The organism is Niveispirillum sp. CC-CTL257 (genome assembly GCF_059489915.1).
This window is the reverse complement of record NZ_JCAJXE010000004.1, coordinates 1-115,343: the sequence shown is the minus strand read 5'-3', so window position 1 is coordinate 115,343 and position 115,343 is coordinate 1. Positions and strand designations below refer to the sequence as shown.

Genomic DNA, 115,343 nt, shown 5'->3' with positions numbered 1-115,343 from the left:
TCAGAATAGCGCCCAGCCCCTTGGAGCGCAGGTTGGAGGCTACCCGCACCGCCTCAATGGTGCAGCGACGCATACCCTTGCGGCCCAAGCCCCTGGCATAGTTCAGCTGCGCCATGCCCACCACACGGCCATCCAGGTCCAAAATCAGGATCTCGGCATTGGGGTCCAGGATTATCTCGTCCCACGCCTCGTAATAGGGTTCCAGGTCGGTGGCCCCTTCCCGCCCTTGCCCCAGCATGTCGTCGGTCAGCAGCGCCACCATCTCCGGCACGTCGCGGCGCTGCGCCACACGGACCACGACATCATCCTTGATCGACATGCATTCCCCCTGAAAGCCAGGGGTCCATCATAGAGCGCCGCCAGCCCAGACCGAACCAATTTCACCGATAAAGGGTGGTTGAAAAAGAAAGGCGCCACACCTGATTATAGTTCGCCGCCACCGCGCGCGCCCCAGCGTTGCAGGAAGCGCCCTTAACGGATCGCAAGGCCGAGGCGCATAGTTTCCGTCTGTCGCCCGTTACCTGCCCGGTCCCATGTCCGATGCCTCCCCGGTCGATCAGCCGACCAGCCCCTTCGCCTATACCCCCTATCGGCTTTACTGGTTTGCCCGCATCTGCGCCATTCTGGCGTTGCAGATGCAGATCGTCGCCACCGGCTGGCGCGTCTATGACGTATCGGGCAGTGCCATGGCGTTGGGCTTCATCGGACTGGCGGAGTTCCTGCCGTCGATCCTGCTGGTCCTGGTCACCGGACATGTTGCCGACCGGTTCGACCGGCGGCGCGTGATCAATGTCTGCCAGGGGCTGGAAATCGTCGCCATGCTGGTGCTGTGGCTGGCGCTCTGGGACGATAATACCAAGGCGCTATGGCCCGCCTTCCTGTCGGTCACCATCCTGGGCACGGCCCGCGCGTTTGAGATGCCAGCGGCGTCCTCGCTTGTGCCAAATCTTGTGCCACCCGCCATCTTTCCGCGCGCCGTGGCGTTGAATTCATCGGCTTGGCAGGGTGCGTCCATCGTGGGACCGGCGCTGGGCGGGTTGCTTTACGGCTTTATCGGCCATTGGGTTTTTGCCCTTTGCGCCCTGCTGTTCATGATCGCCTTCACCCTGGTCCGGTTCATCAAGCTGCCGCCCAAGCCCAACCCGGCGGCGGTGAAGAAGGTCAGCCTGGAAACCCTGTTCGCGGGTTTCCGCTTCATCTGGGGCAAGCCCATCGTGCTGGGCGCCATCTCGCTGGACCTGTTTGCGGTACTGCTGGGTGGGGCGACGGCGTTGCTGCCGGTCCTGGCCAAGGATCAGTTCGATGCCGGCCCCGTGATGGCTGGCATCCTGCGCGCCGCGCCCTCGGTGGGGGCATTGGTGACGGGGCTGATCCTGGCCTTTTGGCCCGTGCGGCGACGGGTGGGCCGGGTGCTGTTCGTCTGCGTCGCCGCCTTCGGTGTGGGGACCATCATCTTCGGGTCTACCAGTTCGGCCATCGTGGCCGGCATCGCCCTGATTGTCATGGGCGCGGTGGATATGGTCAGCGTCTTCATCCGCCAGTCGCTGGTACAGCTGGAAACACCCGACGACATGCGTGGCCGCGTCAGCGCCGTCAGCAGCCTGTTCATAGGCGCGTCCAACCAGTTGGGTGAATTTGAAAGCGGGCTTACGGCCCATTGGTGGGGTGCCGGCCCCGCCGTGATCGTCGGCGGGGTCGGCACGCTGGTGGTCGTGGCGCTGTGGTGCGTGCTGTTCCCGGCCCTGCGCAAGGTGGACCGGTTCCCCGGCGCCCTGGACAAGGGCTGACGGGGGTCAGTAGCCGCGCGTGCGGTCCACGACATTGTGCAGGGGCTCCCCCCGTCGATGCCGGTCGATGTTGGCGGCCACGATGCGCGATGCCGTGCCCGGATGAGTCAAGGCGGCGGCATGGGGGACCAGCGTGATCTTCGGGTGCGTCCAAAAGGGGTGCCCGCCAGGCAACGGTTCCACCGCAAAAACATCCAGTGTCGCCGCCGACAGATGGCCGGTATCCAGCAGCGGGATCAGATCATCCTCCACCAGATGCCCGCCGCGCGCGGCATTGATCAGATAGGAACCGCGCGGCAGCGCCGACAGGGTGCGGCGGTTCAGGATGCCGCGCGTCTGATCGGTCAGGGGCAGCAGACAGACCAGAATGTCGGTCTGGGCAAGGAACCCATCCAGCTGTTCTGCCCCGGCAAAGCCGCGCACGCCAGGCAGGTGCTTTTCCGTCCGGCTCCACCCCGCCACATCGAACCCGAAACCCGTCAGCGCCTTGGCGCAGGCCGCGCCCAGTTCGCCTAGCCCCAAGATACCGATCCGGCGTTCGGACGGCAGCAATTGTGGCAGCTGCTTCCAGATGCCGGCCCGCTGCTGTGCGGCGTAGTCCGGCATGGACCGGTGATAGTGCAGCACCTGCATCACGACAAACTCCACCATGCCGGTGACCAGGGTAGGGTCTACCATGCGCACCAGCGGAATGTCGGCGGGCAGGGTCGTATCGGTCAGGACATGTTCGACACCGGCCCCCAGTGAGAAGATCACTTTCAGGTTCGGCAGATCGGACAGGATGCCCGCCGGCTGCTTCCAGACAAAGGCATAATCGATCTCCGCCTTGTCGCCCGTATCCGGCCACAGACGGATATCGATGCCGGGCAATGCTGCGGTCAGGGGCTTGACCCAGGCCTCCTGATCCACCGTGGGGCAGGCATAGAGCAGCACGGGCGGCTTCATGGCGATAACCTCTTTCACGCGACGACCGGCCTGTACCCGGCGCTGTTGGAATGAACGGACTTGCGACGCCCCTTGAAGCCCGCCATCTGCAACAGGCTCAACAGGCTGTCGTTGAATTCGACGGGACGTTCATAGAACACGGAATGGCCCGTGTCCTGCACTTCCACCAGGAAGCTGCCCGGCACCTGCGCCTGAACCGCCCGTATGGCATCGACGGGGAAGACAGGGTCCAGATGCCCGGCGATGAACAGGATGGGGAAACCCAGGCTGCCCAGCAGGGCCGGCGGCACGCTGCGCGGCCAATCGCCCTTCAGCCCCTTGCGGTCGGTATTGTTGAAACCCGACAGGGCAGCATAGAGCCAGGACAGTTCCGGCTCGCGCTGCTTGAATGGCGCGCCCAGTACGCGCTCAAGCTGAGGCAGCGCATTGCTGGCCGCCCGCGCCGCCACCATCAGGTCGGCCACATCGCCTTCCTCCGCAATGGCATGCAGGGACGACGCGACGCACAGGGCCGCAACCCGGCCCGGATGGCGCAGCGCGACATTGATGCAGGTCCCCGCCCCCATCGATTGCCCCACCAGCGCCACCCGGTCGAGCCCCAGATGATCCAGCAAGGCGGTCAGGTCATCGGCAAAGGCGCTGCGACCCAGGCCAGCGCGGTCGGTGGATTTGCCGAAACCACGATGGTCGAACAGCACGACCTGATAGGCCTTGGTCAGGACCGGCACCTGCCGAAACCAGACGGCATGATTGCCGCCCACCCCATGGGCCAGCACAATGGCCGGCCCCTCGCCATGGGTTTCATAATAAAGCTGATCTTCGCCAAGCGACAGATAGGGCATTGGAATTCCCCGATTTCAAGAAAGGATGCGGTGTGGCGTCAACCGACGCCCATCAACCGGCTCAGTTCCACGACATATTCCCCGAACGCCGCGCTCTCCCGCGTCCGGCTGGGGTCTCGCGGGCGGGGCAGATTGATAGTGACATCGCGGATCACCCGGCCCGGCCGTTCCGACATCACCAGCACCCGGTCGGACAGCAGCACCGCCTCCGCGATGGAATGGGTGATCAGGACGACGGTCTTGGCGTCCCGCTGCCAGATGCGCAGCAATTCCATGTTCAACCTATCCCGGGTCAGCGCGTCCAGCGCTCCGAACGGTTCATCCATCAGCAGCACGCGCGGATCGCACAGCAGCGTCTGGCCGATGGCCACCCGGTGGCGCATACCGCCCGACAGCTGATGCGGGAAATGCTTTTCAAAGCCCTTCAGGCCCAGCGTCTCCACCATCGGCCCGATATCGGCGCCCCGCGCCGCCGCCTTGCCCCGGCGTATCTCCAGACCCAGGCGCAAATTTGCCTCGATATTCAGCCAGGCCAGCAGGTTGGAGGTCTGGAACACCACGCCGACATCATCGCGCGGGCCATTGACCCGGCCGCCGAAAATGTCGATCCCGCCCTCCTCGCATCCGACCAAGCCCGCCAGGATACGCAGCAAGGTGCTCTTGCCACAGCCGCTGGGCCCCAGTATGGAGACGAATTCCCGGTCCTGGATCTCCGCCGTCACATTATCCAGCGCCGTCAGCCCACCAAACCGCTTGGTCACGCCGTCGATGGCGATGGCGACCGGGGCCATATCCGCCACAGGCTTCAACCCTGCCGCCACCATACCAGCCTCCCCAATGCTTCGATCAGATAGAACAGGGCCAACGACAGGCCGGTGACGACCAGCAGGGCCGAAAAGGACAGGGCCGTCTGCGATGACCCGGTGGCGATCAGGATCAGATTGCCCAGCCCATCATTGGACCCGACAAATTCCCCCACGATGGCCCCGATCACGGCCAGCGGCATGGCGACCTTGGCCCCATCCACAAAGCTGGGCAGGGCCGATGGCACACGCAGCCGCCAGAACGACGCCCAGGGCTTCGCCCCCAACGCCCGGAAATGTTCCTCAAGATGGGCTGGCGTGCTGGCCAGACCGCCCAGGGTCGTGATGACAATGGGAAAGAAGGCGAACAGGAAGGCCATGGTGACCTTGGACGCCAGCCCATAGCCGCACCAGACCACGATGATGGGCGCCAACCCGATCTTCGGGATGGATTGCAGCGCCACCACGAACGGGTAGAGCGTGCGCTTTGCCAACGGCACGAAGAAGATCAGGGCCGCCAGCGCCACGCCCAGGACCGTGGCAAAGGCGAAACCCAACGCCACCTCCCCCAATGTCACCAGGGAATGGTGCCAGAGCTGTGCGCGCGCCCGCCACGTTTCCTCCGCGATGGAAGAGAGCGAGGGCAGCAGATAGGGTTTCACCTCAAACAGCCTGACCCCACCTTCCCACAGGATGATCAGGACAGCGCAGAACAGCAGCGTTTCCGCCGCGCGCCGGATGGTGCCGGTCATTTCCCCCCTCCCTTTTTCAGCTGTTCGATGCGGGCCGGCGGCGGGACCACGAATTTTTCCAGGTCCCAGCGGTCGAACGTATGCATCTGTTTGCCGGGCCAGATGGCGGGCGTGTGCGGATGGTCGGTATCCACCTGGATCATGTCGGAATAGAATTCGACATTGTTGCCGTCCGGGTCCTTGAACACGATGAAGGTGTTACCGCCCGGCCCGTGCCGTCCATAGCCCCGGTCGATGGGCACGCCGCGTTCCATCAGGAAGGCTGTGATGCGCTCCATCTCGCCCATATCGGCGACCTGATAGCTGAAATGCTCTACCGGAGAGGTGGCAGGATCGTGCCTTGCCGCCTGATCCGCCGGCATCTGCAACAGGGCCAGATCATGATGGTCAGTGCCGGCCCGCAGGAAAACCATATGCCCGTCAATCCAGTCGGACACTTCCAGCCCGACAATGTCACGGTAGAAGGCCAGCGATGCCTGGATATCCCGGACCTTCAGCACCAGATGGCCGAGCTTCAGCGGCTTGGGTCGAAACATGGCGTTTCCTTTCTCGTCTCAATGCCGACTGCTTTCTCGTCATCCCGGCGAAAGCCGGGACCCAGGGGCCGCGCGCCCGACGTTGAACAAGCGATGATGGACGCTGTGTTTAGGTCAGAGCCTGTGGCCCCTGGGTCCCGGCTTTCGCCGGGATGACGAAGAAGAACGCGACGCTCACTCTGCTGGCAGGTAATCCGTGGTGAACACGTCGCCGACCTTCACGTCGGCTTTCAGCCCATAGGCACTGCGCAGGAAGTCGAGCGTGCCCGCCACCCGGTCGGCCTCCATCCAGCCGGCACGGGCCTGCTGCTTCAGCAACGCGCCGGTTTCCAGCAATTGCTGCTTGGTGATGTCCGCATCCAGCACGGGATAATGTTTCAGCATCACGGCCACCGCCGCGTCGGGATCGGCCAGGGCGGCGGCATAGCCGCGATATGTCGCCTTCAGGAAGGCGCGCACCTGTTCGGGCCGTTCCTTGATCACCTTGTCGCTGCTGATCAGGCCGTTGCCATAAATGTCCAGGTTGAAGTCAGCATAGGCGAGCCAGCCCAGGCTTAACCCCGCCTCTTCCGCCCGGCGGCGGAACAAAGGCAGCGAATTGCCCAGCCAACATTCGCCCGCATCAATCTTGCCCTCTACCAGGGAGGCAACGACGACGGCGGGGTCCAACTGCATCAGCGTGACCTTGCCCTTGTCCACGCCGTTCTTTTCCAGCCAGGCCGGAACCAGCACCTGCATGGGCGAATTCTGCCCGCCGCCGACCACCATGCCGGCCAGATCGGCGGGGCTTTCGACCTTGTGCCGTTCCTTGATGAAGCAGAGGCCGGCGGGCCAGCGGTCGCTGATGGCACCGATCATGCGGGCCGTGCCGCCATTGGCACGGTTCAGGATGACGGCCAGGGGATCGGCATAGCCGAACTGGAACATGCCCTGGTCCAGCTCATTGGCGGTGCGGATGCCGCCGAAGCCGCGCACCGCCTCCACCGCCAGCCCTTCCTCGGCATAGAAGCCCTTATCGATGGCCAGGATGACCCCGGCCATGCTGCCCTGTGGCAGCCAGGACATGTTGAAGGTGACCTTTTCGGCTTCGCGGCTGTCCTCCCCGCATCCGCCCAGCAGCAGGCCGGCGGTGAGAAGGGTGGCGGTGACGAGTGTGCGGGCGAATTGGCGCATCTCACCCCTCCGCAATCACAGGATTGGCGATCTCACCCACATGCTCAATACCGGCCACCATGCGGTCGCCCGGCTTCAGGAAGATGCCCCGCGCCATGCCCACGCCGGCGGGCGTGCCCGTGGCCAGAAGGTCGGTGGGACGCAGTTCCAGCAGGCGCGACAGATAGGCGATCTGTTCAAATGTATTGAAGATCATGTCGGCGCTGGTCCCGTCCTGCATCATCTCCCCATTCACCGACAGGGTCAGGCGCAGGCGGTGCAGATCGGGCACACAGGATTTCGGCACAAACCAGGGGCCGACGGGCGTGAAACTGTCAAAGCTTTTGCCGCGGAACCAGTCATGGCTGAACGGGAAGTCGGCGCGGCGCGTCAGGTCGCGGGCCGAAATATCGTTGACCACGACATATCCCGCGACATGGTCCAAGGCGCGGGCCTCCGGGATGCGCCGTCCGGCCTTGCCGATAACCACCCCAAGCTCCACCTCCCAATCCACCTTCTGGCTTTCGGGCGGCAGGATCACGGGGTCATCGGGGCCGATGATGCTGGACTGGGACTTCATGAAGACGAACGGCGTGCTGTCGGCCTTGGCGGCCAGCTTCGTCTCCATCTCCGCCGCATGCTCGATATAGTTCGAGGCGGCGCCGAAGATGCGGAAAGGCTGGAACGGCACGGCGGTGCGCGGGTTCTTCAGCAGCGCGACCTTGCCCTGACGCGCACCATTGTCGGCGGCGACAGCCAGACGGTCGATACGCGCCTCCAGTGCGGTCCAGCGGCGGATGATATCGGTCACTGACAGACCGGCAATCTCGCCGACATCCGTCAGATCGGCCAGCCTCACGGCCCCGTCGGGCAGTACCAGAGCCGCCGGACCATCGGCATGTTCAAGCGTGGCAAGGGCATACCAGGACATGACTTCCCCCTTGGCCGCCCGGCCTTGCCGGCGGCGTCATCGGATCGGATGGATGGATGGGATTACGTGCGGCCAGTGTCGCGCCCGGCCCTGCACAGAACAAGCATAGGGATGCTATTGCGGAGGGTGATTTTGTTATAACGGCGGGTAGGGCTTACACCCCGAAGAAGCCCGCCGCATTGCCACCCAGGATCTTGGCCTTGGCCGGGGCCGACAGGCCGTCATGGCCGCGCACCAGCGCCCCCACCCGCTGCTCCCCCAACGGGAACGGGTAGTCGGAACCCAGCATCACCCGGTCCTCCCCCATGGTGGCGACCAGCAGTGACAAGGCAGCGTGGTTGAACACGGCGCTGTCCACGTAAAACCGGTCGACATAGGAGGAAGGCAGGTTGGGGCAATCCTTGCGCACGATATCGCGGTGGGTCCAGGCATTGTCCACCCGACCCAGCAGATAGGGGAAGCTGCCGCCGCCATGCGCGAAGCAGAGTTTCAGGCTTTTGGGCAGCCGTTCGAAAGCCCCCGACATGATCAGCGACAGGATCGACAGCTGCGTTTCCGCCGGCATGCCGACCAGCCAGGCCAGCATGTATTTCGGCATGCGTTCACGGGCCATCATGTCCCAGGGATGGACCAGAACGGGGGCACCGATATCAGCGCAATGATGCAGGAAGGTGACGATGCCGGCATCATCCAGGTTCTTGTCACCGACATGGTTGCCGATCTGTACCCCGACATGGCCATCGTTCATGGCGCGGCTGACCTCGGCACAGGATTTGTCGATATCCTGCAAGGGCACCTGGCACAGCGATTTCAGGCGGGCCGGATCGGCGGCACAGATGTCGCGGGCCGCATCGTTGAACAGCTTGGCGCAATCCAGGGCCTGATCAGCGGGACGGGTATAGCCGAACAGGACGGGTGTGGCCGACATGATCTGGATATCAACACCGTCACGGCCCATGTCAGCCAGCTTGGCTTGACCGTTCCAGCAGCGTTCATCAATGGGGCGGAATTCCTCCTCCCCCAGCATGATCATGGCCTGTCCGCCGCCATGATGGCGCATCCAGGGCCAGTTGCGCACCGTGCCGAAGCGTTCGGCCAGATCGGGCCAGTTCTCGGGCACGAAATGGCTGTGCATATCGATGATTGTCATGCCGCACCTGCCTTGGCGACCTTGCCGGGATGGACCGTGCCGCAGGAAGGACAGATGCGCTTTTCGACATTGTCATAGAAGGACTGGAAGATCGGCGGCAGGTCCTTGACGATACTGGACAACTGCACCTCCGCCTTGTGGACGATGCCGCCGCAGCCATCGCAATACCATTGGAAGGCATCCAGCAGACCGTCGGGCCGCTGACGCTCGATCACCAGACCGACAGACCCTTCGACGGGACGCTGCGGCGAATGCGGGACGTTGGGGGGCAGCAGGAAAATCTCCCCCTCCCGGATCGGCACATCCTTTGGCGCGCCGTCGATCCACAGGCGCAGAACCATGTCGCCCTTGATCTGGTAGAAGAACTCCTCCAGCGGATCGACATGGTAATCGGTGCGCTGATTGGGGCCGCCGACAACCGTGACGATGAAATCGGCGTTCGACCATATCTGGGCATTGCCGACCGGGGGGCGCAGCAGATGCTGATGCTCCTCGATCCATTTCGCGAAATTCAGCGGCAGGCCATAGGTCAGCATGGGGTCCCTCCCTTCAGGGGCTTATAGGCCACGGCCTTGATCTCGATCCGCAGATGGGGATGCGGCAGTTGATGTACCGCCACCGTCGTCCGCGCCGGTCCCTCCTGGTCGAAGAACTCGCCATAGACCTGGTTGTAGCCCTGGAAATCATTCATATCGACCAGGAAGGTGGAGACCTCCACCACGTCGCGCAGGCTGGCACCCGCCGCCTCCAGAATGCCGCCGATATTCTCGATCACCGCCCGCGTCTGGGTCCTGATATCAAGGTCGGTGGCGCCTAGATGATCGACCGTGGCGCCGGCGATGGAATTGTCGGGGCGCCGTGAACTGGTGCCCGAAACGAAGATGAAATCGCCGGCCCGGCGGAAATGGGGGAAGCGTCCCCTGGGTACCGCCCGACCCTCGATGACCATGGCATCGCTGCTCATTCTGCCGATCCTTCTGCCGTCATCTGAAACTCGACGCGGCCCAGTTCCTGGGCTTCCAGCGCCACATGATCACCGGGGGCCAGAGCCTCTGCCGCCGTCGCCGCCCCGGCCAGAACGATCCAGCCGGGCTGAAGCGTGACGCCTGCCGCACCTGCCAGCCGGCTGGCCGAGACGAGAGAGCGCAGCGGATCGCCCAGGATGGCCCCGCTGGACCCCATCTGCCGCGCGCGGCCATTGATGGTCATGACCATACCCAATGTGCGCAGGTCCAGGTCGGGCCGGTGCCAGCCGCCGGTAACAAAGCCGCTGGAAGACGCATTGTCCGCCACGACATCGGCCAGCGAGAATTTGAAGTCACGGTAGCGGCTGTCGATGATCTCCAGCGCCGGGGCCACCCCATCCACGGCCGCCAATGCCTGCAGCGGCGTAACCGGACCGGACAGAGGGGCCTTCAGCAGGAAGGCCACTTCCGGCTCCACCCTGGGATGGACAAACCGGGCGAAGGGCATGCTTCCCCCATCCTCCACCAGCATATCCGCCGTCAACCGGCCCCAGATCTGGTCATGCACACCCATCTGGAAGGCCTTGGCGCGGCTGGTGAAGCCCATCTTCACGCCGATAATGCCGGCCCCGCGTTCCACCCGCCGCGCCACCAGGGCCGCCTGCAAGGCGTAGGCCTGATCCAGCGTCAGGTCGATGCCGCTGGTGGAGAACTGCGCGGTGGCGCGGGCCGCACGCGCGGCATCGTCCAGGGTGCGGGCCAGATCATGAATATCAGGCATCACGCCTCTCCTTCCCCATCGATTATTGTCACTACAAAAACTGCTGGACCGATGGCGTTATTGTCGTTACAAATATTCTCATGAACATCACGTTCGACCCGGCCAAGCGCGACCGGACACTGGCGGAGCGCGGCCTTGACTTTGCCGATGCCGCCCTGCTGTTCCGGGGACTGACCCTGACCATGCTGGATGACCGGTTCATCTATCCGGAGCCGCGCTACATCACCTTTGGAATGTTGGACGGACGGATGCTGGTTGTGGTCTGGACGCCGGTGGCTGGTGGCCGCCGCGTGATTTCGATGAGGAAAGCCAATGAGCGCGAACAAGCCCGTTTCCAGCAGCAGTTGGGTTGATCCGGATGACGCGCCGGAACTAAGCGATGACTTCTTTGCCCGTGCCGAACTGGCCGTAGGTGACACGGTGCTGCGACCGGCGGCGGGGACTATGCGCAAGGCTGGCCGGCCCAAGGCCGATACTCGTAAGGCGCAGGTGACGCTGCGTCTGGACCCAGACATACTGGCCCATTTCCGGGCACAGGGGCCTGGCTGGCAGGGACGCATGAACGAGGCCTTGCGCCGCGCGGCGGGACTGTAACCGGCACCGGTCATGCGGCCCTCCCGCTGATATGCTCACAAACCGTCGGCCCCAGCATGCCGGCCACCTGTGCCAGCGCCTGCGGGTCGCAGCCATGCCGCCAGCCCTTGCGCGTGGCGGCAGTGATGAAATGGGACAGCGGGGTAGCGGGACCGGCCAGGGCGGCATCCACCCGCACTGCGCCGTTCTGCACCGCCACCAGGGCATTGGCGACGGCCAGCGACACTTCATGGCTGGCGCTGATCCCGCGCTCGGTGGTGGGCGACAACAGCCGGTCAAAGGCACGCAACCGCGCCGCCACCCCGTCCATGTCCAGCGCACCCGTCACATCCAGGACATGGATGCAACTGGCCCCGAACCCTTCCAGCGCCAGCGCCTGCCGCGCCAGATCACCGGGACCGGACATATGACTGTCCATGGTCAGGGCAGTGACATGCAGGCCAACGCTCCGACCCGCCGCGATGACGGGTTCCGCCGCTTCCAGAGTGGTGAGCGGAACACGCAAGGCACGGATACCCAGGCCGATTGCCCGCTCAACCTCGCCGACGCTCTCCACCGTCATGGACAGCGTAGCGCGCAGCCCCTCGCCCGCCAGCAGTTCGGCTAGTTCCCAATCGCCCGCCGGCATCACGATCCCATCCACCCCCGCCCCTTCCAGCGCGCGGGCCAGCAGGCACAGGGCCTCCCGCCCGAACCGGAACCGCAGGGCCGGCAGGGTCACATCCTCAATTAACAGATGCCGGGGGGACGGGACGGGGCGGGACATAGGATGGTCCTTGGTAGAGCGGCAGCAGCACTCAGACGAACTGGGACCGCACCGTGCCCAGGCCGGCGATCTCTGCCTCCACCGCCTCACCGGGGGCGATGGTGACCATGGGACCCAGCGCCCCCGTCATCAGGAGATCGCCGGCCAGCAGCGGACGCCCCAAGGCGACCATGCGGTCGGCCAGCCAGCGGGCGGCATTCAGCGGGTTGCCCAGGCAGGCACGACCCACGCCGGTCGACACCACCTCCCCGCCCTTGCGCAGGCTCATCCCGCACAAGGACAGGTCGAGATCGGCCAGCCTGCGCGGTGCCGTGCCCAGCACGAACAGGCCGGAGGAGGCATTGTCGGCAATCGTGTCCAGAATACCGATCTTCCAGTCGGCGATGCGGCTGCCCACAATTTCCAGGGCTGGCAGGGCGAAATCGGTGGCGCGGATGATGTCGGCGATGGTGTGGCGATCCGCCGTCAGGTCGCGGCCCAGGACCAGCGCCACTTCCGCCTCCACCTTCGGCTGAAGCACCAGCGAAAGGGGCACCTCCTCCCCATCGCCAAAGCCCATATCGGCGAACAGCATGCCGTAATCCGGCTGATCCACGCCCAGCTGTTTTTGAACCGCGAAGCTGGTCAGGCCGATCTTGCGGCCCACCAGCCGCCGGTCCTGCGACAGGGCATGCGCCGTGTTCGCTTCCTGCACCCGGTAGGCCGCCGCGATATCGCCCGTGGGCAGCAACGGGGTGATGGGCGGGATGGGGCTGCGTTCCTTCTGCGCCAGACGCAGTTTCAGGGCCACGGCCTCAAGGCTTTGCGCGTCCATGGTGTCCCCTTACAGCTTGATGCAGATGGTGGTGGGTTCGGAATAGAAGGCCAACGAATGCTGCCCCCCTTCCCGCCCGATGCCGGAAAACTTGACGCCGCCGAACGGCGTGCGCAGATCGCGTAGGAACCAGTCATTGACCCAGACAATCCCGACCTCCAGCGCGTGCGCCACCCGGTGGGCGCGCTGCACATCGCGGGTCCACAGTGCGGCGGCCAGGCCGTAACGGCTGTCATTGGCCTTGGCGATCACCTCCTCCTCGCTATCGAAGGGGGCGATGTGGCAGATGGGACCGAAAATCTCTTCCTTCACGCAACGCGCATCCTCGGGCAGGCCGGCGATAATGGTGGGCTGCACATAGGCACCCTGATCGCGATGGTCACCGAAACGCGGCACGCCGCCGCCCGTGATGGTGATGGCGCCTTCCTGCCTTGCCAGATCGAAATAGGAGACGACCTTGTCCCGATGCTTGGCGGAGATCAGGGGGCCCATTTCGGCCCCGTCATAAGGGCTGCCAACCTGGATCGCCTCCGCCTTCTGTTTCAGGGCGGCCACGAACCGGTCAAAGATCGGGCGTTCGACATAGACGCGTTCAGAACAGAGGCAGACCTGCCCGCAGTTGCTGAACACCGACCGCACGGTGCCGGCCACGGCATCATCGAAATTGGCATCGGCGAAGATGATGGCGGCGTTCTTGCCGCCCAGTTCGAAACTGACCGGTTTCACGCCCGCCGCCGCACTGCGCATGATGGCGCTGCCGGTGCCGCTTTCCCCGGTGAAGGTGATGGCGTCGATGCCGGGGTGGCTGACCAGGAATTCGCCTGTGCTGTCCGGTCCGAACCCATGGACCAGATTGAACACGCCGGGCGGCATCCCCGCCTGATGCATCACCTCGGCCAGCAGGGCCGCTGTTGACGGCGTATCCTCTGACGGTTTGGCGACAACGGTGTTCCCGCAGGCCAATGCCGGGGCCAGCTTCCAGGACAGAAGCAGCAGCGGCAGATTCCAGGGCGACACAACGGCCACCACGCCCAGCGGCTTGGCAATCGTGTAATTCACGGCCCCGCGCCCGTCGGGCGTGTCGGTCTGAAAGCACTCCGTCGCGCGCGTCAGGACCAGATCGGCGAACAGGTCAAAATTGGCGGCCCCGCGCGGCACATCAATGCTGCGCGCCTGATGCAGCGCCTTGCCGGTATCCGCCACCTCGGCGGCCACGAAATCATCGAACCGCGCGCGGATGCCATTGGCCACAGCGCGCAGCAGGGTCACCCGGTCGCGTACCGGCATGCGGCCCCAGGGACCATGCAAGGCGGCCCGCGCCGCCTTCACCGCACTGTCCACCTCTGCCTTACCCGACAGATGTACCGGGGCAAGGGTTGCGCCATCGATGGGGGAGATGTTGGGGAAACTGTCCCCCGCCGTCACGAACTGCCCACCGATATAGGCGGGTATGGTGCGGCCCTGAAAGGGATAGGCGTGGTGGGACATGGAACGAAACCCGTTCTCTGCTGCCGGGGCAGTGACTGCCCGCGCGGCCTGATGGGTTCCACGCTATCGGGGCCTTGTATAATAGAAAAATACCATTTCAGTGATCCGATATATGGGAATAGCTATAGCTGATGAGGATGCTTCTTCATCGTCATCCAGGCGAAAGCCGGGCCCCAGGTGCCCAAAGAACCGGCGGCCCCTCAGCAGTGAATGATGCGGGTTGGACGGGTTGGGCTTACGGCCCCTGGGTCCCGGCTTTCGCCGGGATGACGAGAGAAGGGGAAAATCAAGATGCACGGGGCACGGAGGAAAACATGAGCCTGAACCTGACGCCGCTGGTGCTGGAGAACCGCCTGCGGGCGCGGTTGAAATTCAAGCAGTTGCAGCTGCTGGTGATGGTGGCCGAACATAATAATATCCTGCGCGCGGCCCAGGTGCTGAACATGGCGCAGCCGGCGGCCACCAAGACCATTCGGGAACTGGAACAGACGCTGGGCATGGATCTGTTCGACCGCACCTCGCGCGGGGTGACACCCACCCTGTTCGGCGAAGTGGTGGTGCGGCACGCCAAGCTGATCCTGTCGCAGCTCCGCCACGCGTCGGAAGAGCTGGTATCGCTAAACACCGGCACGACCGGCAAGATCGCGGTGGGCACCTTGCTGGCCGCCGCCCCCACCCTGCTGCCGCGCGCCATCGTCCTGCTGAAGAAGGAACGGCCCAACATCAATATCCAGGTGGTGGAGGGCACCAACGACAAGCTGATGCCCATGCTGCGCGTCGGTGATCTGGACATGGTGGTGGGCCGCCTGCCCGAATATCGCGAGCGTGATGGGCTGTCGCAGGAGGTTCTCTATTACGAGCCGGTATCCATCGTGGCGCGTAAGGACCATCCACTGGCCGGACGGGGCGAGCTGACCCTGGCGGACCTGATGGATGAGGAATGGATATTGCCGCCACCGCAGACCAGCCTGCGCCGACAGATCGAAACCGCGTTTCGCAAGGCGGGGCTGCAGCCGCCCATCAAGACCGTGGAATCGGTCTCCATCCTGACCAACCATACCCTGCTGCTGGAAACCGACATGGTCGCCGCCATGCCCTATCAGGTGGTGCAGAGCCAACCGGGTCTGGTCCGCCTGCCCGTCAATCTGCGCACCGCCCTGGGGCCGGTGGGTATCACCCTGCGGACGGGCGTGGATCTGACGCCGGCGGCCACCTACTTCGCCGGTGCCTTGCGGCGGGTGGCCAAGGATGTGTCGGCGGATCGTGAAATGAATTAAGGGGGCCGAAGCCCCCTTATTCCACCACCTTCGCCGCGAAGATCACCGCCAGAGCCAAGGGTGCCATCCAGCGAATGCAGAAGCGCCAGGCCCGGAAGGCCAACCCTTCCCCCAACTCCCCCACCTGCACTGCCCGGCTGATCTTCCACCCGACCAGGACCGCGATCAGGCAGCCGCCGCCGGGCAAGACAATATTGGAGGTCAGGTAATCGAACAGGCCAAAGAAGGTCTTGTCCGTCAGCAACCCTGCCCAGGCCAGCGGCTTCACATCCGACCAGATGTTGAAGGACAGGACCGACAGGATGCACAGGCCCCAGGACAACCCGCCCGACAGCAGGGCCGCATAGGCCCGCTTGCAGCCCAGCCGTTCGGTCAGGAAGGATACCGGCGCCTCCATCATGGAAATGGCCGAGGTAATGGCCGCCGCGAACAGCAGCACGAAAAACGCCACCCCCACCACAGCCCCGCCCGGCATCTGGGCGAACATGTACGGCAAGGTCACGAAGGTCAGGGCCGGGCCGCCCGCAGGGTCCAGCCCCATGGCGAATAGAACCGGGAACACCGCGAAACCGGACAGCAGCGACACGAACACCGCTGATCCCACGATGATGACCGACGACCGGATCACCTTCTCCCCCCGGTCCATGTAGGAGCCATAGGCCATCAGGTTGGTGGCCCCCACGCCCAGCGCGAAGAAGGCCTGACCAAAGGCATCCAGCAGCACGTCGGGCGTCACCTTGCTGAAATCCGGCGTGAACAGGAACCGAGCCGCCGCCGCAACATCACCCACCAGCATGGCATATCCCGCCATGGCCAGCAGCAGCAGGAACAGGATGGGCGTCATCACCTTGTTCGCCAGTTCCACCCCGCCCGTGATACCGCGTGCCGAAATGGCAACGGTCGCCCACAGGAACAGGCTGGACCAGGCGAACAGGCGCACGGGATCGCCGACCAGCCCGTCGAACCGGGCCTGGGCAATACCGGCGCTATCCGCCGCCGGGTCCAGGATATAGGCCATGACCCAGCCACCCACGACGCTATAGAAGGACAGGACCAGAATGGCCGCCGCTACACCCGCCAGTCCCAGAAAGCCCCAGCGTGGGCTGGCCCCCGCCTCCACCGCCGCCGCCCGGATGGCGTTGGGCGGCGATACCCGGTAGCGCCGTCCCACCATCAGTTCGGCGATCAGCAGCGGCAGGGCGAGTGCGACCACCGACAGCAGGAAGGTCAGCAGAAACACCGCCCCGCCGCCCGTGCCGACCGTGTAGGGAAAACGCCAGATATTGGCCAGCCCCACCGCCGACCCGATGGTCGACAACAGGAAGGCCAGACGCGACGACCATTGCTCACGGGGTTGGCTGGACATGGGCGGGCCTTGCGATGATGGGGATATTGGTAGCGCGGATAAGCGAAGCGTAATCCGCAGTGCGACAGTGCCGGGGTATCCGCGGATTACGCTTCGCTAATCCGCGCTACGATCAGGTCACGGCGTCCTTTGCCTGAAACCGTTCGTCGCGCCACAGCCCGCGTTCCATGATGTCGGCCAGGATATCGACGGCATCGGCGATGTCCGTGTAGCGCAGGTAGAGCGGCGAGAAGCCGAAGCGCAGGGTGTCAGGCGCGCGGAAATCGCCGATCACGCCGGCCTCAATCAAGGCCTTCATGATGGGATAGCCCTGGGGATGGGCCAGCGCCACATGGCCGCCGCGTTGATGCCCGTCACGCGGGCTGTCCAGGCGGAACATATCCGACCCCAGCCTTTCCTCCACCAGGGCGATGAACAGGTCGCCCATGGTGCGGGCCTTGGCCCAGGCCAGGTGCTTGTCGGCGCGCACGGCCAAGTCGATGCCGGGTTCGGCGGCCTGCAGGGAGAGGATGCCCTGCGTACCGGTCAACATGCGCCCGATGCCATCGGCGGGGCGGTAATCACGGTCAAAGGCGAAGGGGGCGGCATGGCCCCACCAGCCGGACAAGGGCTGTTGCATGGCGGCATGGTGACGCTTTGCTGCGAAGATGAAGGCCGGGCTGCCCGGCCCGCCATTCAGATATTTGTAGGTGCAGCCCACCGCGAAATCGGCCTTTGCCGCGTTCAGGTCCACCGGAATGGCCCCGGCGGAATGGCACAGGTCCCAGACGGTCAGGGCACCGACCGCATGGGCCCTTTCGGTGATCGCGGCCATGTCCAGGATATGGGCCGTCTTGTAATGGACATGGGTCAAGGCCACGACGGCGACATCGTCGGTAATGGCATCCAGGATGCCATCCTTTTCCACAAAGCGGATCTTGTGACCCTGGCCCAGGAAAGCGGCCAGACCCTGTACCATGTAATTATTGGTGGGGAAGTTGCTGCCTTCCATCACAATGACGCGCCGGTCGGGACGCAGGGCGCAGGCGGCGGCCACGGCCTTGAACTGGTTCACGCCGGTGGCGTCGGTCACCACGACCTCCCCGGCGTCCGCCCCAAGCAGTTGGGCCAGCCTGTCGCCCAGCTTGTAAGGGGCGGCGAACCACCCGGCACTGTTCCAGGACCGGATCAGGCCGACACCCCATTCCTGCGTCGCCGCCTCTGCCGCGCGCTGTGCCGCCTTGGTCGGCATCGGACCCAGCGAGTTGCCGTTCAGATAGATCACACCCGGCGGCAGGGTGAATTCATCCCGGAACCCGGAAAGCGGGTCGTTACGGTCCAGGGCCTCAATCTCAGCACGCGTCGGCATGGTCGTTCCTCCCTCAAAGCCCCAGCTTGCGCAGCAGGGCCGCCTCTGCATCGCCGTCCAGCGACATCAGAGGTGCCCGCAGGCGCGACCATTCGGCATCATTATGCAGATGCGCCAGCACGGCCTTGACCGCCGGCACCAGCGGCACACCGGCGAAGGCATTACGGAACTCCGCCACGCGGTCCAGCCGGTCACCCTCTGCCGGGGTGCCGATAGCGTCCACCAGGGCGCGGATGGACCTTGCATGCAGGTTGGCGGTGGCGCTGATGCAACCGGCCCCGCCGCGCGCGATCAGGTCGACCATCCGCGCCTCGGTCCCGGCGAAAATCTCCAGACCCGGCAGGGCCTCCAGCACGGCCTGGGTGTTGGTCCAGTCGCCGGAACTGTCCTTATAGCCCCGGATCGTGGATCCATGCGCCCGCACCAGATCCTGGGCCAGCGTCGGGGTGATGGGCACGCCCGACGTCTGCGGGAAATGGTAGAGATAGATCGCCAGACGCGGATCATTCACACCCTCGATCAGGTCGCGGAAATATCGGCGGACACCGGCGTCGGGCACGCCCTTGAAGAAGAAGGGCGGCACCACCAGCACGCCAGCACAGCCGCTGTCAGTGGCGTGCGATGACAGCAGCACCGTATCGGCCAGCGCGCAGCAGCCCGTGCCGACCAGCAAACGGCCCGGCTCAATACCCTGCGCGATCAGGCTGTCCACCACCATCATGCGTTCCGCATTGGTCAGGGACGCGGACTCGCCCGTGGACCCGAACAGCAGAAGGCCATCGGCACCTTCGGCCAGAAGCCAGCGGCAATGGGCCGCCATCCGGCCCAGATCGATCTTGCCATCAGCGAAAAACGGGGTGGCGACCGCCGGCACGATGCGGGCGAACGGTTGGGTGGCCATGGGATGGCTCCGGGAATTGAAGTGTAGGGGAGAAGGGTGTTTCAGCCCGCCTTGGGCTTGTAGCTGGACGTACCGACCCAGCCGCGTTCGGAAATATCGATCATGACGCTGGCGGGGCCGGTCATCTTATATTCGGCATTGTCCTTATCGGGATTCTTGCCCAGACCCTGGGCGATGTTGATATCGTGGCGCGGGGGGAAGCCCTGGTCTTCCATATATTCTGCCGTCGCTTCCACATCCTCGCACTGGAAACCCAGATGATGCAGGCCGTTATAGCCTTCGGGGAATTCCAGACCGGCAGCAGGCCGGTTCTTGAAGCGTAGGAGTGCGATGTTGATCGTGCCATCTGTCACGTAATAGCCCTGGGCGTTGCGGCTATCGACGCGGCCCGCGACGGTCCAGCCCATGACATTAGCGAAGAAATCGCGCGACGCCTCCGGGTCCTGGGTGGAAATGGCGACATGCTTCAAGGGGATGACCATGATGGTTTTCCTCAAGGATTAAGGTCAGGAGCCGACGCGGAAGGCCGAGGTCAGGCCCCGCACGGCAGCGACGAGGGACAAGGCCGTGATGCGGCCCGTGCCGGGGTTTTCCACCGTCGGCACATTCTCAATCTCAAGCGTCAGGCGGGCGCTGTCGGCGTCCACCACGATGCGGTGGCAATTGCGGGTCACGGACGGATCGGCCCAGATCTGCAACTGCGTGCGGTCGGGGCCAATGCCGGCCAGGCCCAGGGCGGCGGCGACATTGACATTGGCCGGGAACCGCGCTGCACCCTCCCGCGCCGATCCGTCGAACAGCTTCAACGGTTCGGTCAGCGACAGCAGGTCCAGCCCGCGCTCCACCACTTCCTTGGCCTTGGTCAGCGATGTTGGGGGCTTGCGCGTCACCATGGTGACGGAATGGATGGTCCCTTCCGCCGCAGCCCGCACCGCATCAAAGCCCAGCAGGGCACCTGTGGCCAGGATGATGCGCCCGCCATGGGCGCCAGCGGCATCAATGATGTCTGGGCGTTGCAGCAGGGCGGCCCCGCTGACCGTCACCAAGGTACGACCACGCGCCAGGGCCGGCAGGGCGATATCGGCAAAGGCCGCCGTGGGCGCACACTCAACGATGATGTCGCAAAGTTCGGCCAGGGTGGCCGCATCGACCACGGGCACCTGTGCCTTCAGGCCACCCATGCGGGTCCGCGCCTTGGCCGCATCGCCGCTGGTGACGGCGGTCAGGGTCAGTCCCTCCATCCCGGCATCCAGCGCCCGGCCCACGGCCGCCCCGATGGTGCCATATCCGGCGATCCCGACCCGTAAAACCATGATGCGCTTTCCCGCTTGGCTGAATTGATCCCAGGCTAGGCCCGTCCGCTATGCCGGGAAAATACCGATTTCACCGCCTGATATGGGAGAAGCGATATAGCGGGTGTTATGCCAAAACCGCCATATCACCCGGCGGCCTTGGTCTTTGATCGCCATAGCGCGATTACCGATGGTGGAGAAAATCCCCTGCCCGATGGAGCCACCATGCCCCCCTGGATTGAGATCGCCGAACTTGCCGCCTTGATGCTGCTGACCGGGCTGGCGGGTGGCATACTGGCGGGGCTGCTGGGGGTCGGCGGCGGCATCATCATCGTGCCGGTGCTGGATATCGTGCTGGGACTGGTGGGCGTGGACCCGGCGGTGCGCCTGCATGTGGCGGTGGCAACGTCGCTGGCGACCATCATCCCCACGGCAATTTCGTCCAGCCGCAGTCACCACCGCAAAGGCGCCGTCGACCTGGACCTGACCCGGTCCTGGGGGCCGGCGGTATTCGTGGGTGCTGCCATCGGCACGGCAATCGCCGGATATGCCAAGGGCGGGGTCCTGGCCGCCATTTTCGGCACCATCGCCTTGGTGGTGGCGGCGAAGATGCTGCTGCCCGCCGGTGCTTTCACCCTGAACCGCTCGCTGCCCAAGGGGCCGGTGGCGCAGACCATGCCGGCGGCCATCGGTGCCTTTTCCAGCATGATGGGGATTGGCGGCGGCACCCTGACCGTGCCTGTCCTGACCCTGTTCAACTATCCGATCCATCGCGCGGTGGGCACGGCCAGTCTGTTCGGGCTGGTCATCGGCATTCCGGGCACCGTCGGCTATGTCCTGACCGGCTGGAGCCGGGCGGATTTGCCGGCGGGCAGCCTTGGCTATGTCAACCTGATCGGCCTGGCCCTGATCGCGCCCGCCACCATGCTGGCCGCCCCCTGGGGAGCGAAGCTGGCGCATAGCCTGAGCAAGCGGCAATTGTCCGTTGCCTTTGGCTGTTTCCTGCTGATCGTGGGGGTGCGGATGCTTTACCGTGCCTCTGCGGTCTTAATTTAACCCCCTGGAACCGGGATTTTCTCCATGTCCGTTTACGCCATCACACCACCCGCCCCCGTCACCCTGCCCGTTGCGGGCAGTGATGCATTGTTCCCGGTGGGCCGTCTGTTCTGTGTCGGGCGCAACTATGCTGCCCATGCCCGCGAGATGGGCGCGAGTGACCGCGAACCGCCGTTTTTCTTTATGAAGCCGGCCAGCGCCGTTTTGCCCGGTGGCGGCACCTTGCCCTATCCGCCGCAGACCAGCGACCTGCATCATGAGATTGAGTTGGTGGTGGCCCTGGGCGCGGGCGGGTCCGTGTTCGGCTATGGCGTCGGGCTGGACCTGACGCGCCGCGATTTGCAGGGGGAGGCCAAGAAGGCCGGCAAGCCCTGGGATATGGGCAAGGTCTTCGACCATGCCGCCCCCGTCTCCGCCCTGGTCCCCGCCGCTGCGGTGCCGAGCGTCGATGCGGGCCGCATCGCCCTGTCGGTGAATGGGGAGTTGCGACAGGAGGGGGACCTGGCGGAGATAATCTGGACCGTGCCGGAGATCATCGCCGAACTGTCGCGTTTCATCACGCTGCTGCCCGGCGATCTGATCTTCACTGGCACCCCCGCCGGCGTGGGGCCGATCCAGCGTGGGGACCGGCTGGACGGGATGGTGGAGGGGGTCGGTACCCTGTCGGTGACAGTGGCCTGATCACACGGTCCTGACCGCGCGCCAGCAGAACAGCAGCGCCAGGGTCAGGACCCAAAGCCACAGGGCAGCCCCCATCGGCTGTGCCAAGACCCAGCCGCCGGCCAGGGCGCTGACCACGGCCCCGCCGCGCCCCAAGGTGGCGGCCCAGCCGATGCCGGCGGCCCGGCAACTGGTCGGATATCGCGCGGCGGCCAGACCATAAAGCCCCACCTGCACCCCCAGAATGGCCCCGCCCGACAGCAAGACAGGCACCATGGCGGCTGTTACGCCTGGAATATGGCCCAAAGCCAGGGCGATGGCTGCGATGGAAAGGGTAAATGCCCCCGTCACGCACAGGGCCGAAAGGCACCGGGCCGCGCCAAACCGTCCGCCGGCCCAGGCACCCAGCACGGCCCCCGCCACACCGCCCAGATTGAACCACATGGACCCACGCACTGCCTGATCCATGGGTAGGCCCAGACCGGACAGTAGGACGGGCAACCAGTTCAGGCAGCCATAAAGCGCCAGCATGGCGGCAAAGAAGCCCGCCCAGAGATACACGGTCGTGATGCGTAGCGGCGCCGACAGAAGCTCTGCCACCCCGCCCTTTCCAGCGGCAAGGGCGGGGGTGCGGAACATCATTCCACTATCAAAACGACTATCGCCGGCCAGCCTGTTCATTAGGTGCCGAAGGTACCCAGCACGATCATCACGCAGCGCAAGAAACTGGGGTGATTCCGGGAGCGTTATGATCATGATCAGGGCCAGAAACGCCGGTGCAACCCCGCCCAGGATGAAGCAGGCTCGCCAACCAAAGGCCGGGATCATCCAGGCGCAAAGGGCGGCCCCCAACATGCCACCGACAGGCACCGCGACGATGACCAACATGACGGCATAAGCCCGCCAGCGCCTTGGCATCCATTCGGCCACCAGGGCAGTGGCATTGGGCACCGCGGCACCTAAGCCCAGACCGGTTGCCAGCCGCAGCAGGCCCAGCGTTACCGGACCAGCGGCCAAAGCCGACAGGGCCGTCATGGCGGCAAAAAACAGGACCGACCCAATCAGGGCCGGCCGCCGCCCCACCCGGTCGCCAACGGTGCCACCCAGTGCCGTCCCCACCGCCATGCCGGCCAGCGACGCCGCCAGCACAGGCCCGAAAGATGCCCGATCCAGCCCCCATTCGGCCAGCATGGCGGGGGCGGCCAGGGCGGCCAGTTGGATATCGAACCCGTCCAGCACGATGATGCCAGTCACCAGCAGCAGAACCAGCACCCGCAAACGGCCAAAGGGCAGCGTTTCCAGCGCCTCGTCGAGATCGCGGATCATAGGGGTTCCCTATCGTGGGTCAGAAAAATGGGGCCGGGCCGCGCTCGGCGATCCGACCCCAGGGAGGGAATGCGTCAGGCCCTACCCGGCCTCAGTCCCGGGGCGGCCAGGGCGTGGTGGGCACGCCAGCCTTCACCGGTCCCAGCAGCGGGCTGGACAGGGCATAGAAGCCGTGATTGGTGAACATCCAGATGATGTTGCGGTCATATTCGATGTACGTGCCGAAGGCCAGATTGCCCTTCACGCTTTCAAATATCTCGCCATCCGTGGGGAAGCGCGGCACGTAATAGCCGGCAATGGTCGGCTTGGCCGGGTCCTTCACATCGAAAATCTGAATGCCGGCATTATAGAAGGCATAGATGGCCAGCCCGTCACGCCCGCCGCCCGGCTGGGTATGGTAACCCGGCCGCTTGGGCCCGAAACTGCCGCGCCGCTGACAGAAATCGGTGAAGGCCGCCTCCTTGGGCGGGGTCGGGCGCGGGAAGGTAGAAATGATCTTCGGGTGTTTCAGGTCGCGGACATCGATGGCGTAGATGTCCTTGTACGGCTCAAAACACTCATCATTCATGGGATAGCCGTTGAGGAAGATGACGCCACTCTTCTCATACTGGCTGAGATTGACATTGTCGGCCTCCGTCCCGGCAAAGCTGGGCGGCAACTCCAGATGGCCGATAATCTTCATATTGGCCGGGTCGGAGATGTCCAGCGTGTAGAGGCCCAGACCTGCCATGGCGGCAAAGGCGACCTTACCCCCCTTCTCCACGGGCTTTGGAATGAACAGCGGCATGCGCGCACCCATCCAGGAGGTACGGTTGCCGGCGCGCGGATTCTTCAGATAGGCGGCCTCATGCGCGGCATCGCCGATGATCTGACCGGGGGCCGCGAAGTTGGACAGCCATTTCGGATTGGCCGGGTTCGACATGTCCCAGGCCTGATAGCCGGGGCTGTAGAGATAATCCTTATATTCGGCGAGCGCGTAGGTGTCGTCAGGGGCCGTCGCCAGGAACATGTATTTGCCGCCATACCAGGCCGGGACATCCAGCGATCCCGACCCCTGCTGCTGCCCGATGGGGGCGGCGGGGTGGGCGGCGTCGGTGGTGCGTGTGGCGATCAGGTCCCATTGATCGGGCAACGGGCCGTTCATGGCATAGACCTTGAACCCCTTCAGGTGGCCCGCATGCCGGATGGCATCCACCTTGTCGGGCTGGCTGCGCTTATCCTCCAGGATGCCGATGCGCGACACCTCAAACGACTGCACCATGACATATTTGCCAAGGGCCGCGTTCCATTGGATCGATGCAGCGCCAATGCCGTCACCGGCGGGGAACGGGTCCTTTTCGGGCGTCGGCCCATCCTTGCCCCAATCCGAACCCTTGGTCGCCAGCAGTTTGGCGTCCCGCGGATCGGTAATGTCGAACACTTTCAGGTGCCGCCGGTTATAGACATACAGGATCCGGCGGTCGCCAAAATCGACGATATTCTGCCATTCATGATAGGGCGAGGCGGAAAGCGGGTAGAACGCCTCCACCTTCATATTCAGCGCGTAATCCTTCTGATCCCAGTATGTCAGCTGTCCGTCGAAGCTGGGTGCGCCATGCACCGCCTCCGTCGCCTTGGGATGCACGAACTTGCCCGTTGCCTTGTCCATGCCCCAGGTGCCGGGGGCCGGCATGGGCGGCATCTTGTCAGGCGTGATGTCGTACCAGCGCTGAATAATGGGGTCGCGGATATCGATCCTGCCCGGTTCGTCGCTGGCCAGGGCCGCGCCGGACAGCAGAGCCAGGACCGCGTACAGGCCGGACAGGCGGAAGGCGGATTTCATGGGCGCACTCTCCTTGACTGGAAACCATGGAGGCAGGGGCGGACGGCACAATCCCCGTCCGCCCCTGCCCCATCAGAACTTCACCTTCAGCGTGACGCCATAGGTGCGCGGCGGAGCGTAGGAGGCCAGGACGGAGCCGATCACGTCGGTCTTGCCCGCCGTATAAAGCTTGTCCGTCAGGTTCTTGCCCCACAGCATCAGTTCCCAGGCCCCATCATCGGCCACGACGCCGACACCGGCATCGATCAGGCCATAAGAGGGGTTCCAGGTGCGGGCGCTGTTCTCATTCTCGAAGAAATAACCATCGGTCCAGCTGTAATCCGCGCGGATCAGGCCATTGACCTTGTCATTCACCGGGAACTCATACTGCGCGCCCGCCGAAAGGGAATTTTTGGGCGTGCGGCGCAGCTTATTGCCCTTCAGGTTGGTGGGCACGGGCCTTGAGCAGAAGCAGGACGGATCATAGCGCAGGGCCGTGCTGATCAGATCGCCCGTGATCTTGCCATCCATCAGGGCATAGGAACCCGACAGGGTCAGCCCTTCCACCGGCACCGCCAGCAATTCCAGTTCCAGCCCCTTGACCCGCGCCTTGCCGGCATTGGCGATGACATTGTCGGGCGGCAGGGAGCTGCTGAAGATCACATATTGCTGCGTCTGCAGGTCCTTATAGTCGGCGATGAAGCCCGTCAGGTTCAGGCGCAGCCGGTTGTCCAGCCATTGCGACTTGATGCCCGTTTCATAGTTCCAGGCAAATTCGGGATTGTAGGGCACGGCGGCTTCGGTCGGGTTATTGGCATTCTCCCCGTTCCAGCCGCCGCTCTTGAAGCCCTTGGCGACAGTGGCATAAAGCATGACATCGTCGTTGGTCTTCCATTGCAGGGTGGCGCTGGGCGTCCAGGCCGACCAGGTGTGCTTGTCGCCAGCGGTGAAAGCGGTTGTGGGGCGGCCCTGCGCGTCCTCGAAATCCTGTCCCAGGAAATCGCCGAAGGCGGCACGCGCCACCGTGAACTTCTTGATATCCTTGGTGTAACGCACGCCACCAATGGCTTTCAGCGTGTCGGTCACGGCCCAGGTGCCTTCGACAAAGGCCGACCAGGTGTCGCCCTTGGCCGTGGTGCGGGCCGTCTCGCGCCCTTGCGCGAAATAATCGACGAAGATGTAATCGGCATCTTCGTTGCGGTCGATATCCTCACCCATATAGAAGAGGCCGGCCATGATATTGAAGGGACTGTCGAAGTCGGAACTGTAGCGGAACTCCTGGCTGAAGGTCTGCACATCCTCAGTCTTGGCATTGATGTAGAAATCATCGTTGAACTTGGACCGGTCGATGCGCCCGAACTGAATACGGCCATTGGCATCGCGCAGCAGCTTGTCCATATCCAGGTAGGAGCCAGCGTCGTTGTTGTTGTCTTCGAACGTTGCATCACGGTAGCCGGTCAGCGAGGTGATGGAGCCGTTCTCCAAGCTCCACACCGCCTTGATGCTGCCGCCGCCGACATCGGAATGCTGGCGCCCATCGACATTATTGGGGCCCCTGCGCGGGTCGGGGTTCTTGAAGGACACATTGTGGGCCGACGGGATGACCATGTCGATCCAGCGGCCGTCGCTGCGCCGACGGGAGAAATCGGCCGATGCCGTCACCTCCAACTGTTCGGATGCGACAAGGCGCAGCGCACCCTTCACGCCCATGGAGGAGAGGTCCTCCACGTCGTTCTTGGTGAAGGTATTATAGGCAAAGCCATCACGGCCACGGGCGGAGAAGGCGATGCGGCCATAAAGATTGTCGGTGAGCGCACCGCCAGTGGCGCCACGGAATTGCAGGAAGCTGTAATTGCCGACGGACACCTCGGCGACCGTATCCTGATCTTCAGTCGGCTGTTTGGTGATGAAATTGACGGCGCCCCCCACGACATTCTTGCCATAGAGCGTGCCCTGCGGCCCGCGCACCACCTCGATCCGTTCGAAATCAAACAGTTCCAGGTTCGTGCCCTGTGCACGGGACAGATAGACATCGTCCAGGAAGAAGCCGACGGCGGGGCTGCTGGCCGCACTTTCAATGTCGGTGCCGATGCCGCGCATGAAGATATTCGGCTCGGTCGCGTTGTCGGCATTCATGGTGAAGCCGGGCACGCGGTTCACCACCTCCAGCACATCGCCGATGCCGGCGCGGGCCAGCCCTTCGGCCGTGAAGGCGCTGACGGAGACAGCGGCATCCTGCAGGCTTTCCGCCCGCTTGCGCGCCGTCACCACGATCTCTTCCAGCATCAGTTCCTGCGACAGCGCCGGCAGGGCGGTGGCAAGGGCGGCACCGGCCAGAAGCACAGCGCGCAGCGTGCGATTAGACTTGGTCATGTTCGAGACCCCCTGTTCCATTCGGTTTTTATCCGCATGGAGAGCCGGTCCGGCGGGACCGAAGGACCGCGTACCCCGCCTCACCCGTTGGGCGGGGATCAGGTGCAGGTAAGATCGGTCCGGCCCGAGGGACAGTCCCTGGAGGCGGTCTCGAATGTTGTGCATGATGCCGTTCCCGGCGGGCAGTGTTTTCAACTGCGCACCATGGTGTGCTTGCTGCCGGAGAGCCTTGCGGCACCGGCCCTTCCGCTCAGGGATCGACGAATTTTCTTCACGTCGCGGTCTGCTCCTCCATGTGTGTCCATCATAGGAAGGGGCAGCATAACAGTAATATACTGAAGGGGCCGCTCGTTATGCCGGGATTGTTATAACAGAGCGTTTCTGCGCCACGCACCCGATCCAATCGCTGTCAGATACCATCGATGCTGCCGAATTGGCATGAGCGACACACATAGGTCGTCGGGTTAATCATGTATTTACGATGTTGCTTTTCGAAGTCCTCTCCATATAATCGCCGAAATTTTGAAGGAAACAAAAAGATGATGTAAGACTGACCACAGGTCACGTTTCAGCGACTGTGACAATTGCAACAAAGCTGCTGAAACAATTGCAATGAAATGCAGGATTTACGGGGAAATTTCCTCTCGATCCTTCTTTCAAGTCTTCCAACATCCAGGATTTGTTTGGAAATTCCACCGGGAAAGCCGGCCGTGGAACCAATAGTCCTGCGCAATCACGGTCAGTACAATGGAACGACAAGGCATGTTCAGCCTGGTCACCTATCGGCGGCAGCACGACGAGATCCGATCCTGTCTTGATCTGCTGGGCGAGGTTTCTGAACAGGTGCGAAAGCCCGAGAGCGCGCGCCAAGCGGCGGCACTGCTGGCCTCCATCTCTTCATTGGTGCTGCTGCATCTCATCGCGGAGGACCATTTCCTGTTCCCGTCCCTGACCAATCACGCCGACCAGAATGTCCGGACCATCGCCGCCCTGTATCTGCGTACCGGTCGCGACCTGCGGCAGGATTTCATGCGCTATGCGGAGCAGTGGGGCGAGCTGCTGATCCATGCCGAACCGGATCGGTTCTACCGGGAGACACAGGAAATCCTGGCCCGGCTTCATCAGCGGATCGAGCAGGAGGATCGCAACCTCTATCCGCTGATCCTCTTCTGACCATTACGTCACTCCAAACCAGCCCATGCCCTGCCTTTTGAGAGATCACAATGCGCCTTCCCTTCCCACATCTGTCCCGGATGTCGATTCCATATCGCCTGCTGATCCTGGTTTCGCTTCCCACCCTGTTTGGTGCGGTTCTTGGCGGTCTGGTCTTGTGGGATCAGGCCGCCACTGTACGGCGCGCCGCCGATCTCCGGGAAGTAGCCGGCCTGTCCGGATATGTCGCGGACGTCGTGCATGAGCTGCAGAAGGAACGGGGCAGTTCGTCACTGATGTTGAGCAGCAATGGCGACCCGGCGGAGGTCGCGCGGCTAACCGCGCAGCGGCAATTGACGGACCAGATGCTGGCCAACCTGCATGCCCACCTGCGCATGCCCTCCCTCACCGATCCCGGTCTGCGCCGCCGTCTGGACGCGGCCGTGCAGACGCTGGCCGGCCTGCCCGACCTTCGCAGCCGCGCCGACCGCCGCGAAGGTCCGGTCCCGGCCGTGACAGGCGTCTATACCAAAATCATCCGGGGGCTGCTGGACGTGGCGGCCTATCTGCCGACACTGTCGGGCGACAACGCACAGATCGCGGCGGCAACATCATTGGTCGCTTTGGGCGAAGCGAAGGAACGGCTGGGACAGCAGCGCGCCGCCGGGGCTGCCGGCTTCCGCCTGGGCCGGTTCGAACCCGCTGCCCACCAGCAATTCATGCATATCGATGGCGAATTCCGCGCCCTCTGGGCCCAGATGCTGGCCAAACTGACACCAGCCCAGACAGACCTGCTTGCCGCGACGGTCAGCGGACCCGCCATCGAGGATGTGAAGCGGATGCGCGCCATCGCCATCGAAGCCGGCTATGGCGGTGACACAAAGGGCGTCACCGGACGGCAATGGTTCGATCAAACCACGATCAATATCGACCTGCTGCGACGGGTAGAACAGAGCCTGGCCGGAGATCTTGTAGCGGCCTCGGCAGCCTCGGCAGCGACCGCACGGCTGCGTCTGACCCTGGCGATCATTGCCGTACTCTCGATCAGCGCGGCCAGTCTGGCTGCCGCGCGCCGCATCGGCCTGTCGATCACCCGCCCCCTGGCTGATCTGGAACAGAGCATGACCCGGCTGGCCCGGCGCGACTGGTCAGTGGACATGCCGGGCCTGGACCGCCTGGACGAGATCGGCGCCATGGCCCGGACCATCGCCGTGTTCAAGCAGTCCGGTCTGGAAACGGAACGTCTGATCCAGGAGCGGGAACAGGAACAGGCGGAGCGGATACGTCGCGCCGGCACCATTGACGGTCTGATTGCCGCCGCCGACCAGACCATCGCCCAGGCCCTGGATTCCGTGGGTAGCGCCATTGAGCAGTTGAGCGGCACCGCCGCCATCATGCGCGGCAGCGTGGAGCGCACGAGGGTCCGGGCGGAGGCCTGCGCCATGGCCGCCGATGAGACATCCGCCAATGTGCAGACCGTCGCGGCTGCCACCGACGAAATGGTCAGTTCCATCCAGGACATCACGCGGCAGGTCGCGCTCTCCTCGCAGATGGCGGAGGAAGTGGCCGGCAAAGCGGCACAGACCGGCAGCACGGTGCAAAACCTTGCCCAGACGGCACAGCAGGTCGGGGCCGTCATCGATTTGATCCGGGACATCGCCGCCCAGACCAACCTGCTGGCCCTGAATGCCACGATTGAGGCGGCACGCGCCGGGGAAGCCGGCAGGGGCTTCGCGATCGTGGCGGGAGAGGTAAAGAGCCTGGCCACGCAGACCGCCCACGCCACGGAGAGCATTTCCAGACAGATCGGTGCCATGCAGGAGGCGACATCAATCGCCGTCGACGCCATCCTGGCCATCAACAATCTTGTCCATGACCTGTCCGGCATCAGTTCGACCGTGGCGGCCACCATCGAGCAACAGAATGCTACGACCTCGGCCATCAGCCAGAACGCGAACAAAGCGGCAGGAGGCACGCAGGCCGTCTCCGGCAATCTGGCGGAAATGCTGGCCGCATCGACGGAGGGGGACGCCGCAGCGGAACAGGTCCTGACGGCTTCGACCGCACTGGGCGGTCAGGCGTCACGCCTGCGTGAAGAAATCACGTCGCTTCTGAAACAGGTCAGGGCGGCATAGTGTGGCGGAATTTGGTGCTCGCTACCGGACTCGAACCGGTACGCCCCGGAGGACAACAGATTTTAAGTCTGTGGCGTCTACCATTCCGCCAAGCGAGCCCTTATAGGGATGGGGAAACTAGCCGAAGGTGGGGCGGGATGGCAAGCGTGTGGTTGTCCGTCAGATAACGATCACACGCTATTCCAGGTACGCCTCGTCGCCAGACCCGTCATCGCGGCAGATACCGCCTGTTTGTGAAGGATGCCCCATGCAGATCCGCGACGCCGTTGATGCCGACGCGCCGGCCATCGCCGCCATCTATAATGACGCGGTCGTCAACACCACCGCCATCTGGAACGAGGTGCAGGTGGATGCGACCAACCGGGTGGGTTGGATGGCGGACCGGCGGCGGCTGGGTTATCCCGTTCTGGTGGCGGTGGACGGTGATGGCATCGTACTGGGCTATGCGTCGTTCGGCGACTGGCGGGCGTTCGACGGTTACCGTCATACGGTTGAACATTCCGTCTATGTCCGCGCCGACCAGCGTGGTGGCGGCATCGGCAAGGCGCTGATGCAGGCCCTGATCGGGCGGGCACGGGCCATCGGCAAGCATGTGATGGTGGCCGCTATTGAGGCAGGGAACCAGGGCTCCATCGCCCTGCATGAAGCCTTAGGCTTCCGGCGCACCGGCCTGATGCCGCAAGTGGGGATGAAGTTCGGGCGCTGGCTGGATCTCGCATTCCTGCAACTGATCCTGGACGACCGCCCCACCCCCACAGCCTGATCAGGCGGCTGCCTTCGCCGTCCCGCTGCCGCCGGCACCACCCTGCCCCAGGGCGGGCTGATTTGACGCGTTGTCACCCGTCCCTTCCCGCTGGTCGCGGTCCTTTTTCTCCGCCGCTTCGGCATCTTCGGCAGCGGCAACGACGCCGGTGCGGCGGGTGCGGTCGGTCAGGCGCATCATCTCCCGCCACATCTTCTCTTCATCTGACACCTGCGTCGGCTCCGGCGGCATCAGCTCCTTGCCCATGCCGGTACATTCCAGGGACACTTTGCCGTCGGCATCGAGTGTGAATCCCGTGGCGGCGCCAATCTTCTGCCCCGCCGCCACCAGCCGCTTCGATGCGGCCTCCGCATCAGCGCCGGCATTGACCTGGCTGTAATAGCCCTCAATGGCGTCGCCATGCTCCATCAACTGCGCGTCGTTGACCAGCTTGCGCAGACGGTTCTGCAAATCCGGCTCACGCGATAGGACCTTGTTCACCTCTGCTGCGCGGGGATCGTCGCCATCCACCTTTACATTGCCCGATGTATCAATGCGGAAAGCCAACGGCGGCTCGCTCTTGATGCCAGCCATGGCCAGCGTCATGCGCAACTCGTCGCCCACTTTCTGCGTATCGGCGGCGACCGTTTCCCGTGTGGGGAATTCTATGATCGGCAGCCCCTCAACCATGGAATGGTTGGTGGCCGTCAGGCCGCCCGCCTGTGCGGTCTGGCCCGTGGGCGCGCCGTGGAAGCCCACCTTCTCGCCGGCCTCTGCCGATTGGGCCTCGCTGCCCGAAACGCTTGAAGTGCCGGAAGCCCCGGAGGCGGGTTGCCATCGAACACGACTGCTGTTGCCTGAACCCTGGATATCCATGGAACGATCCTTCCCATCACCGGGCAAAAATTGCCCATGCCCCTGGGCAGGCTTTGCCGGCACCCAGGCAGCGGAAAGAAGCGGTTACCCTTTGCGTCCGGCGGTTTTTTCCGCATGCCTTTGTCCCGGACACCCCGCAAAGCGGGGAAGAGCATAGGGAGAAAAGCAAGCGATGTGCCAGCCCTTGCGGCGGCGATGGGCACGGCCCATATCGAAGGCATGACAGAGAACCAGATTCTGGCCCTTATCTCCTCCGTCCTGGTGTTGATCCTGGTGCTGCGCGGCACGCGGTTCCCGCGTCAGGGCCTGCTGCCCCAAATCGCGGTCTGGCTGCTGATCTTCGCCCTGGTGGGCCTGTCCTATAAATTCTTCGGGCCGGGATGACGCGGGCAGCCTTTCACCCGCGCCCCCATAACGGCATCACACCGGCGGCGGCAGGCCGGGCTTGACCGGACGGCGCTTATGCTTACGCCAACGCGACAGAAGCTCGTCAAACGGCTTCAACAGCCGCTCCTGCAAGGTGGGATCGCCCTCCAGCTTGCCATAGACGAAGGCCCCGGCCTCCAGCGTCGAGACGCTTTCCTTGCGCGGTTCCTTGCGGACATTGCCATAGGCGGAGCGGAAATCCGGGTGAATGACGATGCGGCGCAGTTTCAGCATCCAGGCATTGCGCCACCACAGCGTCTTGGCCTGGGCCCAGGTGCCATCAATCAGCACGATGCCTTCCAGATCGGACAGGATCAGGTCGCTGTCGGGGGCCACATCCTTGCGCCCGAACACGGCGATGCCGCCGCGCGGAACCTTGGCCACTTCTTCCTTCGACCCCATGAACAGCACGCCCCAGCGCTTGGCATCCACCTGCCGGCCCAGGGCCTTGGACAGGGACGGCCAGGACAGGCCGATCTTCAGCACGCTGTTTTCAATCTGCCCGGTCAGCAGACGGGCGGTGCCCAGCTCCACATCCTGTTCCTGGGGATGCATCAGCACCAGCAATTGCAGGCGCGTGCGTTCCGGCACCAGGGCGGCGCAAAGGCACAAATCTTCGGGTTTGCCGCAGGTGGCGCAGGGGGGCGGCGGGGCCGGCGGCGGCGGAAGGATCAGGTCGTCTTCATTCATGGTGGCGGCACCATAGCGCATCCCGCGCCATCTTGGCAGGGGGTGGGCACGCAATGCCGCCATGGCAAGGCGTGGACCGCCCCCATCCATGCTTGATGCAGGTCCCAGGCATTGGGACACCGGGTTTGCGGCAAGGGACCGGCTTCGTGTAAGGTGCCGGGCTGACCCATGGTTTACCGTTGTTGAAAGTACCGACTCCGATGACACAGGCCGAACTCGCCGACGAATACGAAGACAAGCGTTCCATCAAGCTGCACAAGCCCGAGGATTTTGAAGGCATGCGCAAGGCCGGCCGTCTCGCCGCCGCCACGCTTGATTACATTACGCCCTTCGTCGTCCCCGGCGCGGTCACTGAAGAACTGGACGACAAGATATTGGCCTTTGTGGAGGCCAATGGCGGCACATCGGCCACTGTTGGATACAAGGGCTATACCAAGGCCTCCTGCATTTCCATCAACCATGTCGTCTGCCACGGCATTCCGGGGCCCAAGCGTCTGGTCAATGGAGACATCGCCAATATCGACGTGACCGTTATTGTCGATGGCTGGTTCGGTGATACCAGCCGCATGTATATGGTGGGCGATGTCGGCGTGAAGGCGCGGCGTCTGGTCGATGTCACCTATGAGGCGCTGATGCGCGGCATTTCGGTGGTGAGGCCGGGGGCGACGCTGGGTGATATCGGTCACGCCATTCAGTCCTATGCCGAAAGCTTCCGTTTCTCCGTGGTGCGCGATTTCTGCGGCCATGGCCTGGGCCGAGTGTTCCATGATGCGCCGTCGGTGCTGCATTACGGTCAGAAGGGCCGCGGTGCCGTGCTGGAGGAAGGGATGTTCTTCACCATCGAACCGATGATCAATGCCGGCCGGTATGAAGTGAAGGTCCTGTCCGACGGCTGGACCGCCGTCACGCGGGACAAGAGCCTTTCGGCACAGTTCGAACATTCCATCGGCGTCACCAAGGACGGGTTCGAGATTTTCACCCTGTCGCCCGCTGGCTATACTAAGCCGCCCTACGCGTAATTCCCCACCCTCTTCCCGTCTGGCATCCCATCATCACCGCTGTTACACTTGTAGGAAAGTGGGCAGTGATGGTCTTACACATCATGGGTGTGGTGGGATGGCGGTGAAGCGGACGGCGAAGGCGACACGGATGGATGAGGCGGCCGTAAAAGCCCCGCCGCCCGACGATGACCTGCTGGCCGCCATGCTGGCGGGAAAGCCCATGCCAGAGAGGCCACAGGCAGTGGCCAAGCCTGAGCCGCTGCCGGAGCGAGTGGAGGAGCAGCCGCATTATCACGGCCATCGCGACCGGCTGCGTCAGCGTTTCATCGCATCCGGGCCCGACGCGTTGCAGGATTACGAACTGCTGGAACTGCTGCTGTTCCAGGCCATTCCCCGGCGCGATGTGAAGCCATTGGCCAAGGAACTGATGACGGCGTTCGGTAGCCTGTGGGCCGTCACCCAGGCATCGGCAGAGGCGCTGCGCAACCGTTTCAACTTCTCCGACGCCACCATCGCCCATATCCGCGTCGTGGGCGCCATCGGCCTGCGCATGGCGCGGCAGCAGGTGATGGGGCAACCTATCCTGTCATCCTGGCAGAAGCTGCTGGATTATTGCGCCGGGGCCATGGCGCATGAACCGGTGGAACAGTTCCGCCTGTTATTCCTGGATCGCAAGAACACCCTGATCGCCGATGAGGTGCAGCAGCGCGGCACCGTTGACCATACGCCCGTCTATCCGCGCGAAGTGGTGCGCCGCGCCCTGGAGCTGAGCGCCAGCGCCGTCATCCTGGTGCATAACCACCCCAGCGGGGACCCCACACCCAGCCGCGCCGATATCGACATGACCAAACAGATCGTCACCGCCGCCACCGCCCTGGGTGTGGTCATTCATGACCATGTCATCATCGGCAAGGGCGGGAAATATGTGAGCTTCAAGAGTGCCGGCCTGATGTAATTGCCCTCATCTCAATAATCATATTATATGATGATCCTACTGATTTTTTCAGGTAGGATGCGCCCCCGTTGGAAAAATCGGGAAATGCGGGGGAGGAAATACGCATGAAGGGTTTGCACCGCAGCCTGGCCCTGTGCCTGGGACTGCTGACCGCCGTTCCGGCCTTTGGTCAGGATGCCAAGGTCACCGTCAATGGCGCACAGCCCGGCCCTGTCCTGGCACCGGAAATCCAGGGGCAGTTCGCCGAACATCTGGGCCGCCTGATCTATGAAGGCATCTGGGTGGGGGAGAAATCGTCCATCCCCAACATCCGGGGCTATCGCAAGGATGTGGTGGAGGCGCTGAAGGCCATCCGCGTGCCGCTGATCCGCTGGCCCGGCGGCTGCTTCGCCGATGAATATCACTGGCGCGACGGCATCGGCCCCCGCGCGAAGCGGCCGATCGGCGTCAACACCAACTGGGGTGGGGTGGCGGAAGCCAATGCGTTCGGGACCCATGAATTCATGGATTTCTCCGAACTGGTCGGGGCCAAGACCTATGTGAATGGCAATATCGGCACTGGCTCTGCCCGCGAGATGGCGGATTGGGTTGAGTATATGACCAGCCCGTCCAACTCCACCCTGGCCCAGACGCGCCGCGCCAATGGACGGGACAAGCCCTGGACCTTGGACTGGTTCGCCATCGGGAACGAGACCTGGGGCTGCGGCGGCAATATGCGGCCCGAATTCTATACCGACCAGTTGCGCCAGATCCGCACCTTCATCAAACCCGCCCCAGGCCAGCCGACCAAGATCATCGCCAGCGGCAGCCATGACGAAGAGGTCAAATGGACGGAAGTCGTGATGGCCGGGTCGGCCACCATGATCGACGCCATCAGCCTGCATCACTATGCCCTGCCCTCCTTCGGTCGGGCCACGCGCGGCACCTGGAAGGACAAGGGGTCGGCCACCGAATTCGGGGAAAGCGACTGGTTCGCGTTGATGGTGACGGCCACACAGATGGATGATCTGCTGATCAAGCACAGCGCGGTCATGGACAAATATGACCCGCAGAAGAAGGTGGCCCTGGTCGTCGATGAATGGGGCAACTGGTTCGACCCCACACCCGGCACCAATCCCGGCTTCCTGGAACAGCAGAATACGTTGCGCGACGCCGTGACGGCGGCCATCAACCTGAACATCTTCCACAAGCATGGCGAACGGGTGCGCATGGCCAACATTGCGCAGATGGTCAATGTGCTGCAGGCCCTGATCCTGACCGACGGGCCGAAGATGCTGCTGACCCCCACCTATCATGTCTTTGACATGTATAAGGATTTCCAGGGGGCCATACAGTTCCCGGTGACCGTGGCGGGGCCGAAATACAGCTATGCTGAACGCAGCCTGCCGGCGATCAGTGCCTCTGCCGCCCGCGCCAAGGATGGCAGCGTCCTGGTGGCCCTGACCAACATCAACCCGAACGAGGCTGTCCCGGTAACGGTCAGTCTGGATGGCGTCACGGCGGCGGGCGTGTCGGGCCGCATCCTGACGGCCCCCGCCATGAACGCCCATAACAGCTTTGCCCAGCCGGACGCGGTAAAGCCGGCTTCGTTCGCCGGGGCGACCTTGACCGGGTCCACCCTGTCCGTGACCCTGCCGGCCAAGTCGGTCGTGGTGCTGGTGGTGAAGTAACAAAACGGGGCGGTTCCTCGCGGGACCGCCCCGTTTTCCTTGGTTATAACCCCTTCACCACCACCGGCACCTCTGTCGCCTGCGCCAGCCGGTTGCGCAGCGGCAGGCCGAACGGGGCGGCCTCCACCTCGAACACGTCACCGGGCAGGGTCTGGAAACCGTCGCTGAAGGACAGGGTGGCAGTGCCAAAATAATGCACATGCGCGTCGCCGGGGCGGCGGAACCCGTCATATTTGAAGTGATGATATTCCAGGTTCGACAGGCTGTGGGACATGTTGGCCTCCCCGGACAGGAAGGGCTTTTCCCAGACGGTCTGGCCGTCGCGCACGATGCGCGTCGTGCCACGGATATCGGCGGGCAATTCCCCCAGCAGCAGTTCCGGCCCGATGGCGCAGACGCGCAGCTTGGAATGGGCCAGATAGAGATAGTTCTGGCGCTCCGTCACATGATCCGAAAACTCATTGCCCAGCGCGTAGCCCAGACGGAAGACGCTGCCATCCGGCCCCACGATGTAAAGCCCGGCAATCTCCGGTTCCTCCCCGCCATCCAGTGCGAAGAAGGGGGAGACAAGGTCGCCATCGGGCCGGGCCAGGATGGAGCCGTCACCCTTGTAGAACCATTCCGGCTGCACACCGACCTGACCCGGTGCCGGCTTGCCGCCATCCAGGCCGAGGCGGAACATGCGCATGCTGTCGGTCTGCTTGGCGGGGTCGGCCAGATCGCGATGCATCTTGTCCCGGCCTTCCGCCGACCCCAGATGCGTCAGGCCCGTACCCGCGACCAGAAGATGGGCCGCGTCGGGATGGTCCAGCGGCGGCAGAACGCGGCCCTCGGCCAGGGTGGCGGCAATATCCACCTCTTCCCCCGTCGCCTGCGCCTGGGCCAACGACAGAAGGTTCGTACCCTCTGCGATGGCCTGCTGCGCCAGCTCATAGGTGGTGGCGGCACCAACCAGACAGCGGGCCGGCGCATCATCCTGGCGCAGGGCCACGGCCCGCTTGCCCTGCTTGTCCACAAATTGCGTCAGACGCCACGCCATCGCGCTCACTCCTCGGGATTTGGTATATTCTGTCTCAGCCCATGCACCACACCGCCAGGATATGGCATTTGGCGCTGGACTAAATGATATAATAATACTAATCATTTTTCCCAGCATGAAATGGCAGGGCAGCCCCGGCAAGAAGGCGGCGCCCGGTCCGGGGACGGAAAACGACAGAGGGTGCGATGAAGGCTTTCGCGAAATATGGGGCCGTGGCCCTGATGCTGGCCGTCCTGACGGGCTGCGGCGACAAAGGCGGAGCGGACAAGGCGGCGGATGCCGGCAAGACTGTCGGCGCCCTGACCATCGGCTTCTCGCAGATCGGGTCGGAATCCGGCTGGCGTGCGGCGGAAACCAAGCTGGCCAAGTCGGAAGCGGAAAAACGCGGCATCACCCTGAAAATCTCCGACGCGCAGCAGCAGCAGGCCAACCAGATCAAGGCCATCCGGTCCTTCATCGCCCAGGGCGTGGACGCCATCCTGCTAGCCCCCGTCATTTCGTCCGGCTGGGATGAGGTGCTGGGCGAGGCAAAGGCGGCCAGTATCCCCGTGGTCCTGCTGGACCGGCAGATCGATACCGCCGACCCCAGCCTGTATCTGTCCGCCGTGACCTCCGACACGGTGGAGGAAGGACGCGTGGCGGGCCGTTGGCTGGTGGAAAGGCTGGCGGGTCGTGACTGCCGCGTCGTGGAAATCCAGGGCACGATCGGTGCCTCCCTGGTCGCCAACCGCAAGAAGGGCTTTGAGGAAGGTATTTCCAGCGCCGCCAATGTGCAGATCGTCCGCACCCAGTCCGGCGAATTCACCCGCGCCAAGGGCAAGGAGGTGATGGAAGGCTTCATCAAGGCCGAAGCGCCGGGCAGCATCTGCGCCGTCTATGCCCATAATGACGACATGATGATCGGTGCCATCCAGGCCATGAAGGAAGCGGGCCTGAAGCCGGGCAGCGATATCCTGGCAGTGTCCATCGATGCCGTGCCCGATATTTTCAAGGCCATGGCCGATGGCGATGCCAACGCCACCGTCGAACTGACACCCGACATGGCCAGCCGGGCCTATGACCTGCTGGCGGCTTATAAAAAGGATGGGACGCAGCCGCCGAAATGGGTGCAGACCCCGTCCACCCTGTACCTGCCCGACACGGCAGCAGCGGAGTATGAGCGCCGCAAGGACCTGTACTGATGACCGAAACGGCAGCAACGCTGCTGTCCGCACGCGGGCTGACGCGCACCTATCCGGGCGTGCGGGCCCTGGACGGGGTGGATCTGACCCTGCGTGCCGGTGAAATCCATGCGCTGCTGGGGGAAAACGGGGCCGGCAAATCCACCCTGATCAACTTGGCTACGGGTGCGCAACCTGTCGAAGCCGGGTCCATCCATCTGGACGGGCGGGAGGTGCGGCCCAAAAATCCGGCGGACGCAGCCGCCAGCGGCATTGTCGCCGTCTATCAGGAAATCACGCTGCTACCCAACCTGTCGGTGGCGGAAAACATCTATCTGGGGCGGGAGCCGACGCGGTTCGGTCTGGTCGACAGGACACGGATGCGGCGCGAGGCGGCGACGCTTCTGTCCCGTTTCGGCCTGTCCATCGATCCGGCCCAGCCGCTGTCGACCTTTTCCACAGCGGTCCAGCAGTTGATCGCCATTGCGCGTGCCGTCGATATGTCGGCGCGTGTCCTGATCCTGGATGAACCGACGGCCAGCCTGGACAGTGTCGAGGTGGCGGTGCTGTTCCGCCTGATGCGCGAACTGGCGGCGTCGGGCATGGCCGTGCTGTTCGTGACCCATTTCCTGGATCAGGTCTATGAGGTGAGCCACCGTATCACCGTGCTGCGCGGTGGGAAGCTGGTGGGCGAACGGAAGACGGCGGAACTGCCGCGCCTGGACCTTGTCGCCATGATGCTGGGCAAGCTGCCCAGCGGCGACAGCCATCTGCAACGCCATGCCACGCGCGGGCCGGGCGCGCCGTTCGTAACCGTAAAAGGTCTAGGCAAACGGCATCTGGTGGCCCCGTTCAGCGCGGAGGTACGGCAGGGCGAGGTGCTGGGCGTGGCCGGCCTGCTGGGGTCCGGTCGGACGGAGACGGCCCTACTGCTGTTCGGGGCGGAACGGGCCGATACGGGTGAGATCATTGTGGATGGGGAACCGGTCACGCTGCGCGGCCCACGCGATGCCATCCGCCTGGGCTTCGGCTTTTGTCCTGAGGATCGAAAGCTGGACGGGATTGTGCCCGACCTGTCGATCCGGGAAAACATCGTGCTGGCACTGCAGGCCCGCTTGGGCTGGATGAAGCGGTTGCCGCCGGCACGCCAACGGGAACTGGCCGACACCTACATCAAACTGCTGAGTATCCGCACGCCGGACGCGGAAAAGCCTATCCAGCTTCTGTCCGGCGGCAATCAGCAGAAGGCGCTGCTGGCCCGCTGGCTGGCGACCAAGCCGCGCCTGCTGATCCTGGACGAACCGACGCGCGGCATTGATGTCGGCGCGCATGCGGAGATCATTCTGTTGCTGGAGAAGCTGCGGGACGAGGGCATGGCGCTCTATGTTATCTCGTCAGAGGTGGAAGAGGTCGCCGCCTATGCCGACCGGGTCATGGTGATGCGTGAACGCCGTCAGGCCGGCATGCTGACGGGCGGGGATGTCACCCCGTCGGCCATCATCGACGCCATCGTGACGCCGGTAAATGGGCAACCGCCAGGACCGATAGCATGAGCGGATGGTTCATCGAATACCGGTCGCGGCTTGCCCTGCTGGCGCTGGTTCTGCTGGCCAATGTCCTTGTGGCACCGGGCTTTCTGGAATTGCGGCTGGTTGATGGGCGGCTGTTCGGCGGCATCATCGATATCCTGAACCGGGGCGCGCCGGTGATGCTGCTGGCCATTGGCATGGCACCCGTCATTGCCACACGCGGTATCGACCTGTCGGTGGGGGCGGCGATGGCCATCGCCGGGGCTGTTGCCGCTGCCAGTGTGAATGCCGGCCATACCTGGCCCGTCGCGGTGCTGGCGGCCCTGGGCACGGGTCTGGCCTGTGGCCTGTGGAATGGTGTTCTGGTCACGATCTTCCGCATGCAGCCCATTGTCGCCACCCTGATCCTGATGGTGGCGGGGCGTGGCATCGCGCAGATGATCACGCAAGGCCGTGTCCTGACCTTCACCGATGACGGTCTGGCGGGCGTCAGTTCGGCCAGTCTGCTAGGCCTGCCCCTGCCGGTCCTGATCGCGCTGGCCGCCGCCATCGTCACGGGCCTGCTGGTTCGCGCAACAGCGTTGGGATTGTTCATCGAAGCAGTGGGGACCAGTCCGCGCGCCGCGCGCCTCGCCGGTGTGCCGGCACCCGGCATTCTGATTGGCGTCTATGTCTGGTCGGGGCTGATGGCGGCCCTGGCCGGGCTGATCGCCGCCGCCGATATCCGGGGGGCCGATGCCAACAATGCCGGGCTTTGGCTGGAACTGGATGCCATCCTGGCCGTCGTCATCGGCGGGACCAGCCTTTATGGCGGGCGGTTCAGCATCGGCCTGTCGGTGCTGGCCGCCATTATCCTGCAGGGCATGCGCACCTGCATCCTGCGTTCCGGCCTGCCGCCGGAATTGAACCTGCTGCTGATGGCGCTGGTCATCGCCCTGGTGCTGTTGGTGCAGTCGCCAACCTTCAAGCCCGTCTGGGCAAGGCTGACACGAAAGGGAACGGCATGATGCGCATCAATGCCCGCACCCTGCCCTTCCTGGCCACGCTGGGTGTCTTCATCCTGCTTTATGCCGCCTGTGCCATACAGTACCCGTCGATGCTCAGCAGCCGCGTTATAGGCAACCTTCTGACTGACAACGCCTTTCTGGGCGTGCTGGCCGTGGGCATGACCTTTGTCATTCTGTCGGGCGGCATCGACCTGTCGGTGGGGGCCGTCATGGGCTTCACGACCGTGGCGCTGGCGGTGATGATCGAAGGGGCGGGACTGCACCCGCTGGCCGCCTTCACCATTGTGCTGGTCGGCGGGGCCATGTTCGGCTGTGGCATCGGGGCGGCCATCCACTGGCTGAAGGCACCGCCCTTCATCGTCACCCTGACGGCCATGTTCCTGGCACGCGGGGCCGCCCTGCTGCTGTCCACCGACAGCATTCCCGTGCGCCATGAATTCTATCAGACCCTGTCGGGCCTATCCCTGTCTCTGCCCGGCGGTGGACGGCTGGGCCTGATCGCCATGCTGATGCTGCTGGCCTTTGTGGTGGGTGGGGTGCTGCTGCATTTCACAAAGGTCGGGCTGAAAATCTATGCGTTGGGCGGCAATACCCGCTTTGCCGGCCTGATGGGCATTGATACCGCCCGCACCACCATCCTGGTCTATGGTGTGTCCAGCATGATGGCCGCCCTGGCCGGTATCATCTTCTCCCTCTATACCCGTTCCGGCTATGCCCTGACCGGGGTGGGGGTGGAACTGGATGCCATCGCGGCGGTCGTCATCGGCGGGACCCTGCTGTCGGGTGGGGTGGGTGGTATGGCGGGATCGCTGATCGGCGTGCTGATCCAGGGGTTGATCCTGACCTGGATCACCTTTGACGGCAGCCTGTCTTCCTGGTGGACGAAGATTGCCATCGGCATGCTTTTGTTCATATTCATCGGGCTGCAACGCCTGATCCTGCAATTCTCCGCTCCCACCGGGCGCACGGGGTAGAACATGTCCATTGTCCGCTGGGCCGCCGACCGTCCGCTGTCGAACCATGAACAGATTGTCCGCACCCTGGGTCTGGAGATTTTGACCGGGGTCTATGCGCCGGGCGCCAACCTGCCGCCGGAACCGGCGCTGCTGTCGCGCTTCGGCATCTCCCGCACCGCCCTGCGGGAGGTGTTGAAGACCCTGTCGGCCAAGGGGCTGCTGATTTCCAAGACGCGGGTGGGAACCCGCGTGCAGGACCCGATCCATTGGAATTACTTCGACGCCGACGTCCTGGCCTGGAAGGTCAGCCAGGGTCTGGACGAAACCCTGCGCCAGCATCTGGTGGAGGTACGGACCGCCCTGGAGCCGCAGGCCGCCTCCTTGGCGGCAAAGCGGCGAACGCCGGACGATCTCATCGAACTTCGCCGCTGCATCGCCGCCATGGGCGACCCCGGCCATGATCAGCGCAGCTTTGCCCAGGCCGATCTGGATTTCCATGTGGCCGTGGGCAGCGCGTCCGGCAACCCGATGATGCGATCCTTCGCGGCAGTGATTGAGGTCGCGCTGATCGCGTCCTTCTCCCTCACCTCCCCCATCGACAGCCCGGACCTGCAGGCGGAGGTCGTCGCCGCTCACGCGGCGATTGTGGATGCGATTGAAGCGGGCGACGGCCCCGGTGCGGCCGCCGCCATGCACACGGTCATTCAGTCAGGGTTCGACCGCACCTGACCGACGTCTTCACTCCACAAAATCCTCCACCCACACCCAACGGCCCAGCATGTAGGCGTCGGCCACGATGCGCAGGGGTGCCAGATCAGCATCCACGCGCCGTTCGGCAACCAACCGCGCGAACAGGGCGTAGAGATTGGCGTATTCCTGTTCCTTCTGTTCGATCTGGGGCACGCCATCGATGCTCATCACCGCCCCGCCGCGCGACAGGGTCAGAGTACCTTTGTCAGTTTCGATGATAATGTCCCAGGTCTGCGGCCCCGTCTGACGCCAGTCGAACTCCGCCGTCACGGCCAGCCCCTGATGGTCATGCATCACCAGCGTCGCGGCAATGGGTGCCTGCCGGTTGCCCGGCACCTCCAGGGTCGCCTTATCCACGATCAGGGCATTGGGCAGCAGATGGGTGATGATCGACAGGGCATTGATGCCGGGATCAAACACGCCCAGGCCGCCGGGTGCCCATATCCATTCCTGACCCGGATGCCAATGGCGCACATCTTCCTTCCACGACACATAGACCCGCCGCAGCTTCTTGTCCGCGAGCCAGACCCGTGCCGGCTCCACCGCCGGGGCATAGCGTGAATGCCAGGTGGCCAGCAGCGCCAGCCCCTTTGCACGGGCCAGATCGATCAGATCATGCACCTCTGTCAGGGTCGCTCCCGGCGGCTTTTCCAGCATCACATGCTTGCCCGCCTCCAACGCCTGCCGCGCCAGGGCGTGGCGAGCCTGAGGTGGAGTACAGAGGCTGATGGCATCCATCGAACCGCCGGCAGAAGCCAGCATCGCCGTCAGATCGGGGAAGTTGGGAACACCCTCCACACGGCCATGCCGGCTGGCCACCGCCGCCAGGGCGTAATCCGGGTTGGCGGCGATGACGGGCAGGTGCTGATCACGGGCGATCTTACCGATGCCAACCAGACCGATCTGGATAGGGGACATGGACGCTTCCTTGACGGGCCGAAACGAGGGTGCGTCTGGATAGCCTATTTTATATGATAAATCCAGCAAAGAGCAGGGGCACGGCTTGAATAGTCGTACTATTCAGCCTAGAAAGGCCCCGGTAACGATACGGAAGGTTCCCCCATGTCCATGCCCGAAAGCGTCCCCACCCTGCCCGGCCGCAGCCTGTTCGGGACTTTGCCGGATGGCACGGCGGTGGAACGGGTGACCTTGGTCAATGCCAAGGGCTGGGCCGCCTGCATCATCGGTTTGGGGGCCAGTTTACAGGCGCTGTGGGTGCCGGACCGGCACGGCAGGCTGGACGATATCGTCCTGGGCCATGATGATCTGGAAACCTATCTGGAGAACCGCACCTTCATCGGGGCCATCGCCGGGCGGTATGCCAACCGTATCGCGGGGGGGCGCTTCACCCTGGACGGGCAGGCCTATGATGTCTCGCGTAATGACGGGCCTAACTGCCTGCATGGCGGGATGCAGGGTCTGGACCTGCTGCCCTGGACCCTGGCGGAACAGGGGCCAACCCATGCCGTCTTCACCCTGCACAGCCCCGACGGGGCGGAGGGGTTTCCCGGCGCGCTGGATATCCGCGCCGAATACACCCTGGGCGATGACAGCCTGCTGGTCGTACTGACGGCGACCACGGATGCGGCCACTGTCGTCAACCTGACCAACCATGCCTATTTCAACTTGGGCGGTGCTGTTCGGGGCGGGGATATTCTGGGCCATGAACTGACATTGGCCGCCGATCATTACACGCCGGTTGACGCCAACCTGATCCCGACCGGGGAATTGCGGGCGGTGGCGGGCGGCGCCTTTGATTTCACCAGCCCGCAGGCCATAGGTGCCTGCCTGCGCGACGGGGGTGAGGCGCAGCTGGTGCTGGCCCGTGGCTATGATCATAATTTTGCGCTGCGGTCTGGCGGCGGAGCCGAACCGGTCTTCGCGGCCCGACTGTCGGACCCCGCAACGGGCCGGGTGATGGACCTGTCGACGACAGAACCGGGCCTGCAATTCTATTCCGGCAATTTCCTGCCCGGCAGCCTGATCGGCAAGGGCGGGCGGCTGTACCGCCAATCCGACGCCCTGTGCCTGGAACCGCAGAAATATCCCGACAGCCCCAACCAGCCGGCGTTCCCCAGCGCCCGGCTGGAACCGGGGCAGATCTACCGGCATGTGTCGCGGTATTGGTTTGGGGTGATGGGGTGATCTCGACGGTCAAAATGTTTGACCGTCGATACGGCGGCGACCGCCGCCGCGCGGCTCGTGCCGCGTAAGCCAAGCGGCCGGACGGCCGCGCCCGGCGTATGAGGGAACATGAATCTCCCTTGATCAGTCATGATCAAGGGGAACGGCTTAGCGCCGCCCCGTGCCACCGTTCCAGCCCATGCCCTTACTGATGGCGCGGGCCGTGTCCTTGACGGTGGCGATCAGTTCCTGCATGCGGTCGTCGCTCATATATTGTGCGGCGCTGGACAGGCTGATGGCGGCGATGATCTTGCCGCTGGCCCCCCGGATGGGAGCCGCGACGCAACGGATGCGGTCCTCATTCTCCTCCAGGTCGAAGGCATAGCCACCATTGGCGTAACCACGCATGCGCTGCTGCCAGACGGGCCAATCGGCCTCCCCGAAACGCTTGTCATAGAAGCTGCGCCAGCGCCCCTCGCTCTCATCCAGGATCAGGGCCTTGCCCAGGCCGGTGGAGGCGATGGGGTGACGCTCACCCACGCGGGAGCCGATTTCGATACGCCGCCGGCCCGGTATCTTGTCCAGATACAGCGCCTCCTCCCCGTCCAGCACGCCCAGATGCACCGTATCCTCGGTGGCGGCAGCCAAATCCTCGATATGCGGGCGGGCGACGCGGGGAATGTCCATCTGCTGCTGCGCCAGATAGCCCAGCTCCAGCAGCTTCGGCCCCAGCTGATACCCCTCACGCGGGGTCAGGATCAGGAAGTCGCGTTCCACCAGGGCGGCGGCCAGCCGGTGCGTGGTGCTGCGCGTCAGGTCCAGGCGCTGCGCCAGCTTGGCCAGACTGATCGGCCCGTCGGCCACCGCTTCCAGAACGTCCAGCCCGCGCAGCAGCGTCTGGCTGCCGCTGGGTGTCGCCTTCGGGGCGGTGTCTTCATCTTGCTCGGCGGTGGCGCTGCTCATCTGCTCGTATCACTCTCTCAATTTACGGAACAGCATCCCATAATCGTGCCCAAACAGCAAGATCAGGACGGCCGCGGCAGCTGAAAATTGTGGAAAACCAAGGGGCTGTTGCCCGTCAGGGCTTTACCAATTCCACCGCATAGACATGCACGTCGCCATGCATGTTGGCGCGGAAGATGATCCATTTGCCGTCGGTCGTGAAGGTGATGTTGGGTTCCAGCCGGTAATCATGATCCTGCATATTCACCAGCTTTTCCGCCCGCAACACACCGGGGCGGATCAGGTCGTCGGCATTGGGGGCATGGATGCCGGCCACATCGGGGATGTTTTCGGGCCGGAACAGGTAAATCCATTTGCCGTCCTTGGCCCTTGCCACCATCTCCGCATCGCCGCCATCGCCCGCAAACAGCTTGCCGTCGCGCGACACATTGAAATGCACCGACCATTCATCCCGGGTCAGGTGGTACCAGGTGCGCTTGCCCGTGGCGATCTCATACCCGGCCAGCCAGAAATCCTCCCCGCGCGGGGTTTGCAGGTCGTACCAGATGGTCTTGCCATCGGCGCTGAAAAACTCATGCCCCGCGATCTCCATATTCATGGTGCGGGTATGGATTTTGGTCAGGCCCGTGCCGTCGGTGCGGATGGTCCAGATACGGTCCACGCGGTGCCACGGCCCCTCATGACAAAACATGATCAGGTTGGGATCGGTGGGGGAGAATTGCAGATGGTTCAGCCAGTCTGTTGCCTTGTGGACGGTGCGCTGCGCCCCCGTCTTCAGGTCGATGGTGAACATCTCCATCGGTACCCGCGCTTGCAGCCGCTGATAGAGCCTCACCTCCTTGGCATCGGCATAGGTCATGGGTTTGCCGTCAGGGCCGATATATTCGTAGTGATTGTCGAAGCGCGTATTCTTCGGGTCGGGCGCACCGGGTTGCAGCTCAAACTTCCGTTCGGCCAGCACGCCCAGCAACAAGGTTTCGTCGGCATTGATCGACCCAATCTGCCCCTTCTTCACATGCGCGACCTTTTCCACCGTGCCCGTCGCGGGGTCGGCGGCGAAGACCTCCACCCCCTCCCCCTCGGCCTGCTGCGGTTTACGGGTGAAGAAGACGCGACCCGTTTTAGGCCCCGTGAACAACAGGTTCAGGTCAGCCCCGGCCACCAGCCGCTTCTGCACGCGCGTCGTCAGGTCGATCGTGTCGATGCCGTTCGGGTTGGTGACGATCAGGGTCTTGCCGTCGGGCGTATAGCCATTCTGATGGAAATACAGGCTGCGGGTCCCCGGCTCGGTGGATAAGCGGACGACACGGTGCCCAGTATCCTTGTCCACCCATTCACGCGGCACATCCGCCGCCGATACCGTCAGGCTGGCCAGCAGGGTCAGGCCCAACAGCCCCAAGCGCTTGATCATCATGGCACTATCTCCCCCGTCAGGCCGCGCACATCCCGGCAGACCAGGGGCGGGGTCGCGGCGTCGTTGTTCAGATTGATTTTCTCAAAATGCACAGCCTCCACATCGTCCAGCCATAGGGCCGGACGGCCATCGGGACGCAGGGTGGAAAGGCTGGCCCCCTGTACCCGCACATCCGCCGCGTGACGAATGAACAAGCCCCAGGCCGGCAGCGGGCCAAACATGCTGGGTTCGGGATAGGCGTCGGGCTTCTCCGGCACCGTTCGGTCCAGGGGCGACAGACCGCCGCGATAGGTGATGTCGATATCCGACAGAACCACATCGCGCACCGGGTTGCCCGCCTGCCCGGCGATGATGCTGGCAAAGCGGGGATCGACATCGGTTGTCCGCACCCGTTCGATCCGCACGCCCCGGATGCCACCGGGGGCCGTGCCCTCCGGTGCGCGCATCCGGGCGCCTGAATAGATGAACAGGGCGGCCGTCGTGATCTCCCGCATGGTGATATCGCTGACCCGCACATCGGTCAGCATGCCGCCATCCACGGCTTCCAGCGCCAACCCGCGTGAGCGTTCAAAGGTACAGCGCGTGATTTCGATATCGTGAAAGCCGCCATTGCTTTCGGTGCCCAGCTTGATGCGCCCCGTCATCCCATCCTGATCGGGGGCCTTGTCCTGGGTGCGGCGGAAACGTCCATCCAGCATGGTACCGGGGTCAAAGCCGCTGACATGGCAATCATGAATGCGCACATGCGCCGTGGGCCGTACCTCCCCCAGCGCCAGGGACGATTTCAGAACGATGGCATCGTCATTGGGCGTGTTGATGCGGCAATGGCTGACGGTGCAGTGGCGCACACAATCCAGGTCCAGCCCGTCGCGCTCCGTATCAATACGCAGGCGGGTGATGGTCAGGTGATCGACCCCCGTCGCCAGCACGGCAAAATGCCCGCCCTTGGCGATGGTGAAATCGCTGAGCGTGACATGGGTGCAGTGTTTGAGGGCGATGGCCTTGTTGCCCTGCCCCTGCATCGTCGCTTCTTCCGGGTCCTCGGCAGCGAGTTCAGCCGCACTCATCCCCGCCATGCTTTCGGGGAAGTATCCTTTCCGCTTGGCCCATTTCGTCCCCGGCCCCTTGGAGGTGAGGCCGTGCCCGTCGATCAGACCGGGACCCGTAATGGCGATATCGGTCAGCCCCTCGCCCCAGATCAGGCTGTTATGCCAATGGGAATGGCCGAAATCCTGATACAGGTCGTGCGGATTTGCTTCCGGCAGGTCATAGGCACCCAGCGCCCCCGGCACTGCCGCGCGGATCACCGCCCCGGTATCCAGATGCAGCCGGACATGGGAGGCGAGGCGAATGGAGAAACACAACCACACCCCCGCTGGCACGCGCACAACCCCACCCCCGGCATCCGCAGCGGCCTGAATGGCGCGGTTGATGGCCGGGCTGTTGATGGTCCGCCCATCGCCCACGCCGCCATAGGCCCGGATATCGAACCATCTGGTCATGGCGGCAGCAGCCTTACATCCACGGGGGCTTCGCGGTCAGCGGTCAGCCAGCCATCCTTGAAACCCAGTTCGGCCGCCTGGATGACCGACCGGCGTTGCCATGTCGGGTCACGGGCCGCTTCCGGTTCCCCACCCTGCTGCACGAAATAAAACAGGAAGGCGCGACCACCGCTGACCACCACATCGGGATGCCCGCCCTTGGCCCGGTCGGTCAGGGCCGTGCCCGGCTGCTTCAGCAAATGATCGGGCTGATGTTCCCAGTTGGTCAGGTCCTTGGACCGATAGACGCCCAACCCGTCCCAGGCATCTATGATCAGCCAGTACCAGCCCTGCCATTCGATGATCTGCGGCCCTTCCCCGCGCGTCTTTACGGCGACGCCGCCATGGGTCCAGACTTTCAAATCCTTGCTGTCGGCATAATGGGTGGCCGACCCGTCGCGCTCATCCTTGTACCAGAGCCGCCAGCCGCCGCCCGGCAGCGGATGCACCGCCGCATCGATCACCCGATCAGACCCCAGATCGACCTTGCCGGCAAAGTCCCAGACCTTCAGGTTGCGGCTGATCAGGTGCACGATCTCGCGCGATGCGTTCCAGTCCTTGAACACGCCTGGCACGACGGTCAGGAACATGTGCCATTGGTCACCGATATATTCGACATTCGGTGCCCAATAGGTGATGTCCTCACCATTGCCATAGCGGATGTCGGCTGTGCCATCATAGGTCCAGCTATTGCCGCCATCTTTGGACACGGCCCGCCCGATGCGTGTGCCATGCACCCATTCCACGCCCTGCGCGCCCGCCAGGGTGGCGCGGCGGTTGGTGTAGAACATCACCCATTGCTGCCCGGCTGGATCATAGACCAGCGATGCATCCGCCGCCCCATCGAACACAGGGTCGCGGTAGAGCGGCTTGGGTGCCTCGGCGAAGGTGGGGACAGCCGTGACCGCCAGCAGCAGCGCAGCAGCAAACAGCTTACGCAAAGCCATGCGTCCGGCTCCAATCCAGGAACAGTTGCGGCCATGCCGCCACGGGTGCAGCCTTCTCCGCACGCAGGCCAAAGCCATGTCCGCCCGCTTCGAACAGGTGCATGGCGACCTTGGCCTTCTGCGCGCGAAGTGCCCCATACATCAGAAGCGCATTCTCCACCGGCACCGCACCATCATCGGCAGCATGGGTAATAAAGGTGGGTGGCGCGTCGGCGGGCACGCCCTTATCGGCGGAAAATTCCTCAATCCTCGCCGCACTGGGATTATCCCCCAACATCTGCTTGGCCGACCCCGCATGGGTGATGCCGGGTGTCATGGAAATGACGGGATAGCCGAGCGCCGCGATATCGGGCCGAGCCGACAGCCTATCCGCCGCATCCACGGGCGCATAGGTCTGCTTGCCATAGCGGGTTGCCGCCATGGAAGCCAGATGCCCGCCGGCGGAAAAGCCCATAACGCCGATGCGGTTGGGATCGAACCCATAACGCCCGGCCTGTGACCGCATCACGCGGATGGCGCGCTGCGCATCTTGCAAGGGCGCATCCGGCCCGGCGGCCCAGCCATCGGCGGGAAGGCGGTAGAGCAGGACATAGACCGTGATCCCCGCCCCTACCAGCCATTGCGCGATATCGTACCCTTCCTTGCCCACCACCACCCGCTGATACCCGCCACCGGGGATGATCAGCATGGCCGCCCCGTTGGGCTTGGCCGGGCGGAACAGGGTCAGGTTGGGTTGGGTGACATTCAGGATGGCGACATCCTTGAAGCGCGGATCGTCCGACCGCACGATCTCCGACTGCGTCACCACCACCTTCTCCCCGCCCGGCGGTTTGCCCGGCCATAGCGGCAGTACCGTTCCCGGTGCATCGGCGGCGTGGACTCTGACGGCCAATCCTGTCACCAGGGCGGTCGCAGCAGCGGCGGAGAAAAGCTGGCGGCGGTGCATGGTCACATCCTTTTGGAAGGCTTCGGATCAATTGCCCCGTGGCGTCACATCCGACCGGATCGGGCTTTCCGGCAGGGTCAGCGCGTCCGGCCCCGGCGGTCGTTTGGGATCAAACGGCAACAGGTCAGGCCGGATATGGGATTTCAGGGGCAGGTCGCTGGCCGCGATCCCCACCACCACGGCGCGGGCCATCAGCCACGCCCCATAATTGTTGTGATGCGTGGCGTCCTTACCGTCATTGCTGAAGGCACGCGGGGCGACATCAGGTCCCAACGCCTCATAGATATCCTTCGACATCGCGTTCAGGTCGATCAGGGCCACGCCCTCCTCTGCCGCCACCTTGCGCATGGCGTTGGGATAATCGCCATGGCTGTTGGTGATGCGGCCCGCCCCATCAAAGGTGCGGCGATGGGGAGAGGTGACCAGCACCGGCACCGCCCCCCGCCGTTTCGCCTCCGCGATGAAGACGCGCAGATATGCTGGATATGTCGAGGCTGCATCGACATAGGTCTGCGGCCATGCCGCCTTGCTGTCATTATGGCCGAACTGGATGAACAGATAATCGCCCGCCTTGATACGGGACAAAATCTTGTCCAGGCGCAGGCCGGTGATAAAGCTCTTCATTGTCTCGCCGGATTCCGCATGGTTGGCAACGGCGATGTCGGGCGTAAGCATGCTGGTGATCATCTGGCCCCAACTGGCACTTGGTTCAGCGGGCTGATCCGTAACGGTGCTGTCACCCGCCAGGTAGACCGTTGGAACGTCAACCTTCTCGACGGTCAGGGTGGAAAAGCGCGGGACCTTGTCGGCGAATTCCAGGGTCAGCTTGTCATCCCAATGCAGCTTGCCAAGTTCGCGCTCATTAATGCGGACGGCGGTGCCGCCCGGCGCGTTCGGGGGTGGGGTCGGCAGGGCGGTCGTGCGGACATTGACAATGAAGGATCGCGTCTCGAACCGGCCCTTGCCCGTCTCCACCCCCCACAGCATCAGACGGCGGCTTTCGGCCTTAACGGATGTCCGCGCGCTGGTCCTGGCATAGCCGAGGGTCACCGTGACGCGGTAATTCCCTTCCGGCACCTTGACAGAAAACACAAAGGGCTTATCGCCGTCGGGCGAATAGTCCGGTTCGAAACCATAACCGATGGTGGGGTCATAGATGTCGGTCGTCATGACGGGGACGCCCCCGCCTTCGCCGGTGATACGGAAATCCCAGCGGTCGGGCTCAGCAAGGGCCGGCATGGCGGCACCAAGACAGGCCAGGATTAAACAAAGCCCCCTCACAGCTCTACCGCCAGACGGTAGATACGAGCGGCATTGCCCGCGAACATCGCCCGGCGTTCGGCATCGGTGAAGTCCGCAATGATCGCGTCATAGGCCACGTAATGCACCCCGAACCCGCCATACAGTTTATCGACGGGGAAGTTGCTGGCGAACATCGCCCGGTCCGGGCCGAACGCGTCGATGGCGTGCAACACGAAGGGCCGCAGGCTGTCCACGGTCCATTGCCGGTCGATCATGGCCAGACCCGAAATCTTGATCGCCACATTGGGCTGTGCCGCCAGCAGGGCCAGACCCTTGCGCCACAGCGCCAGTCCGTCCGCATCCTGGTCCGTGGGCATGCCGGCATGGTTCAAGATGACGGGGATATCCGGGTGCCTTGCGGCCAGTTCCGCCGCCACTGCCATCTGTGAGGGATAGATTTGAAGGTCGAATGACAGGCCATACTTGGCGAGAAGGGCATAGCCACGCTGCCAGTCGGCATCACCGATCACATCACGCGCGGAATAGGTCCTGGCCGGATCACTGTGCCAGTTGATGATGTGCCGGATACCGCGCACGGCACCATGTTCGGCATGGGCGGCCAGCAGCCTCTCCACATCTGGGTCGTTCAGCGCGGCGAAGGCGACCAGCGCCATGGGCAACCGCCACTGATCCGCCACTTCCTGCAACCATGTGGTTTCCGACAAAGCATGGTCGGGGTTGGCGCCGGCCTCCACATGCACCAATCCACGCACATCGAAGCCCGCCGTGTCGGCCAGATAATCCGACAGGCTATAGGGCTTGGCGATGGGTTCGACATTGCCCGCCGCATTGGGCGGCAGGGGCCGGTCCATCAGCCAGGAATAATGCTGACGCGTGAAATCCCACAGATGCATGTGGGGATCGACGATGGGCAGGCTCGTCATGGGGTCCTCCGCTCTTTTGTCGATTATGGTGGGCGAGGGTTACCGTCCCCACAGCCGCTCATATTTCCACCCGGTCAAATCTTCCAGAACGGCACGCCGCTCCGGCGTGGTGTCCATGCGGCCCTCCTTGAAGCGGGCGATTTCCTCCATCAGGATCACATGGCGCGGGCCATCCAGGCGGAAGCGGCGGGACACGGCAAAGCCGGCCAGCAGCACGCCGATGGTGCCGATGCCCATGACAGCCAGGATGGTGGTGATGGCCTGATCACTCTGCGTCTCGGCCTTGGGCATGAAGCCGCCGGCCTCAAGGATCAGGCCCACGCCCATCACGGCGGCGGCCTGGGTGGCCTTGCGGATGAAGGTCATGACGCCCGCAAAAATCCCCTCGCGCCGCTTGGCCGTCACTACCTCGTCCACGTCGGCCATGTAGTTATAGGTGTTCCAGGGGATATAGTTCAGACCACCCCGACCCAGGCCCGACAGGATGATGGGCACGAACAGCCACAGATGCAGGTTTTCCGGCCGGAAGAAATGGATCGACAGGAAACCGACAACGCCCAGAATATAGAAACAGACCGCTAGCCGGTATGACGGGGCGGGATGGATGCGCAGGCAAAGCTGGATGAACATCGCCACCGCAAACAGCTGCGCGATATACATGCTGCCCAGCAGGTTCGATGCCTCTGAGACTGAGCCTGCCAGCACGAAGACGATGAAATAGGTGAAGACGGCGTTGAACACGTCCTGGCTGATATAGCCGCCCAGATACATGCCCAGATGCAGGCGGAAGGCGCGGATTTTCAGGGTGGAGAATAGGTCGCTGTACAGTTTCCTGAAACTGTCGCCCAGGGTCAGGACGGGTTCGCCAGCCTTCATCTGTTCCACCTCGGCAACGGAGCGTTCATAGGTGAAGGCCCAGGTGAAGGACAGCACGATGGCAAAGGCCACCGCGAAGATGATGCCCATGATCAGGAACGTATCGGCGCTGTCCTTGCCGCCCACCCAGCCGACAATGGCGGCCGGCAGGAAGCCGGCGGCAATGGCAGAGCTTTGCGCGAACAGGATGCGGATGCCGGCCAGCTTCGCCTTGATCCTGTAATCCTTGGTCATCTCGGCAGCCAAGGTTTCATAGGGGATCAGCACGACGGCATAGACCGTCTCAAACAGAACGTAAGTCGCCAGATAATACCAGAACCCCTGCCCGCTGACCCACATCAGCGCGAAGCTGGGCACCAGCGGGATACAGATCATCAGGAAGAAACGCCGCCGCCCGAACCGGCGGCCCAGGCGCGTGCGGTAGAAATTATCCGACAGATGCCCGACAATGGGACTGACAATGGCGTCCAGCAGACGGGCGATGGCAAAGATCGCCGCCGCCTGCGTGGCCGACAGACCGCAGAAGGTCGTGTAGAAAAACAGGATCCAGCCGCTGATCACGGCCATCGACCCCGCCCCCAGGATATCGTTGGCACCATAGGCCAGGTAATTGATGGGCTTCACACTACGCTGGCTCATCGGCGTTTCCTCTAGGGGTTTTGTTTTTGGTTACCTTACCCGCCCTCAAATGAACCGGCGCAGCATTTCCGTCAGGCAGACGATGGCCAGTGACTGGCCGTAGGGCATGGAGGTCAGCTTAACGTCGCGGTAGTATTGGAGGTCACTGCCCAGGGCCGTACCGAAGGACACTTCCTGCAATTCGCCATCGGGCGCGATCTTGTTCAGAACGGCATGCACGGCCTTGATGGCCATCGGCTCATATTCGGCACTGATATAGCGCTTGCGGACGGCCTTCATGATGCCATAGGCGAAACCGGCGGCGGCTGAGCTTTCCAGATACGAGGTCGGATCGTTGATCAGCGTGTGCCAACGGCCATCCTCGGTCTGATACTTGGCCAGCGCCTTCACCTGATTTTCCAGCGTATCGATCAGGAAGGTGCGCAGCGGGTCCCCGGGCTTCAGGTCCAGCAGCTCAATGAATTCCGGGATGGCGATGGTGACCCAGCAATTGCCGCGCGCCCACAGCGCATCCGCGAAATTATGGCGGCCATCAAAGGTCCAGCCGTGGAACCACAGGCCGGTCTTGGTGTCGAACAGATACTTGATATGGATGAGGAACTGGCGCTTGGCCTCCTCCACATATTCCGGACGGTTCAGCAGCAGGCCGATCTTGGCCAGCGGCAGCACCGACATCATCAGCGTGTCATCCCACAGCTGCTGCGGGTTCTCGGAATTGAATACGATATGCTGGAACCCGCCCTCCTCGGTCTTGGGCAGGCCATGCATGACCCATTCGGCCCAGGTATCCAGGTACGGAATATAGGTTTGATTGCCCGTCTTCTCATAGAGATAGGCCAGGGTCAGGAACGGGCTGACCGTATTGATGTTCTTGGTCGGCGTGCCGGCGGCGAAACGGTCGCGGAACCAGTCCAGCATGATCTGAAAGGCACGCTCGCTGCCCGTCATCTCATAATATTTCCACATCCCGTACAGGCCGATGCCGTGGGTCCATTCCCAATCGTTCCAGCCCTTGGTGTCGATGACGCGGCCATCATCCAGCCGCAGCAGGAATTCCCCTGTCTCATCCTTGATATCGACCAGATTGCTGATCAACAGGTCGATGGTCCGGGTGACATCTGCGGCCTGCAGGCCGTGGGCGAGGTTGGGCATGGGATGGTCTTTCGATGCGTGATCTTGGGTTGGTCAATCCGGCTCTCCCCCGTCATCCCGGCGAAAGCCGGGACCCAGGGGCCAAGCGTGCTACGATAGGGTTTGGGTCGCGGGACGCGGGTTGAACCGTCGGGCTTGTGGCCCCTGGATCCCGGCTTTCGCCGGGATGACGGGGATAGAAAGGATGGGGTGTCTTTTCACTTCACCACCTCCTTGTACCCCGGCGCAGGCACCGTCCCCACCTTCAGGGGTGAACGGGCATTGCGCAGGCTGATCAGCTTCACAGCCTCCAGCGTATCGCCGGGCTTGCCATCGGATGTGACGGCCAGGGCCAGCGTGTTCTTGCCATTGGGGTTCAGGATGCCGGCGGGCAGTACGAAGGTGCGCTGCGGCCCGACATCAGCAATGAATTGCCCCATGTTCCAGCCATTCAGGAAGATCAGGACACGATAGGAACCGACCGAACGCGGGACCGTGGCATCGCTGAACGACAGGCCGACGGCACTGTCCTGACCCTTGGGCAGGTCAAGCGTGAATTCCGTCCGGTACCAGACTGTGCCCGGCTGTGCGGCATTTGCCGGCACTGACGCTGTCGTCCAGCCCTTGTCATCGAAGCCGGGCAGGTGCCAGCCCAGTCGTTCGCCGTACTGGCCGCCATTGTTGAACACGCCACGCACCGGGTCGGCAATATCCTCGCCCCCCAGATTGCCCTGAATCTTCCAGGCGATGGGCACCGCGAAGCTTTTGCCCGTCGGCGTGGAGAGAGAGGCGGAGATCAGGCCGCGCGCTTCCTTGTGCAGATCGTCAACATCCAGGTCCCAATGATGGGAATTGTTGCGGACCATGACGGACAGCACACGCTCGCCCGGTACCTGCAAATCTTCAGGGATGGTGAAGGTCGCCAGCCCCTGGCCCAGCGGGCGCGGCAGGCCGGTGGGCAGCACATGCTGGCCGATATAGCGTCCGTCCAGCCAAACCTGAACCATGCCGGCACCCCCGGCCCCGTAATGCAGTTCCAGCTTCGAGGCACCGGCCTGGGCGGTGTATCGACCCCGATACCAGACATCGCCGTGATGGAAGTTGTAATCATCCATGTTCAGCAGGGGCTGACCACCCGGTGGCTTCACAAAGCTGGCGGTGCGGCCCGGCTTGGCCACGGCCCATGCGCTGTCGTCAAAATCCTTGGCGGCTTCCGGTGATCCGGCCTGGAAGCGCCAGTCGGCCTTGGTCAGGTCCGGCAGGTTGACCGCCACGGGACCGGACAGGTCCTTGCGGGCCATCAGGCTGCCGCCCACGCCCTTTTCCATCGAAACAGACGCACCGTTCCAGCGCACGGAGGTAACGCCGGGCGGTGCCCAGACTTCCAGCGGGCTGTCACTTTCGGTATCGCCCGTCAGGTCCAGGACCTTGCCCTTAATCTCTGCGGTGCGGACCAGGGTGGGGCCGCGTTGCAGCAGAACGCCATCCTTGGTTTCCTGCCGCCAGAAGGTTTCGGCGGTCGGAAGGTCGGCCAGCAGCAAGGTAAGGTCGGGTCGTCCCCCACCGCTGATCCGCACGCGGGCCAAGCCCTGATGGCTGTAATTCAGGCGCAGGTCACCCTTGGCCGCGTCAAAGACGCTCTCAACCTTGCCGTCCAGCACGGTGACATTGGGGGCGCTGCTGTACCGCAGCACCATCTCCCCATCCTCCCCCTGCCGTCCATAGAACAGGGCAAGGTCGCCCGCACCTTGGCGCAAATGGGTGAACAGTTCCGACGTAGAATAGACCAGCCGCTGACGTTCCAGATTATAGCCGGCCAGCCACAGCTTGGCGTCATGCCCCTTCAGGCGCAGCGTGCCCGCCTGTGGGATGCTGTATTCACCATCGGGCAGTGCCAACTTGAAGCTGAAAACATCATCCGTCTGCGCATTGTTGGGCGCATGCGTGGCGACCAGCAGACGCGTGCCCGTCTCCGGGTTCACATTATGATAAAGCCGGATGGCCGGGTTGGACGGGACCAGACCGGTGGCCCGGTCCATCTGCGTCAGGTCCTTCACCGTTTGCAGGAAATGGCCCATCAGCTTGATACCGCGCGCCTTTTCCCGCAGGCCCCGCGCCTCGTCGATGGCAGAGCCGTAATCATAGGACGTATAGACCACGGGGGCCGGCATCCAGCCCCAGCTGGTGCCGCCATAGGTCATGTAGAAGCTCTGGATGGTCAGGCCGTTGGCGATGTTGGTGCCGTAGAACACCCGCTGATACCCGCTGCCCAGTCGCTGCGCGTTACAGTCATAGGCGCCGTTGCTGCCCCAGTAATCGAACCAGCCGCCGCCAAATTCCGCCGCAAAGCCCGGCGTGTTGGGTGATGCACTGGCCCCGCCAAAGGCACCGCCGGGACCGTACAGGCCCCAATCGGGAGCCAGATTAGGCTTGCCCACGGTCGCATCCACATCGCACGACCCGCCGGGATAACCGTCGAAGGCATACAGGTCATTCGGCCCTTCCACCGTACCCGGTACATTGCTGCCCTTGGGCACCCAATTGCCGTTGCGGCCCTTGTCATTATGGAAGATGGGAACCGTGATCCCGTCGGCCCGCGCCTTGTCATACAGATGCTGCATGTAGCGCTGTTGCGTCGGCTGCGTCACGTCCAGTTCGTTTTCGATCTGATAGGCGATGACCGTGCCGCCGCCATCGGTGATCTGGTGCTTCTTCAAGATGCCGTTGATGGCCGTCAGCCATTCATCGGCAGCGGCCAGATATTCGGGATGGTCGGTGCGGGCCTTGGCCTGCTGCTTGACCAGCCAGCTGGGGAAGCCACCGCGCGTGACCTCGGCATTCATATAGGGGCCGGGCCGGACGATGACGTAAAGCCCCGCCTCTTTCGCCATGGTCAGCACGCGATCCATGTCGCGCACCCCCGTGAAGTCGTAAACGCCCGGCTTGGGAGAGTGATAGCCCCAGCCGAAATAGATGGCGACGGTGTTGTAGCCCGACGCCTTCATCTTCTGGAACACGTCGCGCCACAGGTCTGGGCTGGGCAGGCGGAACGGGTGCATTTCCCCGCCCCAGCTGAAAATCCGCTCACCGCCAACCTTCAGGGAGTAACGATCCCAGGTGACGGGCGTAGCCAGCGGGGCCGCAACCGGCTTCTTGGCCGGTGGCTCATCCTTCAGCACGGTAAAGTGCCGGACCTTGCCCGACAAGCCGCCCGGTAGTTCCACCTTCGCCGCCCATTGGCCTGTGAAACCAGGACCGATGCTGTCGCTGTACCAGTAGCGCTTGTCGACATACTGATCGAAATAGATGCGCCAACCGCCATCCGGTCGCTTTACAACCGCCGGCCCCTCCACCAGCGTGCCCCACCCCGCCCAGTCGCCGGTGCGGATGAGCACCCACGGCCCGTCCAGCTTCGATGCCGTCGCCAATTCGATGAACTTAGTCGTCTCGTTCTTGATAAAGGCGTAGTAGCGGCCCGCATCGCGAATGATCTTCGCGTCAATATGGTTGGGGCCAAGCCCGTGCAGCACTGACGGTTCCGTCCAACTGGACAGGCTGTCATTTTTGGCGGTCAGGCGATAGGTCTTGAACTGTCCGTTGGGACCGTTGGTCGACACGGCCAGAATGATATGAACCGACCCATCCTCGTCCACGAACCATTCCGGTGCCCAGGAATTGGTCGTGCCGGGAATGGAAATCTTGTGATTACCCAGGAAGGTCCATTCCTTCAGGTCCTTCGACCGGGCAAATCCGATCAGGTCATTGTTCCAGTCGGTCGTGTAGGTGACATAATACCAGCCATCCTTGTGGCGGATGATGCTGGGGTCGCGCAGCAGGCCCTGCGGCGGCTTGAAGGCTTCGGCCCTTTCCAGCGTGAAATTGACCGCATCGGTGGAGCGGTAGACCGACATCGATTTGGCATCGCCATTGATGAAGGATGTCAGGATATAGGATGGGGCATCCGCCGCCATTGCCACCGGTGACAAGAGCGGGGCCAGCATCAGCGCCAGACGGCGCGCATTGCGGGAAATCTGCGTCATGGGTCGGGGTGCCTTGATCACGGGAAATGGAACATGCTGGGCAACGGCACCTGCACGGGGCTGTTGTCCGGGTTCACATCCATGATGTCGGCCATATAATCCCACCAGCGGCGCATGACGGGCAGTTTGGGCAGGTCATCGGCCTTGTTATCGGGCGTCAGCCGCAGGACCGCGAACAGGGAAAGGCTCTCCTCATCCAGGAAAATGGAGTAGTCATAGATACCGGCGTCGCGCAGCGCGTCGGCCAAGTCCGGCCACAGCGCGTCATGACGGCGCTTATACTCGGCCACATGTCCGGGCTTCAGTTTCATGCGGAACGCAATGGGCGTCATTGATCCACTCCCTTGCCAATGGTCCGGCCCCTTATGCGGGGCTCTCGTCAAATGTCATACAATTTAGTCATACAATGTGGATCAACATCACACAATATGAGATTTATCCCTCAGGGCGATTTTTGACGCCCTCGGAGATGCCGCCTGTCCGACCCTGACGCATACAAATCATCAGCGGCAGATAATCCCATATTATGGTTATGTGTTTCGTCATGTGAAAATTTCTCTTGCTCCCCGAGCTATCCTGTATCATGGTCGGGGAAGAGCGGTGAACATCCCGGACCCGGCACCCGGACAGCCACACTCAACCCATTCCGCCTTTCACTGCCCATGGGCACGCATGACGTAACCGTGGAGCGCGAAAGCGGCGCAGAACCGGTCGGCGCCCCCGTCGCCCGGTATCCAGATCCTGTCCGATCTGACAGGCCTGGATACGCAGGTGATATTCACCTTGCTTCCCTCCTATTGCCTCCCGGCCGGGCGCGTCCCGGTCGGGATTTTTTCTCAATATCTGAAACAGTTTGACAAAAATTTGGGAGCGCGTTTCACAATCCGCTTTCATATGTCATGGAATGATATTATATTATTTATGGGACAACGTTCCATATATTGGAATTGCGCCAGACACAACGGTGCGAGACGTAACGAAAACACCCTGGCCGCCCCATCAACCGGCGGCCTGCCTTGTGGGGAGGATTTGAGAGATGATGTACGCGAAGGGCCGCACGGCGCGGTCGGGGAAACTGTTTGCCCGTGCTGGCTTCGGCCTGCTGATGACAGCGGTTTCCATGCCCGCCCTGGCACAGACTGCGCCGGCGGAAAAGGTTGAACTGGAAGAGATCATTGTTGTCGGCACCCGCGCCTCCTTGCAGTCGGCCATCGACCGCAAGAAGAAGGCGAACACCGTTGTCGACAGCCTGGTGGCCGAAGATGTGGCCCAGTTCCCCGACAAGAATGTGGGCGAGGCCCTGCAGCGCATCACCGGTGTGCAGCTGTCCCGCGCCTTTGGCGAGGGGGAGTCGGTCTCCATCCGCGGCGTCGAACCTGACCTGAACCGCGTTGAAATCAACGGCGTCTCCGTCCTGGGCGGCGCTGGCACCGGTTCACGCGGTGCCGATCTGCGCGACATGGCGTCGGAACTGATCAAATCGATCGACGTGTTCAAGGGCTTCACCGCCGACATGACCGAAGGCGGCGTCGGTGGCACCGTGTCGGTGCAGACGCGCCGTCCGCTGGAACTGAAAAAGACCCTGTTCTCCGTCTCTGCCGCCGGCCAGTATCTGGACCTGCAGAAGAAGGTCACCCCGCGCGGTAACCTGACCTTCGGTGACAAGTATCTGGATGACCGTTTCGGCGTGCTGGTCAACGTCACCTATGATGATGTCGATACGCGTGGCGATTTCCTGCGCAACACCGAATGGGTGGCGCTGGCCGACTACGACAATTCACCCAACAAGACCCGCAATGTGGCGGGTTTTGAGAGTGTGGCGACCAAGGCCGCCTGCGCCAGCCAGAGCACGGCCGCCAACCGCACCAGTTGTGAATCGCAATGGTACGACCTGTCGCCGCGCATTCCGCGCTACGGCATGTGGTATCGCAACGACAAGCGCGTCTCGGCCATGACGACGCTGCAATATCAGGTCACGGACGAGTTGGATGTCTATGCCGACATCAACTGGAACAAGCGCGATCAGTTCCTGACCGACTATAATTACTCCATCGACCTTACTGCCGCTTCGCGCATCAACCCGGTCGGCGTGACGGTGGATTCCAACCATAATGTCATCGGCCTGATGACCGCTGCGACGGCCCCGAACAGCACCACGGGTGCGGGCAATATCTTCGGCTCGCAGATGCGCGGCTTCGATTACAAGCTGGAATCCAAATACTATACGGGTGGCTTCAATTGGGTTGGTGACCGTCTGACGGCGTCGGGCTTCTATTCCACGTCCGAAAGCACGATGTACAGCGATACCAATTCCATCGCGATCAGCGCCACTGTGCCCAATATCGGCGTCACCCTGACAGAAAGCGGCATCCCCACCTTCACCTTCCCCACCGGTTTCGACCCGTCCAATCCAGAGACCTATCGCAATGGCGGTGCGGCGGTGCAGTACCGGCCGGAAGAGGTGGAGACCGCGGAGGATGCGGCCAAGCTGGACCTGGATTACAGCCTCGACCGCTGGTCGCTGACCACGCTTGAAGTGGGCGGCCAGTGGCGCAAGACCGGTTCGCTGCGCTATGCCGGTGGGGGCTACACAGCCACCGACGGCACCGTCGTGCCGTCGGCCAACGTCACCTCCAACGTGGCGTTGGGTGCCGCCAACAATGGTTTGATCTGGACCCCGCAGAAGCTGGTGGATTTTGTCCGCGCCACGGCCCATCAGACGCCGCAGAATTTCTACAAGGGCTATAAGGGCAATATCGGCAATGTGCCGAACGGCTGGATGGCTTCACAGGTCCGCCAGATCGGCGATTGGTTCGATATCTCTGGCTTTAATCATGACTTGATCCGCCGCGCCAATGGCCGTGACCAGATCCCCGCCCATGATATCGATGAGGAAGTGTCCGCCGGCTATGCCAAGGCGAATTTCGAATTCGATGTCGGCGATATGCCCGTGTCGGGCAATTTCGGCGTCCGCTATGTCGAAACGGAGATCACCGCGACGGGCGCCCTGACCCGCCGCGAAAACCGCCAGACGGGCACCACCAGCACCGGTTCGCCCATCACCTCCATCGTGACGGTCGGCCTGACGCCGGTGTCCATCAACGAGAAATATTCCGACACGCTGCCAGCCTTCAACATGAGCTTCGGCCTGATCCCGAACGAGGTGATTGCCCGTATCGGCTGGGCCAAGGTGATGGCGCGGCCCAAGCCCACCGATCTGGTGCCGGCCGCCAACTGCCTCTATGACCTGACCGAGGCCGGCAAGGCCGACAATCTGCTGGACAGTTGCACGTCGGGCAACCCCGACCTCGATCCCTACCGCGCCGATCAGTATGATCTGAATGTCGGCTGGTACATCAATGCCGACACGCTGCTGAACGCCTCCTATTTCTATAAGGATGTGAAAAGCTTCATTCTGGCCCGCACCCTGGTCCGCAATATCGACCTGTTCAATGACGGCACGCTGTTCGACGTGACCATGCCGATCAATGGCGGCGGGGCCAAGATCGACGGTCTGGAACTGTCGGCGCAAACGGCCTTCACCTTCCTGCCCTCACCCTTCGACGGGTTCGGGGCCAGCGTGAACTACACCTATTCCCGCGCCAAGGATGTGGGCCTGTTCAATTCGCTGACGGGTGAGGAACTGCCCTTCCCCGGCCTGTCGAAGCACAGCTACAACCTGATCGCCTATTACGACAAGGACGGCATCAATGTCCGCGTCGCCTATAATGGCCGTACCAAGTGGCTGCAGGCCGCCGCCGAACGGTCGGGCAATCCCGTGTTCCGCGACGGTACCGGCTATCTGGATGCCAAGGCCACCTATCGTCTGGGCGATACCGGTGTCTCCTTCTTCATCGAAGGCAAGAACCTGACGGGCGAGGCAGAGCGCACGACATCGGGCGAGGATATCCGCCTGGGCGAACTGGCCTATTCCGGCAAGCGCTACTACACGGGCGTGAGCTACAAGTACTGATCGCCTTCTGATCAGAAAAGCCCCGCCACCGGCATGGTGGCGGGGCTTTTTGTTTCTGGCGGGGGGAACCGGGGCAATCCCGCCCATAAAAAATCCCGGTGATCGGCATCGATCACCGGGATTCCGTCACGAACATTGCCGAAACTTGATCACGGCATTTTCATGCCGGTGCCCAGGAAGTAACTGGTATGCGGCGGCTGGTTATAGGCCACGTTCTGCCACGCCACACCCAGCCGATAGACCGGGTCCTGCATCAGGGTCACCAGACGATAGTCGGTGGGAAACGGCGTGGTGTAGATACGCAGGGAGCGGTTATCCCTGGCCCGCCAGATCACCTCTTCCCGCCAGTCACCGATAATATCGGCGGACAGGGCCGGGGTCGCCTTGGTGCCATTGTTGGACGACACATCCGGCGGGGATAGAAGCCGCACCGTCTCCCCCTTCTGCCAGTCCCATTTCAGGACCTGTTCCTTGTCCAGCAGTTCGCGCGACAGGTCGCCATCCCACCACAGGCCGAAATTCACCTGTTTGGGGTGATTGGCGGCGATGACCGTCCCTTGCGCACTATAAAGATAGGGCGAATTGCTGGCCCAGGCCTCCGCCCCCGGTGAACGCGGGTCGATATCCATGGCGACACCCCGACCCGTATCCTTGTCGGTGGGCGTGGACCACAGGACCTTGCCCGTGGCGGCATCCAGCATAGCGGCGCCGATGCCGCCATTGCGCGACGGCACCTCATGCACGCCGAACTTCTCCAGGCCGGGGCGCAGCGGGTCCAGGTCGCTGACATGCATCGTGTCGCCATGCAGCAGGCCCGACGACCACAGGCCCTTGCCGTCATCATCCAGGGCCATGGAGCCATAGATGATCTCATCCCTGCCGTCGCCATCGACATCGGCGACCGACAACTGATGGTTGCCCTGGCCGCCATAGGCCTCGTTGCCGGGCTTGGCGCTGTCAAACTGCCAGCGCGGGGCCAGCTTGCCTCCGCGCCAGTCCCAGGCCGCCAAGGTGGTGCGGGTGTAATAGCCACGCGCCATCACGATGCTGGGCAGTTTTCCATCGAGATAGGCAACGCTGGCCAGAAACCGGTCGGACCGGTTGGCATAACCATCGCCCCAGACGGCCTGCAACTGGTCCGGCGTGGGGTCATTGGTGTCGGGATGGCGGGCGGGCCAATAGGGGACGCTGGCCAGCGCCTTGCCGGTAATCCCTTCAAAGACCGTCAGATATTCTGGCCCCTTCATGATGCGGCCCTGTACACGCGCCACCTTGCGCCCGTCCGGCGTCGTGGTGGCGCCGGTACGGTCGGCCTGCGGCACCTCCCCATCATGCGACCGCCAATCGGCATTGGCATCGCCCAGCACGGCACCGGTGCCGTCCACCGTCCCGTCGCTGGTCCGTACCGCCAGTTCCGCCTTGCCGTCGCCGTCGAAATCCATCACCAGGAACTGGGTATAATGGGCACCAGCCCGAATGTTACGGCCAAGGTCGATGCGCCACAGCCGCGTGCCATCCAGCCTGTAGGCATCCAGGATCACGGGGCCGGTATAGCCGCCAAAGGCATTATCCTTGGAATTGCTGGGGTCCCATTTCAGGACAATCTCATACTGCCCATCGCCATCCAGATCGCCGACGCTGGCGTCATTGGCGTTGTAGCTATAGGCCTCCCCCGCCGGGGTGACGCCATCGGCGGGCGGCTGCAACGGGATGGACAGGTAGCCGTCGCGCCAGACCGGGGCCGTAGCGCCCGTCGCCTCTCCCACACGCCGCAACGCGTACCGGCCTGACCCGTCGGCACCCTTGTCCAGGAAGCTGGTGGCCTGCGTCAGCGGTTTGGCGTTCAGCTTCCTGCCATCGCGGTATAGATCGAAACCAATATCGGCAGGGTCGCTGTCCAGCAGACGCCAGCCCACCAGCACGCCGCCTTCGGCGGCCACGGCGACCAGACCGCGGTCCAGCTTTTCCATCTGCCGTGCCGCCGCCGGCATCGCAGCGACACCGCACAGCAAGGCCGCCATCAGCCATTTCCGGGTTGCCATGTTTCCTCCGTCGTCTGGTTTTGACCTTACCTTACCCGCATTCATATGATATTTGAATTCCAATATTAAGGACGATGTATCACATTGTGGTAAATATCAAGATCGGGAAGGAAACGGCGATGCGCATGTCTGGCTTCAACCGGCGGCAATTCGTGCAGGCAACGGCGCTGACGGCCCTTGCCAGCGGGGGGGCCGGCATAGCAGCACAGGCAAAACCATCGGCGCCCGACACCCCCGTCGGCTGGATCGACGGTGCCGCCCCCGCCCGCCATCTGGGCCAGACCTGGGGCTTACCCTGGCCGCAGGGACTGTATAAGCCGGCGCAGCGCTTCCGCCTGACCGACGGGTCGGGGGCGGCGGTGCCGGTGCAGTCCTGGCCCCTTGCCATCTGGCCCGACGGATCGCTGAAATGGTCGGCGCACAGCATCGGGGCGGGGGCCGGTCCCAATGGTCTGACCCTGTCCGCCGGCAAGGCCGCCGAACCGGCGCAGCCTGTGAGGGTCAGCGAAGGACCCGACGCCATCATGGTCAGCACCGGCCCCCGGCAATGGCGCATTCCCCTGCGCGGCAACCGCTTGATCGACCTTGCCACCGTCGATGGCCGCACGGTTCTGCGCGACCTGCGCCTGATCTGCCTGTCGCAGGATCAGCCCGACCTGACAGAGGCGGAAACCGTCAGCCAGCGCCGCTCCATCGGCACCGTGACCGGTGTGACGGTGGAACAGCGCGGGCCAGTGCGGGCGGTGGTGAAGCTGGACGGGACCCACCGCGACGGGGAGCGTTCGTGGCTGCCCTTCACCATCCGGCTTTACTTCCATGCTGGTGCTGAATCCGTCCGTATCCTGCATTCCTTCATCTTCGACGGTGATGAGAATAAGGATTTCATCCGGGGCCTGGGCGTCACTGCATCGGTCCCCATGTCCGACGCCCCGCACGACCGGCATGTGCGCTTCACCGGCGAAGACGATGGCTTGTGGGCGGAGGCTGTCCGCCCGCTGACCGGCCTGCGCCGCGACCCTGGCAAGGACTATCGTCAGGCGCAGATCGATGGCCGCGCCATCCCGGCTTTGTCCGGCATGGCCGAAACGGTGTCGAAGCGTCTGGACCTGATCCCGACCTGGGGTGATTTCACCCTGTCACAGGCCAATGCCGATGGTTTCGCCATCCGTAAACGCACCAAGCCCGGCCATGGCTGGATCGATGCGCAGGCGGGCCGCCGGGCGGGAGGGCTGGCCTATATCGGCGGGGCGGCGGGTGGTGCGGCCCTGGCCATGGCCGATTTCTGGAAGCGGCATCCGGCCCGCCTGGATGTGCGCAACGCGGCCACCGACATGGCGGAACTGACGGCTTGGCTCTGGTCACCCGACGCGCCCGCCATGGATCTGCGCTTCTATCATGATGGGCTGGGTATCAAGACCCACCCCCAGGAACGCGAAGCCCTGGAAATCACCTATGAGGATTATGAGGAGGGCTGGGGCCGACCCTATGGCATTGCCCGCACCACCGAACTGCATCTCTGGTCCCTGCCCGCCACGCCGGCCCGTGACTGGTTCACGGAAGTGGCAGGTATCCTGGCCGCCCCGCCACGCCTGATGGTGCCGCCGGCCCGGTTGCGCGCTGTCCCCATCTTTGGCGACTGGGATCTGGTCCGCCGCAGCAATCCCGCCCGCACCCGGATTGAGAATCAGGCCGATTTCCTGCTGAACCTTTACCGCGATCAGGTGGAGCAGCGGCGCTGGTACGGGTTCTGGAACTATGGCGATGTCATGCATTCCTATGACAGCGACCGTCATGAATGGCGCTATGACATTGGCGGCTATGCATGGGCCAATTCCGAACTCTCCCCCGATCTCTGGCTCTGGTACAGCTTCCTGCGCACGGGCCGCGCGGACGTGTTCCGGCTGGCAGAGGCCATGACCCGGCATACGGGGGAGGTCGATGTCTGCCATATCGGCCCCTACAAAGGCTTTGGCACCCGCCATGGGGTGCAGCATTGGGCCGACAGTTCCAAACAGCCGCGCGTGTCCAACGCTGCCTATCGTCGCATCTATTACTACCTGACCGCCGATGAACGGGTGGGCGATCTGATGCGCGATCTGGTGGACAGCGACCGCACGCTCGCCAATGTCGACATCAGCCGCAAACTGCCCGACCCCGCCCCTCCCGGAGTGATAGAGGCTGGGTTCGGCACCACCTGGTCCTCGCTGCTGGCCGCGTGGCTGACGGAGTGGGAGCGGACGGGGGACAAACGCTGGCGTGAGCGTATCCTGAACGGCATGCGCAGTGTCGCCGCGCTGAAATATCGCTGGATGGCGGGCGGCGCGCCCTATGACCCGAACACAGGCAAGTTCTCCGGTCCCGGCGACAGGATCGGCGTCTCCCACCTGTCTGCCGTGTTCGGCGCCGTGGAGGTGCATGCGGAGTTGCTGGCCCTGCTGGACGTGCCGGAATATCGCGCTGCATGGTTGGAATATTGCACCTTCTACAATGCCCCGGCGGCGGAGTTCCGGGCCAGATTTGGTCAGGACGCGAAGGGGCGCGGCCTGCGTCTGGCCCATTCCCGCCTCACCGCCTATGCGGCCCACCATCTGAAAGACCCGAAACTGGCCGCCCGCGCCTGGGCAGAGTTCACCGACAAGGGGGAACAGATTGCCGGCACCCGCACCCACATCGCCGGCAATGCCGTCCTGAACCCGGTGGATGAGGTGGCGGGCATGTCCACCAACGGCGTGTCCCAATGGGGGCTTGCCGCCTATCAGAACCTCGCCCTGATCGGAGATGCGTTGCCGGCGGAGTGATCAGAACTTAACCGCCCAAAAATCATGCGGCACTGCACCATAATTGGGCGCAACTTTATGCCAGTTTATGGAAAACAGCGCTTCGCAGCTGCGGCACAAAACTTGCGTTAACCATTCGGCGGGGACCAATGGCGGTTCCCCTTCATAGGGCCGGCCCGCCGGTCCCGCCGGACAATGGCGTCTGAACATCTGGGTCACTCCCGGATCGTTTAGGCGCCTTTTTTATTTTGGAGCCTCAGATGACGCTGCAGAAAAATGCGCGCGCCCTGTCCCTGATCCTGGCCCTTCCCCTACTGGCGCAACCCGCTCTGGCTGGCGACGCCGCCAGCCTGTTGAAGGATGGCAAGTTCATCCTGGATTTCCGCTACCGCCTGGAAGATGTCGATCAGGCAGGCTTGGCGCAGAATGCCCATGCCCAGACCGCCCGCGCCCGTACCGGCTTTCAGACGGGCAAGATCAACGGCTTCTCCCTGCTGGCAGAGGCGGAGACCATCGCCCATGTCAGCAGCGCCTTCAATGATGGCCTGAACGGCAAGACCCGCCGCCCCCTGGTTGCCGACCCGGAAGGCATGGAGTTGAACCGCCTGCAAGTAGATTATACCGGCATCGCCAAGACGGCCATCACGCTGGGCCGGCAGCGTCTGAACCTGGACAATCAGCGTTTCATCGGCGCCGTCGGCTTTCGTCAGAATGAACAGACGCTGGATGCCCTGAAGATCAGCACCCAGGCGATCGACAAGCTGGACCTGACCTATGCCTATGTGGCGCAGGTCAACCGCGTCTTCGGCCATAAAAGCCCGCAGGGTGAGTTTGAGGGCGACAGCCACCTGTTCAATGCCGGCCTGACCCTATCGCCCGCCGCGAAGATCACCGGCTATGCCTATCTTCTGGACCTGGAGGAACAGCCGCTCCTCTCCACCGCCACCTATGGCGGCCGGATCGCGGGCAAATATACGCTGGACAAGGTCACCCTGACCTACGCCGCCGACTACGCCCATCAAACCGATTATCAGACCAATCCCCGCAACCTGTCGCTGGACTATATCGGGCTGGAACTGACCGCCACCTATGACGGCCTGTCCGTCGGCGGCGGCTATGAAAGCCTGGAGGGTGACGGCGTGCGCGGCTTTGCGACACCGCTGGCCACCCTGCACAAGTTCCAGGGCTATGCCGATGTCTTCCTGACCACACCGGCAAATGGCATCAACGATGCCTATGGCCGTATCGGTTACGAAACGAAGCTGGCGACAGGCCCCATCACAGGCTTCTCCGCCGCCCTCTGGTATCATGATTTCGAAGCCGAAAGGATCGACCGTTCCTATGGCAGCGAGATTGATGTCGAGGCGGCGGTGAAGCTGGGGCCCAAGGTCACCGTCAGCGCCAAATATGCCGATTATGACGGCGACGGGGCCTTCCCCGACCGCCGAAAATTCTGGCTGGCCTTTGAATATTCCTACTGAGCCTGCCTGACGGGGGCGGCCCTGGCCGCCCCCTTATCTGCTGCTGACCGTTTGGAAGGATCACGTCATGACGATCCAGAGATTTGCCCGCGTGAAGGCCCTGCGGTTCCTGCTGTCGGCGCGGGCGCGACGCCTGGACCGGTTGAAGCGTCTGGCCCGGCTCTGTGCCCTGGTCACGGGGATCAGCGGGCTGGTGCATGCGTTGCAGCGGGAACGGGGCACCACGTCGCTGCATCTGGGGGCCGATGGCGGCATGCTGCCCGACCTGTCGGCGCGCCGGGCGGAAAGCGATCTGGCATTGGACCGGGTGCAGGCGGAACTGAGTGCCATTGATCTGCTGGGCTGGGAAGGATCACTGACCAGTTGTATCGCCTTCGCCCGCCGCGCCCTGGCCGATCTGCCCGATCTGCGGGCACGGGTAGGGGCCGGCAGCATCGATCTGCGCTCCGCCACCTTGGCCTATTCGGCATTGATTGAGGCCTTGATGGCTGTCGTCACCGCCGTGGCCGGACTCAGCGCCGACAATGCCCTGTCGCGCGCATTGACGGCCCTGCTGAATTTCATGCGCGCCAAGGAATTTTCCGGGCAGGAACGGGCGGTGGGGGCTGCCGCCCTGACCGCCGGTCAGTTCGACGCCACCCGCTTCCGCCGTATGGCGCAGTTGGAGGCGGCTCAAACCCAGGCCCTGGACCTGTTCGCCACCCATGCTGACGACGCCCAGCGCACTTTTCTGTCTGCAACACTGCAAGGCCCGGATTGTGAGCAGGTGTTGCAATTGCGGGCACAGTTGCGGGAAACGGGACCCAACCGCCCCCTGGCCGGCACAACCGCCCAGGCATGGTTCGCCGCCGCCACGGGCCGCATCAACCGCCTGAAACAGGTTGAAGACCGGTTGATCACCGATCTGGAGGCCCTGTGCGCCGACCGGATCGCTGGCGCGCAGCATGAACTGGCGGCACCCCTGGCGGGCGCGCCCTGGCATCTGCGCCTGTTCGCCTGGGGCCTGCGTCGCCGCCTGCACCGGGACGGCGACTGGTCGGAACGGGTGGCCGACGCCATGGTCACACTGGAAACCGACCGCCTGCCATCCTGGCTGTCACAGGCCCTGGCGCAGGTTACGGACGGTATCGACCCCGACCTGTCACCCGCCGCCCAGCAGCAGCGCGAACGCCAATGGGCCGAGGCCAGCCGGGAAGCGCTGGAGGCCGTGATCGACCGGTTCAGCCAGCAGCATGAACAGGCCCTCGACATCATGGCCGCCCATGCCGGAGGCATCCAGGGCGATGCCCGCTCAATGGCCGATCTGGCCGGTCGCAACGCCCGCCATTCCCTAACCATGGCCAGCGCCAGTTCGCAGACGCGCGGCGGGGTGGAGGCGGTGGTCCAGGCCGCCGGTTCCCTGTCACTGTCCATCCGTGACATCAATGATCAGGCAGCTCAGGCCCTGACCGTCTCTGCCGATGCCGTGGCAGAGGCGCGGCAGACCCACCGCGCCGTGGAGGGGTTGACCGACGCTGCGCGCAGCATCGGCCGCATTGTCGAGATCATCGGCGAGATCTCCGGCCAAACCAACCTGCTGGCCCTTAACGCCACCATTGAAGCGGCCCGCGCGGGCGAGGCGGGCAAGGGCTTTGCCGTGGTGGCGGGCGAGGTGAAAAGCCTTGCCAGCCAGACAGGCCGCGCGACCGACGAGATCGGCCAGCGGATTGAAGAAATGCAGGCCGCCACCGGTGCCGCCGTCACCGCCATCGGCGCGACAGCGGCCAAGATCGAGGCCATCGCCGCCCTGGTCGCCGGGATCGAAGCAGCCCTGATGCGGCAGCGTCAGGATACAGAGCGGATTGAGGAAAATATGCGCAGCGTTGCCGAGAGCGCTACCGACATCGACAGCGTCGTGGAGGATGTGGCGCAAGGGGCCGACCATATCGGCCGCATGACAGGCAACGCCCTGTCCGCCACGGGCGAACTGTCGCGCCTCGTGGAAAGCCTGCGCGACGGGCTGGAGGGCTTCGTCACCCGCGTCCGCGCAGCATAAGGCGGATACCTCCGCCCAAAAAATCACCATCCCCCGCATCTGCACAAATCCGCGCCACCAATGTCTGCACCTTGAACGTTTTCTTTGCACAGACCAACTGCCGCCATCACCCGACAGTCCAAATCCATCAGCCACAGGCTTGATAAACAACAATTAACCAATTGCCTTTCGTGCCACTGGCACTTGGCATGCTTCTCGCAAATACCTCTTCGCACTCGCGGCATGAAGGTGACGATGCCTTTTCTCCGGGCTGGGACAGCCTGGGGCCGCGGTGCCGAAATTGCGGTTCCAACGCAGGGATCGCCTGGAGCAACGGCGCTCCGATGACAGACATGGGCCATGCGGCCTTTGCTGATCGTCGGAGCGCCTTTTTTATTTTCAGCCCGGCCCCAAGGCCGGAACAGGGGAGCCCCGCGTATCATGAGCCAGACCGACAAGCCTTTCGCCGGCCTGACCCGCCGTTCACTGCTGACCGGCACGGCGCGCGCCGCAGGTGCCGCCGCCTTGCTGACTGCCGCCCGCTCCGCCCTGCCCGGTGGTGGCGCTTGGGCTGCCGCCGCACCCGAAGTGACGGGCGCCACGCTGGGCTTCATCGCCCTGACCGACAGCGCGCCACTGATTGTCGCCAAGGTGAAGGGGCTGTTCGCCAAATACGGCATGCCCGACGTCAATGTCGTGAAGCAGGCCAGCTGGGGCACCACGCGGGACAACCTGGAACTGGGCGGCGGGGCCGGCGGCATTGACGGCGCCCATATCCTGACGCCCATGCCCTATCTGATGTCCACCGGCAAAGTGACCAAGAACAACCAGCCCGTGCCCATGCAGATCCTGGCCCGGCTGAATACCAACGGCCAATGCATCTCCGTGGCCAACCGCTACAAGGAGATGGGCATCACCACCAAGGCCAAGGGCCTGAAGGAAGCCTTTGCCAAGCAGAAGGCAGAAGGCAAGGAGGTGAAATGCGCCGTCACCTTCCCCGGCGGCACGCATGATCTGTGGATGCGCTACTGGCTGGCCGCCAACGGCATCGACCCGGACAAGGATGTCTCCACCATCGTGGTCCCGCCGCCGCAGATGGTGGCCAATATGAAGGTTGATACGATGGAGGCCTTCTGTGTGGGTGAACCCTGGAACGCCCAACTGGTGAACCAGGGCATCGGCTTCACGGCCCTGACCACCGGTGAACTGTGGCACGACCACCCGGAGAAGAGCTTCGCCATGCGCGCCGACTGGGTGGAGAAGAACCCGAACGCCGCCAAGGCCCTGCTGACGGCTGTCATTGAGGCACAGATCTGGTGCGACAAGCCGGAGAACAAGGAAGAGATGTGCCAGATCGTCTCTGGCCGTGAATGGTTCAAGGTCCCGGTGGAGGATATTCTGGGCCGCGCCACGGGCACCATCGACTATGGCGACGGGCGCGTCGTGAAGAACAGCCCGGAGATCATGAAATACTGGTCCAACCATGCCTCCTACCCGTTTCAGAGCCACGATCTCTGGTTCCTGACGGAGGATCAGCGCTGGGGCTATCTGCCGGGCGATCTGGACACCAAGGCCTTGATTTCCAAGGTCAACCGCCAGGATCTGTGGCGCGACGCCGCCAAGCTGGCGGGTGCCAGTGACCTGCCCGCCGGCACCTCTCGCGGTATCGAGAAATTCTTCGATGGCCGCAGCTTCGATCCCGCCAACCCGGCGGCCTATCTCGCATCGCACGACATCAAGCGTATCGCCTGAGTTGGGGGAGGAAATAAACCATGTCGACGATCAGCGAGAATGGCCCCGTGGCGCGGGTGCAGGGTGGCGGCGGGCTTTCCGCCCTTGCCGCCACCCTGCAATCCACCCTGTCGCGGGCATTACAAAAACTGTTGGACCTGCTGCCGCTGCTGCTGGCGCTGGTCACCCTGCTGGGTATCTGGGAGGTGGCCTGTCACGGCGCAGGATCGTCCCTGCCACCGCCTTCACGGGTGATCAGCGATACCTGGGAACTGATCATCGATCCGTTCTTTGACAATGGCGGCGTCGATAAGGGCCTGTTCTGGCATCTGGCCGCCAGTTTGAAGCGGGTGGCCGTCGGTTTCGCCCTGTCATCGATCACCGGCATCGCGTTGGGTGTGCTGATCGGGCAATCCAGCCTCGCCTATCGCGGGCTCGACCCGATTTTTCAGGTGCTGCGCACGGTCCCGCCCCTGGCCTGGCTGCCCATTTCGCTGGCCGCCTTCCGGCAGGCGGACCCGTCGGCCATTTTCGTGATCTTCATCACCTCGATCTGGCCGATCATCCTGAACACCGCCGTGGGCGTGCGGCAGATCCCGCAGGATTACCGCAATGTCGCCCGCGTTCTGCGCCTGTCACCGCTGGAATTCTTCTTCCGCATCATGCTGCCCTCGTCGGTGCCGTTCATTTTCACCGGTTTGAAGATTGGCATCGGCCTGTCCTGGCTGGCCATCGTCGCGGCGGAAATGCTGATCGGTGGTGTGGGGATCGGCTTCTTCATCTGGGATGCCTGGAACAGCTCTCTGATGAGCGAGATCATCCTGGCGCTGGTCTATGTCGGGCTGGTCGGCTTCATCCTGGACCGTGTCATCACGATCATCGGCAACCGCGTTGCGGGCCGCAAGGTCAGTTGACAACCTTTGTCGCGCGCATGACGGCACATGAGCCTTTATGTGCCTCCCCCGCGAAAGCGGGGGTCCAGGGTCACGGGTAAGACGTTTGATGCTTTTGGCCCCTGGACCCCCGCCTTCGCGGGGGAGGCACTGCAAAACTGACCATCACGTCAGCCGGATAGCGCCTCCGCAGCAGCCTCCAAGTGTTCAATACAAGGACCCTCTCCCATGACCCATCCCTATCTGTCGCTTGAAAATGTCGGCATGGATTTCACGGTTGCTGGCCGCACCTTCCATGCCGTGACGGATGTAAACCTTGCTATCGAACGCGGGCAGTATGTCTCCATCATCGGCCATTCCGGCTGCGGCAAGTCCACTTTGCTGAACATCGTCGCGGGCCTGACGCGCGCCACGCAAGGCGGTGTCATCTTGGACGGGCAGGAGGTGAACAGCCCCGGCCCCGACCGGGCCGTGGTGTTCCAGAACCATTCCCTGCTGCCCTGGCTGACCGCCTATCAGAATGTGCGCCTCGCCGTGGACAAGGTGTTCGGGTCCAGCAAATCGGCGGCCGAGCGCCATGAATGGACCCTCCACAACCTGCGGCTGGTCCATATGGACCATGCCGTGGACAAGCGCCCGGACGAGCTGTCGGGCGGCATGAAGCAGCGGGTGGGCATCGCCCGCGCGCTGTCCATGGAACCCAAGGTCCTGCTGATGGATGAGCCGTTCGGGGCGCTGGATGCCCTGACCCGCGCGCATCTCCAGGACACGGTGATGGACATCCAGACCCGCCTGAACAGCACCATCATCATGATCACCCACGATGTGGATGAGGCCGTTCTGCTGTCCGACCGCATCGTGATGATGACCAACGGCCCCTCGGCCACAATCGGGGAGGTGCTGGAGGTTGACCTGCCCCGCCCCCGTCGCCGCCTGGACCTGTCGGACGATGCCCGCTACATCGCCTATCGGGCATCGGTCCTGCGCTTCCTTTATGAACGGCATGCCAAGCCGGAAGCGGCCTGATCAAGCCGACCGCTCAAACCACATGTACCAGTTCACCTCCCAGGTCTCTCCCCCATCGGGGGAGAAGGCTTGTTCCCATCGCGCATTGGTGGCGGTGATGTGGGACCAGATGAAGCGCACCTTGATGGGCTTACCTGCCAGCGTGTCATCGGCCAGAAAGGTGCCGACCCCATCCTGGAACCGACCCTGCAGGGGCGGACCAACCTCCCCATGGCGTTCGTCGAACCACCAGATATTCCACAGGCCGGTATCGGGGTCCACGCGGCGGAAGGTCACGGCGCGATAGGTGCCGTTGGGGTCGTTCAGGACATTGTCGTCGCAATTGGCCAGACCCGCCATCAGCGACCGCACGTCACAGGTGCCGGTGAATTCCTGCCAGTCGGTCGATCCGACCAGCCGACCGTTCAGCTTGCGGTGCCGGACATTCCAGGTGCCCATAAAAAAGTCGAAGTCGCCGCGCCCCGCGCCAATGGGCATGGGCGCGGATGCCGTTGCCGGCCCCAAGCCGGGGACCAGCGCCGCGCCAGCAGCGGCGATCAGCAGGGTGCGGCGGCTGGCGATGCAATTAACTTCCATGGTCATGACAGGGTGCCTTTGTTGACGTGCCTCCCCTTTCTACAGGCCAATACCTGACAGCTACTGTCAGGTATTTTCACCCCTCGTCAAAAATCCTGGTTCTGGGTTGCGTGCCACCCCCTTGTCGGGGGTTGGGGCACGGTCCTAACTGACGGGCGAGATTGGCCTTTCAAGGACCCTGCCCCATGCGCTTCGACCTGCGCGCCCTGCCGCCCGCCGTGCGGTACAAACTGATGACCGCCACCATCACCCCGCGCCCCATCGCCTGGGTCACGTCGGTCTCTGCGGACGGCGTGCGCAATGCGGCCCCGTTCAGCTTCTTCAACATGGTAGGCGATGATCCGCCGCTGCTGGCGCTGGGCCTGATGCACCGACCCGACGGGCGGCTGAAGGATACGGCAGCCAATATCCTGGCCACCGCCGAATTCACCGTAAACCTTGTGTCCGAAGAGGACGCCCAACGCATGAACCGCTGTTCCGCCGACGCGCCACCGGAGGTGGATGAACTGGCCTATGCCGGGATCGAGACCCTACCGGCCAGCGTGATCGCCGCCCCCTTGATCGCCAGCGCGCCCGCCAGTTTCGAATGCCGCCGTCACAGCGTCATTGAAACCGGCCCACGCCAGACCCTGATCCTGGGCGAGGTGCTGGTGGCGCATGTGGCCGACCGGTTCGTTCTGGATGCTGACAGCCATCACCTGGACACACCGGCCATGAAGCTGATCGGCCGCACCCATGGCCGTAGCTGGTATGTGCGCAATGGCGACACAATGCAGATGGACCGCCCTGCCTATGATCCCAACTGGCGGGTATAAGGTGTGAATAGCACTGGTCGGAGACACCGGCGGACGCCTAGGATGCCGCCCGTTCCGCCCCGATGATTGATTGTCTTTGCCATGGCCAGCCCCCTTGCCCCCGCCCTTGCCGAAATCCGCGCCCTGCTGCTGGACGGGGACCGGCTGGTGCGTGCGGTCGCCAGTGGGCGCATGCGCAATATGTCGCCGCCATGGCGGCGGATCGAACTGCGGCCGGTGGCCCTGAAGTCCGGCGCGCATTTGCAGACCGTCGCCTATGATGACCGGCAGGCCCATACCAGCAACGCCGCTTTCGGCCCCGCCGCCGAACAGGCCGTGGATGCGCTGCTGGCGCTGGGCATGGGCAATTGGCATGTGGAGACGCTGGACACCATTGTGCAGCTGCGCATCACCAAGAAAGGTGAGGCCATGATCAGCCGCACGACCACCACCGCACCCAAGGAGCGGGCGCTGGTCCATGACCGGGCCAAGCCACGCCTGCTGGACCCCGCCGATCCGTTCTGGCGGGCCGTGGGCATTGCCGATGCCGAAGGCCGGATCAAGCCGACGCGGCAGGACAAGTACCGGCAGGTGGAGGAATTCATCCGCGCCCTGGATGCCGTGCTGAAAGGCGGCGACCTGCCCGACGACCGCCCGCTGCGCGTCGTGGACCTTGGCTGCGGGAATGCCTATCTGACCTTTGCCGCCTATCGCTTCCTGTCACATGTGCGCGGGCTGACGGTGGAATTCACGGGCGTGGACACAAAGCGTCAGGCGCGTGAACGCAACACCGAACTGGCGCAAAGCCTGGGCTGGGACGGGTTGCGCTTCTTGGAAGGGACGATTGCCGACGCGCCTGTGGATGGGGCCGATATCGTGCTGGCCCTGCATGCCTGCGACACGGCCACCGACGACGCCCTGGCCCGCGCCGTCGCCTGGGGGGCGAAATATGTGCTGGCCGCACCCTGCTGCCACCATGACCTGCAAAAGCAGCTGCGCGCCGGTGAACCGCCCGCCGCCTATGGTCTGCTGACCCGCCACGGCATCCTGCGCGAACGCTTCGCTGATGTCATGACCGATGCCCTCCGCGCCAGCCTGATGCGGCAGGCCGGCTACCGGACAGAGATCATCGAATTCGTCCCCTCTGAACACACGCCCCGCAACACCCTGCTGCGCGCCGTCCATACCGGCGCGAAAGCAGACGCAAAGGTGGTGGAGGAATATCGCACCCTGGTCGCCGACTGGGGCGTGACGCCGAAACTGTCGGTGCTGCTTGGCACCGAAGCGGGGTTTTGATATCCCCATCCCCATTGCGCCACGCCCGACAGAGGCGCATATTCAGCGCCTCAGCCAAAAAGAAAGCCGGCTGCGAGACGCAGCCGGCCAGAGATGAAGGGAGCCTCATAAGGAGGTAAAGTCCCTGACCGTTGCCCTTATGCAACGGTCAAGTCACTTTCTTATAGCCCCTCACGGCCCGTTTGAAAAGCAAAAAACGTGTCCGAAAGGCTACACTCGCCAAATTTCACATTCCGCCCCTTGCGTGGGGCGGGATGCAGCCCCTCAGTCCCCGCGCACCTCTTCCACCATTTCCTCCAGCCGCTCAAAGTCCGGAACGACCAGACTGTTGCCCTGGCGGATGACGATATTGTCGCGCGACAGGTCGCTCATGACGCGCGCCACCGTCTCGCGCGTCGTGGATACGCGCGAGGCGATGTCGGAATGGATGGGCACCGGCGTGATCTCCGCCTTGCCGTCGGGGCGCAAGCCCGCCTTGGCAAGGCGCAGCAATTCAGCATGCACCCGGTTATTGGCGCCCAGCGTCGACAGATCCATGATACGGCCCGTGGAGGCGCGCACGATCTGCGTCAGGCGGTGCATGACCTTCGCCGCCACGCCCGGATGGTTGGTGGCCGTCTCCAGGAACAGGCGCGGCGACATGAAGGCGACCAGCGTTTCGGTCAGCGCCACGATACTGGCCGACCGCGGACCGCTGTCGATGGCCGACAATTCGCCCAGATAGCCACCGGCATCGATATCATCGAAGGTGATCTCGCGTCCCGACAGGGAATAGTTCACGACGCGGACCCGGCCCTCCACGATCAGACAGACATCGCGACTGTCGGACGACCGGTCCACGATCTGCTCATGCGGGTGGAAATGCCGCCAACTGCATTGCCGCGCGATGGCGGCACGCGCCTCCGGCGTCAGGCTTTGCAGCAATTCGATCCGGTCGAGATTGGCGTTATGGGCGTCGCTCACGTCGTCTATCCACGCTGGGGATAAGGTAAATGGATTGTATATCTAGGCTGTTCGCCTGCAAACCGCTACGGTTACATCCTTGTTTTTGCAGCAATGGCGGATGGAGGCCAGCATGGGCGGACCCGATGGCGGTGAGGAACAGCCAAAGCGGACACGATTCACGGGCCTGCATCTGACGCTGGCCGCCCGGCTGAAAGCCTATCTGTTCACGGGCATTCTGGTCACCGCACCCATCTCCATCACGCTCTACCTCGCCTGGCTGGTGGTGGACGGGGTGGATAATCTGGTCGACAGTCTGCTGCCCGCCCCCTATCAACCCGATCAGCTGCTGCCCTTCACCCTGCCGGGCCTGGGTCTGTTGTTGCTGGTGGTTTTCCTGGTGCTTGTCGGCATGGTGTCGGCGGGGGTCGTCGGCAATCTGCTGGTCCGACTCGGGGAGGCGCTGGTGGGCCGCATGCCGGTGCTGCGCGGCATCTATTCCGCCGTAAAGCAGATTTTCGAAACCGTGCTGGCCCAGAAATCGGACGCGTTCCGGGAAGTGGTGCTGGTGGAGTTTCCGCGCCCCGGTGCCTGGGCCATTGCCTTCGTCACCGGTGGCACCAAGGGACAGGTGCAGGACGCCCTGGGCGGCGGCGACTGGGTCAATGTCTTCGTGCCCACCACGCCCAACCCGACCTCCGGCTATCTGATGTTCGTGCCGCGTGATCAGGTGAAGCCCCTGACCATGAGCGTGGAGGATGGGTTGAAGATGGTCGTGTCCGGCGGTCTGGTCGGGCCGGACGACGCCGCGCCTAAAGCACCATGAAGCGCGCATAACCTCCCGCTCCATTCTTCTCCTGATTGAGATTGCTCCGTAACGGTCGCTTAGGTCATATTACTGCCCTTACCCAGGATGGAGGAGGGGTGTATGCGACGGGACCGGAATATGTGGCGTGGGGGTGCCGCCTTCCTTGGCGCGGGCCTGCTGTTGACAGCCTGCGGCAGCGTATCGGCGGAACCGCCGCGCCTGCTGCAGGCGCCGCCGATCCTGAAATCGGACGCACAGAAGCCACGCGATCAGGAAAAGCCGCAGGGCTATAACCTGCTGTCGTTGGGCGCCTTGGGTGCCGCCATTCAGCAGGGCCGTGAAATCCATTATGTCCTGCCGATCAAATATACTGACGGCACCATCTACAACCCGGCCACGGGCAAGAACGACAAGGTGCGCCTGCGCTCCTACGGCGATCAGTTCCTGGCCCCGACCATCCTGATGGACCCCGGCCAGACGGTTCGCATCAGCCTGTCCAACCAGTTGCCGGTGGAGCCGAACTGCGGCACCGATCCCAGCACGGGCAAGCCCTATCCCACCAATCAGCCGCATTGCTTCAACAACACCAACCTGCACAGCCACGGGCTCTGGGTCTCGCCCACGGGCAACAGCGATAATGTGCTGCTGAATATCGAACCGCAGGTGAATTTCCAGTACGAGTACAATGTGCCGGAGGATCATCCCGCCGGCACCTTCTGGTATCACCCACACAAGCACGGCTCCACGGCCATGCAGGTTGGCAGCGGCATGGCCGGCGCCCTGGTGATCAAGGGCAACCGCACGCCGACCGAACTTTCCAACGGCGATCTGGACACGCTGCTGCAACCGGTCCTGGCCAATGCCGACTATGGTGCGCAGGTGATGCTGATCCAGCAGATCCCCTATGCCTGCTTCGACCAGGACGGCAAGCTGGAGACCGGGGCCAACGGCGAATGGGTGTGCAAGGACGATCAGATCGGCAAGGTCGAGAATTTCGACGTTCAGTTCGATCCTAGTGCCTGGAGCGAAAGCGGCCGTTTCACCATGTTCAACGGCGTTGTCCGCCCGCAGATGGCGGCCGCGCCCGGCCAGCTCTATCGCTGGCGCATGATCCATGCCGGGGTGGAGGAGACGATCAACCTGCGCATCCGCAAGGTGGGTGCAAAAGCCCCCAAGACCGGCCTGCTGAAATCCCTGAAGGCGGCAAAGCAGGAGGTGACGAATACCTGCACGGGTGCCGACGTCACCCAGTATGAGGTGGCGACCGACGGCCTGACCCGACCTGCCGTTTATGCCAAGAATGTGAACAACCTGCAGCCCGGCTATCGCAGCGATATCCTGTTCGTGCTGCCGGAGGCGGGGCGCTACTGCGTCTATGACGACAGCGACGGCACGGATCAGGTCGCGGGCAAGGACAATCCCAAGGTCATCGGCTTCATCGACGCCGTGGGCCCGGCCAAGGTTCCCGACACCACCAAATTCGTGCAGGGCAAACTGCTGGAGGGGGCGTCATCCCTGACAGGCCCGGTGAAAGATGAAGTGGTGGCCGGCATCAATGACGGCCTGAAACTGACGAAATATGTCCCCCACCCCACCATCACGGATGCGGAAATCAAGAAATGGGGCCAGCCGGATATCCCCATCACCTTCAATATCAACATCAATGTCAAACCGACCCAGTTCACGGTGAATGGCAAGGAATATGATCCAGCGGTGGTGGACCACACGCTGATCCTGGGCACGGCACAGCAATGGATATTGAAATCCGACTTCGTGAACCATCCGTTCCATATTCATGTGAACCCGTTCCAGGTCGTATCCATCATCAACAAGACGACGGGTCAGGAATGGACCGACGGCATCTATGCCGGCATGAAGGGCACCTGGAAGGATACGCTGATCACCGATCCCAACGCGATCATCACCATTCGCACCCGCTATGTCCGCTATATCGGTGAGTTTGTCCTGCACTGCCACATCCTGGATCACGAGGATCAGGGCATGATGCAGAATGTGCAGATCGTCCTGCCCGATACGGAGGGCAAGGCAGCCGCCATGGGCCATCACTGACCCACCGGATACGCAGCCGGGCCATCCCAATCCCGGCTGCGTATCTCATCCCTGCTCAGCCTTTGCGCGCCAGATAGCCGTGCATGCCGATCCAGCGGGTGAAGGCGTCAAACCAGCCTGTGCTGGTCGTCGTCTTCTGGTACATGCCGAACCCGTGTCCGCCCTGTTCATACAGGTGGAACTCCACCGGCTTCTTGGCGATGCGCCAATTGTTAATCAGGCCATAGTCGGGGCCGCCGAACAACGGATCGTCGGCGGCCAGCGCCACGAACAAGGGCGGGGCATCGGCGGGCACATTCATGGCGGACAGCGGGCCATAGATATTACCGATGAAGGCCGGCTTGGCATCTTCCCCCGCCACGGCGGTGGCCATGGTCAGCATGGCCCCGGCGGAGAAGCCGACCATGCCGATGCGGTCCGGGTCGATCCGCCATTCCGCCGCGCGGCGGCGGACCAGGGCGAAGGCGGCCCGCGCGTCGGCGATCTGTGGTGCGATATTGGCCATCATCGCATCCGGGGACGGACGGGCCGGGCGGGCCGCCCCTGAAAACATCTCCCGCATGGACTGTTCAAAGGCCGCCATCTCGGGGGGCGTCTGGTTCAGCCGGTATTTCAGCACGAAGGCTGCCACACCCTTGTCCGCCAGGGCGCGGGCCACGTCCCAGCCCTCATTGCTCATCGACAGGGTACGGAACCCGCCGCCCGGTGCCACGACCACCGCCGCACCCGTCGCCTTGGCCGAGTCAGGCAGGAACGGCGTCAAGGTCGCGACGGTAACATTACGCGCGAACTGGCTGCCATACTGGCTGTGCCAGCTTTCCTGCACCGTGGCGCCTGGAAGCGGACCGGTGCCCAGCTCGATGGCCCCCGGCTGCGCCGGAATGGCGATGGGCGTCATCTTGTCATTCTGCACCTGCGCATGCGCCGGTACTGACAGGGCCAAGGTGATGATCGCGGCCAGGACGGCCATACGCGCGACATCGGCCTTGAGGGTATTCAACCTCATGCTGTTTCCTCCCGTAAGTATTTATTTTAAACTCAGCGTGCCGGCGGCACCGACACCCCGGCCCCCGTCTGCACCACCGGCTTCATCAGACCGTTGGCGTCATAGTAAAGATGCTCAACCGTCACCGCCCGGCGGCCCAGGGCACCGTTCAGATCGCCGATGGTCAGGGTGGCATTGTGCAGGAACAGGTACCAGTTGCCCTTGAACTGGGCGATGCCGGGATGGATCGTGAAACTGTACTTGCCCGATCCGGTCAGTTCCCCGCGATAGGTCCAAGGCCCCTGGATGGAGGGGGCCGTGGAATAGGAGACGCGCTCATCCCGGTGGGTGGACCGGTCAAGTGAGGCATAGGTCAGGTAATACAACCCGTCCCGCTTGTGCAGCCACGGCCCCTCCTCGAAATGCGGGGGCGTGATTTCCGTGATCGGGCCATCGATCTCGATCATGTTGGGCTTCAGCCGGGCGATATAGCATTGCCGGTTGCCCCAGGCGATCCAGGTGGTCCCGTCATCATCAGTGAAGACGGTCGGGTCGATATCTTCCCAGCTATGGGTGCCCTTCGGCGTCATGTCATTGCTGATCAGCGCCGATCCCTTGGCATCGACGAACGGCCCCGTAGGGCTGTCCGACACGGCCACCGCGATGGCCTTGCCCGGATGGGTATCGTCATGTTCAACGGCGGCATAGAACCAGTAGCGGCCATTCCTGAAAATCGTCTGCGATGCCCAGGCATCCTTCTTGGCCCATTTGAAATCGCTGACTTTCATGATCGGACCATGGCCGGTCCAGGTCCGCATGTCGGTGGTGGAATAGACCAGCCACTCCCGCATATTGAACATCTCGTCGCGCTGCGCCTCGTCATGCCCGACATAGAGATACAGGCGGTCCCCAACCACCAGCGGGGCCGGATCCGCCGTGAACATGTCACGGATGATCGGATTCGATCCGGGCTGCTGCGCTGCCACGGCGGGGGAAATCATAGTTACCGCTAACAATCCGATTTGCAGATAGTGCCGGACTTTTGCCATTTGCACACCTCCCTGAATTTTTAATAATTATATAATATTATTATTTGAATCGTCAACTCAGGGAATCCTATCCCTGACGGGACGGGCATGGAAAAGGCGGGGTTTCCCCCGCCTTTTCCGTTTGCACACTTGTTGATGACCCTGGCTTCACGCCATGCCAACCGCCGCCGCATGCTTCTTGCGCAACTCGTAAATCACGATGCCGATGGCCAGCCAGATGCCCAGACGCAGATAGGCATGTTCGCCCAGGACCGAGATCAGGTAACCGCAGACCAGGATCGACACGATCGGGATCAGCGGCACCAGCGGTACACGGAAGGGCCGGGGCGCATCAGGTCGCGTCTTGCGCAGGACGATGACGCTGACCGACACCATCATGAAGGCCAGCAAGGTGCCCGACGACACCAGTTCCGCCAGGAAATCGATGGGGAACAGGGCCGCCAGGGCTGCCGCGATACCGCCCGTGATGATGGTGCTGATATGCGGGGTGCGGTATGTCGGATGCACCTTGGCGAAGACCGACGGCAGGATGCGGTGCTGCGCCATGGCGAAGAACACGCGCGGCTGCGCCACCAGCAGCACCAGAATGACCGAGGTCAGGCCCGCGATGGCACCCAGCGACACCAGCGGCAGGATCCAGGACACGCCCTCACCCATATTGGCAACAGCCAGCGCCACCGGCGACGGCACCGACAGCTGCGTATAGGGCACGGTACCGGTCAGGACCAGCGACATGGCGATATAAAGAACGGTACAGACGGCCAGTGACCCCAGGATGCCGATGGGCACATCCCGCTGCGGTTTGCGCGCCTCCAGCGCCGTGGTCGCCACCGCGTCAAAGCCGATATAGGCGATGAACACCACGCCCGCCGCCTTCATGACGCCGCTGATCCCATACTGGCCGAACGTGCCGGTATTTTCCGGGATGAACGGGGTCCAGAGCGCCGGGTTCACATGGAAGGCACCAACCGCGATCACCACCAGGATGACCGTGACCTTGATCAGCACCACCACCATATTGGCCGCCGACGAGCGCTTGACGCCGATCACGGCGCAGAGCGTGGCAAGCCCGATGATCAGGGCCGCCGGCAGGTTGATGATGGCACCCGTGGCCTCCAGATGGCCGTTAGCCAGTTTGAAAGGCGCGCTGGTGAAGGCCTTGGGCAAGGACAGGCCGACACTGTCGCAGAGTGCGGAGAGATAACCCGACCAGCCGACGGCCACGAAACTGGCCGCCACTAGATATTCCATGATCAGGTTCCACCCGACCAGCCAGCCGATACGCGGCCCCAGCGCATCGCGCGTGTAGCTGTAGGCACCGCCCGATTCCTTCGACGTCGCCGCCAGTTCCGAATAGCACAGGCCCGCGCAGGCGCAGGCAAAGGCCGCCAGAAGGAAGGAAAGCGACACGGCCGGGCCCGCATAATCCGCTGCGGCCGAACCCGTGATCACGAAAATGCCGGCGCCGATGATGCAACCGACCCCCAGAAGCACCAGCTGCACCGGGCCTAAGGCCGGCAGCAAGCCGCTGCGATGATCCCCGCTGTCTTTCATTATGACCCCTGAGGTCTGTCGTTTATGCACGCTTTCTATGTCCTAGACGCATCTGGGGCAAGAACATATGGTTTCATTTGAAACGATTATCGCAGCCACACTTTCAGCAACCGGTGTCATTGCAATTGACACCGGTTTCCATTAGGGTCGGCTACCAGAAAGGGCTGCGTCAGACGGCCATACTCTATCCTGTCAGACTCAGGGGAAAACGATGGGAAGTGAAACGACCGAGAATAGCGGCGTCAAGGTCGGCATGGTCCGCTGGATCGTGGTGGCTTTGCTGTTCACCGCCATGGTCATCAACTATGTCGACCGTGGCATGCTCGGGTTCCTGAAATCCGATCTGTCCAAGGAATTTGGCTGGTCTGAAACCGACTATGCCGACATTGTGCTGTGTTTCCAGGCAGCCTATGCCTTGTCCTACGTGGCCTTTGGCCGGGTGATGGACAAGATCGGCGTCCGCTGGGGTTATGCCCTGGCCTTCGCCATCTGGACGCTGGGCCATATGGCCCATTCGGCGGCACGCTCGCTGGTGGGTTTCATGATCGCCCGCGCAATCCTGGGCGTGGGTGAAGGCGGTGCATTCCCCGGCAGCATCAAGGCCGTGGCCGAATGGTTCCCGCGCAAGGAACGCGCCTATGCCACGGGCCTGTTCAATGCCGGCAGCAATATCGGCGCGATTGTTACGCCGCTGGTCGTGCCCTTTCTGGCCCTGACCTATGGCTGGCAGATGGCCTTCATCATCACCGGTCTTGCCAGCCTGCTCTGGCTGCCGTTGTGGATCATCGTCTATCGCCGCCCGCGAGAGAGCAAGCTGCTCAGCCCCGCCGAACTGGCGCATATCGAAAGCGATCCGGCCGACACGACGGAAAAGATCGGCTGGCTGCGTCTGCTGCGCGTGCGGGAGACCTGGGCCTATGCCCTGGGCAAGTTCCTGATCGACCCGATCTGGTGGATGTTCCTGTTCTGGCTGCCCGATTTCCTGGGAAAGCGGCATGGGCTTGACCTGAAAAGCTTTGGCCCGCCGCTGGTCGTGATCTATCTGCTGTCAGACGTGGGTTCGATTGCCGGCGGCTGGCTGTCGTCCAAGCTGATCCATCGCGGGGCCACGGTGAACCGGGCGCGAAAGCTGACCATGCTGGTCTGCGCACTCTGCGCCACGCCGGTGGCCTTTGCGGCCTTTGCCGATCAATTGTGGGTCGCGGTCCTGATTATCGGCCTGGCGACCGCCGCGCATCAGGGTTTCTCCGCCAACCTTTATACCCTGCCGTCCGACGTGTTCCCGCGTTCGGCGGTGGGATCGGTGGTGGGCATCGGCGGCATGCTGGGTGCCATTGGCGGCATGGTCATGGCCAAATATGCGGGCTATGTGCTGGACAAGCTGGGCACCTACACGCCGATCTTCGTGGTCGCCGCCTCGGCCTATCTGCTGGCGCTGCTGGTCGTACACCTGCTTTCCCCACGCATGGAGCCAGCGCAAATCAAGGATTGATCCTTCATCGTCCCTTATCGCGTGAAAGGCCGGCACCCCAACGGGTGCCGGCCTTTTCTTTTGCGCCTACCTCACCATGTTAGGCAGGGTCAGCGACAATGCCGGCACATAAGTCACCAGGATCAGCGCCACCAGCAGGGCCACATAGAACGGGAAGATGGTCTTCACCGCCTGTTCGATGCGGATCTTGCCCACGGCGGCTCCCACGAACAACACCGACCCAACCGGCGGTGTCACCAGCCCGATACCCAGATTGAGCATCATGATGATCCCGAAATGCACCGGGTCCACCCCCACCTGCATAGCAACGGGCAGCAGGATCGGCGTTGTGATGACGATCAGGGGCGACATATCCATGAAGGTGCCCAGCAGCAGCAGGGCGACATTGATGATCAGCAGCACCAGGATTGGGTTATCGGTCAGCGCCGTGATCAGACCGGCCAGTTGCGCCGGTGCTTCCATGATGGCCAGGGCATAGCCGAACGCCGTTGCCGCACCGATGATCATCAGCACCATGGCCGTGATCCGCACCGACTGCGTCACCGTTTCCAGGAACTTCCGCAGTCCCAATGAGCGATAAACCAGCGCCCCTACCAAGATTGTGTAGACAACCGCGATGGCGGAGGATTCGGTGGGCGTGAAGATGCCCGACAGGATGCCGCCCATGATGATGACCGCCGTCATGATGCCGGGCATGGCATAGATCGTGGCCCGAAACAGGGCGCCCCAGCCGGGAAAGGTCCCTTTCGGGTAATGGCGCCGCCGCGCCACCAGCCAGGCCGTCAGACCCAGAAGCCCCGCCGCCAGCAGGCCGGGCACCACGCCCGCCAGGAACAGATCACTGATCGAAACACCAATGCCGCTGGCGGCGGAATAGATGATCATATTGTGCGAGGGCGGGATCAACAGGCCGACAATGGCCGCCGTTACCGTGACATTGACGGCATAGTCGCCGTCATAGCCCCGTTCCCGCATCAACGGGATCAGGGTAGAACCCATGGCACTGGCGCTGGCGATGGCTGACCCGGACACCGCCCCGAACAGGGTGGAGGCACCGACATTGACCAGACCCAGCCCGCCACGCGCCGGTGCGAACACAGCACCCGCCACCTGCACCAGCCGTTCCGCAATGCCCGACCGGTACATCAGATCGCCGGCAAAGATGAAGAACGGAATGGCCATCAGGGAAAAGACGCTGATCCCCGATGCCATGCGCTGAAACACCACCACCAGCGGGATATCCAGCGCCAGAAAACAGGCGATGGACGCGCCCAGCAGCGCAAACGCCACCGGCACACCCAGCATCAGCAGGACGACCAGGGCGACGCCCAGAATTGCGATTTCCATCACACCACGTCCTTTTCCGCCGCCGCCGGCCCCGCCAATGTCTTCAGAATGCGCTCCAGCGCGAACAGCACGATCAGCCCGCCCGCCAGCGGCAGCCCCAGATAGGCAAAGCCGCGCGACAGGCCGAGCGACGGAATGACATGTCCCCAGGTACGGATGACCAGATCACCGCCCCAGAACAGCATGGCTGCCCCAATGCCCCCCACTACCAGATCGGCCAGCACCTGCATCGCCTTGCGCACCGGCGGCTTCACCATGTCCTCCACGGCCGTGATGCGGATATGGAACCCTTCCCGCACGCCGACGGCTGCCGCCAGGGTGACGAACCAGATCATCAGGGTCAGGGCCGCCTGTTCCGACCAAGATGGGCTGGAGTTCAGGATGAAACGGCCAAAGACCTGCCAGGAAACGATGGCCGTCATCGCGACCAGCCCAAACCCCGCCAGCCCGATCAACAGGCTCGATGCCAGACGGGTCAGATTTGCCAGATGGTTCATTGTGCGCCCTCCCCTGCCGCGCCGACCCCGTCGCCCATCGCCTGGATCGCCGCGACCAGACGCTTTTGTTCAGGCGTTGTGACGAACCGGTCCCATACGGGCCGCATCAGGTCGGAAAAGGCGGCGATATCCGCCACTTCATTGACCTTCACACCGCCGGCCAGAAGCTTTTCAGTCGCCTCCGTCACGCGGCGGTCCCACAGCGTGCGCATGACGGGCACCGACTGCCGCGCCGTTTCCTGCACCAGTTCCCGGTCGGCGGGCGACAGTTTCTCCCACCGTGCCATTGACATGACCAGGATTTCCGGGGCCATGACATGCCGGGTCAGGCTGTAGAAGGGGGCAGCCTCGAAATGCCGTCCCGTGAAGTAGGAGGGCTGGTTATTTTCCGCCCCGTCTATCACACCCTGGACCAGGGCCTGATAGACCTCCCCCATATCCATGGGCGTGGCATCGGCCCCCAACGCCTTGATCATGGAGACAAACAGGTCCGAATTCTGCACTCGGATTTTCAGACCTTTCAGGTCTGCGGGGGCCTGAATGGGGCGTTTGGTGTTATAAAAACTGCGTTCACCGCTGTCATAGAAGCACAGGCCCACCATGCCGTGGGGCCGCAGGCTGTCCAGGATCGCCCGGCCTACCGGCCCGTCAAGGGCTGCCCGCATATGGGCCGTGGACCGGAACAGGAAGGGCAGTGACGGGATCACCGTCATCGGCTCAATGGCGGTCAGCGGGGCCAGATTGACCCGGTTCATGTCCAGCCCGCCGAAGGTGGTGATCTCCAGCGTGTCCCGCTCCGCCCCCAACTGCCCACCGGCATAGACATGGATGCCAAGGCGCCCCTCTGTCCGTTCCGACAGAAGCCGCCCCATCTCATTGACGGCCTGCACCGTGGGGTAATCGGACGGGTGCGTATCGCTGGAGGTCAGCATACGCCCGCCCCGACGCTCACAGCCCGATAACAGGCCAAGTGCGCCCATGCCGCCCGCCCAGCCAAGGACGGCGCGGCGCGTCATAAATTCTGTCATGTCATGCACCCGATCCAAATGACGGGGCACAATGTGCTGCCATCCCCGCCACCAGTTTTTGTTTATTGACGAAGGTAACCGGTATCATAACGCGATCAGAAAACAGTCCCACACCAGGGCTGGCGGACAGGTCCGACAGGCCCCGGGGACAGGAATGCTCCCCGACTCTGCTACAGATATGTATGACAACCCTGATTACGAGGGGTGATGTGCGGGATCGTCCGGATTTTTCGGCGCGCCCCCTGCCCCTATCGCCGCATTGCCTCGGCCAGGGCCATCATCAATGCGCCGACCCCTTTTGGATCATTAGGGACGACCGGCTCCGACAGGTAATATTCGTAGCTGCCGTCGCGATAGGGATCATTGCCCAGACCCGCGACGCCGCAGATGCCGCCCAGTTCCGTCTCGGTCAGAAAGTCGCGGATGACGGTCCGCAGCGCCGCCTCCCCCGCCCGCCCGTGATCGGCGGGCAGCAGGCCCAATCGGCACCCGGCCATCAGGGCATAGGCGATCATCAGGCTGGCAGACGTTTCCTCGTAATTACCCTCATGTCCGCCCCGGTCCAGCACCTGCCACCACAGGCCCCGGTCGCTGCGCACCGCCATCAGGCCGATGGCCGCATCCTGGAACATGGCGATCAGGGCGGCCCGGCCCGGCCCGTCGAACGGGGCGGCCAGTTCGATACAATCCACCATGGCCATCATGAACCAGCCCATGGCACGACCCCAGAAGCAGGCGGACAGGCCCGTTTGCGGGTCGGCCCAGCGCTCCTGCCGGCTTTCATCCCAGCCATGGTAATAAAGCCCCGTGCGCGGATCGCGCATATGGTCGCGCACCTGGATAAACTGGAGGACCACATCCTCCCAGGCCGGTCGGTCACCAGCCGCCACCGCATGCGCCGTCACCAACGGTTGCGCCATGTACAGCCCGTCCAGCCAGACCTGCCAAGGATAGATCTGCTTGTGCCAGTAATTGCCGGATTGGGTGCGCGGATGGGTGCGCAACTGGTCGATCTGCGTCTCAATGGCGCGGCGAAAGCGTTCTTCGCCTGTGCGGTCATAGAGGGGGAAGAAGACCTTCGCGGGCTTTACGTTGTCGATATTATATTCGGCGGGATCAAAGCCCGCGATCCCACCTTCCTCATCCACCCGTGCGCCGACCTTGTCATGGACGAAGTCGGAAAATTCCGACCGTCCCGTGGCGTCGGCCAAATCAAGGCAACCCTTGAAGATGCAGCCATCCTCGTAGTTCCAGCTGGGCTTGAAAAAATCCCAGCCCCCCAGGTAATGGCGCAGGAACGGCAGGACCTGCGGTCCAAAGCGGCGGAAATCATTCATGATGGGGCCGGCACCGCAGGCGGGAGGGCAATTGATATTCGTTCAGCTTAATCGAACTGGAAACCGGTGTCATCAGAAGCATCGCTATCGTATCACCCGTTTCAGAATGCCGTTGATCTCTCGCTCCATGGCATGCCCGGCCTCTTCCGGGGACAGCATGCCATAGCCCAGTTTCTCCAATATATCATTGAACCCGTCGCGCACGCGGGCATGCTCATAATATCCTGACAGAACGATGCCGCGCGGCAGGCTTTCGATCTGGCGCTGCCCCTCCAGCGCCAGACCCGTCAGCTGCCCATCCTCTTCCAGGATGCGCCGGGCCGCCGCACTGGCCGGCACCCCGCGCCGTGCGCCCAGGATACGCACCCCCTCCGGGTCATTTAGCAGGAATTGCAGCAGCAAGGCCGCCGCGCGCGGGTGCTGTGTGTGCCGGTTGATGGCGTACATCATGGCGGGCTTGTACAGCAGTCCGGGATCGGCGGCCCCCTCCAGCATGGGATAGGGGGCCAGGACCATTTTCTGCCCCGGTTCCAGCGTCTCCACATATTTGCCAACCGAACTGGTCCATTGATAGATGCCGGCATAGCGGCCCGTGATCCAGGGCCGCGTCTCCTGCAACTGCACGTGCCCGAAACTGGCGCGGTCGCGGGCCGATGGCACCACATGCTGATCCACCAGCCGCTGATAGAGTTTCGCCGCCGCCACCAGCAGGTCGCGATCCGCCGTCAGGCGCCTTGCCTCCTCATCAATGAAGGGCAACTGGGTTTTCTGGCTGATCCAGCTATAGAGCAGGGCCACCGTATCCTGAAAATTCATGTCCAGCGGGTAGTAGTCGGGACCCAACCGGTCACGGAACAGGGGTCCTGCGGCCAACAGCGCGTCCCAGCTGTCGGGGATCGGCAGGCCCGCCTTGGTGAAGGTGGTCTTGTTGAACCAGAACAGCCGCGCCGTCATGTTGGGCGGCAGACCGTTCAGTCGCCCGCGCACCGATGACATGGTGATGGCATCATGGTCAAACTGGCTGAGGTCGATGATATCAGCCACCTGGGCCAGGTCCAGAAACCCCTCCCCATCGCGGGAGAACAGTTTCAGCCAGTTCCAGTTGACCATCATCACATCGGGCGCGGTGCCGCCGGCGATCTGGGTGGTCAGCCGTTCCAGGTGACCGACCCAGCCCGTATATTCCGCCGTCACCTTGATGCCGGGATAGCGGGCCTCAAACGCCTCCAGGGCGCGCAGCTGGGCGCGGTGGACATCATTGCCGCCCCACCAGGACATCCGCAGATGCACCCCTTCCTGCGCCCGTACCGCCGGCACCGCCAGCAGCGCCGCCGCCAGGAATTGCCGCCGCCCGATGGCCAACCCGCACCCTCCCCGCTTGTCTGTTCTTGTCCTTGTTAGGTACCCGATTTCAGTCGCGTTGTCAGTCCGTCACACGGTGCCATAGGCCTTGGCCACGATGGCGGCCACTTCGGCATGCACGGCGTTGCGAGCGGGAGTGTCCACCGTCGGATTGACATAATAACTGCTCAGCAACAGCGGCCCGCCTGCCGGTGGCCAAAGAATGGCGATGTCATTGTTGAAGGCGTTATAGGAACCCGTCTTGTCCCCGACGCGCCACCCCGCCGGCAGGCCGGCGCGCAGCCGTTCCTTGCCCGTCCGATTGTCGATCATCCAGTCGGTCAGAAGCTGCCGCGACGCCGGCTTCAACACATCACCCAGCAGCAGCGACCGCATCAGCCCCAGCATGGAAACAGGCGTGGTCGTATCCCGTACATCCCCCGGCCCCACCACATTCATCTCCGGCTCGATCCGGTCCACCCGCGTCACGCCATCCCCTGCCGCACGCAGGAAGGCGGTCAGGGCCGCCGGCCCGCCACTTTCACGCATCAGGACATTGGCACCCGTATTATCGGACTGAATCATGATGGCCTGACACAGGTCATTGATGCTCATCCCCTTGTCGACATGCGGTTCGGTCAGGGGCGACCAAATCACCAGCTCATGCTTGCCGAACGTCACCATACGATCCAGCCGCTCCTGTCCCGCATCGACGCGGGACAGGATATAGCCGGCCAGCAGGAACTTGAACGTGCTGCACATGGCGAACCGTTCATCCCCGCGCCAGCTCATGGCGGCACCCGTCTTGGTATCCAGCAGTGCCACACCCAGCCGTCCACCCCGCGCCCGCTCCAGCGCTGCCATAGCTTCCCTCATGCCGTCCATCGGGGCGGCACCGGCTGGCACCGGTGCCAGCCCTTTCAGTGAGGTGGCGGCCAATGCGCCGAAGAATACCGTGTTTCCAATAAGTTGGCGTCGCGTCAGCATCTCTTTTCCCCTTGTTGTGCGAACAAGGTAACGGCGCTGTCAGACCCCGACAAACTGTGATAAATCGGATGAAGCATTAGAAAAACTAGGCCTTTCATGACTCGCCCGCACCTACCCCTGAACGCATTGCGCGCCTTCGAGGCGTCGGCCCGGCACCTGTCCTTCACCAAGGCCGCCATTCAACTATGCGTGACGCAGGCGGCCGTCAGCCATCAGGTCAAGGGGCTGGAGGCGCGGTTAGGTGCGCCGCTGTTCCGCCGCCTGCCGCGCGGATTGGTTTTGACCGACGAAGGGCTGGCCCTGCTGCCCGGCGTGCGCGACAGCTTCGATCAGATTGCCCGCCTGCTGCACCGGTTTGATGGCGGTCCGGTCACGGAATTGCTGTCGGTGGGTGTGGTCGGCACCTTTGCCGCCGGCTGGCTGCTGCCACGCATTGACGGATTCCTGGCCGACCATCCCTTCATCGATCTGCGCCTGTCCACCAACAATAACCGCGTCGATATTCAGGCAGAAGGTCTGGACGCTGCCATCCGCTTTGGTGACGGTGCGTGGCACGGAATGGAGGCGCAGGCCCTGTTCACGGCCCCCATGACCCCACTTTGCACGCCGACCATCGCCGCCCGCCTGCAAGGCCCTGCCGATCTGGCGGGGGAGCGGCTGCTGCGCTCCTACCGGTCGGATGAATGGCCGAACTGGTTCGCTGCCGCCGACGCCCCCTGCCCGCCTCTGCGCGGCCCCGTCTTCGACAGTTCCTGGATCATGGTGGAAGCGGCGATGCAGGGCCATGGTGTGGCCATCGCGCCCGTGATGATGTTCGCCAAGGAGATCGCGGCGGGCCGGCTGGTTCAGCCCTTCACCGCCACCATCACCACGGGCCGCTACTGGCTGACCTGGCCCAAATCCCGCCTGCCCGGCCCCGCACTGAAGGCGTTCTCAGCGTGGCTGGCGGGGGCGGTTTGATCACACCTCCGCCCAGCGGCGCAGCAGGTTGTGATAGGTGTTGGTTAGCGACAGGATTCCCGGATGGTCGGGCATATCCTTGTTCAGCGCCAGGATGGCCATATCCATGTCGAACAGGGTCCGGCGCTCGCCATCATCGCGGATCATGCTTTGCAGCCAGAAGAATGACGCGACACGCGCGCCTGCCGTCACGGGCCGCACATGGTGCAGGCTGGAACTGGGATACAAAACCATGTGGCCGGCCGGCAGTTTGACGGCGTGGTGACCATACAGGTCCTCCACCACCAGCTCCCCACCCTCATACTCATCCGGGTCACTGAAGAACAGGGTGCAGGACAGGTCAGTGCGGATGCGCGGGCCGCCGAACGGGGCCTGACGGATGGCATTATCGACATGGGGTCCGAAATGCTGTCCCCCGGCATAGCGGTTGAACAGCGGCGGGAAAACCCGGGCCGGCAGGGCCGCCGACATGAACAGCAGGTTCTTTGACAGGGCATCCAGGATCAACTGCCCCAGCTGCTGTGCCACCGGGTGGCCTTCCGGCAACTGGCTGTTCTCCTTGACCTTACCCGACTGGAACCCCGCCGTGACCTTGCCATCGACCCAGTCGGCGGCGTCGAGTGCCTGGCGGCAATGTCGCACCTGCTCCTTACTCAAAAGGTCGGGAATGCTGATCATCATGATGATAGGTCCTGACAAAAATCCGTGACGTGCAGCCTATAGCATCCGCAAATGCGATCCACTCTGATTTGCATCAAAGCACTCATGAAAAAGCGGCGGTCGCATGAAACGACCGCCGCCACAGCTTCCAATCCGACGGGACGGATGGATCAGAAGCTGTAATTCACCGTCAGCATGGCGTTGCGCGCCTCGCCCGGCGTGGCCCAGCCGCTGGCCGCAACATTGCGGACGCGGGTGTAATAGGTCTTGTCGAACAGGTTATTGACGTTCAGGCGCAGTTCGACCTGATCATTGACGAAGTAACTGGCCGAGGCGCGGTGGACCCAGTAACTGGGAACCGCATTCATCAGGGTCGTGGAGTTGCTGGGATAGATCTTGCCCTGATAGGTGGCGCCATAGCCGACCTGCACACCGATCGGCAGATCATAGGTGGTCCACAGGCTGAAGGCATGCTTGGGCGTGCTGGTCAGCGGCGCACCCTTGCGGCCATTATTGCCAGCCAGTGCCGTGGCACAGGCTGCAACTGTCGGGTTAGCCAGACAGAAGTCTGACACGCCCTGCAAAACCTCACTGTCGAGATAGGTATAGTTGGCGAAGACATTCCAGCCCTCGCTGACCATGCCCGCAACACCCAGGGCCACACCATCCACGCGGGACTTGCCGTCCAACTGCTGATCCGGCACGGCAGGGTCGTTGGAGGTGACCTTGTAATTGGTGCGCTCATTGCGGAACAGCGCGGCGGTCAGGGCCAGACGGGCGTCCAACAGGTCCCACTTGGTGCCGATCTCGTAATTCTTGGCGGTTTCCGGATCGACATTACAGGTGGTGCTGGCGCCGGTCGCGGTGCAGGAACCGTTGACCGCACTCTGCGACGGGGTCTTCGAATTGCCGATGGCGACATAGACGCTGCCATTGGGCAGCGGCTTATAGACCGCACCCGCGCGCCAGGAGAACAGGTTCTCCTCATTGCGGGCCACCGGTGCCGCCGTGGTGGTGACGCCCGTCGTGGCATAGGTGAAGCTGGTGGTCTGATAGCTGCCCTTATTGTGTTCCCACCGCACGCCACCATTCAGTTCGAACTGATCGGTCAACTGCACGCGGTCAAACAGGTACAGCGCCTGATTCTCCAGTTCGCTGTCAGCATCGGCGCCAACAGCGAAATTCACCGGACCATTCCAGACATTCTCCGGGTTGGCGATGGTGATGGGGGTGAAGCTGGCCGTCGGGATGGTACCGTCGGCATTGCGCAGACGGTTGCCCGACTTCTGGTCAAAATTCTCCGACGAGATGGAGGCACCCAGCACCAGATCATGCGTGATACCGCCCGTCACGACCTTCGCCTTCAGGTCGGTCTGGTTATACAGCATGGTGGTGGTGGCATCGCGGGTGATGCCGCGATTGGTGCTGGGCGTGAACAGGCCGCGCGTGGTGCAGGCCGCCCCCGTATAGGCGTTGATGCCGCTGGACAGGCACCAGGTGCCTTGCAGGTAGGAGGTAGTGACAAAGGCGTCCACCTTCTGCCAGCGCGACAGGTTGCTGACCGACAGGCTGTCGTTGAAACGGTGATCAATCTTCACGGTACCGGTATTGACCGTGCTTTCCTGCGTGTCGATGTTGCGATAGCCATAATAGGCTTCGCCGTCGGCCCCCGGCAGAATGCCGTTGGAATAGGCGTTCAGGGCATAGGGCACGCCATATTGCGGAATGTTGTTGTCTTCCTGATGGAAGTAGCTGAACGAGACTTGCGTGTCGCTGCGCAGACCCAGGGTCAGCGACGGCGCGAAGCCCCAGCGCTTGAATTCCTCCACATCGCGGCCCGGCACATCATTGCGGTGCCACATGCCATTGATGCGCAGGGCCGTATTATCGTCCAGCTTCTGGTTGGCATCGACCGTGGCGCGGTAGTAATTGTCGGTGCCGACGCCGGCACTGGCCTGGGTGAAGCTGTCATCCTTGGCGGTCTTGGACACCAGATTGATGGTGCCACCGACGGAGCCGGATCCCGAATAGACGGAATTGGCGCCGTTCGTGACCTCAACCTGTTCCAGGTTGAAGCTGTCGGAACGGACATAGGCGCCGCTGTCGCGCACACCATCGACTGCGATGTCGCTGGTGGCGCTGTACCCGCGCATGGTGATGCTGTCGGAACCGCCGGCCCCGCCCTCACCGGCGGCGAAGGTGATGCCCGGCACGTTGGACAGGATATCCCGCAGGTTCAGCAGGTTCTGTTCCTTGATCACCGTGCTGGGGATGACGGTGATGGTCTGCGGCGTCTCGCGCAGCGGGGCCGTATATTTCGGGGACGCGACCGTTTCCGGCTTGTTGGCGGGCGCCGCCGCCTGGCCTTCCACCCCCAGGGTCGGCAGAATGACGGTCTTCTTCTCGCCTTCCTTGGCGGCGGGCGCCGTCGTCTGCTGGGCCAACGCCGGGGCGGCAGAGGCCGCCACACCAACGGACAGGGCCGCCATCAGGGCCATACGGCCGCGCGCCACCTGGGAATTCACCTTCTCATCCATCTCTTTCAAACCTTTCTGCCGCGCTTACGCAGACGCAAACGCTTCTTATTCGCTTCCAATGTCGCTGATAGGCTCGACATCACTATTCCCGTCCGGCAGCGACTATATTGCGAAGCGTTCGCATTCGCAAACCATGAGGTGGCCGCACCCATGCGGCTGGGACGCGGGCTCTATGTGCAATGGGCATGTCAAGACTGGACACCACCCACCCAAGGCGCTACACACCCTCATGTGTCCATCAACAACATCTTCGAATATAATAAATATGGTTAACGATCAACCATCGATCCTGCCGGGTCAAGCCGCACCAGTGGATAATAAACAAAGAATTTTGACGTTATTATATATAGAAAAAAACCAGACGGATATTTTTAAGTTACTCCTGGAGATACGATCCAAACTCGATTCAGAACTTCAAAGTAAATTCCCAGGCTCCAAGGAGAAATTCTATCCACTAGGGCGCTGTTTGGAAATCACGGAAGCAGTGCATGCGGCACTGATGCTGCGTATTCAAAATCCAAAACGGCGCGCGGAACGCGCCCTTGCGGATTTCGTCGCGGCGGGCGGTATCGTTCGGCCCATCTGGGGGGCATTGCGGGAACGGTTTTTTCAAAACGCCACACAATTTGGCGCGCTGTATGTCGACGTTGCGAACGATACCGTTTCGGTGGTCAAGCCAAAGGTGGAGATCCTTCCTCTTGAGCAATGTGGTTTGGTCCCGTTGCACGACATTGAACATTTTCAAAAGATCGCGCGGCGGTACTGGAAGGCGGAACTCTACGTCAACACCATCGTCCCAAGCCTAGCCCCGATATTGCCGATGATCAGCGTCACGGAATATGGTCACGCGCAACTTGTCCCCGCTGCCGACTATATGATGGAACTGGCTATCCGCGACCGCTTCCAAGACGCCCAAACCTGGATCGCAACGGGCCCTGCCCCACCGCCCAATGTCGTTCAGGCGTTCCAGACGGTGGTGCCACCGCATTTATGCGCACCGATGGACATGGATGCGAGGCAAGCTGCCGTGCGGGCCTGTATAGAAGCTCGCGACCGCCAGGACCGCCTCGACCCTGACTGGCGGCGGGACATCATTGAGAAATATAACCAGTTCAACAGCTACATGTCGGCCAAAGGACGCGCGGCTTAAAGGCCCAAGCTGCTTATGGCGGGCTGTCCAACGCGAACAGCAACACCAGCCCACCTGCATCCTTGCCTACGCCCGCCTGCCGAAGGTCCAGTGACCGGCAGGCGGGCGCCATCGGTGCCGCCACGGCACTGTTGACGAACCGGGCAAAGACATCATCGCTCATGTCGCGGTTGCCCCCCATGAAGGCCGCCCCTCGCACCTGTCCGTTGGCAGGGTCGAAATAGATACCGATCTCGGCCCGGAAACTGCCGGCCCCGCGCGGCAGTGATGGAGGTTCCCAGCAATCCATGATCTGACTGCGCAGCAACGGACCGGACTTGCCCGACAGGTCATCAATCTTCGCCCAATTGACGGGGGGGGCCGGCACCTCCGCGATGGTCGTCTCACCCTGCTGGTGGCTGGGCGGCGGGGGTGGCAGTTTCGCCGTCGGGGTCGGTTTGGCCTTTGGCGGCGCGGGTGGCTCCTTGGGGGCCTTAGGCGTCAGCGCTTCGATGCGGATTCGCGCCAAGGCGGAGAAACGTCCCGCCGGATAGGCATGCAGATAGGCATAATATTCAGCCGGATCCTTGGCATCGCGCACGCTTTCCCAGAAAACCAGTTCCGGATCGGCCGGTGCTGGAACGGGTGGCGCCGGCGCTGGCACCGGCGGGCTGCCGCACCCGGCCAGGGCCAGAAAGCCGGTCAATACAAGGCAATGGCGAAGGGTTATGGCCAAGGAAACACCCTCTGGGCAGCGACGGCGGCAGCACCCGCGGCCATCTTTGATCGACGCGGACAGGATCGGCAACGCTTACCCTTGGCATGCCCCCCCTGCGCTGGGTTATAGATTAAGCATGTTCCTCATGAAAGGCCCGCCATCAAGCGGCGTCTTCGCGGATGACCAAGAAGGATAAGCATGAAACGCGCACGCAAGCGGGTACTGGTGGCCGGGGGCGCTGGTTTTCTGGGGTCACATCTGTGCGAACGACTGCTGAATGACGGGCACGAGGTGCTCTGCGTCGATAATTTCTTCACCGGCTCGCGGGAGAATATCCGTCATCTGCTGCCGAATCCCTATTTCGAGGTGATGCGCCACGACGTCACCTTCCCGCTTTTTGTGGAGGTGGACGAGATCTACAATCTCGCCTGCCCCGCCTCACCCATCCATTATCAGTTCAATCCCGTGCAGACGACGAAGACGTCGGTGCATGGCGCCATCAATATGCTGGGCTTGGCCAAGCGGACGAAGGCGAAGATTTTCCAGGCCAGCACGTCAGAGGTCTATGGCGATCCGACAGTGCATCCGCAGACCGAGGAATATCGCGGCAATGTGAACCCGATCGGGCCCCGCGCCTGCTACGACGAGGGCAAGCGCTGTGCGGAAACCCTGTTCTTCGACTATCACCGCCAGAACGGCGTGAACATCCGCGTGGCCCGCATCTTCAATACCTACGGCCCGCGCATGCACCCCAATGACGGCCGCGTTGTCTCGAACTTCATCGTGCAGGCCTTGCAGGGCCACCCGATCACTATCTATGGCGAGGGCACGCAGACCCGGTCTTTCTGCTATGTCGAAGACCTGATCGAAGGCTTCATCCGTCTGATGGCCGCCCCCGACGAGGTGACAGGCCCCATCAATATCGGCAATCCGGGCGAATACACGATCCGCCAGTTGGCGGAGAATGTGGTGCGGCTGACGGGAGCCAAATCGGAATTCGTCTGGAAACCCCTGCCGCAGGATGACCCCCTGCAGCGCTGCCCGGACATCACCAAGGCCAAAACCCTTCTGAACTGGCAGCCTACCGTCCAGCTGGAGGAAGGGTTGAAGCGCACCATCGCCTATTTCGCCGATCAGTTAGGCGTACCCACGAACTGACCGCCGCCCCCGCCAACTGCCGCGTTGCCGTCGCCATGGACATCATCGAACTCTTCACCTACGCCCACACCGTCGAGAAAGAGCAAGGCATTGAAGCCGCGATCCGTCTTTATCAGGAATGGGTGAAAGATCACGCCGAAGACCCGACCGTACATGCGGCATGGTTCAATCTTGGCTCCTTGCAGTTGGGGGTGAATGACAATACCGCAGCACTGTTCTCCTTCAATGAATCGGTACGGCTGAGACCGGATTTCATACCGGGCGTCATCTCCCTCGGATCGGCTCTGGAGCGGGTGGGTCAGGTTGATCTTGCCCTGCAATATTGGGAACATGCCATCGCGGCACTGGCCAATGTGAATGCCGAGACAATCAACTATAAGATGACGGTGCTGAAACAGATGGCACGCGTCCGGCAGGGACGACAGGAGTCGGCCCTGGCAGAAGAAGCGCTGCGCCGCTCGTTGGAAGTCGCTCCCTATCGGCGGGAGGAAATGCAGCATTGGGCCAATGTGCGGCAACGGCAATGCAAGTGGCCTGTGCTGCAATCGTTCGGCCCCGTGACCGGGGCAAAGATCACGGCGACCCTGGCCCCCCTTACCATGGCCTATTTCACTGACGATCCGATCCTCAGTCTCGCCAATGCCTATTCGCATAGCCGGCACGATATCGGCTGGCCGGAAACCTTCAAGACCAGTGCTGATTTCAAGCACCGTCGGCGGGCCGCCGATGGACGGTTGCGCATCGGCTACCTCTCGTCGGATCTGCGCAACCACGCCATCGGCCACCTGACGGTGGAAATGTTCGGCCTGCACGACCGGTCAAGGGTAGAGGTGACGGCCTTCTATTGCGGCGTCAAACTCCATGATGAGATCATGCGGCGCATCAAAGCCTCCGTCGATCACTGGCATGACGTGAACGACATGGATGACGCGACAGCCGCCGCCCTGATTGAGGAATGCGGCATCGACATCCTCGTCGATATCAACGGCAATACGCGCGACGCACGCACTGGTGTGCTGGCCCGCCGCCCTGCCCCGGTCATCGTGAACTGGCTGGGCTATCCCGGCACCATGGGCAGTCCCTATCATCACTATATCATCGCCGACCCGGTGATCATTCCGCCAGGGTCGGAACGCTACTACACCGAACGGGTCGTTCGCGTCCCCTGCTATCAGCCCAATGATCGGCACCGTGTCATCTCACCGGTCCCGCAGACGCGGGCGCAGCACGGTCTGCCGGAAACGGGGGTGGTGTTCTGCTGCTTCAACGGTCAGCAGAAAATGACCCGTTTCAATCTGGCCCGCTGGCTGGAGATTCTGCAAAGGGTCGATGGCTCCGTCCTCTGGCTGCTGCGGGGCAGTGACGAAGGCGACAATCGCCTTCGGGATGAGGCTGCTAAGGCCGGCATTGATCCATCCCGCCTGATTTTCGCGCCCTACGCCGCCAATGTTGACCATCTTGCGCGCTATGTTGTGGCGGACCTTTTCCTGGATAGCAGTCCCTATGGCGCCCACACCACCGCATCGGACGCCTTGTGGATGGGTATACCGGTTCTGACCGCGCCGGGGCGCGGTTTTCCGTCCCGCGTCTGCGCCTCGCTGGTCACGGCGGCGGGCCTGCCGGAGTTCGTTTGCGACGGTCCCCGGGCCTATGTAGAGACAGCGGTTCGTCTGGGCCATGACCCAGCCGCACTCGCCGCCGCCAAGGCCAAGCTGCTGGAACTGCGGCACCGGTCGGTGCTGTTCGACACGAACGGCTTCGCCCGCTCGATGGAAGACGCGTTTGACAGCATGTGGGCCGAATGGGAAGCCGGTGACCTGCCGGTTCCCGACCTCACCAATCTCGACCTCTACCTGGAAATCGGCAGCGCCATGGATCATGACGCGGAGGAGTTCGGCTTCCTGCCCGATTATGAGGAACGGTACCGCAACGTCCTCGCGCGGCGTCACGCCCTGACGCCTGTCCCCTGGGATCAGCGACTCTGGACAAAGCCGGCATGAGCGGCGGCCCGTCCGCCGTGGACGTCCTTGTCGCCCAGTTGCGCGCCGCACCACCGGGAATGGCGCCCGCAGAAGAGACGACACGCACCGCGTGGCGAGAATGGCTGAACGGTCTGGCCGTCTTGGATTTCATGGCGGCGCTGGCACAGGCGGAACCGCTGCCCAACCGGCATTGGGCCGCCGATATGATGTATGAGTGGCTGCTGCAGCCCGCCAATGGCGGCAATGCCGCCGCCGCCATCTGGTACAATCTGGGGGTGGAACTGGCCGCGCGCGGCGATACTGGTTCGGCCGTGACCGCCTATGCCAATGCCCTGCTGCTGCACCCCACCTTGTGGCAGGCCGCCATCAATCTGGCGGGTGTCCAGGAAAAGGCCGGCGATCCCACGGCATCGCTGTTCACGCTGGACGCAGCATTACAGGATACCGAGGCCAGGGTAAATCTGCTCAACCAGCGCGGCCGCCTGCTGGAGAAGCTGTACCGGCTGGACGAGGCTGAAGCCACCTATTACCAAAGCCTGCTGACAAATCCCGATCAGCACGAGGTGCTTCAGCATTGGTCCTTCGTCCGGCAGAACATGTGCGCCTGGCCCTTGTTCGGTGCCGGTGTGCCGGGCCTTTCGGAAGGACAGTTGCGTGACCGCTGCGGCGCATTGGCGACGCTTGCCCTGGCTGATCGCATCGCCGTGCAGCGGCAGACCGTGCAGTCCTGGCTGGACCGGCGTCTCACACCCGCGACCCGACCGCTGGCGCCCGCCGGCGGCTATCACCATGACAAGCTCCGCATCGGGTACATGTCGTCGAATTTCGGCAGTCACGCCATGTCCTACCTGATCGCGGAACTGTTGGAACGACATGACCGCGACCGGTTTGATATCTACGGCTATTGTTCCAGCCCCGAGGATGGCAGCGAGATGCGCATGCGCATACTTGCGGCATTGGACCATTGCCGTCTGGTCCGTGACCAGAACCATGAAGCGCTCGCCCGGCAGATCAGGGCGGATGAGATCGACATACTGATCGACCTGAACGGCATTACCGAGGGTGAACGGCTGGACGTGCTGCGCTGGAAGCCGGCGCCGGTTCAAATCACCTATCTTGGCTTCATCGGCCCCATCCCGGTTCCGGAGCTGGATTACCTGCTGACCGATGAATATGCCATCCCGCCGGCCGTCGCTGATCAATACTGGCCGCGCCCGCTTTATTTGCCCGGCGTCTATCAGGCCAATGACAGCCAAGCCATGGCCTTGCCGGTATTGTCCCGTGCGATGGAGGGTTTGCCGGAAGACAAGTTCATCTATTGCTGCTTCTGCGGACCCTACAAAATCTCGGAAGCGATGTTCGCCGCCTGGATGCGGATTTTGGCGCGCGCCGAAGACAGCGTCCTGTGGTTGCTGGACGACAATAAATGGGCCGTCGCGAACCTGCGGCGGCAGGCGCAGGCGCAAGGTATCGACCCGGACCGCCTTATCTTCTCCTCGCGCGCCGTGCCTGGGCATTATCGCGCACGCATGGCGCTGGCCGATCTGTTTCTGGATACAACGCCCTACAATGCCGGAACGGTGGCCAGCGACGCGCTGCGCATGGGGCTGCCGGTTCTGACCCTGTCACGCGAAACCTTTGCCAGCCGGATGGCGGGGTCGTTGCTGCTGGCCATGGGTCTGCCCGAACTGATCACCACAAGCGATGACGCATATATCGACCGGGCTGTCGCCTTATATGCGGACCGCACTCTGTACGATGCGATCCGCACCCGCACGTCGCCCGCACGCTGGCGGGCGACACTGGGCGACACCGAAAATTTCACGTGCGGCTTTGAACTTACCTTGGAACACGTGGCCATCCGTCAGGCATAGCGCTTCGACCCTGTCTGGTCACGGTTCCTTCAAGGACTCGTCCAGACCGCGCAGCACGGGATAGAGGAAGTAAGACATCAGGCTGCGGCTGCCGACCTTGATCTCGGCCTGCACCACCATACCGGCGGTCAGCGCCGCCCCTTCCGGCATCCGCTCCAGCCGCAGACTTTCCAGATCCACCTGCGCGCGGTGGACATAGGCGCCGGCGACCGTGGGGCTGCGCAGGGCGTCAAGCGCCTCCGCTGATCCTGGGACGAAGCTTTGCCGCGACACGGACCGCAGACGGCCTTTCAGCATGCCATGCCGCTGGAACGGGAACGGTGCCACCTTTACTTCCACGGGATCGCCAGCCTTGACATAGCCGATGTCCCCGGAATCGATCACCACCTCGGCGATCAGCGGTGTCTCCAGCGCCACCAGGGTGATCAACGCTTCAGCCTCCCGCGCGATGGAGCCGGGCGACAATCTGGCGACCTCCTGCACGATGGCGTCGGCGGGAGCTGTCAGTTCGACCAGATCGTTCCGGCGGACGGCCTTCGCCAGGTCCTCATCCACCTGCGCCGCTTCGCGGCGTGTGGCGACCAGTTGCTCCAGCAGTTGTCGTTGCCAGTCATCCACAAAATTGCGCCGCTCAGCCTTGCGCGCCGTAAGATCGGCGCGCAGTTCCTGGATGCGGTTGGTCGTGGATTGCAAGGACCGCTCCGTCTCCAGACGTTGCGCCTGCGCCTCAAGCAATTGCAGACGCGATCCCGTCTGCGCCTTGTACAATTGCGCACGCAGGTTTTCGACATCGCTGTAGACGGCCAACTGCGCCGACAGCGATTTCTCATCGCCCTCCGATGCGCGCAGGGATGCTTCCGTGCTGGCGATGCCGCCATCCAGACTATCCAGTCGTGACCGGTATTGCGCCTGGCGCTGTGCATAGAGACTGGCCTGCAACGCCATGTCGGGATCGGCGTCTGTCGGTCCAAAGCCCTGGATCGGCTTGCCAGCGGCCTCCGCCTCCAGCCGACGCAGTTCCGCAAACAGGGCGCGCTGCTGCGCCGATAGAGCGCTGCGGTCGGCCAGGGTGAAAGTCGGGTCCAGCGTGGCCAGCACCTGCCCCTTGCGCACGATATCACCGGCCTTCACCCGGACATCGCGCATGATGGACCGCTCCAGCGGCTGCATGACGATGGGTGGGGCCTGGGTAGCCAGACGGCCCGTCGCAACCACGACTCGGTCCATCTGCACGAAGCAGGAGATGAGGGCCAGCAGCGCCAGCATCCCAGCCGCGATCAGATGCGGCGCACCCAGGATGCGGGGGGGCGGCTCCCGGATGATGATTTCCAGTTCGGATTGGAACTCCACTGCCTCCGGCGCCACATGCAGCCGGGGCGCCGGCGTACCGTAGAACCGCCTCCAGCGCTCGCGAAGTTCCCTGAACGGCCCCGTCATTGGATGTGCTGTGTCTGGGTTTGCCATAGGTGCCGATAAATGTCGCAGCGTTGCAGCAGGATGGAATGCGGGGCGCAATCAATCAGCTTGCCCTGCTCCAGCACGATGATCTTGTCAGCCTGCACCAGCGATGACAGCCGGTGGGAGACAATGACCATGGTACGGCCTTCAGCGATGCGCGTCAGGTTCTTCTGAACGATAGCCTCGCTGTCAGGATCAAGCGCGCTGGTTGCCTCGTCAAAGATCAGAAGACGCGGATGGGTCACCAGGGCGCGGGCAATGGCGATCCGCTGGCGTTGTCCACCGGAGAAGTTGGAGGCGTTCTCCTCAACCATCGTGTCATAGGACATGGGCAGCCGGTCAATGAATTCATCGGCACCCGCCATCTGGGCGGCGTGCAGGATTTCATGCAGCGGCGCGTCGGGACGGGCGGCTGCAATATTCTCACGGATCGTACCACGGAACAGAAGGTTGTCCTGCAGCACCACACCGATGGATTTACGCAGATGATCCAGTTCTATATGACGCAGATCGACGCCGTTCAGCTTGATGAGGCCTTCCTGCGGCAGATGAATCGACTGGATCATCCGCGTGATGGTGGTCTTGCCCGATCCTGACCGGCCGACCACGCCCACCACCTGCCCTTCCTCGATATCAAACGAGACGCGGTTCAGCGCGGGCGTGGCGCCGGGGCTGTAGCGGAAAGTGACCTCATCAAACACCATCTGGCCGGTAATGACGGGGCGCGACTGCCGGGAATGGCCGCTGCGCTCGGGTTCGGCATTCATCACCTCGCCCAGCATTCGCACCGACAGGTCCGCTTCCTGATACTCATTGATCAAGGCGACCATCTGCAGCAACGGGCCCGTGACGCGGCCCGACAGCATGTTGAAAGCGATCAGGGCGCCAAGCGTCATGGCGCCGTCGAACACTTGCACCGCGCCAATGGCCAGAACGCTGATCTGCATCAACTTTTCAAGCCCGGCGGTCAGGACCCCGCCAAGCACACCGATACGGCCGACGGTGGCATGGCGGCGTACCGCCTGCGCCACCTTCATATCCCAGGTCTGCTGCCGGTTATGCTCCAGCACCAGCGATTTGACCGCACGCATGGAGTGTAGTGTCTCCACCAGATGCGCCTGACGCCCGGCCTCCGTCTCGTAAAGACGTCCCAGATGCAATCTGAAGATCGGCACCATGAAGCCGATGACGCCCGCAATGGCGACGGAGAAGGCCAGCACTACACCGGTTAGCAGACCGCTGTAGAAAAACAGCAGCACCAGCAGCACAGGCAGTGTGATGGCATCAAGGAAACATTGGAAAAGCCGACCTGTCAGGAAGTGGCGAAGCTTCTCGGTCTGCTGCATATGCCGCGTGAGCACGCCGGCGCTGCTGCGCTCGAAAAAGCTCAGCGGCAGCGACATGAGGTGCTGGAAGGTACGCGACGTCAGTTTCGCATCGATCTTATTGGACGCCAAAATCATCAAATTCTGGCGCACATAACCGAAGAAGCCATCAAAAACCGTCAGCAACACGTAAATAAGAACGATGACGAACAAGGTCTGATAACTGTGATGGGTGATGACCTTGTCGACCAGAACCTGAAACATCATCGGCATGACCAGACCGATCAGGTTGGCCATGATCGCCGCAATGGCAACCCCCCGGAAGAACTTCGCATTACGAAGGATTTCCGGAAAGAACCATCGGAATCCGAACGGCTGGTTCTCATCCATCAGCGCCCAGACGCGCTTGGCCAGAATGACCTCGCCCGTCCAGCTGGCTGTGAACTCCTCTTCCGGGACGAACTTTACGCCCTCGGCTTCGTGCATCGGATCCAATATGGCGGCCGACATCTTGCCGCTCACCGCCATGGCATAGGCAAGAATGACCCAGCTGCCATCTTTCCGGATCGCAATTGCCGGGTAAGCACTGCCGAGATGGCAGGCGGAGTTCCAGCTCATCCGAACCTTACGACCCTTCAGGCCCGCGCCATGCATGGCCTTCAGAACCGCTGGAACTGGATCGGCCGGCGTATCGGGCGGCAACTCGTCCGGATGAAGCTGCACGCCATGGTGCAACGCCATCAGAAAAAGACACCGCAAAACCGTCATGTAGGGGGACAATCGCCACGTCCATCGGCAAAAAGGGGACTATTGAGGGGGCAAGCTAATGCGATTCAGCGATACACACGACAAAAAAACGACAAGCCCGCCGCAGGCAGATCGCTTTTTGACTGCCGCTCGGGGCCGGGAATCGCCGTAATCGGGTTACCTCGTTTGAAACTGATGGTGTCGGGCTTGTTTCGGCGGGGTTAGGCCGAATGTAACTTGACTCAATCGGCGGATCAGTATTCTATCCACACTGACCCAAAAAATTTGGGCGCCTATACCAAAAGGGGAATGAACACGACCGCAAGGTGCGTCGCTTTGGCGTGCGCTTTCGGATTGGGTGCTTTTCCGGTTATCGGCTCCAGATTTTGTGGGTTCCGTACAACGTGGCACAAACCTTGCTTGGTGGTGTGCATGCTGTTCGGAAGGATGGTTTTCCAGGCAGGGAAGTCTGTCCGTTATCCACTTTATAAGCATTCGGAGTCGTAGCCATGTCGATCATCTCGTTTCTGACGACCACGCAGATCGGTCAACTGAGCACGACAGCGCTTGCTGCGTGGACCACAACGGACCTTCGAACGCTGAATTCGACACAGGCGGGTGGCCTGTCGACGACTCAGTTCGCCGTCCTCTCGACGACGCAAGTCGGTGCACTTCAAACGACGCAGCTCTCAGGCCTGGCGACCACAACGATTGGGGCGCTCCTGACGACGCAGCTTAATGCGATCAGCACGACCAATCTTCCAGGCATTTCGACAACGCAGTTTGTGGCTCTCTCCACCACTCAGGTAGGTGCACTCTCCACGACGCTTGTCCGCAGCCTCAGCACGACTTATGTCGCCAATCTGACTTCCACTCAGGTCGGCGCGCTGAACAGCACGCAGCTGGTCTCGCTCACCACCACCCAGATCCAGGGCCTCGACACCACCGACGTCGCCGCCCTCTCCACCACCCAGATCACCACCCTCACCACCACCCAGATCACCTCGCTGAACAGCACACAGTTCGGCGCCGTCGAGACGACCGATCTGGCCGTGCTGACCACCACCCAGTTCCGGGTGCTCAATACCACCCAGATCGCAGGCCTGACCTCAACACAGGTCGGTGTGCTCTCCACCACCCAGGTCGGCGGCCTCACCACCACCCAGGTCCGCGCCATTGAGACAACCGATCTGGCAGCCATGAGCTCCACCCAGATCGGGGCCATGGGCACCACGCAGGTTGCCGCGCTCTCCACCACCCAGGTGGCAGCGCTGGAGACGACTGACGTCGCCATCCTCAACAGCACCCAGCTGAACGCTCTGAATGCGACCCTGGTCGGCTCCATCACCACCACTCAGCTGGCCGTGGTCTCCACCACCCAGATCGGTGCCCTGGGCACCACGCAGATCCGTGGCCTCAATACCACCCAGATCGCTGCCCTCAGCTCCACTCAGGTCGGCACGCTGAACAGCACGCAGCTGGTCTCGCTCACCACCACCCAGATCCAGGGCCTCGACACCACCGACGTCGCCGCCCTCTCCACCACCCAGATTGTCTTCCTGTCCACCACCCAGATTGCCAAGCTCAGCAGCACCCAGTTCGGGGCCATTGAGACGACCGATCTGGCCGTGCTGACCACCACCCAGTTCCGGGTGCTGAACACGACGCAAATCGCAGGCCTGACCTCCACTCAGGTCGGTGTGCTCTCCACCACCCAGGTCGGCGGCCTCACCACCACCCAGGTCCGCGCCATCGAGACAACCGATCTGGCAGCCATGAGCTCCACCCAGATCGGGGCCATGGGCACCACGCAGGTTGCCGCGCTCTCCACCACCCAGGTGGCAGCGCTGGAGACGACTGACGTCGCCATCCTCAACAGCACCCAGCTGAACGCCCTGAATGCGACCCTGGTCGGCTCCATCACCACCACTCAGCTGGCCGTGGTCTCCACCACCCAGATCGGTGCCCTGGGCACCACGCAGATCCGGGGCCTCAATACCACCCAGATCGCTGCCCTCAGCTCCACCCAGGTCGGCACGCTGAACAGCACGCAGCTGGTCTCGCTCACCACCACCCAGATCCAGGGCCTCGACACCACCGACGTCGCCGCCCTCTCCACCACGCAGATCACCACCCTCACCACCACTCAGATCGGGGCACTGAACAGCACACAGTTCGGGGCCATTGAGACGACCGATCTGGCCGTGCTGACCACCACCCAGTTCCGGGTGCTCAATACCACCCAGATCGCAGGCCTGACCTCAACACAGGTCGGTGTGCTCTCCACCACCCAGGTCGCGGGCCTCACCACCACCCAGGTCCGCGCCATTGAGACAACCGATCTGGCAGCCATGAGCTCCACCCAGATCGGGGCCATGGGCACCACGCAGGTTGCCGCGCTCTCCACCACCCAGGTGGCAGCGCTGGAGACGACTGACGTCGCCATCCTCAACAGCACCCAGCTGAACGCCCTGAATGCGACCCTGGTCGGCTCCATCACCACCACTCAGCTGGCCGTGGTCTCCACCACCCAGATCGGTGCCCTGGGCACCACGCAGATCCGTGGCCTCAATACCACCCAGATCGCTGCCCTCAGCTCCACCCAGGTCGGCACGCTGAACAGCACGCAGCTGGTCTCGCTCACCACCACCCAGATCCAGGGCCTCGACACCACCGATGTCGCCGCCCTGTCGACCACCCAGATCGTCTTCCTGTCCACCACCCAGATCGCCTCGCTGAACAGCACACAGTTCGGCGCCGTCGAGACGACCGATCTGGCCGTGCTGACCACCACCCAGTTCCGGGTGCTGAATACAACGCAAATCGCAGGCCTGACCTCAACACAGGTCGGTGTGCTCTCCACCACCCAGGTCGGCGGCCTCACCACCACCCAGGTCCGCGCCATCGAGACAACCGATCTGGCAGCCATGAGCTCCACCCAGATCGGGGCCATGGGCACCACGCAGGTTGCCGCGCTCTCCACCACCCAGGTGGCAGCGCTGGAGACGACTGACGTCGCCATCCTCAACAGCACCCAGCTGAACGCCCTGAATGCGACCCTGGTCGGCTCCATCACCACCACCCAGCTGGCCGTGGTCTCCACCACCCAGATCGGTGCCCTGGGCACCACGCAGATCCGTGGCCTCAACACCACCCAGATCGCTGCCCTCAGCTCCACCCAGGTCGGCACGCTGAACAGCACACAGCTGGTCTCGCTCACCACCACCCAGATCCAGGGCCTCGACACCACCGACGTCGCCGCCCTGTCGACCACGCAGATCACCACCCTCACCACCACCCAGATCGGGGCACTGAACAGCACACAGTTCGGGGCCATTGAGACGACCGATCTGGCCGTGCTGACCACCACCCAGTTCCGGGTGCTCAATACCACCCAGATCGCAGGCCTGACCTCAACACAGGTCGGTGTGCTCTCCACCACCCAGGTCGCGGGCCTCACCACCACCCAGGTCCGCGCCATCGAGACAACCGATCTGGCAGCCATGAGCTCCACCCAGATCGGGGCCATGGGCACCACGCAGGTTGCCGCGCTCTCCACCACCCAGGTGGCAGCGCTGGAGACGACTGACGTCGCCATCCTCAACAGCACCCAGCTGAACGCCCTGAATGCGACCCTGGTCGGCTCCATCACCACCACCCAGCTGGCCGTGGTCTCCACCACCCAGATCGGTGCCCTGGGCACCACGCAGATCCGTGGCCTCAACACCACCCAGATCGCTGCCCTCAGCTCCACCCAGGTCGGCACGCTGAACAGCACACAGCTGGTCTCGCTCACCACCACCCAGATCCAGGGCCTCGACACCACCGACGTCGCCGCCCTCTCCACCACCCAGATCGTCTTCCTGTCCACCACCCAGATCGCCTCGCTGAACAGCACACAGTTCGGCGCCGTCGAGACGACCGATCTGGCCGTGCTGACCACCACCCAGTTCCGGGTGCTCAATACCACCCAGATCGCAGGCCTGACCTCCACTCAGGTCGGTGTGCTCTCCACCACCCAGGTCGCAGGCCTGACCACCACCCAGGTCCGTGTCATCGAGACAACCGATCTGGCAGCCATGAGCTCTACCCAGATCGGCGTGCTGACCACCTCACAGATCAAGGCGCTCACCACCACCCAGGTGGCCGTGCTGGAGACGACTGATGTCGCCATCCTCAACAGCACGCAGCTGAACGCCCTGGCCACAAGCCAGGTCAGCAGCCTCACCACCACCCAGCTGGCCGTGGTCTCCACCACCCAGATCGGTGCCCTGGGCACCACGCAGATCCGTGGCCTCAACACCACCCAGATCGCTGCCCTCAGCTCTACCCAGGTCGGCACGCTGAACAGCACGCAGCTGGTCTCGCTCACCACCACCCAGATCCAGGGCCTCGACACCACCGACGTCGCCGCCCTCTCCACCACCCAGATCGTCTTCCTGTCCACCACCCAGATCGCCTCGCTCAACAGCACACAGTTCGGCGCCGTCGAGACGACCGATCTGGCCGTGCTGACCACCACCCAGTTCCGGGTGCTCAATACTACCCAGATCGCAGGCCTGACCTCCACTCAGGTCGGTGTGCTCTCCACCACCCAGGTCGGCGGCCTCACCACCACCCAGGTCCGCGCCATTGAGACAACCGATCTGGCAGCCATGAGCTCCACCCAGATCGGGGCCATGGGCACCACGCAGGTTGCCGCGCTCTCCACCACCCAGGTGGCAGCGCTGGAGACGACTGACGTCGCCATCCTCAACAGCACCCAGCTGAACGCTCTGAATGCGACCCTGGTCGGCTCCATCACCACCACTCAGCTGGCCGTGGTCTCCACCACCCAGATCGGTGCCCTGGGCACCACGCAGATCCGGGGCCTCAATACCACCCAGATCGCTGCCCTCAGCTCCACTCAGGTCGGCACGCTGAACAGCACACAGCTGGTCTCGCTCACCACCACTCAGATCCAGGGCCTCGACACCACCGACGTCGCCGCCCTCTCCACCACCCAGATCGTCTTCCTGTCCACCACCCAGATCGCCTCGCTGAACAGCACACAGTTCGGCGCCGTCGAGACGACCGATCTGGCCGTGCTGACCACCACCCAGTTCCGGGTGCTGAATACAACGCAAATCGCAGGCCTGACCTCAACACAGGTCGGTGTGCTCTCCACCACCCAGGTCGCAGGCCTGACCACTACCCAGGTCCGCGTCATTGAGACAACCGATCTGGCAGCCATGAGCTCCACCCAGATCGGCGTGCTGACCACCTCACAGATCAAGGCGCTCACCACCACCCAGTTGGCCGCGCTGGAGACGACTGATGTCGCCATCCTCAACAGCACCCAGCTGAACGCCCTGGCCACAAGCCAGGTCAGCAGCCTCACCACCACCCAGCTGGCCGTGGTCTCCACCACCCAGATCGGTGCCCTGGGCACCACGCAGATCCGTGGCCTCAACACCACCCAGATCGCTGCCCTCAGCTCCACTCAGGTCGGCACGCTGAACAGCACGCAGCTGGTCTCGCTCACCACCACCCAGATCCAGGGCCTCGACACCACCGATGTCGCCGCCCTGTCGACCACCCAGATCGTCTTCCTGTCCACCACCCAGATCGCCTCGCTCAACAGCACCCAGTTCGGGGCCATTGAGACGACCGATCTGGCCGTGCTGACCACCACCCAGTTCCGGGTGCTCAATACCACCCAGATCGCAGGCCTGACCTCAACACAGGTCGGTGTGCTCTCCACCACCCAGGTCGGCGGCCTCACCACCACCCAGGTCCGCGCCATCGAGACAACCGATCTGGCAGCCATGAGCTCCACCCAGATCGGGGCCATGGGCACCACGCAGGTTGCCGCGCTCTCCACCACCCAGGTGGCAGCGCTGGAGACGACTGACGTCGCCATCCTCAACAGCACCCAGCTGAACGCCCTGAATGCGACCCTGGTCGGCTCCATCACCACCACTCAGCTGGCCGTGGTCTCCACCACCCAGATCGGTGCCCTGGGCACCACGCAGATCCGGGGCCTCAATACCACCCAGATCGCTGCCCTCAGCTCCACCCAGGTCGGCACGCTGAACAGCACGCAGCTGGTCTCGCTCACCACCACCCAGATCCAGGGCCTCGACACCACCGACGTCGCCGCCCTCTCCACCAC

General features: G+C 63.2%; 92 protein-coding genes and 1 tRNA gene (1 of these 93 running past the window's edge). 37 read left to right on the top strand and 56 right to left on the bottom strand.

Annotation, left to right across the window (positions count from 1 at the left end):
* A protein-coding gene (locus ABC729_RS21285; protein ID WP_495609615.1) for a GNAT family N-acetyltransferase crosses the window boundary here: on the bottom strand, positions 1-319 show its 5' portion. Its footprint begins 143 nt before the window's first position; 319 of the gene's 462 nt are visible here — the first part of the coding sequence; the start codon lies at positions 317-319; the stop codon falls past the left edge of the window.
* Positions 320-533: 214 nt separating this feature from the next.
* On the opposite strand from ABC729_RS21285, the gene ABC729_RS21280 reads away from it, so the two are divergent.
* Positions 534-1,787, top strand: a complete 1,254-nt coding sequence (locus tag ABC729_RS21280; protein WP_495609614.1) for an MFS transporter — start codon at positions 534-536, stop codon at positions 1,785-1,787.
* A gap of 6 nt (positions 1,788-1,793) precedes the next feature.
* Here the strand turns inward: ABC729_RS21280 and ABC729_RS21275 are convergent, their stop codons facing one another.
* The 11 genes from ABC729_RS21275 to ABC729_RS21225 all read right to left on the bottom strand — a co-directional run bounded on the left by ABC729_RS21275 (position 1,794) and on the right by ABC729_RS21225 (position 10,644).
* On the bottom strand, positions 1,794-2,732 hold the full coding sequence (locus ABC729_RS21275; RefSeq protein ID WP_495609613.1) for a 2-hydroxyacid dehydrogenase: 939 nt from the start codon (positions 2,730-2,732) through the stop codon (positions 1,794-1,796).
* 14 nt (positions 2,733-2,746) lie between these two features.
* On the bottom strand, positions 2,747-3,574 hold the full coding sequence (locus ABC729_RS21270) for an alpha/beta fold hydrolase (RefSeq protein WP_495609612.1): 828 nt from the start codon (positions 3,572-3,574) through the stop codon (positions 2,747-2,749).
* 38 nt (positions 3,575-3,612) lie between these two features.
* Positions 3,613-4,398, bottom strand: coding sequence for an ABC transporter ATP-binding protein (locus tag ABC729_RS21265; RefSeq protein WP_495609611.1), 786 nt, complete (start codon positions 4,396-4,398; stop codon positions 3,613-3,615).
* Positions 4,380-5,129, bottom strand: a complete 750-nt coding sequence (locus tag ABC729_RS21260) for an ABC transporter permease (protein ID WP_495609610.1) — start codon at positions 5,127-5,129, stop codon at positions 4,380-4,382. The genes ABC729_RS21265 and ABC729_RS21260 overlap by 19 nt, the downstream gene beginning before the upstream one ends.
* Positions 5,126-5,665, bottom strand: coding sequence for a VOC family protein (locus tag ABC729_RS21255; protein ID WP_495609609.1), 540 nt, complete (start codon positions 5,663-5,665; stop codon positions 5,126-5,128). Before ABC729_RS21255 ends, ABC729_RS21260 begins: the two co-directional genes overlap by 4 nt.
* Positions 5,666-5,839: 174 nt before the next feature.
* Positions 5,840-6,838 (bottom strand): ABC transporter substrate-binding protein, encoded by a 999-nt coding sequence (locus ABC729_RS21250; protein ID WP_495609608.1) that lies wholly within the window; start codon positions 6,836-6,838, stop codon positions 5,840-5,842.
* Position 6,839: 1 nt separating this feature from the next.
* Positions 6,840-7,748, bottom strand: coding sequence for a fumarylacetoacetate hydrolase family protein (locus tag ABC729_RS21245; RefSeq protein ID WP_495609607.1), 909 nt, complete (start codon positions 7,746-7,748; stop codon positions 6,840-6,842).
* Positions 7,749-7,902: 154 nt separating this feature from the next.
* The gene (locus ABC729_RS21240; RefSeq protein ID WP_495609606.1) at positions 7,903-8,898 is read right to left on the bottom strand and encodes an amidohydrolase family protein; all 996 of its coding nucleotides are present in this window, start codon (positions 8,896-8,898) and stop codon (positions 7,903-7,905) included.
* On the bottom strand, positions 8,895-9,434 hold the full coding sequence (locus ABC729_RS21235; protein WP_495609605.1) for a 3-hydroxyanthranilate 3,4-dioxygenase: 540 nt from the start codon (positions 9,432-9,434) through the stop codon (positions 8,895-8,897). The genes ABC729_RS21240 and ABC729_RS21235 overlap by 4 nt, the downstream gene beginning before the upstream one ends.
* Positions 9,428-9,862 (bottom strand): RidA family protein, encoded by a 435-nt coding sequence (locus ABC729_RS21230; protein WP_495609604.1) that lies wholly within the window; start codon positions 9,860-9,862, stop codon positions 9,428-9,430. The genes ABC729_RS21235 and ABC729_RS21230 overlap by 7 nt, the downstream gene beginning before the upstream one ends.
* On the bottom strand, positions 9,859-10,644 hold the full coding sequence (locus ABC729_RS21225; protein ID WP_495609603.1) for a 2-keto-4-pentenoate hydratase: 786 nt from the start codon (positions 10,642-10,644) through the stop codon (positions 9,859-9,861). Before ABC729_RS21225 ends, ABC729_RS21230 begins: the two co-directional genes overlap by 4 nt.
* Before the next feature lie 80 nt (positions 10,645-10,724).
* Here ABC729_RS21225 and ABC729_RS21220 point away from each other — a divergent pair, with 80 nt between their 5' ends.
* Together ABC729_RS21220 and ABC729_RS21215 are read left to right on the top strand one after the other, a co-directional pair.
* Positions 10,725-10,997 carry a BrnT family toxin gene (locus tag ABC729_RS21220; protein WP_495609602.1) on the top strand — a complete coding sequence of 91 codons (273 nt, stop codon included), beginning with the start codon at positions 10,725-10,727 and terminating at the stop codon, positions 10,995-10,997.
* Entirely contained in the window at positions 10,957-11,238 is a 282-nt protein-coding gene (locus ABC729_RS21215) for a BrnA antitoxin family protein (protein ID WP_495609601.1), read from the top strand. The genes ABC729_RS21220 and ABC729_RS21215 overlap by 41 nt, the downstream gene beginning before the upstream one ends.
* Positions 11,239-11,248: 10 nt before the next feature.
* Here the strand turns inward: ABC729_RS21215 and ABC729_RS21210 are convergent, their stop codons facing one another.
* Genes ABC729_RS21210 through ABC729_RS21200 form a run of 3 tightly spaced genes read right to left on the bottom strand, consistent with a single transcriptional unit; the run spans position 11,249 to position 14,306 of the window.
* Positions 11,249-12,004, bottom strand: coding sequence for a hydroxymethylglutaryl-CoA lyase-like TIM-barrel protein (locus ABC729_RS21210; protein WP_495609600.1), 756 nt, complete (start codon positions 12,002-12,004; stop codon positions 11,249-11,251).
* Between the two features lie 31 nt (positions 12,005-12,035).
* Positions 12,036-12,818, bottom strand: coding sequence for a fumarylacetoacetate hydrolase family protein (locus ABC729_RS21205; protein WP_495609599.1), 783 nt, complete (start codon positions 12,816-12,818; stop codon positions 12,036-12,038).
* Positions 12,819-12,827: 9 nt separating this feature from the next.
* Positions 12,828-14,306 (bottom strand): 2-hydroxymuconic semialdehyde dehydrogenase, encoded by a 1,479-nt coding sequence (locus ABC729_RS21200; RefSeq protein ID WP_495609598.1) that lies wholly within the window; start codon positions 14,304-14,306, stop codon positions 12,828-12,830.
* Positions 14,307-14,620: 314 nt separating this feature from the next.
* On the opposite strand from ABC729_RS21200, the gene ABC729_RS21195 reads away from it, so the two are divergent.
* A complete protein-coding gene (locus ABC729_RS21195; RefSeq protein WP_102114835.1) occupies positions 14,621-15,583 on the top strand; it encodes a LysR substrate-binding domain-containing protein in 963 nt (320 codons plus the stop codon).
* A 16-nt stretch (positions 15,584-15,599) separates the two neighbouring features.
* Here ABC729_RS21195 and ABC729_RS21190 read toward each other — a convergent pair whose 3' ends face one another.
* From ABC729_RS21190 to ABC729_RS21170, 5 genes are all read right to left on the bottom strand, one after another.
* Complete coding sequence (locus ABC729_RS21190; protein ID WP_495609597.1) at positions 15,600-16,949, bottom strand: sodium-dependent transporter; 1,350 nt, start codon at positions 16,947-16,949, stop codon at positions 15,600-15,602.
* A 112-nt stretch (positions 16,950-17,061) separates the two neighbouring features.
* Positions 17,062-18,297 carry a kynureninase gene (gene kynU / locus ABC729_RS21185; RefSeq protein ID WP_495609596.1) on the bottom strand — a complete coding sequence of 412 codons (1,236 nt, stop codon included), beginning with the start codon at positions 18,295-18,297 and terminating at the stop codon, positions 17,062-17,064.
* A 13-nt stretch (positions 18,298-18,310) separates the two neighbouring features.
* Positions 18,311-19,198, bottom strand: a complete 888-nt coding sequence (locus tag ABC729_RS21180; RefSeq protein ID WP_495609595.1) for a dihydrodipicolinate synthase family protein — start codon at positions 19,196-19,198, stop codon at positions 18,311-18,313.
* A 41-nt stretch (positions 19,199-19,239) separates the two neighbouring features.
* Positions 19,240-19,680, bottom strand: coding sequence for a VOC family protein (locus ABC729_RS21175; RefSeq protein ID WP_054169326.1), 441 nt, complete (start codon positions 19,678-19,680; stop codon positions 19,240-19,242).
* A 24-nt stretch (positions 19,681-19,704) separates the two neighbouring features.
* Entirely contained in the window at positions 19,705-20,511 is an 807-nt protein-coding gene (locus ABC729_RS21170; protein WP_495609594.1) for an aspartate dehydrogenase, read from the bottom strand.
* A gap of 204 nt (positions 20,512-20,715) precedes the next feature.
* Between ABC729_RS21170 and ABC729_RS21165 the strand changes: the two genes are divergently transcribed.
* Both ABC729_RS21165 and ABC729_RS21160 read left to right on the top strand, forming a co-directional pair.
* The gene (locus ABC729_RS21165; RefSeq protein ID WP_495609593.1) at positions 20,716-21,546 is read left to right on the top strand and encodes a sulfite exporter TauE/SafE family protein; all 831 of its coding nucleotides are present in this window, start codon (positions 20,716-20,718) and stop codon (positions 21,544-21,546) included.
* A gap of 24 nt (positions 21,547-21,570) precedes the next feature.
* Entirely contained in the window at positions 21,571-22,227 is a 657-nt protein-coding gene (locus ABC729_RS21160) for a fumarylacetoacetate hydrolase family protein (protein WP_495609592.1), read from the top strand.
* Here ABC729_RS21160 and ABC729_RS21155 read toward each other — a convergent pair whose 3' ends face one another.
* From ABC729_RS21155 to ABC729_RS21145, 3 genes are all read right to left on the bottom strand, one after another.
* Positions 22,228-23,532: an MFS transporter gene (locus ABC729_RS21155; RefSeq protein ID WP_495609591.1), complete on the bottom strand. Its 1,305-nt coding sequence runs from the start codon at positions 23,530-23,532 to the stop codon at positions 22,228-22,230. It lies immediately after the preceding gene.
* Positions 23,533-23,623: 91 nt separating this feature from the next.
* Positions 23,624-25,354, bottom strand: coding sequence for an LVIVD repeat-containing protein (locus tag ABC729_RS21150; RefSeq protein ID WP_495609590.1), 1,731 nt, complete (start codon positions 25,352-25,354; stop codon positions 23,624-23,626).
* A 72-nt stretch (positions 25,355-25,426) separates the two neighbouring features.
* Positions 25,427-27,706 carry a TonB-dependent receptor gene (locus tag ABC729_RS21145; RefSeq protein ID WP_495609589.1) on the bottom strand — a complete coding sequence of 760 codons (2,280 nt, stop codon included), beginning with the start codon at positions 27,704-27,706 and terminating at the stop codon, positions 25,427-25,429.
* 762 nt (positions 27,707-28,468) lie between these two features.
* Between ABC729_RS21145 and ABC729_RS21140 the strand changes: the two genes are divergently transcribed.
* Both ABC729_RS21140 and ABC729_RS21135 read left to right on the top strand, forming a co-directional pair.
* On the top strand, positions 28,469-28,879 hold the full coding sequence (locus ABC729_RS21140) for a hemerythrin domain-containing protein (RefSeq protein ID WP_495609588.1): 411 nt from the start codon (positions 28,469-28,471) through the stop codon (positions 28,877-28,879).
* A gap of 80 nt (positions 28,880-28,959) precedes the next feature.
* Positions 28,960-30,993, top strand: a complete 2,034-nt coding sequence (locus ABC729_RS21135; protein WP_495609587.1) for a methyl-accepting chemotaxis protein — start codon at positions 28,960-28,962, stop codon at positions 30,991-30,993.
* A gap of 12 nt (positions 30,994-31,005) precedes the next feature.
* Here the strand turns inward: ABC729_RS21135 and ABC729_RS21130 are convergent.
* Positions 31,006-31,091 (bottom strand) — tRNA-Leu (locus ABC729_RS21130).
* Positions 31,092-31,240: 149 nt separating this feature from the next.
* Here ABC729_RS21130 and ABC729_RS21125 point away from each other — a divergent pair.
* Positions 31,241-31,756 (top strand): GNAT family N-acetyltransferase, encoded by a 516-nt coding sequence (locus ABC729_RS21125; RefSeq protein WP_495609586.1) that lies wholly within the window; start codon positions 31,241-31,243, stop codon positions 31,754-31,756.
* On the opposite strand, the gene ABC729_RS21120 is transcribed toward ABC729_RS21125, so the two are convergent.
* Complete coding sequence (locus tag ABC729_RS21120) at positions 31,757-32,611, bottom strand: hypothetical protein (RefSeq protein ID WP_495609585.1); 855 nt, start codon at positions 32,609-32,611, stop codon at positions 31,757-31,759. It abuts the gene before it with no gap.
* A 174-nt stretch (positions 32,612-32,785) separates the two neighbouring features.
* Between ABC729_RS21120 and ABC729_RS21115 the strand changes: the two genes are divergently transcribed.
* A complete protein-coding gene (locus ABC729_RS21115) occupies positions 32,786-32,995 on the top strand; it encodes a hypothetical protein (RefSeq protein WP_495609584.1) in 210 nt (69 codons plus the stop codon).
* A gap of 36 nt (positions 32,996-33,031) precedes the next feature.
* Here the strand turns inward: ABC729_RS21115 and ABC729_RS21110 are convergent, their stop codons facing one another.
* Positions 33,032-33,727 (bottom strand): tRNA-uridine aminocarboxypropyltransferase, encoded by a 696-nt coding sequence (locus tag ABC729_RS21110; protein WP_495609583.1) that lies wholly within the window; start codon positions 33,725-33,727, stop codon positions 33,032-33,034.
* 200 nt (positions 33,728-33,927) lie between these two features.
* Here ABC729_RS21110 and map point away from each other — a divergent pair, with 200 nt between their 5' ends.
* The 3 genes from map to ABC729_RS21095 all read left to right on the top strand — a co-directional run bounded on the left by map (position 33,928) and on the right by ABC729_RS21095 (position 37,353).
* A complete protein-coding gene (gene map, locus ABC729_RS21105) occupies positions 33,928-34,746 on the top strand; it encodes a type I methionyl aminopeptidase (protein ID WP_495609582.1) in 819 nt (272 codons plus the stop codon).
* A 202-nt stretch (positions 34,747-34,948) separates the two neighbouring features.
* A complete protein-coding gene (radC, locus tag ABC729_RS21100) occupies positions 34,949-35,683 on the top strand; it encodes a RadC family protein (RefSeq protein WP_495610176.1) in 735 nt (244 codons plus the stop codon).
* Between the two features lie 104 nt (positions 35,684-35,787).
* Positions 35,788-37,353, top strand: coding sequence for an alpha-N-arabinofuranosidase (locus ABC729_RS21095; protein WP_495609581.1), 1,566 nt, complete (start codon positions 35,788-35,790; stop codon positions 37,351-37,353).
* 43 nt (positions 37,354-37,396) lie between these two features.
* On the opposite strand, the gene araD1 is transcribed toward ABC729_RS21095, so the two are convergent.
* On the bottom strand, positions 37,397-38,392 hold the full coding sequence (araD1, locus tag ABC729_RS21090; protein WP_495609580.1) for an AraD1 family protein: 996 nt from the start codon (positions 38,390-38,392) through the stop codon (positions 37,397-37,399).
* 185 nt (positions 38,393-38,577) lie between these two features.
* Here araD1 and ytfQ point away from each other — a divergent pair, with 185 nt between their 5' ends.
* From ytfQ to ABC729_RS21065, 5 genes are read left to right on the top strand one after another with little or no spacing between them, the layout of a single operon-like run.
* The gene (gene ytfQ / locus ABC729_RS21085; protein ID WP_495609579.1) at positions 38,578-39,573 is read left to right on the top strand and encodes a galactofuranose ABC transporter, galactofuranose-binding protein YtfQ; all 996 of its coding nucleotides are present in this window, start codon (positions 38,578-38,580) and stop codon (positions 39,571-39,573) included.
* Positions 39,573-41,105 carry a sugar ABC transporter ATP-binding protein gene (locus ABC729_RS21080; RefSeq protein ID WP_495609578.1) on the top strand — a complete coding sequence of 511 codons (1,533 nt, stop codon included), beginning with the start codon at positions 39,573-39,575 and terminating at the stop codon, positions 41,103-41,105. The genes ytfQ and ABC729_RS21080 overlap by 1 nt, the downstream gene beginning before the upstream one ends.
* The gene (locus ABC729_RS21075) at positions 41,102-42,088 is read left to right on the top strand and encodes an ABC transporter permease (protein ID WP_495609577.1); all 987 of its coding nucleotides are present in this window, start codon (positions 41,102-41,104) and stop codon (positions 42,086-42,088) included. Before ABC729_RS21080 ends, ABC729_RS21075 begins: the two co-directional genes overlap by 4 nt.
* Positions 42,085-43,062 carry a galactofuranose ABC transporter, permease protein YjfF gene (gene yjfF, locus ABC729_RS21070; protein ID WP_495609576.1) on the top strand — a complete coding sequence of 326 codons (978 nt, stop codon included), beginning with the start codon at positions 42,085-42,087 and terminating at the stop codon, positions 43,060-43,062. Before ABC729_RS21075 ends, yjfF begins: the two co-directional genes overlap by 4 nt.
* 3 nt (positions 43,063-43,065) lie before the next feature.
* A complete protein-coding gene (locus tag ABC729_RS21065) occupies positions 43,066-43,773 on the top strand; it encodes a FadR/GntR family transcriptional regulator (protein ID WP_495609575.1) in 708 nt (235 codons plus the stop codon).
* A 9-nt stretch (positions 43,774-43,782) separates the two neighbouring features.
* Here the strand turns inward: ABC729_RS21065 and ABC729_RS21060 are convergent, their stop codons facing one another.
* Complete coding sequence (locus ABC729_RS21060) at positions 43,783-44,712, bottom strand: Gfo/Idh/MocA family protein (protein WP_495609574.1); 930 nt, start codon at positions 44,710-44,712, stop codon at positions 43,783-43,785.
* A 144-nt stretch (positions 44,713-44,856) separates the two neighbouring features.
* Between ABC729_RS21060 and ABC729_RS21055 the strand changes: the two genes are divergently transcribed.
* Entirely contained in the window at positions 44,857-45,939 is a 1,083-nt protein-coding gene (locus ABC729_RS21055; protein ID WP_495609573.1) for an aldose epimerase family protein, read from the top strand.
* Between the two features lie 147 nt (positions 45,940-46,086).
* Here the strand turns inward: ABC729_RS21055 and ABC729_RS21050 are convergent, their stop codons facing one another.
* The 11 genes from ABC729_RS21050 to rhaM form a co-directional block, all read right to left on the bottom strand.
* Complete coding sequence (locus tag ABC729_RS21050; RefSeq protein WP_495609572.1) at positions 46,087-46,881, bottom strand: IclR family transcriptional regulator; 795 nt, start codon at positions 46,879-46,881, stop codon at positions 46,087-46,089.
* Between the two features lie 115 nt (positions 46,882-46,996).
* Positions 46,997-48,295 carry an oligogalacturonate lyase family protein gene (locus ABC729_RS21045; protein WP_495609571.1) on the bottom strand — a complete coding sequence of 433 codons (1,299 nt, stop codon included), beginning with the start codon at positions 48,293-48,295 and terminating at the stop codon, positions 46,997-46,999.
* Positions 48,292-49,797, bottom strand: coding sequence for a rhamnogalacturonidase (locus ABC729_RS21040; RefSeq protein ID WP_495609570.1), 1,506 nt, complete (start codon positions 49,795-49,797; stop codon positions 48,292-48,294). The genes ABC729_RS21045 and ABC729_RS21040 overlap by 4 nt, the downstream gene beginning before the upstream one ends.
* Complete coding sequence (locus ABC729_RS21035) at positions 49,794-50,783, bottom strand: hypothetical protein (RefSeq protein ID WP_495609569.1); 990 nt, start codon at positions 50,781-50,783, stop codon at positions 49,794-49,796. Before ABC729_RS21035 ends, ABC729_RS21040 begins: the two co-directional genes overlap by 4 nt.
* Positions 50,770-51,729: an alpha/beta hydrolase gene (locus ABC729_RS21030; RefSeq protein ID WP_495609568.1), complete on the bottom strand. Its 960-nt coding sequence runs from the start codon at positions 51,727-51,729 to the stop codon at positions 50,770-50,772. The genes ABC729_RS21035 and ABC729_RS21030 overlap by 14 nt, the downstream gene beginning before the upstream one ends.
* Before the next feature lie 27 nt (positions 51,730-51,756).
* The gene (locus tag ABC729_RS21025) at positions 51,757-52,968 is read right to left on the bottom strand and encodes a rhamnogalacturonan acetylesterase (protein WP_495609567.1); all 1,212 of its coding nucleotides are present in this window, start codon (positions 52,966-52,968) and stop codon (positions 51,757-51,759) included.
* Between the two features lie 38 nt (positions 52,969-53,006).
* A complete protein-coding gene (locus ABC729_RS21020) occupies positions 53,007-53,915 on the bottom strand; it encodes an amidohydrolase family protein (RefSeq protein WP_495609566.1) in 909 nt (302 codons plus the stop codon).
* 39 nt (positions 53,916-53,954) lie between these two features.
* Positions 53,955-55,430 (bottom strand): MFS transporter, encoded by a 1,476-nt coding sequence (locus ABC729_RS21015; RefSeq protein WP_495609565.1) that lies wholly within the window; start codon positions 55,428-55,430, stop codon positions 53,955-53,957.
* Between the two features lie 45 nt (positions 55,431-55,475).
* Complete coding sequence (bglB, locus tag ABC729_RS21010; RefSeq protein WP_495609564.1) at positions 55,476-56,582, bottom strand: beta-galactosidase BglB; 1,107 nt, start codon at positions 56,580-56,582, stop codon at positions 55,476-55,478.
* Between the two features lie 197 nt (positions 56,583-56,779).
* Complete coding sequence (locus tag ABC729_RS21005; protein WP_495609563.1) at positions 56,780-60,601, bottom strand: beta-galactosidase; 3,822 nt, start codon at positions 60,599-60,601, stop codon at positions 56,780-56,782.
* Between the two features lie 17 nt (positions 60,602-60,618).
* Complete coding sequence (rhaM, locus tag ABC729_RS21000; RefSeq protein WP_495609562.1) at positions 60,619-60,933, bottom strand: L-rhamnose mutarotase; 315 nt, start codon at positions 60,931-60,933, stop codon at positions 60,619-60,621.
* A gap of 704 nt (positions 60,934-61,637) precedes the next feature.
* On the opposite strand from rhaM, the gene ABC729_RS20995 reads away from it, so the two are divergent.
* Complete coding sequence (locus ABC729_RS20995; RefSeq protein WP_495609561.1) at positions 61,638-64,574, top strand: TonB-dependent receptor; 2,937 nt, start codon at positions 61,638-61,640, stop codon at positions 64,572-64,574.
* Positions 64,575-64,723: 149 nt separating this feature from the next.
* Here ABC729_RS20995 and ABC729_RS20990 read toward each other — a convergent pair whose 3' ends face one another.
* Complete coding sequence (locus ABC729_RS20990) at positions 64,724-66,616, bottom strand: rhamnogalacturonan lyase (protein ID WP_495609560.1); 1,893 nt, start codon at positions 66,614-66,616, stop codon at positions 64,724-64,726.
* Positions 66,617-66,735: 119 nt separating this feature from the next.
* Here ABC729_RS20990 and ABC729_RS20985 point away from each other — a divergent pair, with 119 nt between their 5' ends.
* The 6 genes from ABC729_RS20985 (at position 66,736) to ABC729_RS20960 (ending at position 76,538) form a co-directional block, all read left to right on the top strand.
* Complete coding sequence (locus ABC729_RS20985; RefSeq protein ID WP_495609559.1) at positions 66,736-69,414, top strand: exo-rhamnogalacturonan lyase family protein; 2,679 nt, start codon at positions 66,736-66,738, stop codon at positions 69,412-69,414.
* A gap of 239 nt (positions 69,415-69,653) precedes the next feature.
* Complete coding sequence (locus ABC729_RS20980; protein WP_495609558.1) at positions 69,654-70,874, top strand: hypothetical protein; 1,221 nt, start codon at positions 69,654-69,656, stop codon at positions 70,872-70,874.
* A 67-nt stretch (positions 70,875-70,941) separates the two neighbouring features.
* Positions 70,942-72,909, top strand: coding sequence for a methyl-accepting chemotaxis protein (locus tag ABC729_RS20975; protein WP_495609557.1), 1,968 nt, complete (start codon positions 70,942-70,944; stop codon positions 72,907-72,909).
* Positions 72,910-73,329: 420 nt separating this feature from the next.
* Complete coding sequence (locus tag ABC729_RS20970; RefSeq protein WP_495609556.1) at positions 73,330-74,640, top strand: CmpA/NrtA family ABC transporter substrate-binding protein; 1,311 nt, start codon at positions 73,330-73,332, stop codon at positions 74,638-74,640.
* A 20-nt stretch (positions 74,641-74,660) separates the two neighbouring features.
* The gene (ntrB, locus tag ABC729_RS20965) at positions 74,661-75,533 is read left to right on the top strand and encodes a nitrate ABC transporter permease (RefSeq protein WP_495609555.1); all 873 of its coding nucleotides are present in this window, start codon (positions 74,661-74,663) and stop codon (positions 75,531-75,533) included.
* Positions 75,534-75,740: 207 nt separating this feature from the next.
* Positions 75,741-76,538, top strand: a complete 798-nt coding sequence (locus ABC729_RS20960; RefSeq protein WP_495609554.1) for an ABC transporter ATP-binding protein — start codon at positions 75,741-75,743, stop codon at positions 76,536-76,538.
* On the opposite strand, the gene ABC729_RS20955 is transcribed toward ABC729_RS20960, so the two are convergent.
* Positions 76,539-77,120, bottom strand: coding sequence for a DUF1579 domain-containing protein (locus ABC729_RS20955; RefSeq protein ID WP_495609553.1), 582 nt, complete (start codon positions 77,118-77,120; stop codon positions 76,539-76,541).
* 179 nt (positions 77,121-77,299) lie between these two features.
* On the opposite strand from ABC729_RS20955, the gene ABC729_RS20950 reads away from it, so the two are divergent.
* Together ABC729_RS20950 and ABC729_RS20945 are read left to right on the top strand one after the other, a co-directional pair.
* Positions 77,300-77,929, top strand: coding sequence for a flavin reductase family protein (locus ABC729_RS20950; RefSeq protein ID WP_495609552.1), 630 nt, complete (start codon positions 77,300-77,302; stop codon positions 77,927-77,929).
* A gap of 81 nt (positions 77,930-78,010) precedes the next feature.
* Positions 78,011-79,204, top strand: coding sequence for a class I SAM-dependent methyltransferase (locus ABC729_RS20945; RefSeq protein ID WP_495609551.1), 1,194 nt, complete (start codon positions 78,011-78,013; stop codon positions 79,202-79,204).
* A 264-nt stretch (positions 79,205-79,468) separates the two neighbouring features.
* On the opposite strand, the gene ABC729_RS20940 is transcribed toward ABC729_RS20945, so the two are convergent.
* Positions 79,469-80,167 (bottom strand): Crp/Fnr family transcriptional regulator, encoded by a 699-nt coding sequence (locus ABC729_RS20940; RefSeq protein ID WP_495609550.1) that lies wholly within the window; start codon positions 80,165-80,167, stop codon positions 79,469-79,471.
* Between the two features lie 112 nt (positions 80,168-80,279).
* Here ABC729_RS20940 and ABC729_RS20935 point away from each other — a divergent pair, with 112 nt between their 5' ends.
* Together ABC729_RS20935 and ABC729_RS20930 are read left to right on the top strand one after the other, a co-directional pair.
* A complete protein-coding gene (locus ABC729_RS20935; protein WP_495609549.1) occupies positions 80,280-80,972 on the top strand; it encodes a DUF502 domain-containing protein in 693 nt (230 codons plus the stop codon).
* 102 nt (positions 80,973-81,074) lie between these two features.
* Positions 81,075-83,024: a multicopper oxidase family protein gene (locus ABC729_RS20930; RefSeq protein WP_495609548.1), complete on the top strand. Its 1,950-nt coding sequence runs from the start codon at positions 81,075-81,077 to the stop codon at positions 83,022-83,024.
* A gap of 55 nt (positions 83,025-83,079) precedes the next feature.
* On the opposite strand, the gene ABC729_RS20925 is transcribed toward ABC729_RS20930, so the two are convergent.
* The 3 genes from ABC729_RS20925 to ABC729_RS20915 form a co-directional block, all read right to left on the bottom strand.
* On the bottom strand, positions 83,080-84,030 hold the full coding sequence (locus ABC729_RS20925; RefSeq protein WP_495609547.1) for an alpha/beta hydrolase: 951 nt from the start codon (positions 84,028-84,030) through the stop codon (positions 83,080-83,082).
* Positions 84,031-84,062: 32 nt separating this feature from the next.
* Positions 84,063-85,010, bottom strand: coding sequence for a glycoside hydrolase family 43 protein (locus tag ABC729_RS20920; RefSeq protein ID WP_495609546.1), 948 nt, complete (start codon positions 85,008-85,010; stop codon positions 84,063-84,065).
* 195 nt (positions 85,011-85,205) lie between these two features.
* Positions 85,206-86,612: an amino acid permease gene (locus tag ABC729_RS20915; protein WP_495609545.1), complete on the bottom strand. Its 1,407-nt coding sequence runs from the start codon at positions 86,610-86,612 to the stop codon at positions 85,206-85,208.
* Between the two features lie 211 nt (positions 86,613-86,823).
* On the opposite strand from ABC729_RS20915, the gene ABC729_RS20910 reads away from it, so the two are divergent.
* Complete coding sequence (locus ABC729_RS20910; protein ID WP_495609544.1) at positions 86,824-88,104, top strand: MFS transporter; 1,281 nt, start codon at positions 86,824-86,826, stop codon at positions 88,102-88,104.
* 66 nt (positions 88,105-88,170) lie between these two features.
* On the opposite strand, the gene ABC729_RS20905 is transcribed toward ABC729_RS20910, so the two are convergent.
* From ABC729_RS20905 to bla, 6 genes are all read right to left on the bottom strand, one after another.
* A complete protein-coding gene (locus ABC729_RS20905; RefSeq protein WP_495609543.1) occupies positions 88,171-89,451 on the bottom strand; it encodes a TRAP transporter large permease in 1,281 nt (426 codons plus the stop codon).
* Entirely contained in the window at positions 89,451-89,948 is a 498-nt protein-coding gene (locus ABC729_RS20900) for a TRAP transporter small permease (protein WP_495609542.1), read from the bottom strand. The genes ABC729_RS20905 and ABC729_RS20900 overlap by 1 nt, the downstream gene beginning before the upstream one ends.
* Complete coding sequence (locus tag ABC729_RS20895; RefSeq protein ID WP_495609541.1) at positions 89,945-90,976, bottom strand: TRAP transporter substrate-binding protein; 1,032 nt, start codon at positions 90,974-90,976, stop codon at positions 89,945-89,947. The genes ABC729_RS20900 and ABC729_RS20895 overlap by 4 nt, the downstream gene beginning before the upstream one ends.
* 248 nt (positions 90,977-91,224) lie before the next feature.
* Positions 91,225-92,313: a glycoside hydrolase family 88/105 protein gene (locus ABC729_RS20890; RefSeq protein ID WP_495609540.1), complete on the bottom strand. Its 1,089-nt coding sequence runs from the start codon at positions 92,311-92,313 to the stop codon at positions 91,225-91,227.
* A gap of 84 nt (positions 92,314-92,397) precedes the next feature.
* Positions 92,398-93,675 carry an ABC transporter substrate-binding protein gene (locus ABC729_RS20885; RefSeq protein ID WP_495609539.1) on the bottom strand — a complete coding sequence of 426 codons (1,278 nt, stop codon included), beginning with the start codon at positions 93,673-93,675 and terminating at the stop codon, positions 92,398-92,400.
* Between the two features lie 69 nt (positions 93,676-93,744).
* Entirely contained in the window at positions 93,745-94,641 is an 897-nt protein-coding gene (bla, locus tag ABC729_RS20880; RefSeq protein ID WP_495609538.1) for a class A beta-lactamase, read from the bottom strand.
* 96 nt (positions 94,642-94,737) lie between these two features.
* On the opposite strand from bla, the gene ABC729_RS20875 reads away from it, so the two are divergent.
* Positions 94,738-95,601: a LysR family transcriptional regulator gene (locus ABC729_RS20875; protein ID WP_495609537.1), complete on the top strand. Its 864-nt coding sequence runs from the start codon at positions 94,738-94,740 to the stop codon at positions 95,599-95,601.
* Here ABC729_RS20875 and ABC729_RS20870 read toward each other — a convergent pair whose 3' ends face one another.
* Both ABC729_RS20870 and ABC729_RS20865 read right to left on the bottom strand, forming a co-directional pair.
* Entirely contained in the window at positions 95,602-96,282 is a 681-nt protein-coding gene (locus ABC729_RS20870) for a Fe2+-dependent dioxygenase (RefSeq protein WP_495609536.1), read from the bottom strand. It lies immediately after the preceding gene.
* Positions 96,283-96,431: 149 nt separating this feature from the next.
* Positions 96,432-98,798, bottom strand: a complete 2,367-nt coding sequence (locus ABC729_RS20865; protein WP_495609535.1) for a TonB-dependent receptor — start codon at positions 98,796-98,798, stop codon at positions 96,432-96,434.
* A gap of 265 nt (positions 98,799-99,063) precedes the next feature.
* Here ABC729_RS20865 and ABC729_RS20860 point away from each other — a divergent pair, with 265 nt between their 5' ends.
* Positions 99,064-99,948, top strand: coding sequence for a hypothetical protein (locus tag ABC729_RS20860; protein ID WP_495609534.1), 885 nt, complete (start codon positions 99,064-99,066; stop codon positions 99,946-99,948).
* 13 nt (positions 99,949-99,961) lie between these two features.
* On the opposite strand, the gene ABC729_RS20855 is transcribed toward ABC729_RS20860, so the two are convergent.
* The gene (locus ABC729_RS20855; RefSeq protein WP_495609533.1) at positions 99,962-100,663 is read right to left on the bottom strand and encodes a hypothetical protein; all 702 of its coding nucleotides are present in this window, start codon (positions 100,661-100,663) and stop codon (positions 99,962-99,964) included.
* A 180-nt stretch (positions 100,664-100,843) separates the two neighbouring features.
* On the opposite strand from ABC729_RS20855, the gene ABC729_RS20850 reads away from it, so the two are divergent.
* From ABC729_RS20850 to ABC729_RS20840, 3 genes are read left to right on the top strand one after another with little or no spacing between them, the layout of a single operon-like run.
* Entirely contained in the window at positions 100,844-101,803 is a 960-nt protein-coding gene (locus ABC729_RS20850) for a UDP-glucuronic acid decarboxylase family protein (protein WP_495609532.1), read from the top strand.
* Between the two features lie 35 nt (positions 101,804-101,838).
* Entirely contained in the window at positions 101,839-103,803 is a 1,965-nt protein-coding gene (locus tag ABC729_RS20845) for an O-linked N-acetylglucosamine transferase, SPINDLY family protein (RefSeq protein WP_495609531.1), read from the top strand.
* Positions 103,800-105,659, top strand: a complete 1,860-nt coding sequence (locus tag ABC729_RS20840; protein WP_495609530.1) for an O-linked N-acetylglucosamine transferase, SPINDLY family protein — start codon at positions 103,800-103,802, stop codon at positions 105,657-105,659. Before ABC729_RS20845 ends, ABC729_RS20840 begins: the two co-directional genes overlap by 4 nt.
* 18 nt (positions 105,660-105,677) lie before the next feature.
* Here ABC729_RS20840 and ABC729_RS20835 read toward each other — a convergent pair whose 3' ends face one another.
* Positions 105,678-107,096 carry an HlyD family type I secretion periplasmic adaptor subunit gene (locus tag ABC729_RS20835; protein ID WP_495609529.1) on the bottom strand — a complete coding sequence of 473 codons (1,419 nt, stop codon included), beginning with the start codon at positions 107,094-107,096 and terminating at the stop codon, positions 105,678-105,680.
* A complete protein-coding gene (locus ABC729_RS20830) occupies positions 107,093-109,183 on the bottom strand; it encodes a peptidase domain-containing ABC transporter (RefSeq protein WP_495609528.1) in 2,091 nt (696 codons plus the stop codon). The genes ABC729_RS20835 and ABC729_RS20830 overlap by 4 nt, the downstream gene beginning before the upstream one ends.
* A 515-nt stretch (positions 109,184-109,698) precedes the next feature.
* Here ABC729_RS20830 and ABC729_RS20825 point away from each other — a divergent pair.
* On the top strand, positions 109,699-115,343 hold a 5,645-nt coding region (locus ABC729_RS20825), incomplete at its 3' end, for a beta strand repeat-containing protein (RefSeq protein WP_495609527.1).

Bases quoted from the DNA above. Each gene is read 5' to 3' on its own strand.
- ABC729_RS21170 (WP_495609594.1), bottom strand. From the start codon at position 20,511: ATGGTTTTACGGGTCGGGATCGCCGGATATGGCACCATCGGGGCGGCC.
- ABC729_RS21135 (WP_495609587.1), top strand. From the start codon at position 28,960: ATGTCGATTCCATATCGCCTGCTGATCCTGGTTTCGCTTCCCACCCTG.
- radC (WP_495610176.1), top strand. From the start codon at position 34,949: ATGCCAGAGAGGCCACAGGCAGTGGCCAAGCCTGAGCCGCTGCCGGAG.
- ABC729_RS21260 (WP_495609610.1), bottom strand. From the start codon at position 5,129: ATGACCGGCACCATCCGGCGCGCGGCGGAAACGCTGCTGTTCTGCGCT.
- ABC729_RS20900 (WP_495609542.1), bottom strand. From the start codon at position 89,948: ATGAACCATCTGGCAAATCTGACCCGTCTGGCATCGAGCCTGTTGATC.
- ABC729_RS21155 (WP_495609591.1), bottom strand. From the start codon at position 23,532: ATGATCCGCGATCTCGACGAGGCGCTGGAAACGCTGCCCTTTGGCCGT.
- ABC729_RS21060 (WP_495609574.1), bottom strand. From the start codon at position 44,712: ATGTCCCCTATCCAGATCGGTCTGGTTGGCATCGGTAAGATCGCCCGT.
- ABC729_RS21180 (WP_495609595.1), bottom strand. From the start codon at position 19,198: ATGGCCACCCAACCGTTCGCCCGCATCGTGCCGGCGGTCGCCACCCCG.
- ABC729_RS20860 (WP_495609534.1), top strand. From the start codon at position 99,064: ATGGTTAACGATCAACCATCGATCCTGCCGGGTCAAGCCGCACCAGTG.
- ABC729_RS21270 (WP_495609612.1), bottom strand. From the start codon at position 3,574: ATGCCCTATCTGTCGCTTGGCGAAGATCAGCTTTATTATGAAACCCAT.
- ABC729_RS21255 (WP_495609609.1), bottom strand. From the start codon at position 5,665: ATGTTTCGACCCAAGCCGCTGAAGCTCGGCCATCTGGTGCTGAAGGTC.
- ABC729_RS20955 (WP_495609553.1), bottom strand. From the start codon at position 77,120: ATGACCATGGAAGTTAATTGCATCGCCAGCCGCCGCACCCTGCTGATC.
- ABC729_RS21045 (WP_495609571.1), bottom strand. From the start codon at position 48,295: ATGATGATCAAGCGCTTGGGGCTGTTGGGCCTGACCCTGCTGGCCAGC.
- yjfF (WP_495609576.1), top strand. From the start codon at position 42,085: ATGATGCGCATCAATGCCCGCACCCTGCCCTTCCTGGCCACGCTGGGT.
- ABC729_RS20945 (WP_495609551.1), top strand. From the start codon at position 78,011: ATGGCCAGCCCCCTTGCCCCCGCCCTTGCCGAAATCCGCGCCCTGCTG.
- ABC729_RS20870 (WP_495609536.1), bottom strand. From the start codon at position 96,282: ATGATGATCAGCATTCCCGACCTTTTGAGTAAGGAGCAGGTGCGACAT.
- ABC729_RS21005 (WP_495609563.1), bottom strand. From the start codon at position 60,601: ATGACGCAGATTTCCCGCAATGCGCGCCGTCTGGCGCTGATGCTGGCC.
- ABC729_RS20920 (WP_495609546.1), bottom strand. From the start codon at position 85,010: ATGATTTCCCCCGCCGTGGCAGCGCAGCAGCCCGGATCGAATCCGATC.
- ytfQ (WP_495609579.1), top strand. From the start codon at position 38,578: ATGAAGGCTTTCGCGAAATATGGGGCCGTGGCCCTGATGCTGGCCGTC.
- bla (WP_495609538.1), bottom strand. From the start codon at position 94,641: ATGCTGACGCGACGCCAACTTATTGGAAACACGGTATTCTTCGGCGCA.
- ABC729_RS20980 (WP_495609558.1), top strand. From the start codon at position 69,654: ATGACGCTGCAGAAAAATGCGCGCGCCCTGTCCCTGATCCTGGCCCTT.
- ABC729_RS21035 (WP_495609569.1), bottom strand. From the start codon at position 50,783: ATGGCTTTGCGTAAGCTGTTTGCTGCTGCGCTGCTGCTGGCGGTCACG.
- bglB (WP_495609564.1), bottom strand. From the start codon at position 56,582: ATGCCCAACCTCGCCCACGGCCTGCAGGCCGCAGATGTCACCCGGACC.
- ABC729_RS20865 (WP_495609535.1), bottom strand. From the start codon at position 98,798: ATGGATGAGAAGGTGAATTCCCAGGTGGCGCGCGGCCGTATGGCCCTG.
- ABC729_RS21120 (WP_495609585.1), bottom strand. From the start codon at position 32,611: ATGGATATCCAGGGTTCAGGCAACAGCAGTCGTGTTCGATGGCAACCC.
- ABC729_RS21065 (WP_495609575.1), top strand. From the start codon at position 43,066: ATGTCCATTGTCCGCTGGGCCGCCGACCGTCCGCTGTCGAACCATGAA.
- ABC729_RS21275 (WP_495609613.1), bottom strand. From the start codon at position 2,732: ATGAAGCCGCCCGTGCTGCTCTATGCCTGCCCCACGGTGGATCAGGAG.
- ABC729_RS21265 (WP_495609611.1), bottom strand. From the start codon at position 4,398: ATGGTGGCGGCAGGGTTGAAGCCTGTGGCGGATATGGCCCCGGTCGCC.
- ABC729_RS21210 (WP_495609600.1), bottom strand. From the start codon at position 12,004: ATGTCCCGCCCCGTCCCGTCCCCCCGGCATCTGTTAATTGAGGATGTG.
- ABC729_RS20895 (WP_495609541.1), bottom strand. From the start codon at position 90,976: ATGACAGAATTTATGACGCGCCGCGCCGTCCTTGGCTGGGCGGGCGGC.
- ABC729_RS20985 (WP_495609559.1), top strand. From the start codon at position 66,736: ATGCGCATGTCTGGCTTCAACCGGCGGCAATTCGTGCAGGCAACGGCG.
- ABC729_RS21015 (WP_495609565.1), bottom strand. From the start codon at position 55,430: ATGAGCCAGCGTAGTGTGAAGCCCATCAATTACCTGGCCTATGGTGCC.
- ABC729_RS20845 (WP_495609531.1), top strand. From the start codon at position 101,839: ATGGACATCATCGAACTCTTCACCTACGCCCACACCGTCGAGAAAGAG.
- ABC729_RS21205 (WP_495609599.1), bottom strand. From the start codon at position 12,818: ATGGACGCGCAAAGCCTTGAGGCCGTGGCCCTGAAACTGCGTCTGGCG.
- ABC729_RS21125 (WP_495609586.1), top strand. From the start codon at position 31,241: ATGCAGATCCGCGACGCCGTTGATGCCGACGCGCCGGCCATCGCCGCC.
- ABC729_RS20915 (WP_495609545.1), bottom strand. From the start codon at position 86,612: ATGAAAGACAGCGGGGATCATCGCAGCGGCTTGCTGCCGGCCTTAGGC.
- ABC729_RS20890 (WP_495609540.1), bottom strand. From the start codon at position 92,313: ATGAATGATTTCCGCCGCTTTGGACCGCAGGTCCTGCCGTTCCTGCGC.
- ABC729_RS20930 (WP_495609548.1), top strand. From the start codon at position 81,075: ATGCGACGGGACCGGAATATGTGGCGTGGGGGTGCCGCCTTCCTTGGC.
- ABC729_RS21020 (WP_495609566.1), bottom strand. From the start codon at position 53,915: ATGACGAGCCTGCCCATCGTCGATCCCCACATGCATCTGTGGGATTTC.
- ABC729_RS21175 (WP_054169326.1), bottom strand. From the start codon at position 19,680: ATGGTCATCCCCTTGAAGCATGTCGCCATTTCCACCCAGGACCCGGAG.
- ABC729_RS21055 (WP_495609573.1), top strand. From the start codon at position 44,857: ATGTCCATGCCCGAAAGCGTCCCCACCCTGCCCGGCCGCAGCCTGTTC.
- ABC729_RS21240 (WP_495609606.1), bottom strand. From the start codon at position 8,898: ATGACAATCATCGATATGCACAGCCATTTCGTGCCCGAGAACTGGCCC.
- ABC729_RS21235 (WP_495609605.1), bottom strand. From the start codon at position 9,434: ATGCTGACCTATGGCCTGCCGCTGAATTTCGCGAAATGGATCGAGGAG.
- ABC729_RS21075 (WP_495609577.1), top strand. From the start codon at position 41,102: ATGAGCGGATGGTTCATCGAATACCGGTCGCGGCTTGCCCTGCTGGCG.
- ABC729_RS20875 (WP_495609537.1), top strand. From the start codon at position 94,738: ATGACTCGCCCGCACCTACCCCTGAACGCATTGCGCGCCTTCGAGGCG.
- ABC729_RS21230 (WP_495609604.1), bottom strand. From the start codon at position 9,862: ATGAGCAGCGATGCCATGGTCATCGAGGGTCGGGCGGTACCCAGGGGA.
- rhaM (WP_495609562.1), bottom strand. From the start codon at position 60,933: ATGACGCCCATTGCGTTCCGCATGAAACTGAAGCCCGGACATGTGGCC.
- ABC729_RS20970 (WP_495609556.1), top strand. From the start codon at position 73,330: ATGAGCCAGACCGACAAGCCTTTCGCCGGCCTGACCCGCCGTTCACTG.
- ABC729_RS21095 (WP_495609581.1), top strand. From the start codon at position 35,788: ATGAAGGGTTTGCACCGCAGCCTGGCCCTGTGCCTGGGACTGCTGACC.
- ABC729_RS21280 (WP_495609614.1), top strand. From the start codon at position 534: ATGTCCGATGCCTCCCCGGTCGATCAGCCGACCAGCCCCTTCGCCTAT.
- ABC729_RS20910 (WP_495609544.1), top strand. From the start codon at position 86,824: ATGGGAAGTGAAACGACCGAGAATAGCGGCGTCAAGGTCGGCATGGTC.
- ABC729_RS21040 (WP_495609570.1), bottom strand. From the start codon at position 49,797: ATGACCAGATGGTTCGATATCCGGGCCTATGGCGGCGTGGGCGATGGG.
- ABC729_RS20950 (WP_495609552.1), top strand. From the start codon at position 77,300: ATGCGCTTCGACCTGCGCGCCCTGCCGCCCGCCGTGCGGTACAAACTG.
- ABC729_RS20995 (WP_495609561.1), top strand. From the start codon at position 61,638: ATGATGTACGCGAAGGGCCGCACGGCGCGGTCGGGGAAACTGTTTGCC.
- ABC729_RS20830 (WP_495609528.1), bottom strand. From the start codon at position 109,183: ATGGCGTTGCACCATGGCGTGCAGCTTCATCCGGACGAGTTGCCGCCC.
- ABC729_RS21220 (WP_495609602.1), top strand. From the start codon at position 10,725: ATGAACATCACGTTCGACCCGGCCAAGCGCGACCGGACACTGGCGGAG.
- ABC729_RS20960 (WP_495609554.1), top strand. From the start codon at position 75,741: ATGACCCATCCCTATCTGTCGCTTGAAAATGTCGGCATGGATTTCACG.
- ABC729_RS20925 (WP_495609547.1), bottom strand. From the start codon at position 84,030: ATGAGGTTGAATACCCTCAAGGCCGATGTCGCGCGTATGGCCGTCCTG.
- ABC729_RS21160 (WP_495609592.1), top strand. From the start codon at position 21,571: ATGTCCGTTTACGCCATCACACCACCCGCCCCCGTCACCCTGCCCGTT.
- ABC729_RS21190 (WP_495609597.1), bottom strand. From the start codon at position 16,949: ATGTCCAGCCAACCCCGTGAGCAATGGTCGTCGCGTCTGGCCTTCCTG.
- ABC729_RS21110 (WP_495609583.1), bottom strand. From the start codon at position 33,727: ATGAATGAAGACGACCTGATCCTTCCGCCGCCGCCGGCCCCGCCGCCC.
- ntrB (WP_495609555.1), top strand. From the start codon at position 74,661: ATGTCGACGATCAGCGAGAATGGCCCCGTGGCGCGGGTGCAGGGTGGC.
- ABC729_RS21150 (WP_495609590.1), bottom strand. From the start codon at position 25,354: ATGAAATCCGCCTTCCGCCTGTCCGGCCTGTACGCGGTCCTGGCTCTG.
- ABC729_RS21250 (WP_495609608.1), bottom strand. From the start codon at position 6,838: ATGCGCCAATTCGCCCGCACACTCGTCACCGCCACCCTTCTCACCGCC.
- ABC729_RS20990 (WP_495609560.1), bottom strand. From the start codon at position 66,616: ATGGCAACCCGGAAATGGCTGATGGCGGCCTTGCTGTGCGGTGTCGCT.
- ABC729_RS20850 (WP_495609532.1), top strand. From the start codon at position 100,844: ATGAAACGCGCACGCAAGCGGGTACTGGTGGCCGGGGGCGCTGGTTTT.
- ABC729_RS21195 (WP_102114835.1), top strand. From the start codon at position 14,621: ATGAGCCTGAACCTGACGCCGCTGGTGCTGGAGAACCGCCTGCGGGCG.
- ABC729_RS20840 (WP_495609530.1), top strand. From the start codon at position 103,800: ATGAGCGGCGGCCCGTCCGCCGTGGACGTCCTTGTCGCCCAGTTGCGC.
- araD1 (WP_495609580.1), bottom strand. From the start codon at position 38,392: ATGGCGTGGCGTCTGACGCAATTTGTGGACAAGCAGGGCAAGCGGGCC.
- ABC729_RS21025 (WP_495609567.1), bottom strand. From the start codon at position 52,968: ATGCCGGCCCTTGCTGAGCCCGACCGCTGGGATTTCCGTATCACCGGC.
- map (WP_495609582.1), top strand. From the start codon at position 33,928: ATGACACAGGCCGAACTCGCCGACGAATACGAAGACAAGCGTTCCATC.
- ABC729_RS20835 (WP_495609529.1), bottom strand. From the start codon at position 107,096: ATGACGGGGCCGTTCAGGGAACTTCGCGAGCGCTGGAGGCGGTTCTAC.
- ABC729_RS21080 (WP_495609578.1), top strand. From the start codon at position 39,573: ATGACCGAAACGGCAGCAACGCTGCTGTCCGCACGCGGGCTGACGCGC.
- ABC729_RS21215 (WP_495609601.1), top strand. From the start codon at position 10,957: ATGAGCGCGAACAAGCCCGTTTCCAGCAGCAGTTGGGTTGATCCGGAT.
- ABC729_RS20975 (WP_495609557.1), top strand. From the start codon at position 70,942: ATGACGATCCAGAGATTTGCCCGCGTGAAGGCCCTGCGGTTCCTGCTG.
- ABC729_RS20935 (WP_495609549.1), top strand. From the start codon at position 80,280: ATGGGCGGACCCGATGGCGGTGAGGAACAGCCAAAGCGGACACGATTC.
- ABC729_RS21030 (WP_495609568.1), bottom strand. From the start codon at position 51,729: ATGCACCGCCGCCAGCTTTTCTCCGCCGCTGCTGCGACCGCCCTGGTG.
- ABC729_RS21050 (WP_495609572.1), bottom strand. From the start codon at position 46,881: ATGAGCAGCGCCACCGCCGAGCAAGATGAAGACACCGCCCCGAAGGCG.
- kynU (WP_495609596.1), bottom strand. From the start codon at position 18,297: ATGCCGACGCGTGCTGAGATTGAGGCCCTGGACCGTAACGACCCGCTT.
- ABC729_RS21140 (WP_495609588.1), top strand. From the start codon at position 28,469: ATGTTCAGCCTGGTCACCTATCGGCGGCAGCACGACGAGATCCGATCC.
- ABC729_RS20905 (WP_495609543.1), bottom strand. From the start codon at position 89,451: ATGGAAATCGCAATTCTGGGCGTCGCCCTGGTCGTCCTGCTGATGCTG.
- ABC729_RS21200 (WP_495609598.1), bottom strand. From the start codon at position 14,306: ATGTCCCACCACGCCTATCCCTTTCAGGGCCGCACCATACCCGCCTAT.
- ABC729_RS21145 (WP_495609589.1), bottom strand. From the start codon at position 27,706: ATGACCAAGTCTAATCGCACGCTGCGCGCTGTGCTTCTGGCCGGTGCC.
- ABC729_RS21245 (WP_495609607.1), bottom strand. From the start codon at position 7,748: ATGTCCTGGTATGCCCTTGCCACGCTTGAACATGCCGATGGTCCGGCG.
- ABC729_RS21225 (WP_495609603.1), bottom strand. From the start codon at position 10,644: ATGCCTGATATTCATGATCTGGCCCGCACCCTGGACGATGCCGCGCGT.
- ABC729_RS21165 (WP_495609593.1), top strand. From the start codon at position 20,716: ATGCCCCCCTGGATTGAGATCGCCGAACTTGCCGCCTTGATGCTGCTG.